Source organism: Phytohabitans sp. LJ34 (assembly GCF_052068095.1).
GTDB lineage: Bacteria > Actinomycetota > Actinomycetes > Mycobacteriales > Micromonosporaceae > Phytohabitans.
Window position 1 is genome coordinate 1 of sequence record NZ_JBQHDG010000011.1, and the last position, 115,343, is coordinate 115,343.

Here is a 115,343-nt window from a genome sequence, read left to right on the forward strand (position 1 = left end):
GGCGCGGGCGGCCGCGGCGGCGGCGTCCCGTACCGCGGCGGCGGCGGCGCGGGCGCAGCAGGCGGCCGCGGCGGCGCGCAAGGCGGCCGCGGACGCGGCGACGAACGAGGCGGCGGCCGACCAGGCACGCCAGAAGGCAGAAGAGGCGAGCCGCATCGCCCTCGAGGCGCGGCACAAGCTCGTGCTTTTCGTGGCGGTGCGGCTCGCGATCGACGCCGGGATGTACGCGGTCGACCAGGCCAACGCCGCCGCGGCCAACGCGGAGGCGGCGGCCACGGCAAACGACAACGCGATCCAGGCCGCGAACGCGGCGGGCGCCGGCGCGTCCGAGGCGGTGGCGGCGGCGAATCGCGCCCGAGCCGCGGCGACCCAGGCCAGGCGCGCGGCCCAGGCGGCCGAGCGGTACCTCAACGTGGCGCGGCAAGCCGCGGACGCGGCGCAGGACGCGGCCAACCGCGCGGTGGCGAACGCTGAAGCCGCGGCGCGGGCGGCGATAGAGGCGGCCGAGCACGCGGGTGAGGCGGCGGAGGCGGCCAACCGGGCGACGGAGCACGCCAAGGCCGCGACCGAGGCGGCGATCGCCGCGGTCGACGCGGCAAACCAGGCGTCCACTGTGTACGAGGCGGCCCGCCGGGCGGACGCCGAGCGGCTCGCCGTCGCCAAGGACCAAGGCATCGAGGCGTCGCGGGCCGCCAAGGCCCAGTACGACGCGCTGGAACAGGCCGCCGACTGGGATGTCGAGGAGGCCGCCAAACGCGACACGCAGACCAACCAACTGCTCGCCCTCGCCCAGAACCCGGCGACGCCGCAAGCGGACGCGGTCAAGGCCGGCCGGACGGCCGCGCTCAACCTGACCAAGGCGCAGGGCCCGCACACCCGGGAAGCCGCGCTCGCCGCCCTCGCGGCCAGCGACGACGAGGTCCTCGTCTTCGCCCGTACCGGGGTGGCCCGAGCCAACGGCCTGGACGACCGCGCCGCGGTGATGAGGATCGCGGTCACCGAGAACGCCGCCCTGGCCACCGCCGCGCAGGCCGCGCTGGAGGGCACCGACGCCCAGGTGCGCCAGTTCCTGCGGACGCAGGAGTATCCCGGCCGGTACGCACAGGACCGGATCAAGGTCAACCAGATCCTGTCCACGGCGCGGGCCAACGGCGACACGGTGACGGCCCAGCGGGCCCAGGCCGCGCTCGACGCCGGCACCCTCCAGGCGCTGCGCGACTTCCTGGACACCGGGCGGTTCGACGCGGAGGCCGTCGGTGAGCGGGTGCGGGTCAACCAGATCCTCGCCGCCGCGGACAGCGGCCCCGAGGTCAAGGCGGCGGCTCAGGTCGCGCTGGACGGGCCGCCGAGCTACCTGCGCGACTTCCTCAGCACCGACCGGTACGTGGCCGCGGAGCGCGACAACGAGGCCGCCGCTCACCTGGCCAACGTCGGTGGGCTGCTGGAGAAGATCCACGAGGTCGCCACGACCGCCACCACGAACGCCTTGCAGGCGCAGGAGGTGGCGGCGAAGGCCCGCGGTGACGCCGAGCAGGCGATCGAGTACGCGAAGCAGGCGACCGAGTCGGCGACCCGGGCCGGCGAGTACGCAGAGCAGGCGCAGGCGTACGCGGACGATGCCAAACGGTCGGTGGAAAAGGCGGCCGCCGCGGTCGCCACCGCCCGCGCGGCCGCCACCCGGGCCGACACCTCGGCCCGCAGCGCGATCCGCTCCGCCACGTGGGCGATCGTGTCGCACGGTAACGCCGTGCAGGCCGCTCAGGAGGCGAACGCCGCCGCGAAGGCCGCCTACGACTCGGCGATGGAGGCGCATGGGGACGCCGAGGCCGCGGCGGCGGCAGCGAAGGCCGCGTTCGACCGGGGCATGTACAACCACCAGGGCAACATCACGAAGTGCATGAAGGACTTCGGTCCCGGCACGATCGGGGAGGCTCTGGAGAAGCTCTATACGGGGCAGGCGGGCCAGGCGATCGAGGCCTGCGTCCGCAACGCCATCGGTGATCCCGACGAACTCGCCAAGCGGGCGTACCAAAACAGCGCGACGTGCGTGTACCTCTATGACGAGGGCAGCCAGGGCTACGACAACTGCATCGGGGCTGTCCTCGACCCGATGTTCGAGGCCGGGCAGAAGATGGCGCTGTTCGTGGCGGCGATCCAGGCCATGACCGCCCTGTTCACTCCGCTCGCGGTGGGTGCCCTCGTCGGATGCATGCTGACCGTCTGCGGCCTCGTGGCCGGGACGTTGCTGACGATCGGCGAGGTTGGGCTCAACTTCGTCAATCTCTTCAACGGCGACCAGTCGCTGGGGCAGACCATACTCAACCTCGGCCAGATGGCTCTCGAGGCGTTGCTGCTCAACGGAGTCGGCAAGCTGCTGTCCGTCGGCTTCCAGAGCATCAAGGCGCTCTACCAGTCCAAGAAAGGCGCCGACGCCGCACTTACCGGGCTGACGAACTCGAACCTCACCCGAATGTTCGGCCTCGAGATCGGCTCCTGCTTACGCCCGCGTAACCTCGCCCGCGAAGCCGGATGTTGGTTCACCTACGTTGGCAACGCGACATTTGTCAGCCCGGGGGGCCTCTCCTACACGACGTACGGCGACGGGGGCCAGCTGCACCGGCTCATGCACGTGCTGGACCACATGCAGCCGGACCCCACCAAAACAATGCACTCGGTATTCGTGCTGCGGCCGGGCGAAAACGTCTTCGAAATGATCGATTCCGCGTGGGTCAGGCGGGCGGACGACGACGCTTACTTCATCGAGATACAAGCCAATGGCCGCAAGGTCTGGTGCATCCCGATGGGCCGGGTCGTCGGCACGCACGGGGAGAAACACCTTTGGATCACGACCGAGGAAGAGATCATTGGTATCCCGGATCTGGTCACCGCATTCCCCAGGCTGAACACGGACAACAAGTGTAAGAACTGAAGGCACGTAAGCCGGAGGGCGTCGGGCGGGTATGCCCGGCGCCCTCATCGGCGGTCCAGAATCCTTCACACGGCGCGGTGGACCGTCTGGCAAGCGCTTCCTCGACGGAGGATCAAGCCTTCGACGAGCCAGAGCTTCCCAGATCGGAAGGCACTCCTGCCTTGCGGACGTCCGCCAGCAGCTTGGCGAACACCGCGTCGGTCACCCAGGCGTCGCCGGTACGGTCGGCGGCACCCAGCCAATCGCCGACGTCCCACATCTCCCGGCAGGCGGCCAGTACGGGGAAGCCGGCCACCTCGCTCTGGCTCAGCGGACGGACCTGCTGGTAGCCGGCGAGGACCGCCGCCCAGCGTTCGCGGTCCGCCTCCGGCGCGTCCGGCCCGCGGTAGAGAGCGACAAGGTCGTACGCGCGTAACCCGAACCCGCAGTGGTCGAAGTCGAACGTCACGAACCGTCCGTCGCCGTCGATGTTGGCGTTGCCCAGGTGCAGGTCCGCGTGGATGATTCCGTACGCGCCGTCGATCGCTCGGAGCCGCTGGATCTCGCCGGTCAGCCAATCGCCGAGCTTGCCGAGCTCGGCGAGGTGCGCCGCGGCCCGGCCCGAGCCGGCGTAGGGAGCCAGGCTGGCCAGCGGCCGTTCGACGAGGATGCGTTCGTCGAGGTGGTAGCGGTCGTGGCTGGTGACGAAGGCGTCCATCGCCAAGTGCATCCGGGCGATGCCGGAGCCGAACTCGCGCCACTGCTCGGCGGTCAGCGTGCCTTCGTGCAAGGGCGCTCCAGGCGCGTGGGTGAACAGGGCGAAGCACCGTTCGCCTTCGGGCGCCATCAGCCGGCCGAGCCGGTCGCCGGCAGCCCGCGGGTACGGACGGATGACACCCAGCCCGGACGCGGCCAGGTGATCGAGCAGGTCGAGCTCGAAGCGGAGGTCGGATTCCGAACGGATCCAGTACTTCTCCCGGTTGTAGACCCGCAGCACGCGGCGACCACCCTCGACGTCGGTGACGAGGTAGGAGTCGTTGAAGCCGCGGTTGAGCAAGCTCACCTTGACGGGCGCGGCGATGGCATACTCCCGTTTCACGAGCTGGGCGAGGTCACCAGCGTGTAGGAGCGAGTGGGTCACGCGCATATCGAGTGAGCCTATAAGCGGACCAGGTGGCCGCGCTGCTTCGGCGCGGCCGGTCACAGGATGCCGTCGTCGACCTGTTCCAGGATGACGGACCACCACTCGTGCTTGACCGCGGGTCGGTCGATTTCCTTCAACGCCTTCTTGAGCTGCTTTACCCGGGCATCGCGGTTGTCCGGCGGGACAGCGGCGGGCTTTATCTTGCCGCGGGCACGGCTGCCGCGCGCCGGCGAGTACGACCACACCGCGCCGGAGTCGTCGACCCCGATCAGCTCGGTGGTGGGTTCCCATACGTAGCCGACGACCGACAGCCGGCCGTCCTCCACAGTGACCTCGGAAGGCATCACCGTAGCGTCCAGAACTACACCCAGAGTGGCGGCGTGCGACGTGTTCACGCCGCCGAGGCTAGTGGCTGCGCTCCACCGCCGGCCAACCAGGCCGACGGGTCACTCGGCTCCGCAGACGGCGTCGTCCATCAGCTGGAAGCTGCGGGCCAGCACCGCACCGGCGGCGGCCTCGTCGGCCAGCTTTGTGGTCATGTACACCACCGCGGCCCGGCTCCCGTCGGCGGTGACCGCGTTGACCACGACGGTGCCGGGCAAGTCGCCTGGGTGTGCCCAGTACCCGCCGCACCGGTTGGGGGCCCAGAAGATGCCCAGCCCGTACCGGAGTCCGGGGTACAAGCCCTGGAACGTCTCGGCCAGGACGGTGTCGTGCATCTGCGTCATCTGCTGTGGGCGCAGCAGCTGGCCGCGCTGCAACGCTTGCCAGAACCTGGTCAGGTCCGTCGTGGTGCTCACCAGACCGCCGGCGGCTCCGCCGTAGCTGGCGTTCAGCACGGTGGTGTCCACCAGCGGGTCGCCAGGGACGAACTGATGGTAACCCCTCGCATGCGGTCGGGGTAGGTGGGATCGGCCGTCCACATAGGATGTGTGCCGCAAACGCAGCGGGTTGATGATTCGCGACTGCACGGCCTGCGGCCATGGCCGTCCGGTCACCTTCTCGATGAGCATGCCGGCCAAGATGTAGTTGGTGTTCGAGTAGGCCCAGTGTGTACCCGGTGCGAACACCGGTTCGTGTCGCATCGCCAGCGCCACGAGGTCCGCGGCGGTGACGCGGTCGAGCCGATGCTGGCGGTAGCCGTCGGCGGAGCCGAACGCGGGCAGGTCCTCGAGGTAGTCGGGAATCCCGCTGGTCTGCTGGAGAAGCTGCCGGACACTGATCCTGCTGCCGTCGTTGCCGTTGCCGGACACTACACCGGGCAGCCAGCGCTCGACCGGGTCGGTCAGGGCCAGCCGGCCCTCACCCACCAGCTGGAGCACGACGACCGCCACGAACGTCTTGGTGTTACTGCCGATCCGGAAGTAGCCGTCGGGCGGCATCGGCGCGCCGGTCCGCCGGTCCGCGACGCCGCTGCGTGCCCGCGTGACGCGGTCGCCGGTCTGTACCAGCCCCTGCGTCCCGACGACACCCAGGTCGCGTAAGTCGTCGAGACCGGCCTGTAGTTGGTGCCGGTCGGCCACCGGCGCGGCCCGCGCCACGGCCGGGATCTGGGCCGCGAATGTGGCGCCGCCGGCAACAGCCACGATTGCTACGAACGCGGCAAGCTGTGCTTTCATCTTGTTCCTCCATCTCTTGACTGCGGAGGAACTCACCGTAAGAAAACGATCAATGTATCGACCATCCGGCTGGCCCGCGAATAAGAGGTGAGGCTAACCCCCCGGCCACCGCACTAGCTGATGCCCAGGACGGGCAGGCATTCCTTGACGCCGGTCAGCTCGATGTCGTCCCGGCGGACCCGCTCCCACGCATCCCGGGTGAGCCGCCACCGCTGGATCCGGGCGGGCTCGCCGCGGCGGGTGTCCCAGTCCGTGCCGTTCGGCTCGTAGCCCAGGGACCGGGAAACGCGGTTGGACGCTTCGTTGTCGACGAAGGCGTCGCTGCCGGCTTCGCGTGCGCCCAGCCCGGCGAAGGCCAGATGCAGGATCGCCGCCCGCATCTCCTTTCCGAGCCCTTGCCCGCGGCTGCCGGGGGCCAGCCACGAGAAGCTGGACACGGTGCCGAACCGCGTGAAGTTCGTGCCGATGAGGTCCTGCATGCCGACCGGTTCGCCGTCGACGAGCACGGCGAAGTACAGCCGCCACGAGTCCGGGGTCACCCGGGCGCGGCCGGCCCAGATCCCGCGCAGCCATTGCCATTCGCGTTCGGGGTTGTCGGCGTACAACGACATCGGGTCGTCGAACGGCCACGGCTCGGCGTCGGCGACCCCGGCCCGCACGAGCGGCACGAGACGTTCCAGCAGCGCGTCGGAGGCGCCGGCCAGTGCCAGGCGCGGCGTGCGGACTTCGACGTTCAGCGGGGGATAGGTGTGTGGCACACCTCGGACGGTAGCCAGCCCGCCCGGCCGCCGCACCCGGTTTCCCTAGCGGCCACCTACGCGGCCGGGCCGGCCGGCTGGTACCAGCATCGCATTCCACTGTGTACGGTCGCGTGTAGATGTGCGCCGATGACTGGGTCGACGCGGTTTATCTGCGCGACCGCGCGCCGGATCGCCCGGCCCACCGCCAGCCGGGCCCGCTCCTCGTCGTTCGCGAAAGAGCGTCGTCGTCCGGCCAGACCGGTGCCGGCGCTCAGCTGCGCGAGTACCCAATCCCGCTCCTGCTCCATGGCGGCGACGGCCTCGGCGTCCCCGCGGCGCCCAGCCACGTCGATGGCCTCGGTGAGCTCGGCCACCCGTTGCCGGTAGCTGCGCACGGCGGTCTCGTCGAGCAGTTCCTGGGCCGGGCCCGCATCGGTCGCGGCGGCACGGCCGAGTGCTTCCACACCCGCCGCCAGCTCGATCGACCGGATCTCCGCACCCGGGTTGGCCGTGAGCACGGCCAGGTGCAGCATGCCGACCATGTGGTCGACCGTGACCGACCGGACGCCAAGCTCCACCCGCCACCGCCGGCCCTGCCGCACACAGGTGACCGCGTGGGCGGTGGCGGCGGACTCGTTCTGCGGCGCCAACTCGCCGGCGGCGGCGCGCTGTGCCGCCGCGGCCGCGGCGTCGTCGGGACCGCCGCGGCGGTCCAGGGCCTCGGCGAAGCGGAGCCGCGAGTTGCGTACCGCCGGCCAATGCCCGAGCGCCAGGTTTCGGTGCACCGCCTCGCGTAGGTGCCCGATCGCCCGGTCCACGTGTCCGGTCGTCAACGCGGCCACACCGAGGGCGTGCTCCACCGAGCCGAAGCAGGCCACCCCGAGGCTGGCCATCATCGGCAGGTGGGCGAACGGGAGCAGCAGGCCGTAGACCCGCGCGGCGGCGTGCCGGTTGTCCAGCAGGTAGGCGGCCTCGACGATGCCGTACATCGTGACCAGCCAGCTGGACGAGCGCGGCAGCCGGTCCAGGCCGGGCCCGCGCAGCGACGCCAGCGCGTTTTCCGCCGCACGCCGGTCACCGGCCAAGGCCGAGGCGACCGCGACGGCACCGAACAGGGAGTTGTCGATCGCGCTCAGCGTGGGCGCGCTGGCCGTCGCGCCGAGCATCGGCAGCAGCTCCGGGAGCCGGCCCTGATACCAGTGGATCGCCACGAGCTGTGCCGCGTACCAGCCCTCGGCGTCCGCGTCACCGGCCTTGTTGCCCAGCTCGTAACAGTGCTGGGCCAACTGTTCCGCGTCCTCGAAACGGCCCGCGCGGATGGCGAGCATGACGTCCATGGCGCCGACCACGAACTCGGCGGCCAGGTACGGGCCCTCGGCCAGTTGGGCCCGCAGCTCGGACAGCCGCCGCCCGGCGTGCCGATCGCCGCTCAGCAGCATGTCGACGACCTGCCAGAGCAGGCTCATCACCACCGGGCCGCGTTGACCCGTCCGGGCCGCCTCACCGATCAGCTCGTCGGCGATACGACGGCGTAGGTGCTCGTGCTCCGGAGCGAGCAGGCAGTGGTGCGCGATGCTCAGCGCCTCGATGCGGGCGCCGGCATCGGTCGAGGCCCGCGCCTCGTCGAGCAACGCGAGGATCGTGTCCGACCGGCCGGCGCGGTAGTCGGCCTCGCCGGCCGCCCGCACGCGCAGGCGCAGCTCCAGATCCTCGTCGCCCTGCTGGCCGAGGCCAGCCATGGCGATCAACGTGTTCACGTACGCCGACCGGGCCTCGAAGGGGCCGCGGCGACGGCCGTCCGGTGCTCATGCACCCACAGCCCGCCGTACCCGACAACGGCTCGCGCCATGACAGCGACATCGCCCGCACGCTCCACTCGCACAATGACTGCGCGGACCCACGCGACAGCGCCTCGTGCGCGCCGAGAACCATCCCATCCAATCCCCACACCTTGCGTACGACCGGGTCGGTGAGCGGGTTCACCCGCGTCGCCGCCGTGAGCCCGGATCCGGTCGCGACCACTTTGTACAGCGGTCTGGCCGACCTGCCGGCGTTCGTCCCCGACGGCGGCCCCGAGCCGCCGGCCGTTGCCGCCTCCTCGCGGAGGCGGCCGGTAGCCAAGGGAGCGGGCGGCGTTGTGGGGGAGGCATCGCCACCCGCTCCCCGGCCTGTGGGGTTGCGGTGGCAGGCTAGGGGGCGACCCGGAAGGTCGCGTCCTGTCGATCGCTGGCGCTGGAGCTGGCGCTGAGCGGGTCGATGCGCAGCAGGTAGTTGGAGTGGCGCAGGTAGCGGTCCGGGAAGTTGTAGGAACGGAACGACGACCACGCCGCGTCCGCCAGCCCGGCGACCCGGTAGAACGTCGCGTCCGCGCGGAATGTGGCGGTGCTGTCGTCGACGTCCAGCCGGATCGCGTAGTCGCTGTGCCGCAGGTACCGGGTGGGGACGTTGACCGACTGGAACGACACGCCCGCGGAGTCCGCCAGGCCCGGCACCATCCGCCACAGCTGGTCCTGATGCGGGTCGAACGGGTACGCGTCGATCCGACCGACGTTGTTGGCGTGCCGCACGTACCGGTCGGGGAAGTTCGACGACTTCAGCCGCGTCCAGTTGGGCAGCCCCCACCGGGACACGAGGGCGCTGTACTCGGTGGAGCTGATCCCGACGATCGAGCCGTGCTTGGCGTTCAACGGCGGTGTGTACGTGCGCTGGTTCAACACCGTCCACGAGTTGCCGCCCACATTGGAGCTCGACCAGGCGTAGAAGTCGTTGTTGACCGGGCTGAACGAGTCGCCCCACAGCCGCCAGCCGTTGCCCTCGTTGTTCTTGACCAGCAGCGGTGCTTCCATCGCGTTGCCCTGCCGCAGCCCGCTGGTGTACGTGGTGTAGCTGTTCGGCGCGCCGGTGCTCGAGCGCGCGCCGTAGATCAGGCCGTTGGAGAGGTTCTTGTAGTACATGTAGTACGTGGCGCCGTCGACCACGATGTCGCTGTCCAGCACCGGGAAGCCGGGGCTGAAGTAGACCTGGTTGGTCGAGACGGTGCGAAAGTCCGACGTGTAGTTCACCATGAACACGTCGGTGCCGTTGTTGGCGGAGTAGACGATGCCGTACTGGCCACGGGCGGCGTCCCAGAAGGCGGTCGGCGCCCACGTGTGCGTGTTCAGGCCGTGCATCCGGATCCGGCGGTAGCCGGTGAAGCTGGTCAGGTTCGTCGAGTCCCACACGTGCAGGTACTGGTTGTTCTGGCCGAAATCGGTGCCGTTGAGGTCGGTGGCCAGCACCACGAAGGTGCCGTCCTGCTTGCGCAGGATGAAGGGGTCACGCAGCCCGAGCGTGCCCGCGGTCGGGGTGGCCACCGGGTTGTTCTGGTTGAGGGGCGACCAGTTCAGGCCGTCCTGGCTGACCGCCAAGTGCAGCCCGTAGTTGGCGCCGGACATGTTGGGCGTCTCCGTGAAGTACGCGAACACGTACGCCGTGTTCGCCGCCGACACGGCCTGTGGCGCGGTCACCACCACCGCCGCGGTGACCGCCGTCGACAAGGTTGCGAGCAGTGCGAACGCTCTTCGGCCCAGGAGCACGATGGCGACCTCATTCCTCTAGTGATCCGGTCGGGCATTCGTCGTGGCGGGCGCGGGGCGCAGCTGTCCTACACTTCGGCACCGCTGTGCTTGTTAGCGTTAACAGATCTTCGGAGGGAACCGGAGGCCGTTGAAGTGTGGGATTCGCCGCGGGTCCAAAGGGTTCGCGGCGAGCGGTGGGGCTGACGCCATCGCCTGCGACGCGCCGGTCGAGGCCGCGTCACCTGAAAATGTTAGCGATAACAACCGGCCTGTCAAGCCCTCGACAAACGTCAATCCAACCTGCGCCGCGCCGACGTGGTGGTAGCCCCGACGGGGACCGGGGCTACCACGTCATCGGTGATGCCTATGGGCAGTTGTGGATGTCGCTTCTTGCCTGGGAGACCACCACGTCGGCGACTCCAGGAGCACTGACCCGCATCGCGGCGACCCGCAGGCCGGCCGATGCTCCGTCGACCGCGCTCTGCTCGTTGAGCGTGATCGTCAGTACGCCCACGGTGATCACCGTGTTCGGACGGACTGCCACGACCGGCTGCGTGACGCCGCCGATGCTCAGCGAGCCGATGGTCGCCGACCCGGAGGCGCTCGCGGTGAACGCACCGGTCTGGCAGTTCGTCTGCGACGTCGCCCGCAGGTTCGTCGCGCGGATGACCGGCAGGCCGGGCAGTCCGACGGTCAGGTCAGCGGTCGTCGTCGTAGCCGAGGAGGCGCCGTCACCGGTGGTGACGCGGGCGCTGATCCCCGTGGCGACCACCGGTCCGGTGGGTACCGTCGCCACTGTCCGCTCGGTGGTGGACCGCGACGCGGTAGACACCTCACCGGTGTCGCCCACCAGCGTCGGCGGCAGGATCGCCAGCCTCGTCGACAAGCCGGTGGCCCGACCGGTGTAGAACAACAACTTCGCGGACGCCGAGGCCGTCGACGACCGGTAGAAGTTGTCGCCGGCGAAGGCCACCTGGATCGGTGCGCCGGTCGCACCCGCCGGCTGTGCCACGTTCGGGATCGTGCAGGTGACGACCCCGGCACCGGTGGTCGTGCCGCCGCACTGCTGCGCCGACGAGCCGGCGCCCAACGTGAACGTGACGGTCCGACCGCCGATCGGGCCACCGCCCTGCTCGGCCAGTGTCGCGCGGAGCGTGGCCGGGAAGTCGTTGGCTACGTTGACCGGACCGGTGTAGGTCAGCACCGTGGCGCGTTTCTCCACGGTGACCGATCCGGCCACTGTGGACGGTAGGAACTGCCCGTCGCCAGCGAAGGTGAGCGTGACCGGTACGGTGCCGGGCACCTGCTCGACCGAGCCGATCTGGCACTGTGCCACGCCGTTGGCGTCGGTCGTGCCGGTGCAGCTCTGCGCGGCCGCACCCGTGCCGAGCGCGAAGGCGACCGCCCGCCCGGCGACCGGCGTGCCCGGTCCGGACGTCAGCGTCCCGCGCAACGTGATCGGCGCGTGGTACGTGGCCGACGCGGGCCCGTCAAAGCGCAGCGACGTGCCCTGCTTCCAGGTCAACGCACCGCTCAACGGCGACCTGGACCAGCCGACTCCGATGTAGTAGGTCTCGCCGGCGGCCGCCGGGAAGGTCACGCTCGATCCGAACGCGACCCGGTTTCCGGCAACGACACTGCCGCGATAGACCGACACGTTGGCGCGGTCGTGGCTGAACCCGACAACGCCAGCCGTCGCCGTCCAGCGGTACCAGGCGGTCGCCTGCGCGGAGTCGGCGCCTTCCGCCGGATCGCCGGTTCCCGCCCGCTCGGTGGTGCTCTGCGAGCCGGTCGCACCGCTGATGGGCACGGCTCCGGCGGGCAGGTCGTTGAGCGGGTAGTCGGGAAGGGTCTGTACACAGACCCGGCCGGTGTCGCCCGCCGTACGGGTGCCGACCCCGATGAGGTAGACCCGTTCCGACGGCTCGTTGCCCGCGGTCGTCCACGCGTGCAGGCTCTGCGGTGTTCCCTGCGCGTCGTCGTTGCCCGTTGTCCACCGGGTCATCAGATCGTGCTGGAGGGTGTCCCCGGTCGAGTGGAAGACGCCGACGACTGTGTTCGCCGTGCTTCCGGCGGTGGAGACGACAACCCGGGTGGACGCCGGCGGCGGGTCGTAAATCCACCACGAGGTGTGCTGCGGCGCGATCCCGGGGATCAGCTGCTGCTCGCCGGGATTGGTCGAGCGTTCCGACGCGTCGACACACACCCGGCTGTCGGTGATCGGTGCGCCGGTCCACGGACTTTCGGTCCGCGAGGTCGGACCCGAGTCGAGAACGCTGAGCAGCCAGTCACGACCCGGCCCGCTGCCCACCATCGCGTACGTACCGGTGCCACACCCCGCGGGCGCCTTGGACAACGCCCCGGCGACCACAAAGCCGCGAGCCGTCCGCACCAGCGCCGGGCTGCCGCTGTCGCCCGGGCAGACTCCACCGTTGGCGAAGCTGGCGACCAGCACGCCACCACTGGACGACACGGTGCCGGTCGTGGTCTGGAGGGTGTCGGTCGGTGGTCCACCGGCCGTGGTGATGCCCCAGCCCACGGCCGTCATCGGGTCGGCCGGGCCGTCCCACGCCGCCGATTCGCCAGGGTCGGCCAACGGCACCGGCGCGGTCGCCACCGGGGTGGCCAGCCGGATCACCGCGAGGTCGAGGATCGGGTCGGAACCCGGCTGCCCGGGCCACGCGGGATGGCGGCGCGCGCCGGCCACCGCCACGGGTGTCGCGTTGGCCGTCGTGGTGCCGCCGAGCGCGACGTTCATGTTGTACGGGCGCAGCGCGTCGACGCAGTGCCCGGCGGTCAACACCCACTCCGGCCGGATCAGCGCACCACTGCACACGAGGCCACCGGTGGTGACCCGGGCGATGAAGGGAAACTGGCCGGCGGTGGCGTTGGAGCCGCCCCCGATCGCACCGGCCGGCTGAGCGAAGCCCGTCAGGCCGGACAGGACGAGCGCCAGCACAATGAGCAAGCGCCAAGCCAGTCGCGGTCGCGGGCTACTGCGGGCCCGCGGCGCGGACCTTCGTCGTACGGATTGAGAACGCACGGGACCTCCTTCGAACGGCGATAACGACGTACGAAGTGTTCGAAGTGGACCGGCGTACTTGACGGATCCGTACACGACTGGCCAGGATCTGTCGCCCTTGCGACACTCCCGGCGTTGGCGAATCCCTTACCCGACCGGGATGCCGACCGGGTCGCGGAGGGCGGCGAGGCTGGCCCGCGCCTCGTGGGTCTCGGACAGGCCGAGGTCGGTGAGGATGGCCAGCGCCTGCCCGTGGTGCCGCTCGGCCGAGGCCGTGTCTCCCGCCGCGCACCGCAGGTGGGCGAGGCCGGTCAGGGCACGGGCCCGCAGGTACCGGTCGCCGCCGTGGTCGGCGAGCGCGAGCCCGGCCTGGTAGTGCGCCGCGGCCTCGCCGGGATCGCCGGCCGCGCGCAGCGTGTCCGCCAGGTCGATGAGCGCGGTGCACTCCAGGTCGACGTCGCCGAGCTCGTGGCCGACGGCGGCAGCCTGTCGCAGGTGGGCGGCGGCCTCGCCGTACCGGCCCCACCGGTAGTACAGCAGCCCGAGGCCGTGCATCGCCTCGCCCTGGCCGACCCGGTTGCCGGTCTCCGAGTAGATCGGCAGCGCCTCCTGGTGCTGGTGGAGCGCCTCGTCGAACCGTCCCAACGCCGAGTTGACGTTGCCGAGGTTGGTCAGCGCGACCGCGACGCCCACCCGGTTGCCCAGCTCGCGGCAGATGGCCAGGGACCGCTGGTACTGCGCGAAGGCCTGCGCGTGGTCGCCCATTCGTTCCAGTGTGGAGCCCAGGTTGTTGAGGGCCCGGCTCGCGCCGACCTGGTCGTCGATGGCCCGGCTGGTGGCCAGGGCCAGCAGGTGGTGGTCGAGGGCGTCGCGGTACCGGCCCATCCGGCGGAAGACGGTGCCCAGGCGGTACAGCGCCGCGCCTTCGCCCGCGCGGTCGCCGTTTCCGCGCCAGCAGGCCAGGGCCGCGGCGAGGTGCTCGCGCGCGTCGTCGAGCCGTCCGGACCGCCAGCAAAGGGTGCCAAGCCCGTACCGCGCGGTGGCCGCCACCGCCTGGTCACCGAGCTCCTGGGCCAGGGCCAGGGCCCGTTCGTAGTGGGCCGAGGCAAGTCCATAGTGGCCCATGAGGCGACGGATGCCGCCCAGCCGGTTTCGCGCGGCGGCCTCACCCACCCGGTCCCCGCCGGCACAGGCCGCCTGGTAGGCCAGGTCGTGCAGGGTCAGCGCGTCCGCGTAGTGCGCACGCACCTCGAGGTAGCCGGCCAGGACGGCCGAGAACTGAGAGGCGTACCCGCCGTCGGCGACGGCGAGCAGGTTCGAGCGTTCGGTGTCCAGCCAGGACCGGGCCTCGTCGCTGCTGGCGAACGGCTGGGCCGGCGGCCGCGCCACGCCGGTCGGGAAGGCGACCCGCACCGCCGCCGTCGCGGTGCGCAGGTAGTGATCGGACAGCCGGTCCAGCGCCGCGCGCCGGTCAGCCTCCGGACGGCTGGCCGCCCGCTCCGCCGCGTACGCCCGCAGCAGGTCGTGCATGCCGAACCGGCCAGCGGTGTACTCACCGACCAGGTGGGCGCGGACCAGCGCGTCGATTCGCGCGCGGGCTTCCGCCACGCCGGTGTCCAGCAGCGCCGCGGCGGCGTCGACCCCGACGTCCTGGCCCGGATGTAGACCGAGGAGCTGGAACGCCCGCATCGCGGCCGGGTCGAGATACCGGCAGGACCAGGAGAACACGGACCGCACGGCGGTGTAGCCGTCCTCGCCGGCGGCCAGCAGATCGAGCCTGCGCGACTCGTCGCCGAGCTCACCGACCAGCGCGGCGAGCGGCACCGCCGGACGGGACACGGCCAGCTCCGCGGCGATCCGCAGCGCGAGCGGGAGCCGCGCGCAGCGCGAGGCCAGCGCCACCGCGGCCGCCGGCTCCGCCTCCACGCGGGCACCGATGAGGGTGCGCAGCAGCGCGACCGCCTCGTCCCGCGGCAGCAGGTCGAGATTGACCCGCTCCGCCCCGTGCCGGGCCACCAAGGCGGGCAGGCTGGCCCGGCTGGTGACCACGACAAGGCAGGACCCGGTGCCGGGAAGCAGATCGCGCACCTGGTCGACCGAGTGCACGTTGTCCAGCAGGATCAGCATCCGCCGGCCGGACGCGAGAGTCCGGTACCGAGCGGCGCGTTCCGCCACGTCGTGCGGCATCGCCGCATCCTCGACACCGAGCGCGCGGAGCAGCACCCCGAGCGCCTCGGCCGCCCGCATCGGCCGCTCCGGGTCGTAACCGCGGAGGTTGACGTAGAGCTGGCCGTCTGGAAAGCGGTCGGCCACCCGGTGCGCCCAGTGCACCGCGAGCGCGGTCTTGCCGACACCCGCCGTCCCGCACACCGCCGAGACGACCACCGCGGTGCGCGGCCGGTCCAGCAAGCCGTCCAGGTGAGCGAGCTGGTCCGCCCGGCCGGTAAAGGCGGCGACGTCGCCGGGCAGCTCGCGCGGCGGCACGGGTCGCCTGGTCGGCTCGGGTACGAGCGGGTCGGCGCGGACGCGTTGCCCGTCGTCCGGTGCCGCGCTGGCGGCCAGCCACAGCTGGTGGAAACGCTCGGTGTCACCGCCGAGCGCCTCGACGATCAGCTCCAGCAGCCCCCACCGCGGCGGCCGTGGACCCGAGAACGCCGCCGACACGGTCGTGTGGCTGCACCCGACCTCTTTCGCCATGTCGCGCAGGCTCGGCCACCCGGCCTCATGGTGCAGGTCGTGCAGCTCGTCGAACAGATCGCGGGCCGGGCCGTCGGGCAGGTCCGGCCTAGGCAGCGAACCCATGGCGACCTCCAGATCAGGTGCGCTGACTGTACGGTTGTACGCCCGAAATGACACGATAAGAGTCGGCATCCGGTCACTGCGCAAACCAAGACAGACGCACTTTGACGCGGGAGGGGTCAACCGATCGGTGTGCAGAGGCCCAGCGCGGAGCGTGCCCCGTGGTAGGCGGGCTTGCGGGCACCGGCGGAGTCGAACAGCAGCGGGGTCAGGCCGGCGCGCCACGAGTCGCTGTCGCGTACGCCCCAGACCGTGATGCCGGCGCAGCGCGGCACCGCGAGACAGGCGCTGACGACGCGCCGGTACGCCTCGGCCTGTGCCGTTCCCGAGCCCCCGATGTCGAGTTCGGTGATCTCCACGTCCACGCCGAGGGCCGCGAAGGCCGAGATGGTCTGCTGGTAGGCGGCGGGAATGGCGGTGGTGCCGATGAAGTGGCTCTCCAACCCGACGCAGTCGATCGGCACTCCGCGGGTCTTGAAGTCGCGGATCAGGTTGTAGACGGCCTGCGTCTTGGCGAGGTTGATGTCCTCGATGTTGAAGTCGTTGTAGCACAGTCGGGCGGCGGGGTCGGCCGCCCTGGCGACGCGGAACGCCTCCTCGATGTAGGCCGGTCCGAGGCGGTTCGCGAACACCGATTGCCGGACGGCACCGTTGTCGGCGAACGCCTCGCTGACCACGTCCCAGGTCCTGACCTGGCCGCGAAAGTGGCTCACGGTGGCAGTGACGTGGCTGTGCAGCGCCGCTCGCGCGTCGTCGGCGGTGCCGAGCCGGGTCACCCAGGCGACGGTGTTGGCGTTCGGCGACACGAGTCCTCGACCCCGGACGCTGGCGCCCTGTGACCGGGCGTAGTCCACCACCCGGTCGGCGACGGTGAAGACGAACTGGTTACGAGCGGGCTCCACCGCATCCCATTCCAGCGCGTTTTCCGGTGTGACCGAGTTGAACTCCTGGTCGAGGATCCGGGTGTAGGCCGTGTCGGTGAGCTTGGCTGGCTGGACGGCGGCGCCGAAGTAGCGACCACGGGTGGCGGCGGCATCACCGAGGCCGGTCGCCGCGCTGGCCACGCCGGGGACCGCCGTCACGCCGGTCAGGGTCAGCGCCCCGACGGCGGCGGAGAGGAGTAAGCGATGCCACCGTCTTGCCCTGCCGCTGGATGGCCCGTTCACCATGGTTCCTCCTCGGTGGCCCAGCGCGGCAACACTTAGATGCCCATCAATGTACGGCATCGGCGGCCCGTGGATCGACAGACCTGGCTTGCCTGTAGCTCGGCGAGCCGGGTGGACGCCGGCATTATCGCTACGCGGGCGGCGGGTCGGGCGACTTCCGGCGTTTCCGGAGTCGTGACCCGGCGTGTCGGCCCAGCATGGTCTTATGGCCGGCATACCGCGCCCGGCAGCGATCCGCCCACCGGTACGGAGCGTCGTAAGTCCCGCGCCCCGGGACGAGTGGCGGGCCGCCTGGGCGGCGAGCACCGAGGCCACGGTCTTCCACCTGCCGGAGTGGCTCGACGCGATCTGTGCGGCGGACGGGCTGGAGGACGCCAGCCGGCTCTACGAGACCGTCGACGGAGCGCGGATCGTCGTGCCGCTGGTGCGCCGCCGTGCGCTGGGCCCGCTGCGGCGGCGTACCTCGTGGTCGCTGCCGCGCGAGTGGGCCGGTGCGTTCGGGACCACGCCGTTGGCGGCACAGGATGTGGCGGCGGTGCTGCCGGACCTGCTCGCGGCGTCGCGCAGGCTGGTCATCTCGCCCGGTCCGATGACGACCGTGGCCTGGGACCGGGTCAGCGCGCGCCGGCGGGTCCGGCACGACGTACACCTCGTGGATCTGCGCGGCGGATACGCGGCGCTGCACGCGAGCCTCGGCCAGGGCACCCGTTACAAGATCCGGAAGGCGGAGAAGGACGGCGTCGAGGTGCGGTGGGCGCCGGGCCCCGAGCAGTTGGGCACGTACTGGGAGCTCTACCTGCGGTGGGCGGCGCAGCGGGCGAAGGAGCGCGGCATCCCGACGGCCCTGGCCGTCGCCGCGGCCAAGCGACGCGACTCGTACCGGCGCTTCGAGACGATCGCCCGCCTTCTCGGTGACCGCTGGCAGATCGCGGTGGCCCGGATCGGCGGGGAACCGGCGGCGGCGGTGATCGCGCTGGTCGGCCACCATCACGCACACTACTGGCGCGCGACGAGCGACAAGGACCTCGTCCGGGCCCGGAACCGGTACCTCAACTACCTGCTCCTGGCGCGCACGCTGGAGCGCGCCGCGGACGCCGGTTGCGGGTATGTCCACATGGGACAATCCGGGGGTGTGGTGTCGCTTGAGCAGTTCAAGGAGCACTTCCGGGCGGAGCCGTCCTCGTTCGACGAACTGTGCTTCGAGCCCCGAGTCGTCACCGCGGCGGTGCGCGTGCGCGATCGCCTGTCGAGCGGGGGCCAGGCCGCGGTGCTGCGTGCCGTCAAGGCCTTGCACGCCTGAGACCGGCTGGGTCCGTCGAACGTGCCCTCCGTGACCGCCCCAACCGACGTGGATCGTTTTAGCAAAGAGCGATTCGATTCCGAAAATTTTGCGTAACATCTTGACGAGGGTCACTGTCATCGTTCAAAGTCCTTGTGCGGGCCATCGTCATCGGCCGACAACTTTGTATATCGCTGTCCGGGTCAAGTGGGCACCGTCTGTTAACGCTAACAGTCAGGCTCCTCGATCCGCCTAGCCCGTGGATAACGGAGGAGCAGGGATGCCGGTTGGGTCTTCCACACGATGGCGTCGCGGCTGGCGAGCGGGGCTCGCCGGCGCAGCGGCGGCGGTGGTCGTGGGTGGCGCTCTTGTCGCGGTCGCCGCGTCGTCGGCGTCAGCGGCCACAGTGGACACCAGCGCCTGGTACGTGCTGGTGAATCGCAACAGTGGCAAGGCACTGGACGTGTACAACTTCGCCACCAACGACGGTGCGCGGATCACGCAGTGGACACGTAGCAGTGGAAACAACCAGCAGTGGCAGTTCGTGGACTCCGGTGGAGGTTACTACCGGCTGAAGTCGCGGCACTCGGGCAAGGTGCTCGACGTCTACAACCTCTCCACCGCCGACGGAGCCGCGATCGTGCAGTGGGCCGACGGCAACGGCCAGAACCAGCAGTTTCGGCTGGCCGACTCGGCCGGCGGCTATGTGCGGCTGATCGGCCGGCAGAGCGGCAAAGCCGTCGAGGTGCAGAACGCGTCGACGGCGGACGGGGCGAACATCGTGCAGTACACCGACTGGGGTGGCAACAACCAGCAGTGGCAGCTCGTGCAGGTCGGCGGCAGCACACCCACTCCCACCACGCCGCCGCCGAGCACCGGTCAGTTCACCAATCCGGTGGTGTGGCAGGACTTCGCCGACGGCGACATCATCCGGGTCGGCGACGCGTACTACTACTCGGCCTCGACGATGCACTACTCGCCGGGCGCGCCGATCCTGCGCTCGTACGACCTGGTCAACTGGGAGTACGCCGGGCACTCGGTGCCGCGGCTGGACTTCGAGTCCTCGGCCTACGACATGAGCGGCGGCCGGGCCTACGTCAAGGGCATCTGGGCGTCCACGCTCAACTATCGCGCCAGCAACAGCACCTACTACTGGCTGGGCTGCATCGAGTTCAACCGCTCCTATGTGTACACGGCGGCGGCGGTCGACGGCACTTGGACCAAGCGGGCCCGGCTGCCCTGCTACTACGACGCCGGCCTGCTGTTCGACACGAACGACACCCCGTACGTCGCGTACGGCAACGGAACGATCAGCGTGGCGCAGCTCTCGCCGGATCTGACCAGCCAGGTGCGGGCGCAGACGGTGTACCAGACCCCGTCCAACATCGGCACCCTCGAGGGCGCCCGGATGTACAAGCGTGGCAACTACTACTACATCTGGCTCACCCGACCGGCCAACGGACAGTACGTGCTGCGCTCGTCCAGCCCGTGGGGCCCGTACGAGCAGCGGCAGGTGCTGCTCGACCTGCCCGGCCCCATCAGCGGAGGCGGCGTGCCGCACCAGGGCGGGATCGTGCAGACCCAGAACGGCGACTGGTACTACATGGCCTTCACCGACGCCTACCCCGGCGGCCGCATGCCGACCCTGGCGCCGCTGAACTGGTCGTCGGACGGCTGGCCGAGCGTGCAGACGGTCAACGGCCGCTGGGCGGTCAACTACCCCAAGCCCAACATCACGACCTCGATGACCGTGGCGCCGATGACCGGACCGGACACCTTCACGGGCCCCACTCTGGGACACCGGTGGGAGTGGAACCACAACCCGGACACCAGCCGGTTCACCGTCGCCAACGGCCTGCGCCTTCAGACCGCCACCGTGACCAACGACCTGTACAACGCCCGGAACACGGTCACGCATCGGATCCAGGGGCCGAGCTCGACGGCCACGATCGAGCTGGACTACTCGACGATGGCCAACGGCGACCGGGCCGGCCTGGCGATGCTGCGGGACTCGTCGGCGTGGATCGGTGTGCGGCGGGACAACGGCGCCTACCGGGTGTCGATGACCAACGGGCTGACCATGAACTCCAGCTGGGCCACCACCGGCACCGGCAGCGAACAGGCCTCCGCGAGCATCTCCGGCGGCCGGATCTGGCTGCGCGCCAGCGCGGACATCAGGCCCGGCTCCGGCCGTCAGGCCACGTTCTCGTACAGCACCGACGGCACCACCTTCACGGCCCTCGGGCCGGCGTTCACGCTCAACAACGCGTGGCAGTTCTTCATGGGTTACCGGTTCGGCGTCTTCAACTACGCCACGTCGGCGTTGGGCGGCGCGGTGACCGTGCGCCGCTTCGACCTCACCACCCCCTGACCCTGTCCGTCAGGTCCGGACGCCGGCACCGGCGTCCGGACCTGACACGAGCCTTGGAGTTCTCATGCCTTCCCAGCCTCTGAGCCGGCGCCGCCTGATGCAGGCCGCCGCGGGCGGTGCCCTCGTGTCGGCGACCGGAGCCGAGCTCCTCGGCCCGCGTGCGGCGTCGGCCGCCGAGCTCCCGCCGGCACGCGCGGACCTCGGTGTCTCGGCGTACTCGTTTCCGCTGGGCCAGGTGCGGCTCACCGCCGGCCGGTTCATGGACAACCAGACCCGCACGCTCAACTACCTGCGGTTCGTCGACGTCGACCGGTTGCTCTACAACTTCCGCGCCAACCACCGGCTCTCCACGAACGGCGCGGCGTCCAACGGAGGCTGGGACAGCCCGACCTTCCCGTTCCGCACACACATGCAGGGGCATTTCCTGACCGCGTGGGCCCAGGCGTGGGCGGTGCTGGGCGACACCACGTGCCGTGACAAGGCCAACTACATGGTCGCCGAGATGGCCAAGTGCCAGGCCAACAACGGCGCCGCCGGGTTCGGCGCCGGTTACCTGTCCGGCTTCCCGGAGTCCGAGTTCGCCGCGCTGGAGGCACGCACGCTCAGCAACGGCAACGTGCCCTACTACTGCATCCACAAGACGCTCGCCGGACTGCTCGACGCGTGGCGGTACATCGGAAACACACAGGCCCGCACCGTGCTGCTGGCGCTCGCCGGATGGGTGGACACGCGTACCTCGCGGCTGTCCGCCAGCCAGATGCAGGCCATGCTGGGCACCGAGTTCGGCGGCATGAACGCCGTGCTGACCGACATCTACCAGCAGACCGGCGACGGCCGCTGGCTGACGACCGCGCAACGGTTCGACCACGCCGCGGTGTTCAACCCGCTCGCGTCCAATCAGGACCAGCTCAACGGGCTGCACGCCAACACGCAGGTGCCCAAGTGGATCGGCGCCGCCCGCGAGTACAAGGCCACCGGCACCACCCGCTACCGCGACATCGCCACCAACGCCTGGAACATCACCGTCAACGCGCACACGTACGCGATCGGGGGCAACAGCCAGGCCGAGCACTTCCGGGCGCCCAACGCGATCGCCGGTTACCTCAACACCGACACGTGCGAGCAGTGCAACACGTACAACATGTTGAAGCTGACCCGCGAGCTGTGGCTGATCGACCCGAACCGGGCGGCCTACTTCGACTACTACGAGCGAGCGCTGCTCAACCACCTCATCGGCGCGCAGAACCCCGCCGACAGCCGCGGCCACATCACCTACTTCACGCCACTCAACCCGGGTGGCCGCCGCGGCGTCGGCCCGGCGTGGGGCGGTGGCACGTGGAGCACCGACTACAACTCGTTCTGGTGCTGCCAGGGCACCGGCGTCGAGGTCAACACGAGGCTGATGGACTCCATCTACTTCTACGAGGGCACCACCCTCACCGTTAACCTGTTCGTGCCGTCGGTGCTGGACTGGTCGCAGCGGGGCATCACCGTCACGCAGAGCACCACGTACCCGGTCGCCGACACCACGACGCTCACGCTCGCCGGCACGATGAGCGGCTCGTGGAGCGTCCGGATCCGGATCCCCGCGTGGACCAGCGGCGCGACGATCAGCGTCAACGGCCAGGCACAGAGCGTCTCGACGACGCCGGGCAGCTACGCGACCGTCACCCGGACCTGGGCGGCGGGTGACACGATCACCGTACGCCTGCCCATGCGGGTCATCATGCAGGCAGCCAACGACAACACCAACGTCCAGGCGATCACGTACGGCCCGGCGGTGCTGTGCGGCAACTACGGCAACACGTCGCTCAGCGCGCTGCCCTCGCTGAACACCTCGACGATCACCCGGACCAGCACCACCGCGCTCGCGTTCACGGCGACGGCCAACGGCGCGACCGTGAACATCGGCCCGTTCCACGACGCGCACGGCTTCAACTACACCGTGTACTGGAACACCGGATCGGGCGGGGGCACCGGCGGCACGTACAAGCTGACCAACGCCGCCACCGGTCTGGTCCTGGGCGTGCAGAACATGTCCACAGCGGACGGTGGCCTGGCCGTCATGTGGGGCGACACCGGCACCGCCGACCACAACTGGGTGATGGTGACCGACGGCAACGCGGTCAGGTTCCGCAACGCCCACAGCGGCAAGGTGCTGGGCGTGGAGAACATGTCGACCGCCGACAACGCGCGCGTGCTCCAGTGGGCGGACAACGGCACCGCCGACCACCGCTGGACGCTGGTCGACAACGGCGACGGCACGTACAAGATCCGCAACGCCAACAGCGGCAAGCTCCTCGGCGTCCTCAACGGCGGCACCGCCTGGGGCACGCAAGCCGTCCAGGACCCCGACAACGGCAGCGCCGACAACCGCTGGCGCCTCGTCCGCGTCAACTAGACAGCATTCGGAGTCGGGGTAGCTTCGGCCTCTGGATGCCTATTTGGACAGAGATGTGAGCTACCGCGATGTCCGTCGTGGTCCAGACCGCTGCTCCCGCGGCCTCACTCGTCCGCCGCTGGTCGCGCTCACCCCGGCGGCTGCGCCGGGCCTTACGGCCCCGGCTGGGTAGGTGCGGGCGGGGGTGCCTTTGCTCTGCTTCCCTGGAGTGGCCACCCCTATTCGGCCCGCCGCCAGCAGGGGAGGCCGTCGGGTGTGGACGCATTGCTGCGTGCAGCTCGATCGCCTTCCCGACAGATCGGCCCACAGCCGGCCCGCGAAGGCCTCCAGTCGTGCCCAAGAGATCGTGGTATTCCAGACCCCCATAGGGGGTCTCAAGTACCACGATCTCCTCACCAGGGCTTGCCGCGCGAGCGTGGCAGCGGAGGCCGGGGGTTTCGGCGAGCGCTGCGAGCCGCCGGCCGCAGCGGTCTCCGGCGGGAGCGGCGGTCCGCCGCTGACGCGAATCCGGGAAACCTGTTTCGAGCAGACCCTGACTCCGAAAGGTCGCTAGATCTCGGAGTCCTGTCCGAGTGCTGGTGACGCTGTGTCAGGGGCGCGGAGGTCAAATCTCAGTCGCCGAGTCGGACGAGCTTGACGCCGAAGTCGGTGGCGAGCTGACGGAGTGCGGTGCGCTCGCCGAAGAAGTAGAAGTTTCTCAGTTCGAGGTTTCCGGGGTCGCAGCCTTCGCTCTCGTCGACGTCGATGCTGTCCCACACCCGTGGTGGCGCGTTCAGGTCGTCGATGTACTGGGTGAAGGCCATCAGGTCGAGGTACTCGCCCCGCAGCTCGACCGGCCACGAGCACGGCTTGTCGTTGCACCGGAACTCGAGACGCGGCCCGGACCCGTCGTCCTGGCCCATCTCGACGTCGGTGATGGTGATCAGGCCGCCGGTGCACTGCGCGGCTTCCTCGAGAAGTGAGCCGTACGCGTCAGCCTCGTAGCCGGGCGTCACGTCGTCGTCGGTGCCGACCTGAAACCCGATGCCGGCTTCTTCGAGGATCTCGGCCAGCGCCTCGGGCAGCGAGTCATAGCCGTCCAGCAACGACTGATCCAGGTCGTCGCGGTGCCCGGAACTCGTCATCGCGTCCGCGGAGTCAGGGCTGGTGAGCCCGAGCTGGACGATCCGGTCGACTGCTTCGCGAACAGTCCACGCGGCGGCTACTGGCGTCAACGGATCCCCCTTGGTTAGCAACCATCCATAACGACCGCGCCACGATAGCAATCAGGACCGGAGCGCGACGGCCCGTAGGGCGATGTCGATGGAGGCGTGGAGGTCTTCGCGGCTCGCGCCGGCGGCGGCGTGGACGGCGTGGCCCTCGCTGAGTGCCATCACGAATCGTGCCAGCGCCCGGACGTCCATCCCCGGCGGGAGGTCTCCCTCCTTCGCCGCGCGGGACAGTCGTTCTTCGAGGGCGGACTCGGTGGCGGCCCGGCCGGTGGCGAGGATCTCCGAGATGTGGGTGTTTTCCGGCGAGCAGGCCAGGCCTCCCTGGATGGACAGGCAGCCGGCGGGGTGGTCGTCGGCGGTGAGGGCGTCGGCACTGGAGCGGAGAAAGGCTTCTATGGCGGCGCGCGCGGTGGGTTGTGCGAGTGCGGCGCGGGCACTGGCCACCTGGGTCGCGTGATAGCGGGCGAAGGCGCGCTGAAACAGCTGCTCCTTGCTTCCGAACGTGGCGTACAGGCTCGGCCGGTTGATGCCCATCGCGCTGGTGAGGGCGCTCAGCGAAGCCCCCTCGTAGCCGTAGCGCCAGAAGACCTCGGCGGCGCGGCCGAGGACCGTCTCCTCGTCGAAAGCCCGGGGTCGTCCGGTGGTCGGCCTATCGGTGCTCATGCGCTTAGCCTACCGCTCGGTACAAAACGTGACTCGCCTCACCAACCGATCGGTACAAAAGTGGGCTAGCGTGGCCGGCATGACCGTCACACTGATCACCGGCGCGAACAAGGGCATCGGTTTCGAGACCGCCAAACAGCTTCTCGAACTGGGCCACACCGTCTACATAGGCGCACGCGACGCCGAGCGGGGCGAGAAGGCCGCGGCGGCGCTCGGCTCACGATTCGTGCGGCTCGACGTGACCGACGACGCGTCCGTGAGCGAAGCGCTGGCGACGATCGACGCAGCCGAGGGTCGACTCGACGTCCTGGTGAACAACGCGGGCATCCTCGGAGCCGGAGGCGTCGACGGACCAACGGCCCTGCGCGTGTTCGACACCAACGTGGTCGGGATCGTCCGGGTCACGGAGGCAGCCCTGCCCCTGCTGCGAAAGTCCTCGAACCCCACGGTGGTCACCCTGTCGAGCAGCATGGGATCTTTCTGGGCCGTGACCAATCCCGACCGGCCGGAGTTCAACCTGCCGCTCGCGCTCTATGCGGCGTCCAAGTCGGCGGCCACCATGCTCACCGTCCAGTACGCCAAGTCCGAGCCGGGCGTTAAGTTCAACGCACTCGAGCCCGGCACCACCGCCACCGACATGACCGCCGCCTTCGGCGTCGGAAGGCCAGCGGTGGAAAGCGCCAAGACCGTCGTACGCCTGGCGACGCTCGACGCGGACGGCCCGACCGGGACCTTCACCGACGAGTTCGGCCACCTGAGTTGGTAGGTGTACCGGACCGCCGAGGTCGGTCCCGGAAGAAGTCAACCGATTGACGGATGCGATCTCCGCTGCGTCGATGTGACTATCGGTCGCTTGCGGAGGGAGATTGTTGAACCAGTCCGGGGTCCACGCCGATGTCGTGGTGCTTACCGCTATCAAGACCGAGTACGAGGCGATCCGCTCCCACCTTGTGGAGTTGAAGGTGATCCGCCATCGGGGGACCTTTTTCGAGATCGGCACCGGTCGTGGCAGCACCTGCCGGGTGGCGCTCGCGATCATCGGTGACGGCAACCAGACCGCCGCGACGCTGACCGAGCGCGCGAGCGCGCTGTTCACCCCGAAAGCGATGCTGTTCGTCGGGGTGGCCGGCGGGCTCAGGAAAGAGGTCAAGCTCGGCGACGTGGTCGTCGGGACCCTCGTTTACAACTACCACAGCGGAGTGCGGACGCCGGACGGGTTTCGCCCACGGGTCCGCAGTTGGGAAGCCGCGCACGAATTGGTCCAGATAGCTCACCAGGTCGAACGCACCGGCGCGTGGAAGGCGCATCTGGAGTCGTCGACCGCGGTGCATTTCGCGCCGATCGTCGCCGGAGAGGTGCTCCAGGACGGCGACGTGGGTTCGATCCGTGCCCGGTACGACGACGCCGCCGCGGTCGACATGGAGGATTCCGGCGTGCTGCGGGCGGACCATCTGAGCGGTGCGCGAGTGGCGCTCACGATCCGTGGGATCAGCGACCCCGCCGACGGCACCAAGAAAGAGACCGACGCCGCGGGGTGGAAACCGAAAGCGGCGGCGAACGCCGCCGCGTTCGCGATGGCGCTGATCAGGTCTTTCAGCGATGTGCGGGCGGAGGACGAAGCGCGCGAGCGATGGGCCAGGCGGGTCACCCGCCGCCGTCTCGCGACCGCGGCGGTCGTGTCGCTCCTGGTGTTCGGGATCGTCGCGTACTACGCGATCCGGCTGGCCCTCGACGGGTTCTACGGGGCGCTCGGTGCCGAGGCGAGCGAGCTGCCCATCGGCGTCGCCGACATGGTGGGCCCGCTCCTCTTCCAGGCGGTCCTCGGTCTCGCCGTCACCGCGGTCGCGCTGATCGCCCTCGTCGCGGGTGCCGCACTGCTGCCCGCGGGTGAACCGACCCGCGCCGCCGTACCCGCAACCGCCCTGGCCACCATGCTGTGCCTGACGACCTTCAGCGGCTTGGCGTTCATCTCGGACAGCGTCGGGCGGTCGTTGGCCGTGGTGATCGTCGGGATGCTCGCCCTTGGACTCACCGGCCGCGCGGGCAGGCAGAAGGCGCAGCACCTGTTTGGCGGTGCCGGAATCGGTGCGGCGACACTCGCGCTCCTCTTCGTCCTGGCCGCCGCGACCAACAGATGGCTGCCCGGACCGTGGCCCCTCGTGCTGTTCTTCACGACCGTGTGCGTCGCGATGGCGTTCCTCGGGCTGTGGATCCGCCGCGAGCTGCGGCTCCACCGGCGAGCCGAAGACACGGGTGAGACCACACCCTGGGCGTTCGTCAAACAGGCGTGGACCGACGTCATGCCCTCGATCCGCGACTTTCGCGGCGCGGCTCCTCGGTGGCGGGCACACCGGATCGTCGCCGCCTCCCTCGTGGCGTCGTCGGCTCTGCTCGCCGCGGTGCTCTGGGGAATCGTGAGTTGGCTCGACGGGCGGGCGACCGCCGGTCGCATCGCGCTGGACCTCGGCTACGTGCCGTTCGACCACGAATCCGCGGCTCTGCCGACGCCGGTACGCCCAGCGACGATCACACCACGGCACCCCGGCGAGGACCCGCTGGCGCTGTGCCGGCGCCCACCGGACCGCGCCGCCAGCGTGGTCGCCAGCGACGGCGACTCGTACTGGGTGCTCCTGCGGCCGATCGGCGACAGCACGGTGCCGCCCGAGGTGGTCCGGCTGCCCTCGGCCGACTACGAGGTGCGGCTCGTGCCCGACGCCGCGCTACCGGACGACGGCGAGGCCTGGACCCGCCCCGCCTGCTAGCGGCGTCCCACGCCGGGTGAGCGCCTGTCATCGCGTGGAGGCGGGCGAGGCGTGCGTGTCAGCGCGCTGATAGGGCGGTGTCAGCGGGGGCGGCCAGGGTCGGTGTGCACGGCGGAGATACGAGCCGCCGGGCGCCAGATGACGACCGGCCGTTGGAGAGCATGATGCGAAAGCCCGACACCGCCGCCACCCGACCGGTTGGCCAGAGCGCACTCGGCTCGTTCGCCAGGTTCGTCCTGTTCGGCGGTGGTGTCGGTCTCGCCTCCAGCGCCGCGGTGCCGCTGGTGGCCACCCTCATGCCATGGGTGGCGGCGAACGCGCTGATCACCGTCGCCACCACGCTGCTCTGCACGGAGCTGCACGCACGCTTCACCTTCGGCGCCGGCCGGCGCGCGCGATGGCACGAGCACCTTCAGTCCGCCGGCTCGGCCACCGCCGCCTACCTGGTCACCTCCGCTGCTGTCCTCCTTCTGCACGCGGTGCGGCCATCCGCCGGCATCCGCTGGGAGCAGGCCGTCTACCTCGGCGCCTCCGCGCTGGCCGGCATCGGCCGGTTTCTGGTGCTGCGCCTGTACGTCTTCGCCCGCGGCCGCACCCCAGCACCGCCCCCCGGCTCCGCGCCACCCCGGCCGCCGCGGACCCGCCGGGCCGAGATCGCCGCGGGCCTGGCAGCGGACGGTCGGGGCCCCGAGCGTGCCGCCTTGCCGTTGCGGCTCGGCCGAGGTTCGGCGATAGTCGACGGATGGGCGATGGTGATCATCTGGCGGCGTTGCTCGACGAGCAGGCCGCGTTCTATCGGGCGGTCGCGCCCGAGTACGACGACCACGCGCTCCCGCTTCCCGGCGGTGGTGAGCTGGTCGAGGCGCTGGACGCCTTCCGGCCTGCCGGCAGCGTGCTCGAGCTCGCCTGTGGTCCAGGCACCTGGACGAGCCAGCTGCTGCGACACGCCACGGAGCTCACGGCCGTGGACGCCTCCGCCGAGATGCTCGGCATCGCCGCGGCAAAGGTGGGCCCGCGGCGGGTGCGATTCGTGCTGGCAGACCTGTTCGATTGGCGGCCGGACCGTCGCTACGATGTCGTGTTCTTCGGGTTCTGGCTGTCGCACGTTCCGGCCGAACGCTTCGCGTCGTTCTGGTCGCTGGTCGCCGACTGTCTCCAACCGGACGGACGGGTGTTCTTCGTCGACGACGGGTATCGCACGGACGAGGAGCTCATCGAGGGGGAGCGTTCCCCGGTGATTCAACGGCGGCTCACGGACGGGACGGCCTATCGGATCCTCAAGGTCCCGCATTCGCCGGCGGACCTCGAACGACAGCTGGACCGGATCGGTTGGCGCATCAAGGTACATCCGACCGCCGGTCCGTTCTACTGGGGCAGCGGAAACCGCCCGGAGCAGGCCGCCTAGCCAGGGGAACGGCCAACAGGCGATGAAACACGTCGGGTTGGGTACTTGCCGCGTATGTTCGACGGTTTCATCGACACGCGGGTCGGGGTGGGGGAGGTGGAGCTGCGGGTCCGGTATGCCGGGCAAGGGCTTCCGGTTCTGCTCATTCACGGGCATCCGCGTACCGGGTCGACGTGGCATCGTGTCGCTCCACGGCTGGTGAGTCGTGGCTTCACAGTCGTCTGCCCTGACATGCGCGGTTACGGGCAGTCCGGTAAAGCGGAGCTTCGTGCGGACCACCTCCAGCAGTCCAAGCGTGCGGTGGCCGGAGACATGGTCCGGTTGATGGCGGAGTTGGGCCATTCGACGTTCGCCGTGGTTGGCCACGACCGCGGCTGCTACGTGGTGTTACGTCTGGCGCTGGATCATCCCGGCGCGGTCAGCCGGCTGGTGGTCATGGACGGTGTGCCCATCAGCGAAGCCCTCGCCAGATGCGACGCGAGGTTCGCCCGAGACTGGTACCACTGGTTCTTCTTCGCCCAGCCGGACAAGCCGGAACGGGCCATCGCCGCCGATCCTGACGCCTGGTACGACAGCGCGCGGCCGCAGACCATGGGCGTCGAAAACTACCGCGAACTTCGGGAAGCCATCCACGACGAAGCCACCGTGCGGGCGATGTTGGAGGACTACCGCGCCGGTCTCGGCGTCGACCGCGATCATGAGGAAGCCGATCGGCGTGCCGGTCGCACCGTCCGTTGTCCGACGCTGTTTCTGTGGTCGACCCGTGACGACATGGAGGATCTCTACGGCGATCCGCTCGCTGTGTGGCGGTCGTGGGCTCCGGACCTGCGGGGCGAGCCGATTGAGTCCGGACATCACGTTGCCGAGGAAAACCCCGACGACCTGGCGGCGGCGCTGCACCGCTTCCTCGCGTAGTGAATTCGGTACGAGTTCGTGCCGGCCGCGGGGATGATGTTGGCATGACTGGGATCGATACCCTCCGCCTGGCGGTGGTGCCCGCGCCCGAGGATGCCAGGGGTGGCTTTCAGGTCGAGGTCTACGTCAACGGCACCGAGATGACGTCGGCGGGCGCGGGTCTCGGGATGGACCCGTACGACTTGCTGATTCCCACGAACCGGCTTCTCGCCGGCCCCCGGCCGCGGACGGTGCCGATCGCCCGGTGCACCTGCGGCGTGTACGGCTGCGGATCGACCGACGTGACCATCAGCGCTGACGGCGACCTGGTGCACTGGGAGTGGCTGCTCGAGGTGCCCATGCGGCGCGGTGTCTCCTTCCGGACCGCTCAATACGAGGCGGAAGTGCGGCGGGCGGCCGGTGACCATTCCTGGGAGACCGCCGAGCGGACCGCCGGGCGACTCGTCCTGACCCACGTGGACCGCGATGTGCTGCGGACTCACAGCCTCACCGTCAGTTGGGTGGCCAATCACTATCGTGACCCTGAACTGTTTCGGGTGGCCCTCCGGTTGGACGACGACTATCAGATATTCGTCGATACCCCCTGGCGCGGCCGCCGCCCCGTAGAGCTGGCCGACGACGTTTGCGAGACTCTCGCACGTGGGCCGAGCACATGGCGGGCGAGCTGGCACGCCATCAAGCCGGCGCTGCCTGGGCCGCCCACGATCGCGCCTCGCTCATGGCGGCAGGAGCAATTTCTGTGACGGCCGGCGACGAACCGGACGCCACCGGGTGGGCGGCCTTCGGCCGCCCACCCGGGCCAGCGCACTAGCAATGGCCGCAGACCGGATTGGGATCCCCCTCGGACCGGCGTTGGAACGGCTTGTTGACAAGTTCGTCGTCGACGGACGTGGCCCACACCTGGACCGGCGAAGTCGAGCTCTTTCGGGTCACTTTGACGCACGCGATCCGCACGTCGTAGTCCGTGACGACACAGATCCCCAGCTCTGGGAGCGGCTCGACCAGCATCATGTTGGAGAAGGCCGTCCTGTCCCCAAATGAGTACCAGTGCATGTCCTCGTCGTTCAGGGTCCCGTGGGGCAGGCCCGCGATGTAGGCCGCGTATCCCCACCGCGGCCCCGGGTTGTCGGGCGACACACCGCAGTCCAGATATCCGGTCAATGTGATGTAGTCGCCGCCGGTGGCTTCCGCGTGCTCGATGGCTCCGGAGAAGCACGGGATGCGCTCCCATCCGGGATCCGCCGCCGCGGGTGAAGCGACGACGAACAGCGTGACGAGCACGGCGGCCAGCACGGTCAAGTATTTCAATGGTTTCCCCCATCGATGATGTCGGCGGGTGTGGATAGGCCGGGTGGTGTCGCCGCGTTCAGTGCGCCGAGTGCGAGGCCCAACTGGAAGCGATTGTCGACGCCGAGACGGTCCATCAACCCCCGCAGCGTGTAGGTGAGCGAACGGGTGGACATGCCGAGCTGATGCGCGGAGGCGGCGTCGGTATGCCCCTTGGCGAGCAGCGCGACGATCGCTTTCTCCCGCGATGTCAACACGATCGCGGGTACGCCGTTTCGGCTCGGGTCCACCGCGTTTCCCCAATGGCGGACGAACAGCCTGACGAGCGAATCGACCGCGGCTCGGTCCACGACTTCCCACGTGCCACGGTCCAGGTCGAAGGGCTCGACGGCCAGGAGCGCCACCCGCCGGTCGAAGATCATGAGCTTTTGTGGCAGCCGCGCCGCCTCCCGGTACTCGCCGCCGAGCCGACCGAACTCGATCGCGTGCTGCGCCGAGCGGTCGCCGTCCGCGGGCGGGCGGCTCAGCGTGCGCATCCGGACGCCGCGACGCAGGGCCGCGACATCCAGCGGCGCCCCGACGGCCAGCTCGTCCGTGCTGAAAACCTGCTCGGGCTGCATCGACAGGTGCTCGACCCGCTCCACGGCCGCCAACTCGGCTATGCGCCGGCGGCGGGACTCGCGGTCCGGCAGGAGCCGCGCCGGAAGCGTGAGCCGCTCGAACGGCTCAGTATCGGCGCCGGTGGCCGCGGCGGCGCGCCGGAACGCCTGCCGCCGCAGGGCCGTCACGACCGCGTCCGCGGGCAGCGCCCGCCAGGCCGAGGCGTCCGTGCCGTGCCCCGACGGCTCGCGCTCCACCTCGACGATGGCGACGGCCAGCAACTCGTCTAGCGCGGCCCGGACCCTCCGCATCCCCAGGCCGAGCTCGACCGCGACCTCCCCGGCGGTCTGCGGCCCGAGGGTCAGCAGACACCGATACACCAAATCGGCGTCCGCCGAGACACCCCAGCGGACCAGCGCCGGTACGGCCTTACCAATGGCGAGCACCCCCGTTTTCCTGCCTGCCACGTACGACCCTCCCCCGAACCGACAGACCTCGGTACGCAGCGATACAAGCACTGGAGTACGACGATGTCTGCATTCCTGAAGGATCATCACAGAATTCATTGCTAGATTCCGCAACTAGCGCGGCCCTCGACTTGTCGTGATCGGGACTGCGGCGGCGGGGGAGGGGATAGAGGATGTGCTGATGTCCGTCGGCCTGCCGCGTCCGCCCATGATCGATCGGGATCACGAGTTGGGCATGCTGCGGCAGGCGTATGCGAATGTCGTGGGTGCCGGTTCGGGGCATGTGGTTCCGATCATTGGCGATGCCGGGATCGGTAAGACGATGCTGTTGCGGAGTTTCGTCGCCGAGCTGGGCCAAGAGGCGGGTCCGAGTCCGCCGTGGGTGGGATTGGGGCATTCCACCAGGCATCGCGAAGGCTACGGTCCACTCGCCTCGGCGTTGCGCACCCTGGCCGAGCGGGAGCAGCGTGCCGGTCGCGTCAGTCGGTTGGGCAGGCTGGTGTGGGCGGTGGCGCCGAAGGTGATCGCCGCGGTGCCCGCCGTCGGCAGCATCCTCGGCGCCACGATCGAGGCGGTGCAGGCCGAGCGTGGCGCGAGTCGTCACCCGGCGACAGCCCTCGCCGACCAACTTGTCGACCTGGCCCACCGGCTGGCGGCGGAGCGGCCGCTGGTGTTGGTGCTCGACGATCTTCAGTGGATGGACGAGGACAGCGCGGCGTTGCTGTTCGACATCATGCGCCGGGCGAGTGACGATCCGGTGCCCATGCTGCTCGTCGCGGCGTACCGACCGCACGGCGCGACGAGCGACGTGATCGAGCGGATCGTGCGTGACCTGTCGCGGTTCGTTACGACCACGCGCCTAACTCTGGGGGGTCTGGGCGACCGGCATGTGGCGGAGCTGGTGCGACAGCTGACCGGGTTCGCTCCGCCGTCGAGCTTGTCCCGCTGGGTGGGTGTCCGCACCGGAGGAAACCCGCTCTATCTCGGGGAGTACCTGTACGCGCTGACCCACCGCGGGTTTCCGGACCCGACCACGTGGACCGAGTCGTCGGTGCAGGACGCGATCCGCGGCCTGGACGAGAGGAGCCTGCTGCTGCCCGAGCGGCTCGAGGCGGTGCTCAACGAGCGGCTCGACGGGGTGCCCGAGGTCGACCTCCGAGTGCTGGAGGTCTGCGCCGTGTTGGGCCCGCCGATGCGTCCGGACGACATCGCCGAGGTGGCGGAGCTGCCACTGTCAGAGGTGCGTGGTGCCCTGCGCCGGCTGTGCCGCGGGCGGGCGATGCTGGTCAGCGGTGACGGTCCGCAGAGTGGCAGCTACGCCTTCGCCGTCAACCTGCTGCAAGACCTGCTGCTCGCCCGCGTCTCCACCGACCGGTACGACCACGCGTATCTGCACGAGCGCTGTGCCGAGCTGCTGGAGCGGCAGGGAGGTCACACGTTCGGCGGCTACCGGGCGATGGCCCACCATTGGTACGAGGCCGGCCAGGTCGAACATGCCCTGATCTGTGTTCACCGTGGGGTAGAAGCTGGTGTGCGCCAAGGCCTGAGGCGCTCGACGCTGGCCCTGGCGGAGGCGGCGCGGACGTGGACCGCGAATGACGGGACGATCGCCCTTCGCGCGTCGGCCGAGGTCGCGGTGGCCCGCGCGTTGAACTACCTCCAGCGCTTCGACGACGCCCGCGCCGCGCTACAGGCCGCGCAAGCGCTCGGTGAGCATTCCGATCCCGTGGTCCGGGCCGACATGCTGATGATGGCGGGCATCGAGTCGAACGCGAATCCCGACTTCGCCCGTCCCGAGCTGATCCGCTCGGCGGTCGAGCTGATCCGCCCCATCCTCGACCGGGCCGCCCATCCGGTCGTGGACCGGTACCGCCGCAACGTGCTGCTCCGTGCGCTCGAAAGCACCGCGATCGCCGCGACGCGCGCCGGTGACTATGCGATGGCGGCCGCGACGCTCGACGAGGCCGACCACGCGGTGAGCGACACACCGGTGCCGGACTATCCCGACCAGCCGGCGGTCCTCGCCCAGCTGCGCGGCGAGCTGCTGGCCGAACAGGGGCGATGGGCAGAGGCGATCCCGCACCTGCGCCGGGCTCTGCGGTACGCGCTTGAGCTGCGTTCACCGATCCGGGAGGCCGCGGCCCGCGGGTGGATCGGGCTGTCCGCCTGCCATCTCGGCGACGAGGAGCACGGGCTACCGGAGCTGCGTGTCGCGCTGGCGTTGGAACGCGACCAGCTCGAAAGCCTCGAGGGGACGGGCAAGTGGCTGTTCCAGATCGGCGAGTTCTTCGCCGGCCAGGGACGTTACGAGGAGGCGGCGGAGGTGCTCTGGCTGGCCGAGCCGCTGTTCGACGAGCTCGGGCACGCCCGCCTCGGCGAGGTACACGAGCTGCTCGACACTGTGCGCACGGCGTGGGGCGAGGCGGGGTACAGCCAGGCGGCCGCGGTCTTCCGCCCCGCCGAAAGCTCGTGGGCGACGCTCGCCGGGCATTGGGGACTCGGCCCGTTCGTCAAAGACCCGGCCAATCCGGTACTCGGGCCCCGCGAGCGCCCGATCCGCGGTGTCGCTGTGTTCAATCCCGCCGCGTGGGCGGACAGCGGCGGCGTAACCCTGCTGTGCCGGGTGGTCGCCGCGCGACCTTCGGCGGGCGGACTACCGCCACCGTCGATCATCACCGCGGTGACGAGCGCGGACGGCCGCCACTTCGACCATTGGCCGGGGAGCCCCGTCCTCGTCCCGGAACAGCCGTGGGAGCTGCCCGGCGGATGCGAAGACCCGCGGTTGGCCTGGATCAATGGCCGGTACGTCATGACCTACACCGCCTACGACGGCGAGGTCGCCCGGGTCGCGATGGCGTTCTCGCACGACCTGCGGCGCTGGCAACGCGCCGGCCTCGTGTTCTCCGACGAAGACTGGCTCAACTGGTTTCCGGCCGCCGACTTCCCCGACACGCCGCAGGGCTGGACCAAGTCGGCGGTCCTGCTACCCGAACCCATCGACGGGCGATGGTGGATGTACTTCGGGGACACCCACATCTGGGCGGCCTGGACGAAGGACCAGGACCTGCGGGGCTGGCGCGTGGTACGCCAACCCGTGCTGTCGCCCCGCCCGGGTCGGTTCGACGCCAGGCTGGTCGAGCCGGGCCCGGCTCCGGTCCGCACCGCCGAGGGACTGGTCCTGGTCTACAACGGCGCGGACACCGGGCTGCGGTACGCGGTCGGGCAGGCGCTGATCTCGCCCACCGACCCCACGCGGGTCCTACGCCGCGGCGGCGGCCCGATCCTCTCCGTCACCGACGACGCCGAACGCGACGGCGCGGTACCCGACGTCGTCTTCGCCAGCGGCCTGGCGAACCACGGCGGCCAGTGGCTGTTGTACTTCGGCATGGGAGACGCGTCCGTCGGCGTCGCCTACGCCACAGCCTGATCAAGATTGCGGGAAGGGTTTACGTGGACGGTACATGTGAGTCAATCGGCGTCGACTGGAATCCGATCGGCTCGGCCGGACTGCACTCACAGTTGACCGGAGTGGTCGCCAGCCTCGTTTTCGCCGGGATCGTCGTGATCCTTGAACGTCGATCACCGACAAGGCGGTCCTTGGAGGCCCTGGCTCTGTTCGTCGTCGGTTTCTTCACGTTCGCCTTGGACAGCTTCTTCTTTGCCGTCGTGGCCGGCGAGAGGACATGTGCGCGGGCCTGGACGGAGACCATGATCGCGGCTGGGCTGCTCGGCTTCGGCGCTCTTGGCCTGTTCGCCGGTGTCGCTTGGCTTCTCCGTGCCCACGGCGAGTCCGACTCGATGCCTTTTCGGATCACACGGGTCGTCGCGTACGCGCTCGCCGTCATCGTCGTCGGGCAGCTGACCGTGACGGCTCGCGACTACCTGCGAGACGTCACAGGGGACTCATATCCAGGCTGGATCGGCTGGCTGCTGAACAGCTGCTTGGCGTTGAGTGTCGTCGCCGTCGCCGCTCACGCGGCCTTCAATCGACGCATCCGTCATTTGGCCCACCGCGCGGTCGAACTGGCCGCATACGTATCGATAGCGTATATCGTGATCTGCGCGGCTGTGTTCGGAGTGCTCACAGGCTTGGACAAGAGCTACTGGGAGGGCGGGACCAGACCGACGATGTATGTGCCGGTCACGCTGATTTCGATCATTGTCCCGACGTTGGTTGTCATGATCCAGCTGATGGCTTTGCCGCACCACGACAGCGGCTCGCTCCAGCCCGTCACGCCCGACGATCACGATCCAGCCGCGAGTGGCCCGGCCGCACCGGACGAGGGCCAGAAACGCGACGCGGGCCAGGCCGGCCCGGTATCGGCGCAGAGCGGCGCCGACCGGCCAGCGGCGCCGTCTTCTCCGGCGGACGACCGGAGCGACCCGTAGCAGGTCCTCGTCCAGCGACGGTGCGAGCCGGGGCGGGGCCTCCGGCACCGCAAGATGTCCGAACCCGGCTCGGCCGAGGAACAGCCGGCCGGAGTTCCCGCAGTTTTGGCTGGTCGAGTGGCGGGTAGCTGACGGTCATGGCAACCAACGGTGAAGTGGTTCTGGTCGGTGGACCCCGAGACGGCGACGTCGTGGAGGCCGGCGGCGCCGGCTTGGTCGAAATCGAGGTCGGCGGCATGGTGCACCGCTACATCCCCACCAAGCAAACGCGACCGGTCGGCGAGGTCGACCTCCTGGCCTACAACTACGACGGAATGGTGAACCCGGCCGGCGCCGAAGACGGCGTGGAGAACGCCGAGACGCGGATGGCGTCGCCGCGCGCCGACGAGAACCGCTAGGCGTAGGTCAGTTCGATGCCAGAAACCGGTCGGTCAGGGCGGCGACCTGCCCGCCCGCGGTGGTGACCGCGTTGTGGGCGGCGCCGGGCACGGTGGCGATTGCCGTGTCCGCCCGTTCGCGGACGCCGTACTCCTCGGGGAATGAAAGGCAGGTGGCGGTTGATGCCGCTCTTGGGGGGTACACCCGCTGCACAACCCAGGTCCGCGGCCGCGGGGAGCTGGACGTGGATCCGGGTCAGGACAGAGGTGACCATGAACCAGCAATCCACCGCCGTCGTTGCGGGGTTTCGTGCCCGTGCGGCAGCTATCGGGCGCAGGTACGCTCCGCGGGAGCGCCGTCCGTTGGCGGGTTATGTCGCCTCGATGGCCGGGTTCACCGTGGCCGCGGCCGGGTTCGCCGGCCTGGTGCGGGCTACCGGCCGGCGGCTGCCGGAACGGCCGGCGTTGGCCGACGTCGTGCTGGTGTCGATCGCGACGCACAAGCTGAGTCGGCTGCTGACCAAAGAGGCGGTGACCAGCCCGCTGCGGGCGCCGTTCACCCGGTATCAGGGACCGGCGGGCAGCGCCGAGCTGCGCGAAGAGGTCCGCGACGACGGCAGCGCTACCCGGCACGCGGTCGGCGAGTTGGTCAGCTGCCCGTTCTGCATGGCTGTGTGGGTGGCTGGCGCGCTGACCGGTGGGCTGGTGCTCGCACCTCGAGCCACCCGGCTCGTGGCCACGATCATGACGGCGGTCACCGCCTCAGACTTCCTACAGTTCGCGTACGCGGCTGCCCGGCGCAGCGAGCAACATGACTGAGAGGCGGGGTCGACGTCTGGCGGATGTGCGTTCGTCGGTGTTGGCCGCCGGTCTGGTCGGCGTCGCGGTGATGGCGGCGGTGGACGAGATCGTGTTTCACCAGCTTCTTGGCTGGCATCATTTCTACGACCGGTCCACGCTCTCGGTGGCGCTGCTGTCGGATGGGCTCCTGCACGCCGGGGAGCTGCTCGCCTTGGTGGCCGGGGCGTTCTGGCTGGCCGACCTGCGCCGGCTGGGGGTGTTGCACCGGCTGGCCGCGTGGGGTGGCTTTCTGGCCTGCGCCGGCGTGTTCCAGCTTTTCGACGGTCTGGTGGATCACAAGGTGCTGCGCGTGCACCAGATCCGCTACGGCGTACACCTTCCGCCCTATGACCTGGCGTGGAACGCCGCCGGGGCGCTGCTGCTGGTAGTGGGTCTCGTGGTGATCGGGCGTGCGCGGTCCGCGGGGCGGCGCGGATACGGCCCGCAATGAGCGTGGCGGCCCACGCCACGCACGCCGGCGCGGGTGGTGGTCCCTCGGCCGGTGTCTTGCTGCTCCTTGCCGGCCTTCTCGCGGGCGGTTACCTGCTGACGGTCGCCCGGCACCGGCGTCCCTGGAGCCGGTGGCGAACCGGCGCGTGGCTGGCCGGTTGCGCGGTCGTCGCCGCCGCGGCGGTCGCGCCGACCCCTCACGTGAACGGGGATCCGCGGGCGCACATGGTCCAGCATCTGCTGCTGGGCATGCTGGCGCCATTGGGGCTGGTGCTGGGCGCCCCGGTCACCCTGCTGCTACGCGCCGGTCCGTCGCCGGTGCGGCGCGCGCTGGTGCGGATGTTGCGCACGACGCCGGTGCGCGTGCTGGCCCACCCGGTGACCGCGGCCGTGCTGAGCACCGGAGGGATGTTCCTGGTGCTGCTGACCCCGTTGTACGCGGCGGCCGAGCATCACGAGCTGCTACACCACGGCGTCCACCTTCACTACCTGGCGGCCGGATACCTGTTCGCCTGGGCCATCGCCGGTGCGGACCCGGCCCCACGCCGCCCGGGCCTGCCGGCGCGCGCCGTCACGCTCGTGGCCGCGGCCGCCGGGCATGCGGTACTCGCCAAGTACCTCTACGCCCACGCCGAAACCCTGCCTCCCGGTGCCGGACACGACGCCGACGCCATGCGCACCGCCGCCCAGCTGATGTACTACGGCGGCGACGTCGCCGAGCTGCTGCTGGCCATCGCCTTGTTCGCCACGTGGTACCGGCGCGTCCCGCGGTCACATCCGCTTCCCGCGGTCCCGCTCCACCTCCGAACGGGCTTCCGTACCGCGCACCGCCACTAAACCGTGCCAAGGCCGGGTGGTTTGCGCCGTTTATTCGCTGCCGGGTGGGGAAAGCGCCTGCCACGTTCTTTTGGGAGGTGTCAACAATGGCCACGAGATCCGGATCCGCCGCCGCGGATCAGATCCACGCCAGACCGCTCGTCAGCACCGTCGCCCTCGCGGTCGCGATAGTGTTTCTGCTGGTCGGCATCCTGGGTTTCATCCCGGGCATCACGACCAACTTCAGCGACATGCAGTTCGCCGGTCATGAGTCCGAAGCCAAACTGCTGGGCGTGTTCCAGGTGTCGATCCTGCACAATATCGTCCACCTGCTATTCGGCATCGCCGGGCTCGCACTCGCGCGTACAGTCTCCGGCGCCCGCCTTTACCTGATCGGTGGCGGGGCCGTGTACGCCGTGCTGTGGCTTTACGGCCTGGTGATCGACCACGGCAGCGGGGCCAACTTCGTGCCGCTCAACACGGCCGACAACTGGCTGCATTTGGGGCTGGCCGTCGGCATGATCGCACTTGGCCTGCTGTTGTCGCCGCGCCGCGGTACCTCGCGAGCGTGACGGAGCCGCGGGCGCTGTGAACGAGCCGGGCGACGCCGCTGAGACGTCGCCCGGCCGTGGTGGTCATTCGTTGTCGCGTAGTGCTTCGGCGAGTTCGTCCTTGGTCATGGTGGAGCGGCCCGGTATTTCGGCTTCCTTGGCCATTTCGTAGAGCTCGGTCTTTGTCGCCTGTCCCAGGTCCTCACCCGATTCGTCGCCGAGCAGTTCGGTGCGCGCCTGTTCGAAAGCGGCTCCGAGCTGTTCGAGGGTGGCCTGGTCCACCGCTTTGCGCAAAGCGGGCAGGATCTTCTGTTCCTCTTCTTCGACGTGGTGGCGCACAGCGCCGACGAAGGCTTGGAAGGCCTCGTCGAAGTGTGGCGACACGGTGAGGTTGCGGGCCTTGCGCAACAGGTGCTCGGCTTCGTGGTGCTCGTGGTGGGCGTGTTCGACGTCCTCCTCTTCTCCGGGTTGAGCCTGGACGATGGCCGGGTATACCTCGGCCTCCTCCGCGCGGGAATGCGCGGCCAGCCGGACGTTGATCTGCTCGATCAGGGCGTCCCGATCGCCGTCGCCGGCGGTCACCCGGTCGAAGAGGGCCTCGAGAGCGCGGTGGTCCTTTTCGATCAGCGTTACCGCATCGTCAGCCGCCATGGTGTGCTCCTTACCGCGTTGGGGGATTGGGGGTCAGTCGGCGGCGCTCCGGATGGCGTCGCGGATCCGGTCGACGACGGCGAGCGGGACTCCGGCCACGGCGTTCGCGGTCGCCGACTCCGTACCGGGATGGGGGCGGGTCGGTGCGGCGGCCTCGGCGGCGCGGACGGCGGTGGCGAGCTGCCGCAGCCGGTCGGCGGGCACGTGTTGGCGTAGCCGGGGAAACTCGTAGCGTTCCTCGTGCCGGGCGTGTGCCAGCACGCTGGTGCGCAGCAGCAGCACGCCCTCGTCGAAGCCGTCCGCGTCGACGCCGCCGTCGATCAAGACCTTCAGGGTCTCCTTGGCCTGCCGCTCCTCCGCCAGGCGTTCGTCGATGACGGCGTCGTTGTCGCCGGGCAAGGTGCGGCTCAGCGGGTGGACGACCTCTTCCTCCGCGGTCTCGTGCACCGCCAGGAGCCGGACCAAGTCGTTGAACGCCTCGGCCCTGGCCTGGCCGGTGCTGCCCGCGACGAGCAGGAACAGCTCCTCGATCTGGGCGTGCTGGGTCAGCAGCAGGCTGACCACGTCTTCGTTCGGACCGGGAGTGGCCGGTTTTTCAGGCACGGCGGTCTCCTTCGGCGACGCGCAGCGACTCCACCGGGTGCGGTCCCTCGGTCTCGATGCGGTACTCGTCGCCGAACTGCTCCCGGTGCATGTCGATGACCTGCTCGCTGGGCGGCTTCTCGCCCGCGTGCAGCTGCTCCTGCATCCACTCGAACCGTTCGTGCGCCTCACGGACGTAGCCCTCGCCCAGCTTGTTCAGGTCGATCTGGGTCGCCAGCAGGTTCCGCAGGAACTGCTTGTTCGGCTCGAACAGCAGCGGCTCCGGCACGCCCACCGACCCGACGATCTCCTCCGGCTCCCGTCCGTCGTGCCGGCGCAGCAGGTCGGCGGCCTGCTGGAGCTGGCCCAACTCCATCTGTAGGTGCAGCTCCCACACGGCCTTGATCCGCGGGTCGCTCTCCTGCTCCATGAACGAGTGGTAGAGCCAGCACTCGTTGTACTCGTGGGTCAGCAGCCGCTCCCACCAGTTCTCACCGGCGTCCAGCAGCGACTCGTAGTGCGTGACGTGCTCCTGCTCGATCAGGCTGATCTCCTGGTAGAGCTGGCGGGCGATCGGCTCCATGTACTGCGGGCCGACGTTCATGTAGTAGATCGCCACCTGCTGCTCGGCGGAGAGGATCGTCAACGCGTTCAGCTTCGACTGCGGGTTGACCGAGTCCTTGTCGTACGGCGCACGGACCTCGTCGAACGGGTGGCGGTGCTCGGCCGCGGTCGGGCGGCCCGGCATCACCTCGGTCAGGGCGTCCACGACCTTCTCCGCCTTGCGGCGCTCCACCATCTCGTACAGGTTCGCGTACCGGTACAGGTGGTCGAAGTCCTCCAGCACGCCGAACTCGTACGCCTGCCGCAGGTACGGATCAGGCTCGTGCCGCGCCACCCACGCGGTCAGGTCGACCGCCACCTGCTCGTAGCCCAGCGTCGTCTCCAGCACGCTGGCCAGCCCGGGCAGCAGCCAGTTGACCACCCGCTGCTGCTGGTTCTCCACGTACCGCGTGTAGGCCAGCTGCCGGCGCACCTCGTCGTCCGGGCAGTTGCGGGCGAACTGGTGCGAGAACAGGATCGACTCCACCTCGATCCCGTTCATCGTGATGATCCGGCACCGCGTGTACGGATCGACGGCCTCCGGGTCGATCGGGTCGACGTTCAGCTCACGCCACGACCGTAACTGCTGGTCCAGCGCCAGACCTTTGTGCTCCAGCGGATTGAACATGTGGCCTCCCTCGATGGACGTGGGGGCCGCGTACCCGAAAGATGCCCCACGAAACGACGGGGGCCATTTCATCTAATCGAAGCCGTCGAAGGCATAACGTGCCCAGGTGAGCGGCGGTGTAGGCTGCTTCCGCGAGCGGGCCGATGCCGGTCTTCCATCCCGGTTCTGTGGAGGCTTGCCATGGCCGACAACTGGCGTGCGCGCGTGCGTCCGCGCAGGTTGCTCCGTTTGGATGGCCGGCACCCCCACGTTCCGCCGCCGGAGCTGTCGATGGATCCGCGCGGGGTGGCCGATACCGAGCAGGCGGCGCCGGTCGAGGAGAGCGTCGTCACCTCGGCCATCTACTCCCGCGGCCGGCGGGTGGAAACTCCACCGACGCTGGCACAGACGTACGAGCGGCTGCGCGAGACGCCGGACGGGATCGCGTGGATCGGCCTGTACCGGCCGGCGGAGGCGCAGCTGCTGACCGTGGCCGAGGAGTTCGGGCTGCACGAGCTGGCCGTCGAGGACGCGATCGTCGCGCACCAGCGGCCCAAGCTCGAGCGGTACGGCGACACGCTCTTCGTGGTCCTCCGCGCGGCCCGCTACCTCGACGACGTGGAAGAGGTCGACTTCGGCGAGCTGCACCTGTTCGTGGGCCGCAACTTCGTGCTCACCGTGCGGCACGGTGCGGCGCCGGACCTGCCGGCCGTGCGGCGCCGGCTGGAGGCGGATCCGGAGCTGCTGGCGCGGGGCCCGGAGGCCGTGCTGTACGCGATCCTGGACGCCGTCGTCGACGGATACGCGCCGGTGATCGCGGGCTTGCAGAACGACATCGACGAGATCGAGACGCAGGTGTTCGGTGGCGACCCGAAGGTGTCCCGCCGCATCTACGAGCTGTCCCGGGAGGTGGTCGATTTTCAGCGGGCCGCCCGTCCGCTGCTGGACATCCTGGCCGGGCTGACCGCGGGGTTCGACAAGTACGGCACGGACGACGAGCTGCGCCGCTACCTGGCGGACGTCGCCGACCACGCCACCACCGCGGCTGAGCGGGTGGACGGCTTCCGGCAGATCCTCGCGGACATCCTCACGCTCAACGCGACGCTTGTCTCGCAGGCGCAGAACGAGGAGATCCGCCGGCTCACCGTCGCCTCGTTCGCGCAGAACGAGGAGATCAAGCGGGTCTCGGCGTGGGCGGCGATCCTGTTCGCGCCGACGCTGATCGGCACCATCTACGGCATGAACTTCGACCACATGCCGGAGCTGCACTGGGCGTTCGGATACCCGTTCGCGATCGCGCTGATGGCGTTGACCTGCGTCAGCCTGTACGCGGTCTTCAAACACCGCGGCTGGCTGTAGGGCCGAGGCGCCCGCCCCCGGCCGGCGGGCGCCCGCGAGGCTGCTACTTCCAGGCTGGCTTGCGCTTTCGGATCTCCTGCTCGCGCCGCCTCGCCGCGTCGGTGGGAGCGGCGCCGCCGGCGGACGCCAGCGCGCCCGGCATGATGTCCGGGTTGACCCCGCCGGTGCCGACCACGAAGCCGACCACGTCGAGGACGACGTGGGTGAGCTGGCTGGTGTAGACCGAGATGGCGGCGTCCGGGCTCGGCCAGCCCTCGCCACTCGCGGTGAAGACGAAGTTGGACAGGTTCTCGTTGGGTGAGTAGTTGATGCTGGCGACGCCCGGACGCGCGCTGCCGTAGGCGTGCACGGTCAGGTAGCCGGCGGCGCCCTGACCGGTCACCGTGGCGTTGAGCAGCACCGCCTCCGGGAAGAACGCGATGTCGCCGAGGTCGACGTACATGGTCTGGCCCTTCAGCAGCCGGCCGGCGCTGTCCAGCGCCGAGCTGTTGAGGATCCGAGTGCGGCCGGCCGCGCCGCGGGTGTCGACCACGCGGGTCGGGACGACCGGCACGGTGGTGGTCGAGTTGAAGTCCGTGTGCACCTGATAGGAGTGTGTCTGTTCCTGGAACGCCTGGATCGACACCCAGGGGATGCCGAGCCGGTCGGCGCTGAGCGAGCCGGCCGGTGCCTCGTCGTAGAGCGAGTCGCTGAGCGGTCGGAGACGCAGCGACGGGCCCGCGCCGCCGCCGCCGGTGCCGACGGCGTCCTCGAACGTGTTGAACAGCTCCAACGTCGGGGCGTTCGGGCCGTGGCTCCTGATCACGGTCGTGCCCCCGGCCTCGTTGACCCGTCCCTGGAGGACCGGTTGGCCGTCGTCCGCCCGGGCGGGCGTCGCGGCCACCGCGCCCGCGACGCCGGCACCCGCGGCACCCGCCGCGAGCGTGCCCATGCGGCGCAGCAGCCGCCGCCGGTCGGTGGGCTCGTCGATTTCTGCCATGGCAACCACCTCTTCGGGGTACGAAGGCTCATCGGCGTGAGCCCCTTGAAATACCAGGTCAGCACCGGTTTCGGTTGTTTGGTAGCCGGTCCCGGCGGTAAACAACGGCGGTTCCCCGTCACCTGTGCCGGACCCCGCCGCGCCAACCCCGCGTACCCACCGCTCGGCCGCGACTTGCAAGGGCTGCGGGATAGCGTGATCCGCAGGCCGTATGCTCGCCGCTGTGCCGGCTCCCGTCGCCCCCTTACGTACGCCCGATTTCGACCCTCTCGCAGCTTTTCCTGAGGCTCGCGCGCTCCGCGACGCCGCGAAGGCGCACGACTGGTGGACGGTCGACGCCGGCCTCGCCCGGTTCACGGACCCGGCCGTGTACCTGGACGCACTGCGCGGCGTCGCCAGGGTGACCGACCGGGGCTTCGTCGAACAGGTCTTCGCCCACAACCCGACCTCCGCGCCGGCCGGGACTCTGCTGGCGTGGCGGCTCGTCGAGGACGGTTGGGCGATCCGCACGGGCGGCTGGGCCCGGCACGTCAGCGCCGAGCAGTGGAAGGGGTTTCACGAGCACCTGCACCGGGCCGAGCAGATCCTCATCGAGGTGACCGCGCGGCATCCCGGCTACGCCAGCGGGTGGGTCGAGCGCCTGCACACGGCGCGGGGCCTCAGCCTTGGCCAGGCCGAGGCGCGGCGCCGGTACGACGCGGTCATGAAGGTGGCACCGCGGCTGCACCAGGCACAGGCCGCCATGGTCCAGCAGCTGTGCCCCAAGTGGAGCGGCTCGTACGAGGCGATGCACCGGTTCGCGGTCGACTGCACCAAGGCCTCGCCGCCTGGCTCGGTAAACGGTGCGGTGGTCGCCGACGCGCATATCGAGCACTGGCTGCTGCTGGATCGCGATGACGGCGAGCAGGCCGCGGCGACGTACCTGCGGCGTCCGGAGGTCCAGCAGGAGCTGCTGTGGGCGGCGGGGCATTCGGTGCTCAACCCGGCCTGCCGGCCGGCGGTCGGCTGGGTGGAGGCGCACAGCTCGTTCGCGATGGCGTTCAGCCTGGCCGAGAACTACCCGGCCGCGGCGGCGCACTTCAACGCGCTCTACGCGCACGGCAACCTCGCCGCCGAGTCGCCGTGGGACTACCTCGGTGACGGGCCGACCGAGTTCGTCGCCCACCGCGACCGCGCGTTCCAGAACGGGTTCCGCAGATGATCCGGGAGACGTCGGTCGACGGGGTACAGACGCTCCTGGCGCCGAAGAGCGGCCCGCTCATGGCCGGCCTCACCTTCCGGGTGGGGCGGGCCGACGAGACTCTCGCCACGGCCGGCGTCACCCACCTGCTCGAACACCTCGCGCTGTTTCACCTCGGCCTGAGCGACTACCACTACAACGGCGCGACGGGTTCGGTGGTCACCCACTTCCACATGGAGGGCTCCGAGGAAGACGTGGTCAGGTACCTGGCCGGAGTGTGCGATGCGCTCGGCAACCTGCCGGTGGGGCGGCTGGAGACCGAAAAGGACATCCTTCGCACCGAGGCGGCCGGACGCAGCGTGGGGGTTGCCGACTCCATGCCGCTGTGGCGCTACGGCGCGCAGGGCTACGGCCTGGTCAGCTACGACGAGATGGGGCTGTACAGGCTGAGCACCGACGACGTCCGTCGCTGGGCCGCCACATGGTTCACCCGCCAGAACGCCGTGTTGTGGATCACCTCGGCCCAGGTGCCCGCGGGTCTGCGCCTTCGCCTTCCCGAAGGCGTCCGCCGGCCGGTGCCCCGGCCCTCGTCCGCGCTGCCGACCACGCCGGCGTACTTCAACGAACGCGTGAACGGCGTCGTCTTCGACACCGTGGTCCGCCGGCGGATGGCCGCCTCGATGTTCTCGGCGGTGCTGGAGCGGGAGATGTACCGCAGCCTGCGCCAGGAGGGCGGCTACTCCTACGTGACCAGCACCAACTACGAGCCGCGCGGCGACGGCTTCTGCACCGTCACCGCGCTCGCCGACGCGCTGCCCGACAAGCAGGACGCGGTGCTCGGCGGCTTCGTCGACGTGCTGGCCAGGCTCCGGGTCGGTCGCATCGAACAGTCCGATCTGGACAGTGTGCGCGCGAAGGTGGAGGAGATGCTGCGCCACGAGGACTACGGTTGGGCGCGGCTTCCGACGGCGGCTATGAACGCGCTCACCGGATATCCCAACCCGGCCGTCGAGGCCCTGGTCGACGAGGTACGCGGCGTCACGGTCGACGACATAACAGCGGTGGCGGTGGAGGCGACCGGCGCCGCGCTGCTGCAAGTCCCGGCTGGGCTCAACGCGCGGTGGGCCGGCTACACACCCGCCCCGACAAGCTCCACGGCCGCGCTCGCCGGGCAGCGTTACGCGTCCCGGCAAAGCGACGACATCGCGCTCGTCGTCGGCGCCGAAGGGGTCAGCGTCGTCCACGCCGACGGCGTCGCCGCCGTGCGCTACGCCGAATGCGCGATCGCCGTGGCCTGGCCCGACGGCGGCCGCCAACTCATCGGCCTCGACGGCGTTTCGGTGCGCGTCGAGCCCACGCTGTATCACCTGCCCCCGGGCCTGATCGCGCACATCGACGCCAGCGTGCCCCCGGCCAACGTGGTGTGGATGCCCGCGCGGGATCCGGGCGCGATCCCGCAGCCGCCCGCACCCGCGGCGCCGCCGCCGGCCGTCCCGGCGAAACGGCCGGCCCAATGGTCACCCGGCGCCGTGGTACTGCTCGTTCTGGCCACGATCACGGCGGCGCTGACGGCGCTGTGCGGCGCCGCGGTCGCCAGCGCCGACCCGCAGAACCCGGACGACGCGATCCTGCGCGACCCAGTGGCGTACGCCATGCTCGGCTGCACGCTGGTGACGACGATCGCGTTCGTCCTCGGGGCCGCGTTCGTCTGGCGGCGGCACAAAGCCGCGCTCCAGTAAGGGGACCCGCGTAGGCTGGCGGGAATGGATCAACGGTCGCGGGAAGGGGACCGGTACCGCTCGCGAGCGCTGCACCGGGGGTACACCGCGGCCTGGGTGCTCCTCGGGCTCGGCCCGCCGGTCGTCGCGGTGTGGGACCAATCCGCCGCCACGCGGTACTCGTCGCTGGCTTTGCTGGCCACGCTCGGCGTGAGCTATGGGATCGTCCAGGTGTTCCCGGGCAATCCCGTGCTGCGTCCGCCCGCGTACCTCGGGGTGCTGGCTCTCGGCCTGGGTGGGATGTCGTACCTGCTCGGCGGTGGCGCTGCCCTGTTCATCGCGACGCTTCCCCAGTTCTGGCTCCTCGCGCGCGGCCCGCGGAACGCGGTAGCCGTCAGCGGGGCCGCCGCCGCGCTGACCGTGGCCGGCGGCGCCCTGCGGCACGGGCTGGTCACCGGCAACGCCTTGTTCACCGTCCTCGGCTACGCCGTCGGTGTCGGGCTCGGGCTGCTCGTACACCGGATTCTCGACGAGAACGCCGCGCGCACCGACCGGTTGCGCGCCGAGCTGGCCGCCACCCAGCGGCGGCTGACCGAGGCGCACCAGCGTCAGGGCGCCGCCGACGAGCGTGAACGGATGGCCCGGGAGATCCACGACACCCTCGCGCAGGGCTTCGCGTCGATCGTCGTACTGGCCGAGGCCGCCCGCGCGGGCCTGGCGACCGCGCCGGACCGCGCCGCCCGCCAGCTGCTGTCCATCGAGCAGACCGCCCGGGAAAACCTCGCCGAGGCGCGCGTGCTCGTCGGGTCCGCACCCCCGAGCGGCACCGTCGCGGGCTCGATCGCCCAGACGCTGCGCCGGACCCTGGACCGGTTCGCCGAAGACACCGGGCTGGCCGTCGACGCGGACCTGCCCGATCTCGCATGCGACCAACCGACCCGCATCGCGCTGCTGCGCTGCACCCAGGAGTCGCTGGCCAACGTCCGCAAACACGCCGGCGCCACGACCGTGGGCGTCGTGCTGGCGCGCCGGCCCGACGGCATCGACCTGGAGATCACGGACGACGGGCGCGGCTTCACCGTGGCGACATCCCAGGGTTTTGGCCTCGAGGGCATGCGCAAGCGCCTGGCCGAGCTCGGCGGCGAACTCGTCGTCACCAGCTCTCCCGGCGAAGGCACCCGGGTCCTCGCCACGATTCCCACCAACGGCCAGGGGTGACATGACGGACGACAAGGTCCGCATCGTCGTCGTCGACGACCACGCGGTCATGCGCGCCGGGGTCGTCGCGCTGCTCGCCTCCGCACCGGGCATCGAGGTCGTCGCCGAGGCGGCGAACGGCCGGGAAGCGGTCGAACTCGTCGAGCGGCTCCGGCCCGACGTGGCGCTGGTCGACCTGCGGATGCCGGTACTCGACGGGGTCGAGGCGACCACCGAGATCGTCTCGCGCGGGCCCGGCACCCGGGTGCTGATCCTCACCACCTACGAGACCGACGCGGACATCGAGCGGGCGGTCGAAGCGGGCGCGATCGGCTACCTCCTCAAGGACACCACGCGCGAGCAGCTCGTCGACGCGATCCGTGCGGCGGCCCGGGGCGAGACCGTGCTCGCGCCGCGGGTCGCCCAGCGGCTGGTGGCCCGGATGCGGCAACCCGCCCCGGTGGCGCTGACGGCGCGGGAGGTGGACGTGCTCAACGCCGTGGCGGACGGACTGTCCAATGCGGACATCGGCCGGCGGCTGGTCATCGCGGAGGCCACCGTGAAGACCCACCTGCTGCGCATCTTCGCGAAGCTCGACGTCAGCGACCGCACCCACGCGGTGGTCGTCGCCCTCGAACGGGGCCTCATCACCCGCCCGCTCCCGTAGTCGTCATCCGGCCTGAGCGAGCGCCGCGTCGCGTCGCGGGTGCGCCCGCGCGCCGCCGTGGAGGTGGGCCAGGGCCAGCGCCGAGGGCAGCAGCGGCAGCCACGTGGCCAGCAGCCGGTATCCGAGCACCGCGGTCACGGCGGTCTGCGGGTCCGCGCCGACTCCGGTGAGCGTCAGACCGAGAAGGATGTCGAGGCTCCCCACACTGCCCGGTGACGGCACCAGCGCGGCGGCCGCACTGGCGGCGAGGTACGCGACGAGGACGTCCAGCACCGGCAGCGGCCGGCCGATCGCGTGCAGCACCGCGGTGACGGTGACCGTGTGCAGCAGCGGCCCGGCCGCCGAGCCGCCCCACAGCAACAGTGCCTGCCGCCGGTCCGTCAGCGTCGCGCGCACGGCGGCGACCTGTTCGCGCACGCGGGCCCGCAGCACCGAGCCACGCGCGCTGGCAAGGACCCACGCCACCGAGCCCACGACAGCCGCGGCCACGACCGACAGCACCAGTACATGCGGCGTGCCCAGGTCGGGACGGCAGACCGGCAACCGGTCGGGCGCGATCAGGCACAGGCTCACCAGAGCCGTCGCGTGGATGATCGCACCCGCGACGCTGGTGAGCGCCAGAGCGGTGAACGCGTCGGGGGCGGAGAGGCCACGCCGGCGCAGGAACCGGTGTGAGACGAGCGCGGCGCCGAGCCCCGCCGGCAGGAAAGCGTTGACGCAAACGCCGGCGAGCTGGCTGACGAACAGCTGGCGGCGCGGCAGCGCAAGCGCCACAGCGCCCTGCTGGCTGGCCGCCCCGGCGGCGTAGGTCAGCGCGATGGCGCAGGCGCCCACGGCAAGCCACGTCAGGTCGGCATTGGCGAGAGCACGCCCCGCGGAGACCAGCGACGGCCATTTCCAAATCGCGTAGCCGACGACCGCGGCGGGCGGCAGCAGGGCCAGAAGCATTCGGCTTCTCATAGCATTCATGCTGGTCGCCGCCGTGCCGCCGCCGACAGGCTCGACCGATGGAACCCGGCGTCCACCGGTCGATGGACGCGCCCCCGGCCGGCATGCCCCGCCATAACCGCGTGCCGGCATAGGGTGGGTCCGGCCGGTCTGGATGATGGGAGCCGCACCGATGGACACGCTGGGCCGGTTGGGTGAGGAGTACTTCCGCCTGCATTTCGCCGGCGATCCGTTCCAAGCCGCCGTCTTCGGCGTGCCCGGATACGACGCGGAGGTGCCCGACCCGAGTCGGGCCGCGGCCGAGCGGCGGCAGGCCGAGCTGGCCCGGCTCGCCGCGGAGCTCGCCACCGTCGACCGCGACGCCCTCGACCGGGAAGACCGGATCAGCCACGCGATCCTGAGCCGGCTGCTGCACGACGAGCGGCAGACCCTGCGCGGCGGTGTCACCGAGGTCGCCGTCACCGCCAGCATCGCCGGGCCGCTGGCACAAGTGGTGTCGACCGTGCCGGTGGGGACCGGTTCCGGCGAGGCGTACCTGGCCAGGCTCGAGAAGCTCAGCGGCTTCTTCGACCGGCACGCCGAGCGGTACCGGCAGGCGGCCACCGACGGGCGGTTTCCCACCGAGCTCGGCGTACGCCAGGCGATAGCCCAGGTCGACGCCTACCTCGCCACGCCTGTCGACCGCGACCCGCTGCTGCGCCCGGCGGCCGGACCGGACGCGCGCGTCGCCGAGGTCGTCGCTTCGGGGGTACGTCCGGCGCTGGCCCGCTTCCGGACGGCGCTCGCCGAGCACCTGCTGCCCGTCGGCCGGGCCGCTGAGCGCGTCGGGCTGTGCCACGTGCCCGGCGGCACCGACGCCTACCTCGGCCTGGTCCGCGCCTACACGACGACCGAGCTCGGGCCGGAGGAGATCCACCAGATCGGCCTGGACCTGGTGGCGGAGTTGCGAGAGGAGTTCGCCGAGCGCGGCGGCCGGACGCTGGGGACCAGCGACGTCGACGAGGTGCTCGTGCGGCTGCGCGAGGATCCCGGGCTCCGGTTCGGCGCCGCGCGGGAGATCGTCGACACCGTGACGGGCGCCCTGCGGCGGGCCGAGGAGGCGGTCCCGGACTGGTTCTCCAGCTACGACATCGCGCCGTGCGTGGTGCGCGAGATGGATCCGGCCGAGGCGGAAAACTCGGTGCTCGGCTACTACGTCGCCCCCGCCGCGGACGGCTCGCGCCCCGGCGCGCACGTGGTGAACACCTACCGGCCCGACCTGCGGCCGCGGTTCGAGTACGAGGTGCTGGCCTTCCACGAGAGCGTTCCCGGGCACCACCTCCAGATCGCGGTCGCCCAGTCCCGCGACGACCTGCCGCGGTTCCGGCGCTTCGCGTTCTTCGACGCGCACGGCGAGGGCTGGGGGCTGTACACCGAGCGACTTAGCGACGAGATGGGCCTGTACACCAACGACCTGAGCCGGCTCGGCATGGTGTCGTTCGACGCCTGGCGGGCGTGCCGCCTGGTGGTCGACACCGGCATGCACCACCTCGGCTGGTCCCGCGAACACGCCATCGCCTACATGCGCGTCAACACCGCGCTGTCGGAGACCAACATCGCCAACGAGGTCGACCGGTACATCGCGATGCCAGGGCAGGCACTGGCCTACATGATCGGGCGCCTGCGCATCCGCCAGCTACGTGACCGCGCCCGCGCCGCGCGCGGCCCGGCGTTCGACATCCGCGCGTTCCACCACGAGGTGCTCGCCCACGGGCCGCTCCCGCTGGACACGCTGGAAGACCTGCTATGAAGCTTCCGGAGTCGGGGTGTCTCGCCCTTCGTGAGTGGCTGTAGACATATTTGCCCATGTCCGCGTCACCTGTGGACCGTATGCTCCCGCGGGCACCGCTCCCGGCCGGCGGCTCGCAGGGCGAGCCGAGACCCCCGGCCGTCCACTGCCGGGCCCGCGGTGCAAGCCCCGGCCTCCGTCCTCTCGCAGAGATGCCACGAAGCGCATAACCATGCGACCCATACAGACCCCCTCGGCACACCGTCGTGGTCCCGACCGCTGCTCCCGCGGCCTCACTCACCCGCCGCTGGTCACGTCCACCCGCCCCGGTCCGCCCCGGCCCGGCCCGGCCCGGCCCCAAGAGGGCAGCCCTCTTGGGGATGAATTCTGTGAAGGGCTCCCATATACCCGTCCAGACGGGAATTTGGGAGGCCGTTGAGGACCGGTGGGCCGCGGCGGGGTTGGGCTTGGCGCGCGGAGCCGGCAGGGGAGGCCGGGGGTTTCGGCGAGCGCTGCGAGCCGCCGGCCGCAGCGGACTCCGGCGGGAGCGGCGGTGCTGACACAACCCGGGAAACCTGTTTCGAGGGGATCCCGACCCCGAAGGGTCTCGAAAGACCTTTCGGAGTCAGGGTTCGCGAGGGCGACCACAACGCACGGTCAAATCCGAGACAGGATTCTTCCCAGGTCCGCGTCAGCTGGAGACCGTATGCTCCCGCGGGCACCGCTCCCGGCCGGCGGCTCGCGGGCGAGCCGAAACCCCCGGCCGTCCACTGCCAGCTCCGCGGGACAAGCCCCGACCACCGCCAGCATCCTGACACAGCGTCACCAGCTGCGGTGTCGGGCTTTGGATCTAGAACGCTTAGGGTTGAAATAGCGCCCTAACTCTCCAAGATCTCGCACCGGACACCGTTCACGCCACCGCGGCGGTTACTCGCGGTGACGGCGCATCTGTCCGGTCTGTTGCCCGTCGCTTCGGCACGGGGCATTGTGGACAAACGAACTACGCGCGGGGTGAGCGTGACCAGCGGCGGACGGGTGAGGCCGCGGGAGCAGCGGTCTGGACCACGACGGACATCGCGGTAGCTCGAATCTGCTTGAAGCGAGCCCGAGACCGCGGCGACCCTAACTCCGAAAGGTCTCTAGATCTACTTCCAGACGATGCATAAATATCAACCACACCGATCATGACCCCCATCACCGCCAGCCACCCCCAAAGCCGCAGCCAGCATGCGAAGCACGGCTCCCACCGCAACCACCCACCAACAAGGCCGGAGCCCGAGGCCCTGCCGGAGGCGCCGAACTAACCGCAACCACGCACGCGGCCGCCGCCCGGGCGCACGAACGGGGCAGCTCGACAGCAACTGGTGAGCGCGACCAACAGCGGACGGGTGAGGCCGCGGGAGCAACGGACAGCAACCACGACGAACGTCGCGGTAGCTCAAATCTCCGTCTTTCGGATCGGGATCGCTGACCGTGCACACCGAGGCCGCATTCGCTGGGTGGTTCGCGGCCGGCGCGGCGCCTGTGTCATCGTCGCGGGCATGAGCATCGAACCGGCGGTGTGGCGTCGGCCCGGGCCGACGGCGGAGCAGCGACGCAACGACGTCTTCGTCGGGCTGGCGGTCGCGGCGGTCGCCCAGCTCAACCTTGTGTTGGCGACGAGCGCCGGCGCGTTCATCATCGGCCCGCCACCGAGCCGGCTGGAGCAGATCCTGTGGCCGCTCGCGGTCACGTTGCCGCTCACGGTGCGCCGGCGGTGGCCGGAAGCGGTGGCGATCGTGATCTCGGCGGCCTTCATCGTGGCGCAGATTCGCCACTCGCCGGAGCAGCAGGTGTCCAACGGCGCCCTCTATGTGGCGATTTACACGCTCGGGGCCTGGGGCCGGGACCGGAGGCGGGCCCGGTGGGTGCGGATCGCCATCATCGCCGCGATGTTCGGCTGGCTGGCCGTCGCGATGGTCCTCGACGCGTCCGACCTGCCGGAGGACGCCTTCTCCGACGCCGCCGGTCCGCTGGAGCCGCTACTCGCGGCCATCGCCAGCGGGGTGCTGCTGAACGCGCTCTTCTTCGGGTTCGCCTACGTCTTCGGCGAGACCGCGTGGACCTCGGCCCGCCGCCGGCATCAGCTGGAGGTGCAGGCGCAGGAGCTGCGGCGGTTGGCGGCGGAGGTCGGGGAGCAGGCGGTGATCGGGGAGCGGGTGCGCATCGCCCGCGAGTTGCACGATGTCGTCGCCCACCACGTGTCGGTGATGGGCGTGCAGGCCTCGGCCACGCGCCGGGTGATGGACCGGGATCCGGCCAAGGCGCGCACCGCGCTCGCCGCCGTCGAGCAGAGCGCCCGCACCGCCGTCGACGAACTGCGCCGCATGCTCAACCTGCTGCGGGCGACCGGCGGCGCGGAGGAACGGCCCAGCGTGTCCGGTGTGGACCGTCTCGACGAGCTGGTCGCCAACGCCCGCGACGCCGGGCTCACGGCGACCCTGGGTGTGTACGGTGAGCCGGTGCCGCTTCCCGAGTCACTGTCCCAGGCGGCGTTCCGGATCGTGCAGGAGGCGGTCACGAACACGCTCAAGCACGCGAACGCCTCCGCGATCGACGTGCGCGTCCGGTACCACGCCGCGGAGCTGGAAATCGACGTCACCGACGACGGCAGCGGCGCCCCGCCCGGCGCGCCCGCCGGGGTCGGGCTGGGCCTGATCGGCATGCGGGAGCGGGTCGCCGCGCATGACGGCACGCTGGAGGCCCGCTCGCGTTCCGGCGGCGGCTACCGGGTCCGCGCACGCTTTCCGCTCGCCGAAAACCAGGCGGTGCCGGCGTGATCCGGGTGCTGGTGGTCGACGACCACCAGCTCGTGCGGACGGGGTTCCGGGTCATCCTCGAGATCGAGGAGGACATCGAGGTGATCGGGGAGGCGTCCGACGGGGCGCAGGCCGTCGAGCTCGCCGCCGCCGCCCGCCCTGACGTGGTGCTGATGGACGTGGAGATGCCGGGCGTCGACGGGCTCGAGGCGACCCGCCGCATCGTGGCCGCGGACGCCGGTCCGGCCGTGCTGATCCTCACCACGTTCGACCGCGACGACTACCTCTTCGCCGCGCTGCAAGCCGGGGCTAGCGGCTTCCTGCTGAAGAACGGAACGCCGGAGGCCCTGGTTGACGCCATCCGCGTGGTCGCCCGCGGCGACGCGCTGCTGGCGCCAGAGATCACCCGCCGGGTCATCGCGACGTTCACCAAGCGGGGCGGGAGCACCCGCTCCGACGGCGCACGGCTGTCCGAGCTGACCCCCCGCGAGCACGAGGTGCTGGTGCTGCTGGCCGGCGGTGCGACCAACGCCGAGATCGCCGACACGCTCGTACTCGGCGAGGCCACCGTCAAGACCCATGTCAGCCGGGTGCTCGCCAAGCTGGGCCTGCGCGACCGCACCCAGGCCGTCGTGTTCGCGTACGAGCACGGGGTCGTTACGCCGGGCGGCTGACCCGGGTCCGTCGCGCGGGGGACCTCGACGATCGATCCCACGTCGGACGCGCCGGCGGTCCGGCCTCCATAGCGTCGAGGCATGACACAGTTGCTGCGTCTCGACGGGCTGAACCGGGCCTTCGGCGAGCGGCAGGCGCTCAAGGACGTCACGTTCGACGTGGCACCGGGACGGCTGACCGGCTTCGTCGGCGCCAACGGCGCCGGCAAAACGACCACCATGCGGATCATCCTCGGCGTACTCGCCGCCGACTCCGGCACGGTGACCTGGGGCGGCGCCCCGCTCACCCGGGCCGACCGGCGGCGCTTCGGCTACATGCCGGAGGAGCGCGGCCTCTACCCCAAGATGACCGTCCGGGAACAGCTGACCTACCTCGGCCGCCTGCACGGCCTCGCCGCCGGCACGGTCGCGCGGAACATCACGGGCCTGCTCGACCGGCTCGGGATCGGGGAGCGGGCCGACGAGCAACTGGAGAAGCTGTCGCTGGGCAACCAGCAGCGGGCCCAGATCGCGGCCGCGCTGGTGCACGGGCCGGAGCTGCTGGTCCTGGACGAGCCGTTCTCCGGCCTCGACCCGATCGCCGTGGACACCGTGGTGGCCGTGCTGCGCGAGCAGACCGCTCGCGGCGTACCGGTGCTGTTCTCCAGCCACCAGCTCGACGTGGTCGAGCGACTCTGCGACGACCTTGTCATCATCGGCGACGGCGCCGTCCTCACCGCCGGCCGCCGGGACGAGCTCCGGGCGGCGTACGCCCTTCCCCGGTACGAGATCCGGGTCGACGGCGACGCCGGGTGGCTGCGCGACCAGCCCGGCGTGACCATGGTCGACCTCGACGGGCCGCGCGCGGTGTTCGACCTCGACGCCGGGGTCGAGGAGCAGTCCGTGTTGCGGGCGGCGCTCGACCGCGGGCCGGTACGCGCGTTCAGCCCCGTCTCCCCGTCGCTGGCCGAGATCTTCCGGGAGGTCGCCCGATGACCACGTTCGACACCGTGCGCCTTGTCGCCGCCCGGGAGATCCGGGTCAAGCTGCGGGACAAGACGTTCCTCGTGAGTACGGCCATCTTCCTGCTCGTCGTGATCGCCGCGACGGTACTGCCGGGACTCCTCGACGGCGGCGACGACGCGTCGTCGGTGGCCGCCGCCCCCGGCCCGGCCGCGACCGCGTTGGCCGACGCCGGTCTTGACGTCCGTACCGTCGCCGACGACGCCGCGGCCGAGCGGCTGGTCCGCGACGGTGACGTCGACGCGGCCGTGGTCGCCGGCCCGCGGGTACTGGCCATGGAAGAAGCGCCCTCCGACGTCGTGGAGGCGCTCAGTGCGCAACCGCCCGTCGAGCTGCTCGACCCGGAAGCCGTCAACGAGACGCTCGCGTTCCTCGTCCCGTACGCGTTCGCGTTCGTCTTCTTCATCACCTCGCTGACGTTCGGCCTCCAGATCGCCCAGAGCATCACCGAGGAGAAGCAGACCCGCGTGGTGGAGATCCTCGTCGCGACCATCCCGGTACGCGTGCTGCTGGCCGGCAAGGTCGTCGGCGGCACCGTGCTCGCGTTCGGGCAGATCGCGCTGATCGCCGCGGTGGGCGTCGTCGGCGTCCAGTTCGGCGACGCGCCGGACAACCTGCTGTCGCTGCTCGGCCCGGCGATCGGGTGGTTCATCCCGTTCTTCGTTCTCGGCTTCGTGATGCTGGCGGCGCTGTGGGCGGCCGTCGGCGCGCTGGTCAACCGCCAGGAAGACATCGCCGGCGCGTCGATGCCCGTCCAGATCGCGATGATGCTGCCGTTCTTCGCCGTGATCGTCCTACAGGACAACGCGCCGGTGATGAAGCTTCTGTCGTACCTGCCGTTGTCCTCGCCGACGGCGATGCCGGCCCGACTGTTCGACGGGGAGGCCGCCGGCTGGGAGCCGGTGCTGTCACTGGCGCTGCTGGCCCTCACCTCGGCGGCGATGGTGCTCGTGGGAGCCAGGATCTACGAGGGCTCGCTGCTGCGTACCAACGGCCGCACGAAGATGGCGACCGCCTGGCGGGACCGCGAGGCGGCCCGACTGCCCGGCTGACCACCTTGGGGGAGGCGGCGCGCTGGGACGCGCCGCCTCCCGACGGGGTCAGGTCATCGGCTCCACCCAGATGTTGCGGTAGTACAGGTTCGGGCCCGGGTCGCCGTGGTCCTGTAGCCGGATCGGGCCTACCGACGGCCCCTCGGGCGCGCCGGCGCCGGTGGGTCCGTCGATCTGGGCGTTGTTGTGGATGGTGACGCCGTTCCACACGACCGTGACGCGGGCGTTCTCGGTCTTGACGCCGGAGGCGTTGAAGCGGGCGGCGCGGAAGGTGACGTCGTAGGTCTGCCAGGTCTGCGGCGCGGTGGCCGCGTTGACGGACGGCGCCAGCTTGCCGTAGATGGAGCCGCATTCGTCGTTGGCCGGCGTGGTGTCGCCCCACGAGTCCAGCACCTGGAGCTCGTAGCGGTCCTGTAGGTAGATCCCGCTGTTGGCCCGGGCCTGCCCGGTGACGTCCGGCGGAAGGTTGGGCAGCCAGAACTCGATGTGCAGCCGGAAGTCGCCGAAGCTCTGCCGGCTGCGGATGTCGCCGCCGAGCACCTCGACCCCGCCGTTGCCCAGCGGCCAGGTCACCGCGCCACCGTTGCCGCTGACGAAGTTGTCCATATTGGAGCCGTCGAACAGCACCACGCGTCCGGGGTTCGAGCCGGTGCCGTACGCCTCGAACTCGTAGATGCGGGCCGCGGTGTCGGTGTTGTTGGTCGGTGCGGTGATGTTCAGCCGTACGTACCTGGCTTGGGTGGCGGTGATGTTGTGGGTGGTGGTGTTGGCCGTGTTGCCGGTGACGGTCGCGACGGTTGTCCAGGCGGTGCCGTTGGTGCTGACCTGGATGGTGAAGTCGCGGGTGTTCCAGGCGGTGTTCTCGCCGCCGGCGCCGGCGTGCTTGACCACGAACTGGCTGACCGTCTGGGTGGCGCCCAGGTCGACCTGGAGCCACTTGGTCGCGCCCGACGAGCACCACTTGTCGGTGTTGCCGCCGGTGGTGCTGCCGTTGACCGCCTGAGCCGGGCCCTCGTTCGCGTTGCAGGAGCTGTCCGCGGTGGCCGGCCGGCCCAGCGCGAGGTTCGTCGGCGGTGGCGCCGCCGAGCCGTACGCCTCGAACTCGTAGATCCGGGCCGCGGTGTTTCCGTCGCTGCTCGGCGCCGTGACGTTCAGGCGGAGGTACCTGGCCTGGGTGGCGGTGATGTTGTGGGTGGTGACGTTGGCCGTGTTGCCGGTGACGGTCGCGACGGTCGTCCAGGCGGTGCCGTTGGTGCTGACCTGGATGGTGAAGTCGCGGGTGTTCCACGCGGTGTTCTCACCGCCGGCGCCGGCGTGCCTGACCACGAACTGGCTGACCGTCTGGGTGAAGCCGAGATCCACCTGGAGCCACTTGCTGGCGCCCTGCGAGCACCACTTGTCGAGGTTGCCGCCGGTGACGGTGCCATTGACCGCCTTCGCCGGGCCCTCGGTGGTCGCGCACGAGCTGTCCGCGGTGGCCGGCCTGCCCAGCGCCAGGTTGGTGGCGGCCTGCTGGCCCGGGATGGCGTTGAGGGTGTACCAGACCTCGGTGCTCCACAGCGACTGCCCGTTGGCGGCGCTGAACGGCTTGGGCGACCGGATGTGCACCACCCGGCCGGCCTTGAGACCGCTGATCGCCAGGGTGACCTTCTTGCCGTCCGCCGACAGGGTGGCCGAGCTGACCGCCAGGGTCTCCTCGTCGACCTTCGGTCCGCCGTACGCCGCGGTCGGCACGTAGCGCCACTGCTTGACCCGGTACTTGGTGGCCAGGGCGGTGGCCGTCGCGGCCGACAGCGGTTGGGTGTACTCGATCTCGAACCCGTTGGGCAACGCCCGCATCGCCAGCATGTCGAAGGGGTTGGCGCCGTTCGGGGTCAGCTTTTGCAGGCCGTAGGTGAGCTTGCCGGTCTGGCCCCAGTTGCCGCCGGCGCCGAGCCCGCCGACGTAGATGGCACCGTCGGGGCCGACGTTGACCTCCGAGACGCCGGCCTCCAGGCCCTGGGTCATCCGGAACAGGGCGCCCTGGTACTCCCCGTTGACCTTCTCCAGGAACGCCCGCTGGAGGCCGCCGTAGGTGACGTCACCGATGACCATCTGCCCGGCGAAGATGCCGTTCGGCAGCAGCACCGGCGTGCTGGGCGAGTTGGCGATCTCGTTTTGCGGCATCCACAGCACCGGCGCGGTGGGCGGGTTGCCGTCGAACGGGCCGGACGGGTTCATGTAGTGGTTGAAGAACCGGTCCTGCTTGACGTGCAGCAGCTTCGACGACGGCAGCCAGCCGCCCTGGTTGTCGGTGACGAAGACGCTGTCTTCCGGACCCCAGCCGATGCCGTGCGGGGTGCGCAGGCCACCGGCCACATAGGACACCGCACCGGTCGACCGGTTGATCCTGATGGTCGTGCCACGGTTGGCCGCGGGTTGCGGGTTGGTCGTCGCGCCGCCGTAGTCGATGCCCACGGAGAGGTTGACGTAGAAGAACCCGTCCCGGTAGAGCAGGCCGAACGCGAACTCGTGGAACGTCCCGCCGTACGGCCACGTGGCGATCGTGTTGTACTGGTCGGCCACCTCGTCGCCGTTGGTGTCGACCAATGCGGTCAGCCGCTGTTTCTCGGTGACGTACACGATGCCGTCGACGATCTTGAGTCCCATCGGCTCCTTGAGGTTGCCGCCGATCTTCTTGACCGTGACGGTGCCCGGCCCGGAGGTGTTGCCGAGGATGAACACCTCGCCCGCCTGGGACGTGCCGGAGTCGTCGCTGCCACCCCAGGTGCTGACGACGAGGCGGCCGTCGGGCAGCCAGTCCATGCCGGTCACCTTCGGCTGGAAGCTGGCCGGGCGCAGGTTGGTCAGGGTGTAGCCGGGATGCACGCCGGTGAGCTGGAGGCCGTCGCCGGGGGAGTCGCCGGTGGCTTCGCACTCCTTGCGGCCGGGCGCGGTCACCCGCACGACACCGGCGTCGGTGCTGAGTACCGAGTTGGGCACGAGCGTGAACGCGGACGCGCCCGGCGGCCGCCAGTCCAGGGTGAGCTGCTGATCGACCTCGCGCTCGAAGTGCTCGATCCGGAGCGAGTGGTACCCGGTCGACAGATCGATGGTGCCTTCCATCGGGGTGGCGCCGTGCAGGCCGTCGTGGTTGACGACGAGGGTGTCGTCGATGAACAGCCGGGATCCGTCATCGCTGGTCAGCCGGAACGTGTAGCTGCCGGCCTGACTGATGTTGATGTTGCCGAGGACGTGCGCGACGAAGAAGTTGTCGAAGCCGAAGTCGCTGACGGCCGACCAGTTGATCGTGGGCATCAGCTTGTCCACATTGGGCGTCTGCCCGGACTTGAGGACGCAGAGCTGGCTGAGCGGTGTCTGCACGTCGTAGACCCGCAAGGTCACGCCCGGCTCCTGCGGTGGTGGAGCCGCCTGCGCCCCGGACGGCACGGCGGTGACCGCCATCGCCGTGGCCAGCGCCAACATGACGGATGTTCTCGGGTGGCGGCCACGCCGCCATCGCTGCCAACTGCCCATCGTTTCTCCTTGAACGGGGGTACGGGCAACGGCGGCGAGGGCCCGACGCGGGACAACGTTGTCAGGGCGATGCCGGCGTCACCCATCGGAGGGAAACGCGGATCTCCTTGCGACCGACGTGGCATCGCCGAATGGCCAACTGTCGTGAGCGACACGCTAGGTGACTTTCGTCGATGTGTCCAGATGTTTACGTCGATACATCTGCAACTTTGATTGGAATCTTGAAAAGCTAGCGGATCGTTCCCGCTCGATGGTGCATCCGGTCCTTTGTCCACACTGGCCGGGGCGCCCCCTTCGGAAGAGCTTTCGGGGGCAGGGTCGCCGTCCGTCGTGAGGTTCCTTCGAGGCGGATTTGCCCGCGTCCGCGTCAGCGGCGGACCGTATGCTCCCGCGGGCACCGCTCCCGGCCGGCGGCTCGCGGGCGAGCCGAAACCTCCGGCCGTCCGCTGCCGGGTCCGCGGGACAAGCCCCGAGCGGTCTTCGCGGGTGACCGCGACCAACCGCGAAGAGTGAGGCCGCGGGAGCGACGGTCTGGACCACGGCGGACATCGCGGTAGCTCGAATCCTCTGGTTTATATCGGGATCAGAGGCCAAGCCGCCCCGACTGCGGAAGCTGGCCAGCCTGTGGCACGCCCGCCGACGCGGTGCTCAGCAGGCTGCGCGCCGCGGCATCGACGCTCGCTTTGGCGGCCGGCAGCAACGGGAGCCGGACGTGCGGGCTGGGGATGCGGCCCCGCGCGTGCAGCACGCCCTTGATCACCGCGGGGTTGGGCTCGGCGAAAAGGGCGGCGGACAGTCGCGCGAGATGGCGGCCCAGCGTCCGTCCCCGCGTCGTCCGTCCGGCGTGCCAGGCCTCGTCCAGCGCGACGAAGTCCGCCGTGGCCAGGTGGGCGGAGGCCGCGATGGCGCCGTGCGCGCCGAGTGCGAGCATCGGCGACAGCAGCACGTCGGTGGCGGCCAGTACGGCGAACCCGGCCGGCGGGTCGGTGATCAGATCGACCGCGTCGGCGTCGAGGGCGGTGGGCGCGTACTTGACGCCGATCACCGCGTCGATGGCGGCCAGCCGGCGCACCGCGTCGGCGGACAGCTCCTGCCCGGTGCGGTGTGGCACGTGGTACACCACCATAGGCACGTGGCTCGCCACCGCCAGCGCGGCGAAATGCGCCACCACGCCGTCCTCGCCGGGACGTACGAAGGGCGGCACCAGGCACAGCGAGGCGGTCACCGCCGGGTGCCCTTGCAGTGTGCGTAGCTCCTCGGCGGTGTTGGCCCCGGCCAAAAGCGGTACGCCGCGTCGCTGGCAGATCGCGTTCAGCACGTCCAGCACCCCGGCGCGCTCGGCGGTGCTCAGCGCGCTCGGCTCGGCGGTGGTGCCGAGGGCCACCAGCCCGGCGGCGCCGGCCGCCAGCGCGTCGTGGGCGAGGGTCTCCAGCGCCCCGAAGGCCACCGTCCCGTCCTCGTCGAAGGGAGTGATCAGCGGGACGTACACACCGGTCAACGTCATGGGTCCCACCCTGGAGCCCGCCACACATAAGATCCAGTTCCGATTTCTGTACAGATCCGTAACCTGAGCTAATGCTCGACGCGCGACGGCTGCGGCTGCTCAGCGACCTGGACCGGCTCGGCACGATCGCCGCCGTCGCGGCCGTCCACGCGTATACGCCTTCGGCGGTCTCCCAGCAGTTGGCGGCGTTGGAACGCGAGGCCGGCGTCGCGCTGCTCCAGCGCAGCGGCCGCCGGGTCGCGCTCACGGCGGCCGGGCAGGTGCTTGTCCGCCACGCCGCGACGGTGCTGACCGCGCTGGAGGAGACGAGCGCCGCGCTCGCCGCCGTGCGGTCCGGGCCCGCCGGGCTGATCCGCATCGGCGCCCATCCCACCGCGGCACGCACGGTGCTGCCCGCGGCGCTGGTCGCGCTCGGCCGCGACCATCCCGCGCTGGAACTGTCGGTCAGCGAACTCGACCCGGTCGCGGTGCCCGGCGCGCTGCGCGACCGCCGGCTCGACGTGGGTCTGCTGCACGACTACGACGTGGTGCCGGCCGCCGCCGACCCGGCGCTGGAGTCGGTGGCGTTGCTGGACGAGACGGTGTACCTGGCCGTCGCGCCGGACGCGCCGATCACCACGCTCGCCGACGCCCGCGACGTCGCCTGGATCCTGGCCAGCCCCGGCACGCTGTGCCACGAGGTCGCGTCCCGGGTCTGCCGGGGCGCCGGCTTCACGCCGCGGGTCCGCCACCACGTCGACGACTTCGGTGCGGTGCTCGCCCTTGTCGCGGCCGGCCAGGGGGTCGCGCTGGTGCCCCAGCTCGCGGCGGTCACACCAGATCCCGGCGTACGGCTGATCGCCGCGCCGACCCGGCGGCGCACCCGGATCGGCTACCGCCGCGGTGCGGCCGCCTACCCGGCGGTGGCGGCCGTGGTCGCCGCGCTGCACGCCGCCACCCTCGAGTTCCTCCGCGGCTGATTGCAGGAATGTTGCCGGGAGATGTCTTGTGGCTGGGACGACCGCCGTCGTAGCCTGACGGGCACCGACGACTCGATGCGCATCGACAATTCCTCCGGGAGGTGTCATGGCGGCGTTCACCAGCAAGGACGTCGCGCGCATCGCCGGTGTCTCGCAGAGCACCGTGTCCTACGTGATGACCGGCAAGCGACCCATCTCCGAGCGGACCCGGCGGCGGGTCCTGGACGCGATGGAGCAGCTCACCTACGAGCCGCACTCCGGTGCCCGGGCTCTCGCGGGACGGCGCACCCAGGTCGTCGGTCTGGTCGTGCCCTTCGGGGCCGGCGGCCAGACTTTCGGGTTGATGCCGTTCATCGAGACCATCGCCAGCTCGGCCCGCGCCCACGACCACGAGGTGCTGCTCGTGACCGCGGACGAGGGCTCCGCGGGCTTGCGGCGCCTCGCCGGACGCGCCCTGTGCGACGCGATCATCATGATGGACATCGAGGAGCAGGACGACCGGGTGCCGGTGGCCGCGGCGCTGTCGGTTCCGGTGGTGCTCATCGGTGTCCCGGCCGACCCGGCCGGGCTGCACTGCGTCGACCTCGACTTCGAGGCGGCGGCGCGGATCGCCGTCGAGGAGCTGGCCGACACCGGGCACGACGAGATCGTCGTGGTGGGTTACACGGCCTCGGCGATGGAGCGTGGCCTCAACTTCGCCGTCCGCGTCCTGCGGTCGGCGCGGCGGTGGGCGCGCGAGCGCGGCCTTCCGCTGACGGTGATCGAACCGGTCGAGCGTGGACGGGAGGCCGCCGCGAAGGCGGTCGACCAGCTTCTCGCCCGGCGGAGCGGCGGACGTCTCGGCGTGCTGGTGCCGCACAACGATTCGATCGCGCCGATAATGCACGCCCTGCGTAAGCGGGACGTCGTGCCCGGCCGTGACATCTCCCTGATCGGCATCAGCCCCGACCGTGAGGCCGAGGAGTCCGATCCGCCCTACACGAATGTCTCCGAGGAACCACGCGACGTCTCGCGGCGCGCGATGGAGACGCTTTTCTGGTTGCTCGACCCGAGTTCCGGGGTGGAACGTCCCGCGATCGACCTGGTCGCGCCACGACTCACCCGTCGTACGACCGTGCTGCCACCCCCCTCCAACTGATCACCGGCGGCCCCGGCCACCGGCCCTCGACCACCCTCCGTCGATGCGCATCGACCGATTCGCGCGGCGCGTAATCGATGCGTATCGACAAGCCTCCCTCGATCTGCGAACCCCATATCCCGGAAAGGATTCGACAAATGATCCGCTTTGCTCGATCCCGCCGAGCCCAGGCCGCCCTCGCCTCGATTCTCACTCTGCCCCTCGCACTCGGTGCCTGCGGCGGAGGGTCCGGCGGCGGCTCGGACGGTGGCGGCGGCTCCGTGACGCTGCGGGTGCTCGACTACTACAACAACGAACCCGCGAGGACGGTCTGGCAGAAGGCCATCGAGGCCTGCGGGCAGGAGGCCGGTGTCACCATCGAGCGCGAGGCGGTGCCCGGCGCGTCCCTGATCCAGAAGGTGCTCCAGCAGGCTTCGTCCAAGACCCTTCCGGACGTTCTCATGCTGGACAACCCCGACCTTCAGCAGATCGCCCAGACCGGCGCCCTCGTGCCGTTGAACGACCTCGGGCTCAAGGCCGACGGATACGCCGAAGGCGTGGTCAGCGCGTCGACGTACGAGGGCAAGCTCTACGGCCTACAGCCGATCACCAACACCATCGCGCTGTTCTACAACAAGGACCTGCTCGCCAAGGCGGGCGTCACCCCGCCGACCACCTGGGAGGAGCTGCGTACCGCGGCGAAGAAGCTGACCGCCGGCGGCACGTACGGGCTGGCCTTCTCGGCTCCGGCGAACTACGAGGGCACCTGGCAGTTCCTGCCGTTCATGTGGTCCAACGGTGGCGACGAGAAGAACATCGCGACGCCCGAGGCCGCGCAGGCCCTCCAGCTGTGGGTCGACCTGATGAACGACGGCTCGGTGTCGAAGTCCGCGCTCAACTGGACCCAGGCGGATGTCAACGACCAGTTCCGGGCGGGCAAGGCCGCGATGATGGTCAACGGGCCGTGGCAGTTTCCCACCCTGGACGAGGACAAGAGCCTGAAGTACGAGGTCGTCAAGATTCCGGCACCGGCCGCGGGAAAGCCGATCGTCGCCCCGCTCGGCGGTGAGACGTGGACCGTGCCGCAGACCGGTAACAAGGACAAGCAGGCCAAGGCCGCGAAGGTCGTCGGCTGCCTCAACGCGGACGCCAACCAGCTCAGCATCGCCGCGGGCACACAGACCATCCCCACCAAGACCGCGCTGCTGACCAACTTCAGCTCCAGCAACCCGAACATGGCCGGCTTCGTCGACCAGATCCCGACCGCGCGGGCCCGCACCGGTGAGCTCGGCGCGGACTGGCCGAAGGCGGCCACGAAGATCTACACGGCGATGCAGGCCGCACTGACCGGACAGGCCGCCCCGGCCAAGGCCCTCGAACAGGCCCAGAATGGTTGAGCGTCGACCAGGGTCCACTGTGGTGCGTCAGGCAGATCCACCGCCGCCGTCGATCGTCGAGGCTGCCGCACCACCACGTTTCTGGCAGGCATACCGGTTTCAGCACCGCGCCGTCCAGGTGCTGTTTCTGGCCCCGGCCGTGATCTACATGGTGGCGTTCTTCGGCTACCCGATCGTCAAGAACTTCCTGATGGCGTTCCAGGAGTACACGACACGCACCTTCTACACCGGCGAGGCGCCGTGGGTGGGGTTCGCCAACTACTCCGAGGTGGTGTCGTCACCGGTGTTCAGCAAGGCCATGCTGAACACCGTCCTGTTCACGGTCGGCTCGATCGCCGGACAGTTCGCCATCGGGCTCGCCCTGGCGGTGTTCTTCCGGCGCCACTTCCCGCTCAACGGCGTGCTCCGCTCGCTGATGCTCGTGCCGTGGCTGATCCCGCTGATCGTCTCCAGCGCGGTCTGGCGGTGGATCCTCGACAAGGACAACGGCGCGCTCAACCGGTTTCTCGCCGCGATCGGCGTGACCGACCACCCCGGCTGGCTGACCAGCACCTCACTGGCGCTCGTGGCGGTGATCCTCGTGAACATCTGGATCGGCGTCCCGTTCAACCTGACCATCCTCTACGGCGGGCTCCAGGACATCCCGCGGGACCTGTACGAGGCGGCCGCGCTGGACGGGGCGAGCGGATGGCAGCGGTTCCGCTACCTGACCTGGCCGCTGCTGCGCCCGGTGGTGAGCGTCGTGCTGGTGCTCGGGGTGGTCTACACCATCAAGGTGCTCGACCTGATCCTGGGTCTGACCGGCGGCGGCCCGGCCAACGCCAGCCAGACCATCGCCACGCAGTCGTACCGGCTGTCCTTCACGGAGTTCGACTTCGGCCAGGGTGCCGCGCTCAGCAACATCCTGATCGCGATCTCCCTGGTGTTCGCCATCCTTTACCTGCGCGCCAACCGGCGCGCCGTGGACGAATGAGCCCCGCCATGACCACAGCGAAAACTCCCGCGGCCCGGCGGACCCGGACCGGCTGGGGCAGCACGGTCGCCGGAATCGTCATCCTCGCCGTCCTGCTGTTTCCGATCTACTGGATGCTCAACGTCTCGCTCCAGCCGAGCGGCTCGGCGGTCGGCACCCCGTGGCTGCCGCTCGACTTCAGCCTCGACGGCTACTCCACCGCGCTCAGCCAGCAGGGCCGCAACCTTGTCACGAGCCTGGCCGTCGCGCTCGGCTCGGTCGTGTTCAGCCTGCTGATCGCGATGCCGGCGGCGTACGCGCTGGCGCAGTTCAAGGTCCGCTTCGCGGGCGCGCTCCTCTTCGGAATCCTGATCTCACAGATGATCCCGGGGATCGTCATCGCGAACGCGCTCTACACTGCCTACACCGACCTGGGAATGCTCAACTCGATCCCCGGCCTGATCCTCGCCGACTCGACCGCGGGCATCCCGTTCGCCATCCTGATCGTCCGCGCCTTCATGACCAGCATCCCGCGGGAGGTCCTGGAGGCCGGCCGGGTCGACGGAGCCGGCCACGTCCGCACGTTCGTCTCCGTCGCACTGCCGATGAGCCGCAACGCGATCATCACCGCGGGCCTGTTCACCTTCCTCTTCTCCTGGGCGGACTTCCTGTTCGCCATCACCCTCACCACCACCGAGGAGGTACGCCCGGTGACACTCGGGCTCTACACGTACATCGGGACCTACGTCAACGACTGGAGCTCGGTGATGGCCACCGCCGTGCTCTCCTCCATCCCGGCCATCGTGCTGCTCGTCGTCGCCCAGCGATACGTCACCGCGGGCACGACGGCCGGCGCCGGTAAATGATTCTGGTATCCGACGGAAAAGGCGCGACATGACTAACGGAACACCCGGCCCGCTGCGAGTCACGGTGTGGGGCGAAAACCGTCACGAGCAGATCGAGGAGCACGTGGCGAAGATCTATCCGAAGGGGATGCACACGACGATCGCGGAGGGCATCGCGGAAAACCTCGGCGACGGCTGCGTCGTCCGCACCGCCACCCTCGACGAGCCGGAGCACGGCCTGACCGAGCAGGTGCTGGCCGACACCGACGTGCTCACCTGGTGGGGGCACGCGGCGCACGGCGAGGTCGTCGACGAGGTCGTCGAGCGCGTCCACCGGCACGTCCTGTCCGGGATGGGGCTCGTCGTGCTGCACTCCGGGCACTGGTCGAAGATCTTCACCAAGCTCATGGGTACGAGCTGCACCCTGCGCTGGCGCGACGAGCACGACCGCGAGCTCGTCTGGACGGTCGACCCCACGCACCCCATCGCGAAGGGCGTGCCGCACCCGCTGGTCATCGAGGAGGACGAGATGTACGGGGAGTTCTTCGACATCCCGGCACCGGACGAGCTGGTGTTCGTCAGCTCGTTCAGCGGGGGAGAGGTGTTTCGCAGCGGCTGCACGTTTCGCCGAGGCTACGGCAAGATCTTCTACTTCCGGCCCGGAGACCAGGCATACCCCACGTACCACCACAAGGACGTGCGCCGGGTCATCGCCAACGGCGTCGCCTGGGCCCGCACCGACCGGCCTGAACGCAGCCATCCCGTGCTGCTGCGGTACGAGACCGGGGAGTTCTTCCACGGCCAGGGCTACGCCGGACCGCTCCAGTGACATTCCGGACGATCCCCTCCAGCCCGTCGGATCCGCTCCGGGTGGTCATCGTCGGCGCCGGTGGCATGGGCCGTGCCTGGCTCGCGACCGTCGCCGACTCACCCGAGGTGACCCTGACCGGCATCGCCGACCTGGACGTGACCCTGGCGCGTTCCGCCGCCGACTCGGCCGGCCTGCCCGGCCTGGCGGTCGGTGCCGAGGCCGTCGCCCTCGCGCGGCAGACCGGCGCTCAGGCGCTGATCAACGTGACCGTCCCCGAGGCGCACCACCCGGTGACCACCGCGGCGTTGTTCGCGGGCCTGCCGGTGCTCGGCGAGAAGCCGGCCGCGGAGAACGTGAGCCGCGCGCTGTCGCTTGCCGCCGCGGCCGAGGTCACCGGAGAACTGTTCATGGTCAGCCAGTCCCGCCGCTGGAACCCGCAGCTCGCCGCGTTGCGGGAGATGATCGCGCGGCTCGGCCCGATCGGGACGCTGAGCACGGCGTTCTTCCGGGCCGAGCGGTTCGGCGGGTTCCGCGAGCTGATGGCGTACCCGCTGCTGGTCGACATGGCCATCCACGCCTTCGACGCGGCACGGTTCCTGCTGGGCGCGGAGCCGGTGACGGCCTACTGCCAGTCGTACAACCCGCCGTGGAGCTGGTACGCGGGAGACGCCAACGCGATGGTGGTGTTCGAGATGGAGGGCGGCACCCGGTACCTCTACGACGGCAGCTGGTGCAGCCCCGGCGCCACCACGTCGTGGAACGGTGCCTGGCGCGCCAGCGGCGAGAAGGGCACCGCCATCTGGGACGGGGACCACGAGCCGGTCCTCGACGCCGACGTGCGCGCCGCCCAACCGACCGGCCCGCCGTACTCCGGGATCGCCGGCGCCCTCCAGGTGTTCGTCCGGGCGCTGCAAACCGGCGAACCGCCCTCCGGCGAGGTGCACGAAAACGTGATGAGCCTGGCGATGGTGGAGGCGGCGGTGCGGTCCGCGGCGAGCGGCCGGGTCGAGCGCATGGACGCCGTCCTGGAGCTGGCCCACGCGCAGGCGCTGCGCGAGGAGACCCGGGCGGACGTGCGCGACATCCTCGCCGGATGGTCCTCGCTCCGGGACGTGCGCGCTGGTCGTTGACCGGGTACCCCAGTGGTTACGCCACGCTTTTGGTGCGAGACTTGGATGGTTCGATGAGGCGGTGCCGGAGTGGACGCGGATGATCTAGCCACGTTCAGCGTGGGGTGGAGTGGCGACCTTGTCTGTGCGCGGCCGCCGTGCGACGACGGGCGCGACCTGCGGGCCCCCGCCGCCGATGTCCGCAGGTGGCTGGACGCCGTCGCGTCACTGGAGCAAGTCATGGCGGAGGTGGAGTCGGGGAGGAAGAAAGCCACCAGTTGGGAGTTCTTCACCCGCTACGTCGCCTTCTTGGAAGAGCTGCAACAGCAGGCCGCCGCGGCCGTCCAGACCTACCGGGAGCAGACGCACGACCTGCAAGCGTGCATCGACGAGGAGACAGCGCGGCTGAACGCCGAGTGGTACGAGCGTCGGAGGCGCGAGGTAGCGGAAGCGAGGCGCCAGGAAACGGTCGCGATAGCCGCCATCACCGAATCGGTTTGGACGTACAATGTGGACATTGGCCTTGGCCCGTGGTATGCCCGGACCTTCATAATCTATCTGCTCTACCGAGATGACCGGGGAGTGCTCCACGCTATCGGCGATGATCGGCCGGGATCCAATCCGCACCTGACCGCCGCCCAGGTCGAGGCCGCCGCGTGGGCCGAACGTGCCCGCTCACCGGGCACGTCGGTGGAGTTCTCCAAGCACACCGCCAGCGCACTGAAGCAATGGCACGGCAGCGACGACCCGGTGGAGGCGTGGCGGGCTCTGATCGGGCAGCTGACGTCACTGGACCCGGCGGCGTTCCGCGGACCGGGCATGAACAATCTGCCTGCCTACGGGTTTATCGACTACGGCCCTTCAAGCGACTACGGCTCCGCGAGTGACTACGGCTCGTACGGCTCGCCTTCCATCTGAGTCTCCGCGGGCACCGCTCGCTCCCGGCCGGCGGCTCGCAGCGCTCGCCGAAACCTCGTGGCGGTTACCCGCGGCGACGACAACTCCGTTGCTTTCCCAGGATCGCTGATCCGGGAACAGACCATTGTGGACAAACGTCGACCACCGCCTGGCGCGAGCCCGTCACCCCGCCCCTTTCCTCCCGGCCGGTTGCGCGCAGGGTGAGCGCGACCAACGGCGGACGGGTGAGGCCGCGGGAGCAGCGGTCTGGACCACGACGGACGTCGCGGTAGCTCAAATCTCTGTCTAAATAGGGGAGTCGACTCCGACAGGTCTCTAGAGGGCAACCCGCGGCGGTCAGCGTTCGTTTACGAAGACGGTGCGGTCGGTCGCGAAGTCGGGGGAGGCGACGATGCCGAGCAGGCCTCCTTCGGAGGTCGGGCGCACGCCGGGCACGACGCCGACGGTTCGCGGTTCGCCGCCTTGGGCGGGGATCCGCACGATCTCCGGTGATGCGCTCGGACACGAGCGCCGACCTGTCGGGCAGGAAGGTGAGTCCCCACGGGGCTTGCAGGCCGGTCGTGAGCTGGACCGGCTGCCCGAGGGTCGCGATCGCGGCGGCCGCCGCGGTGTTCGAGCGCGCGGTCTGTGCAGGCCCGTCGGAGGCGGCCGCGCAGCCACCCAGTGCGCCCGTGATCGACGCGGCGACGACCGCCGCGCGCAACCGTACGGCCGATATGACCGTCTCCTTCCTAGGCGGCGCCGCCGTTGACGTAGAGCACCTGGCCGTTGACCCAGCGGGCGGGACCGGCGAGGAACGCGACGGCTTCGGTGATGTCGGCGGGGGTGCCGAGCCGACCCATCGGGTTCATCGCGGCGATCTGGTCGACCACCTGCTGGCTCTTTCCTTCGAAGAACAGCGGCGTGGCGGTGGGGCCGGGCGCGATCGCGTTGACCGTGACGTCCCGGCCGCGCAGCTCGCGGGCGAGGATCAGCGTCAACGCCTCGACGGCTCCCTTGGACGCGGCGTAGGCGCCGTAGCCGGGGATCTGTAGCCGGGTGACCGACGTGGAGAAGTTGACGATCGCGCCGCCGTCGCGCACGCGCTGGGCGGCGAGCTGGTCGACGACGAAGGTCCCACGAACGTTGGTGCGCAGAACGCGGTCGAGGGTGTCCAGGCTCAGCTGCGCGACGGGTGCGAGCGGCATGATGCCCGCGGTGTGCACCACGACGTCGACGCCTCCGAACTCGCGCTCGGCAGCATCGAACACAGCGGCCATCGCCGCCTCGTCCGCCACGTCGCCGCCCGCCACGATGGCTCGGCCGCCGGCGCGGGCCACCGCACTCGCGGCCTCGTCGGCGCGGTCCTTGCCGCCCGCGTAGTGCACGACGACGGAGAAGCCGTCGGCGCCGAGGCGTTCGGCGCTCGCCCTGCCGATGCCGCCGGACCCTCCGGTGACGATCGCGACGCGACCGGAGTTGCTCGTCATGATCTGACCTCCGCTAGTATGTGTACAGCTTGTACATTACTGTGGCCCACGGAAATGTACAAGCAGTCCACAAGAAGGGATCGTGGATGTCGGAGACCTCTGCCACCCGACGGGGACGCGGCCGACGGCCGGCGGCCGAGGTGCGCACCGCCGTGCTCGCGGCCGCGGGGCGCATCCTGCTGCGGGACGGCATGCGAGCGGTGACGTTCGACCGCGTGGCCACCGAGGCGGGCGCGAGCAAGATGACCCTCTACAAGTGGTGGCCGTCACCCGGTGCGCTCGCGGCCGAGGCGTACTTCGCCCAGAGCCGCGACGCGCTCGACTTCCCCGACACCGGCGATCTTCGCGCCGACCTGATCACACAGATCAGCGCGTTCGTGCGCCTGCTGAAGGACGGGGGCGCGGAGAAGCCCGTCTCCGAGCTCATCGGCGCGGCCCAGATGGACCCCGACCTCGCCCAGGCGTGGTCCGAAAGCTACGCGCTGCCCCGCCGCGAACTCGCCCGCACACGCCTCAGGAGCGCACAGCGGCAGGGGCAGCTGCGTGACGACGCGGATCTCGACATCATCGTCGACCAGCTGTGGGGCGCCTGCTATCACCGGATGCTCGTGCTCAAAGCGCCCTTCGACGAATCGATCGTCGTGCGTCTGGTCGACCACGCGCTCTACGGCGCGGCACCGCGCGGCGCGTAATCGGGGAATTCCTCGGTGCCGAGCACGCGTAGCAGGTCCAGTCGCTCGCGGGCGTCGGCGTCCGCGGGAGTGAGCACCAGCAGCTGCTGACCCTGGTCGGGCGTGACAAGGGTCTCGCAGTCGACCAGGACGGGGCCAACCCGCGGGTGCACGATGGTCTTGCGGTCGGCCCGCCGGACCGCCACCTCGTGCTCGGCCCAGAGCCGCCGGAAGTCGGCGCTCACCGCCCGCAACCGGTCGACGAGCCCGGCGACGGCGGGATCGCCGGACCGCCGGCCAGCGGTCGCGCGCAGGTCGGCCACGAACTGGCGGCCGTGGTACTCCTGCTCCTCGGGCGGGTGGACGGCGCGGTCGGCGGGTTCGGTGAACCAGCGGTAGACGAGGTAGCGCCGGTCGCCGGAGAAACCGGTGTGGTCGCCCATCAGCAGCACGGCTGCCCTGTTCTGCGCGAGCACCTCACCCAGGTCGGAGAGCACCACGGCCGGTGTGTCGCCGAGCAGGTCGAGCATGCGAAGCAGGCCGGCGCGGGCCAGGCGGGCCACCCCGTCGGCGGGCGGGGGCTGATGGCCGGCCAGGTGGAACAGGTGGTCGCGTTCGTCGTCGGACAGGCGTAACGCCCGGGCCAGCGCGCCCAGCAGCTGGGTCGAGGGCTGACTGCTGCGGCCCTGCTCGAGGCGGACGACGTAGTCGACCGACATGCCGGCGAGCATCGCGACCTCTTCCCGGCGCAGGCCGGTGGTGCGCCGGCGAGGGCCGCCGGCCAGGCCGACCTCGGCCGGGCGGATCGCCTCGCGGCGGCGGCGCAGGAAGTCGGCGAGCTGGTCACGCTCCATGACCCCATGCTCCCTCGCGGCCGGCAAGCCGATCCAGGGAGCCGCTCTCCCACGATAAACGCTCCGTTCCCGCGCCTTCCGGTGCCGGCGCAGGGTTGACCCATGCAGACACGAACCTTGGGAAACACCGGTCCGGCCGTCTCCGGGCTGGGCCTGGGCGCGATGGGCATGTCCGGCGTCTACGGCGCGACCGACCGCGCGGAGAGCATCGCCACCGTGCACGCCGCGCTGGAGGCCGGCGTCACGCTGATCGACACCGGCGACTTCTACGCGATGGGCCACAACGAGTTGCTGCTCGCCGAGGCGCTGCGCGGCCGCGATCGGGACAGCTACACGCTGAGCGTCAAGTTCGGCATGCTGCGGGGGCCGGGCCATGAGTTCGGCGGGCCGGACGGCCGTCCCGAGGCGGTGAAGAACTTCCTGGCCTACTCGCTGACCAGGCTGGGCACCGACCACATCGACATCTACCGTCCCGCCCGGCTGGACCCGGCGGTGCCGATCGAGGAGACCGTCGGCGCGATCAAGGAGATGATCGACGCCGGGCACGTCCGCCACCTCGGCCTCTCCGAGGTGGACGCCGCGACGATCCGCCGCGCGAACGCCGTGCACCCGGTCGCCGACCTACAGATCGAGTACTCGCTGCTTTCCCGCGCGGTCGAGGGCGACATCCTGCCCACCCTGCGGGAGCTCGGCATCGGCCTGACCGCGTACGGCGTCCTCGGCCGCGGCCTCATCTCCGGACACTGGACCGCCGGCCAAGCCGCCCCCGGCGACAGCCGCGGCTTCAACCCGAGGTTCTCCCGCGAGAACGTGGAACACAACCTCTCCCTCGTCGAGGCGCTGCGCCGGGTCGCCGAGGCGAAGGGTTGCACCGTCGCCCAACTGGCCATCGCCTGGGTCGCCGCACAGGGCGAAGACATCGTGCCGCTGGTCGGCGCCCGCACCCGCGAGCGGCTTGCCGAGGCGCTGCCCGCCACGCGCCTGACTCTCACCGCCGACGACCTCACCGACATCGAGAAAGCGGTGCCGCCGGGTGCGGCACGCGGCGACAGATACCCGGCCGCGTTCATGTCCGGCCTCGGCGTGGGGAACTGAGCCCCAAACACCAGAGGCCCGAGCCCATGGCGGGCTCGGGCCTCTGGGCCGCCTCGCTAGATGAAGTCGATGAAGCTCCAGTTCTGGTTGGGAGCCGATGGGCTGCACGCGAACTGCATGGCGCGCGCGCCGTTGTTTTCGCTGGCACCGTCGATACCCAGGCAGAGACCGCTGTGGCGGTTCTTCAGGTTGAACTCGGTAGCCGTACGCTCGATGACGTCGAAGTCCTGGTTGAAGTGGGCGGCTCCGTTCGCCACGATGGCCGCCGCACCCGGTGCCGTGCTGGCACCGTCGATGCCCATGTTGAGCCGGGGGGTCTGTGCGTTCCAGAACGTGACGTAGTTACCGTCGTGGCAGCAGATGTCCCACCTCTGCAAGTTGATCCCGGTGGGAGTCTGCTGGGTGACCACGGAGCCGTTCGTCGCGCTGCCCGGCTGTAGGGCCTTCTCGGACTTGTGGTTCAAGATCCCGTACGGTGGGGCCAGCCGAGTCCGCAGGTCCGAGAGCGAAACGACCGTGTACGACTCGCTGCCCTTCGTCGGCTCGGCCTGGGCGGCCGCCGGGCTGGCCATGGCCATCAGCAACCCAGCCAGAACCACCGCGACGACGTTCCTCGTGCGTTTCCGCATGTTTTCAACCCCCGTGTATGGAGTTGGAATATGGACATGCGAACCGTATGGGGTCGATTCCGGGCTAGGCTAGGGCGTCTGGATCACTTTGGAGCCAGGGGCAAAAATCGCGCTTATTCAATATATATGATCTTAAAACTGTGGTATCGCTCCTCGTGATCGGAAGATCACACACTGTCGTCGCCCGATGGGCACAGGCACACCGCCGCGAGTGGACACAGCGGAGTGGAGTGCGCGGCCACTATCGTTCTGGCGTGCGTATTCGATTCGACATCCCGGCTGATCCGGCCTATCCGGCCCGGGTGGCCGCGGCGCTCAGCAGGGCCCGGCTGCGTAGGTACAGCTTCGTCGGCGCTGTGCTGCTGGCGGTGGCGGCGATCGGTCTGGCCGTCTCGCGGCTGGTCGACTGGGGCGATCGGATCCTGCTGTTGTGCTTCACGCTGGCCTTGGGCGGCGTGCTCTCCATGCTGTACCCGTCGTGGGTACGGCGCAGGGCCCGGCGCCGCTCCAGCCAATACGCCGTGGAGGGCGGCTACGACATCACCGACGACAACATCATGATGCACAGCGGTTCGGAGTCCAGCGGTATCGCGTGGGACGGGGTGGCGCGGGTCGTGGCCGACCCTGAGTTCTGGATCGTGTACGTCGGACGGATGCCGGCGACCGTGATCCCGCGCCGCTACCTGACCGCGGAAGACGCCGAGACGTTGGAGACCTTCATGACGAAGCGTGGGCTGCTCGCGTCGTGATCGTCGTGGGTGCGGCGGGGTCCTGGGCCGCCTGCACCGCCGCCGCCTCCAAGCCGCGCAGCAGCGCCTCGCCGTCCGCGGGTGAGATCACGTGGGTATCCATGAATATGGTCGCCTGCATCGCACCGGGAACGTCGTCCACGTGGACGATCAGCGGCTCGAAGGGTGTGTCCTGGCGGGTCGTCCAGCGAAACACCGCATCGTGCGGCCGCGCCCCGGCCGGTGGCGCCCCGGCCGGCTTCGCGAGCGTCGTGCGGTCGTTGAAGTAGCAGGGCAGCTCCAGCTCACCGCCGCGTTCCGCCACCACTCGACGCACCAGGTCGTCCAGCTCCACCGGGTTGTAGTACGCGTTCTTGTAGCTGGTCAGGGATGCCCGCTGGGCCCGGTCGACGGCCTCGGCGAGCGAGACACCCGCCACGTCGAGCAGGCACACGCCGTACTGCGCGAGCATGCACACCACCCGGTCCAGCCCTGGCCGGAACCGGTTGTGCACCATCGGCCGTACCGCCACCGGGTTGATTCCGGTGACCCGGGCCAGCGCGACCGCGAAGAGGCCCAGCAGCGCGGGTGCCGCGGCGGCCCCGGTGTTGGCGCGCACCGCGTCGAGCGCGGGGCCCAGCGCGTACGAGACGAACTCGCCGCGCCAGTGGCGTGGCTGGCGCCGGTCGCTCGGCTCGGGAAACTGGCGCAGGGGCATCGTGCGCAGGACGCTCTCCCAGTGCCGCAGCGCCGACGTGTTCTGTCTCCGCCCCGCCGGTGACGCCTGCCAGCGTGCCTGCTCCAGCGGCTGCGCGGCGGGTACATCCGCCGTCGAGCGCGCGGCGAGCTCCTCGAACAGCATCCGGGCGCCGGAGCCGTCGGTCACCAGGTGGCACATCACGACGACGAGGTGGGTGAGCACGTCGTGCCCGCGGACGGCGCCCATCCGCACCGGCCAGTCGGCGGTGAAGTCGAACGCGGCGTCCTGGTACCGCAGCCGCAGCGCGTCGGCGACCTGCTCCGGGTCGGCGTCGCCGGCGTCGACCACCTCCAGTGCGATCTCGCCCGCGGCGGACACGACCTGGCGCGGGGTGCCGTCCGGCTCGAACACGAGCCGGGTGCGGGCGGTGGGGTAGCGGCTCATCACGTACCGCAGCTGGTCGGCGAGCTCGTCGACGGTGGTGCCGGCCGGCAACGGGACGCACACGCCGTTGGGCAACCACGACTGCTGGCGGACCATCGCCTGCCAGATGTCCATCTGCCCCCAGGACAGCTCGCCGGCGCCGGCGCCGTCCCCCTCGAACGCCACGACAACCCGATCAGCGACCGTGATCACTGGTCAGCCTCCCTGCTCCGACGACGTCAGCGGGACTCAATCCAGACAGGAAACTTTCCTGACGGTACCGGAGGATGGTGGCACTGACAATCGATCACGCCGAACATCCGTGTCGTTTGTGGACAGACACTTTTGGGTGACTCAGTCGGGCCGACGACACAGTCAACTAGCGGTCAGATCCGCCGTATTCGTCCGGCAAAGGCGGAGGGTGGGTATCACCGAAAGGAGATGCCATGAATGACCAAATCGGGGTGGAATCATTGGCCGCTGGACCGATTCTGAGCAACAACGTTCCCGAGCCGATCAGCTACGCCAGCCGCAATGTCATCGCCCTCGACCTCGCCCCCGACGTGTTCGCGGAAAGCACATCGCTCGAGGATCAGGACGAGTCCGGCCGGGTGCCCATCGAAGATGTCGCGGCGATGTCGGTCGAGCAGATCGCCGAGGCGTTGCGCACCGCCAACACCCGCGTCTTCCCGAACGTGGCGGCGCCGGCGGCGACCGGTGCTTCGCTGTTCGCCGCGCAGACCTCGGTGCTGCGGTCGGCGGGCGGTATCGACCCGGCCACCGCGAGCGTCGTGAGCCGGGCCGTCGTGTCCGGCGCCGTCGGTCCGGACGTGAGCCGCGTGGTCAACCCGCCCGAGGACAGCACCCCACCGCCGCCTCCTCCGTCGCCACTGCCGCACGTCGAGGCGGCGGACACAATGGACACTTCGAACGGTGCCGCCCCCGTCGAGACCGCGCGGCTGTCGCTCGCCGCCCGTGCCGCGGCCTTCACCGAGCCGGCCCTGACCTCGCGCGCGCTGCGGCCGGGCATGACCGACCTCGAGGTGGGCACCGTCCTGGAGCAGGCGAAGATCGGCAACCGGCTGCACGTACACCGCAGCCTGTGGGGTGACTACGTGTACCGCTTCCAGCCGGACCCACCGGCGGAGGTGCGCCGGCCGCAGCTGCTGATCGTCGAGAGCTACCGGCTCTCCTCCTTCCTCGGCGCGTACGGGCAGGGCCGCACGCTCAAAACGTTCAGCCTGCTGCCGGGGGAGAACACGACGATCAGCGTGAAGACGTTCACCCGCAGCGAGAGCAGCCGCAAGGACTCGTCGAGCGTGCTGGACTCGTTCACCAAGGAGAGCTCGGACGACTTCGAAAACTCGACGATGCAGGAAAACTCCGACAAGCAGGCGAGCACGGAAAACTTCGAGTACCACGCGGAGGCGGAGGCATCGGCCGGCTGGGGCTGGGGCAGCGCGAAGATCAGCGGTGGTATCAAGGGCGGCTCCACCTCCGCCCGCGAGGAGTTCGCCAAGAACGTCAGCAACGCCTTGCAGAAGCATGCGTCGAAGGCCTCCAGCAAGCGGGACGTCCAGATCAACACCAGCAGCGAGGTACGCGAGTCCAGCGGCGAGGAAACCTCCATCGTCCGGCAGGTGGAAAACATCAACGTGGGCCGCACGCTCAACTTCGTGTTCCGCCAGATGAACCAGGAACACATCTCGATCCTGCACCTCGTCGACGTGCGGGTCGCGTACTGGACCGGCGTGGGGGAGTCGAAGGACGAGGTGCCCCTGCCGCGCCTGGACGACCTGCTCGAACGGCACGTCAAGGCGGAGCACCGGGCCAGCGTGCGGGACAACATCTTGGCTCAGCTCCAGACCGTCTTCGACTACAAGGACCAGTTGGTGACGCCGCCGGTGGTGGAGAAGCGGAAGCTGAGCGAAACCGACTTCTACTGGCGGTTCCGCAAAGACGCCACCACCACGTACACCGACCAGACCGGCGTCCAGATCACCGTGCCCGGCGTGATCGTCTCGGTCATGAAGAACACCATGCGGACCGAGGGCGTGCTCGTGGACGCGGTTCTCGGTGAGGGCAACGCGCTGGACACGTACTCGCAAGGGTTGCAGGAGACGGCGGTCAAGCAGCGCCTGCTGGAAAACGCCGCCGCGCAAGCCAAGCTCGACCGCGAGGCCCTCGGTCGCGACATCGTCACGAAGAGCAAGGACGACGAGGCCAAGCTCTTCCGCATGGTCTTCCCGACCGCGGTCGCGCTGCCCGGGACCATCTCGGTCGCCGCGGACGAGGACGGCCACGTCATCGTGGGCGGCGCGTCGGCCGCTCCCGGCCAGTCCGCGGAGTGAGCAGATGGCCGACGTCCTTCGAGACAAGGCACCCGGCGCCGCCGTCGCGCACCAGGCCGCGACGGCGGGCGCCGGCTCCGTGCTCAGCTCCGCGCCGACCAGCCGCGCGCCGGCCGTCGCCTCCGCCAACCCGGCGGCCGGTGTGGCGCAGGCGCTGCCGTCCCTGTTCGTACGCATCGTGTTGGAGCCGCAGTCGGCGATGCGGACGTTCGTCACCGACGCCCAAGTGTCCGTTGTAGACACCGCGGGACGGGTCATCACACCGGTGCGGCAGGGCGGCAATGTGATCGTCGAGCTGCCCCGCGCGGTCGGGTTGTACCGGATCCACGTATCCAGCGCCGGCGGCCAGGTCTTCCCGCAGGACCTCAAGGTCGACGTGACGCCGGACCGGGTGCTCCTCGACCGGGTGACCCCGGAGGTCGGGCCGCTGGTGCCGGTCGGAGCCGGCGGCACCACGACGTTCCGGCTTCCGGTGGTGTTGCCACGGGTGCGCGACGTGACCGGCGAGGCACAGACGCTGCTGGGCCGGACGTGGCAGCCGCCGACCCGCGCCGTGCACGTGCTGACCGACCCGCCGCCCGGCAAGCTGGACTTCACCAGCACCACGGTGACGCCGGCCCGCACCGAGGTATTCGAGCTCGCCCACCTCGACGTGCCGAAGTGGGTGTCGGTGAGCTGGCCGGCCGGCATGACCGCCGGGTCGCCGTTCCGGTTCCTGCTCTACCTCCACCATCGCCTTCTCCAGAACAAGAAGGTCTACGCCGGCAAGCCGTACCCGCGCGACAACGCCTACATGGAGTTCGGCCTCCACCACTACCTGGACTACGCCGGCGCTCCGCTCTCCGGTCTCAACGCGGGCAAGGGCCTGGCCTTCCAGCTCGCGGCGGCCGGCCGCGGAGTCGCGCTCGTCCTGCCGCTGCCGCGCTTCGAGGAGGTCGCCGCGAAGGACACGTCGATTGGCAAGCTCGCCAACGGCAGCACGCTGGAGGTGGTGCTCCAGGAGATCGCGGCGCACGCGGCCCGGCGCATGCCGGGTGCGCCTATCCCGCCGGCGATCGACCGGCTCGCCGTGGCGTCCTTCTCCTCCGGCGCCGAGGACACCGAGACGTTCCTCCGCAACGCCAGCACGAGCTCCTTCCTGCGCCGGACCCTGCGCGAGGCGTACCGCTTCGAGGGCATCAACGACCAGAGATGGCTCGACGCCGCGGTGGCCTGGGCCGCGAGCGTTCCCACCGGCGAGCCGCGGCCGCGCATCCGCATCTACCGCCAGTTCGACGCCACACACATCAAGGCCTACCTTCCGCACGGCTTCAAGCTGTGGCCGGCGCCGGGAGACCGGACGTACGCCGCACTGCCGGCCGCCGCGTGGCAGGCCGCCGGGGCCACCGCCGACCTGAAGATCTGGCACGAGGTCGAGGCCCTGATCGCCAACATGATGCTCGTCGACGCCCTGCGCCGCAGCGGCTTCTGAGGCGGGGCCGCGCACGGCTACACGTCGTCGACGAGGAGCTGCCGTGCCAGTGGCGCCAGGCCCGCTCGGCGTACCGGGTCGAGCGGGTCCTGGGACGGAAAGGCGCGGTAGGCGCGCGGCGCGACCCCGTACCCGACGCGGAAGCGCCGGGAGAAGTGGAACGGGCTGACGAACCCGCACGCGCCGGCGACCGCGCCGATGGTGAGCGTGCTGCGTTGGAGCAGCGTCGCGGCGCGGGCGAGCCGGATCAACTCCACGGCCGCGACCGGGCCGACACCGAACCGTTCGCGGAAGAGGCGGGCGAGGTGACCGGGCGACACGCGCGCCGCCGCGGCCATCTCCTCCAGGCTCAACGGCCGCGCCGGTCCGCCGCGCCAGGCCGCGCGCACGTGGTCGGCGAGGCGCAGGACATGTTCCGGCAGCGCGGCCTCGGCCTGGTCGCCGAGCGGGCCGTCGAGGAAGACGTCCAGCAGCCAGCCCAGCACTGTCGCGGTGCGGGCCGACGCGGCCGCCGAGTCCACGCCGGCCAGCCACAGCAGGTAGCGGCAGAGCCCGGTCAGTGGCTCGGTGAAGGGCTGGGTGGTCGGCCAGCGACCGTAGTCGTCCGCGCCGTCGGCGTAGAAGGAGACGTACGCGTGGGAACACGCGTGGTCCGGGTCCCACAGGTAACGCTCCCGCAGGTCCGGCCGGGACAGCAGAAGCAGGCCGGGGCGCAGCGGCACGCGCGCCGGCTCGGCGCCGTCCGGGATGTGCTCCCACGTGGCCCGCCCGTCGAGCATCCAGACGAACTCGAAGCAGGGCAGCACTCGCGGGCCGAGGCTCGCGCCGGGCGGGTAGTGGGCGACCGCCGGGCCGTTGCGGACGCGCACCCGGAAAGATGCCGATGTCACGAACAGACATGTTATCGAGAACCTGGGACATGGCCCGAACAGCCGGCGCCGCCAATACTGGTGAGGCTGTGAACGCGTGACATGACCGGGAGAAGCGATGAGCATCGACCTAAGGACCACCGCGACGACCCCTTCGGCCGTCCTGCACGACCAAGCCTCCGAGGCGCTGATCGAGCAGGTTCGGGAAGAGGGCTACGGCGTGCTGCGCGGCGCGCTGACGCCGGACGAGGTGGCCGAGATCAACGCCGAGGCGGTCCGGCTCTGTCGCGGCGAGCTGGGCGAGATCGGGTCGGGGCCGGCGGTCGCGACCACCGACGCCGACGCCGACGTGCTCCGCCGCTACCTGTGCATCCACCACCCGCACAAGCTCTCCGGCGTGATCCGGCGCGCGGTGTCGCACGAGCGGGTCGTGGACGTGCTCACCAAGGTGATCGGCCCGAACGTCAAGACGATGCAGTCGATGCTCTTCGTCAAGGCGGAGGGCAAGCCCGGGCAGGCGTGGCACCAGGACGAGTTCTTCATCCCGACGCGGGACCGCTCGCTGACCGCGGTCTGGATCGCCCTCGACGACGCGACGGTGGAAAACGGCTGCCTCTGGGTGCTGCCGGGATCGCACCGGCGTGGCGTGCTGTACCCCGACCGTGACCAGAACGACCCGCGCTTCGACTGCTCGATCGAGGCGTACGACTTCCCGTACTCCGACGACGACGCCGTGCCGGTCGAGGTCCCCGCCGGTTCCGCGGTCATCTTCAACGGGTACCTGCTGCACCGCTCACTGCCCAACACCGGCCGGCACGGCTACCGCCGGGCTCTGGCCAGCCACTACATGAGCGCCGAATCCCCGCTCGCCTGGAAGGTGCCGCCCGGCGCGGCTCTCGCCTCCTGGGACTACCGCGACGTGGCCCTGGTCGCCGGCGAGGACCCGTACGCGTACAAGGGCACCGTCGACCTCACCCGGCCGTACGTCCGGCCGGACAAGGACGGTGGCTGCGACCGCTAGCCGGCCGCGGCACCACCTGTCAGATCGGGCTGGTGCTCTCGCGCTCGACGAGCTCGACCGCAAACCGCTCCCGCTGTCCGGGCGAGAGGTCGCCGGTGAGCAGCATCCGCGTGGCGGCGGTGGCCATCTGTTCGGCGGGTAGCCGCATCGTGGTCAGCGGCGGGTTGGTGCAGATCGCGACGACACTGTCGTCGAACCCGATGACGGAGACGTCGTCCGGCACCCGCCGGCCGGTGGCGGTGATCGCCTGGATCGCGCCGGCGGCCATCAGGTCGCAGGCGACGAACATGGCGTCGACGTCGGGATGTTCGTCGAGCAGCCGCAGCGTCGCGGCGTGCCCGCCTTTGCGGGTGAAGTCGCCCGTGGCGCAGACGTCGGGGAGCCCGAAGGTGTGGACGGCCCGCTGGTATCCGGCGCGCCGGTTGATGGCGCAGGTGTTGAACTCCGGGCCGTGGATCGCGGCGATTCGCCGCCGGCCGAGGGCGTGCAGGTGTCGCACGGCGGCGTCGGCGCCGCCTACGTTGTCGGCCTCGACCGCCGGCACCCAGGGCGCGGTGGGTACGAGCGAGACCACCTTGTGGCTGCGGCGGTGGAGCCGGACGGCGAGGTCCGGGGTGGCATTGGCCAGGATCGCGCCGGCGGTGAGATCCGCCGCGATCGTATCGATCCTGCTGACCGCGTCGGCCTCGGCGACGACCTGGATGCGCAGCTGGACGTGCACGGTCTCCAGGGCGGCCATGACCCCGGCCAGGACCCGGCCGAAGTAGGGGTGCGCGCCGAGGGCGAGGCCCGGGTTGTCGATGACCGCGACGAGGTCGACGTTGCGCTGCCGGCCCGAAGCCAGCGCCCGCGCGGTCTCGTTGGGGCGGTAGCCCAGGTCGACGACGGCTTGGCGGACGCGTTGCCGGAGCAGGTCGGACGCTCCCGGCGCATCGTTGATCACCCGCGAGGCGGTCGCGCGGGACACGCCCGCGACCCGGGCCACGTCCTCGATCGTCGGTCTCGAGCCGTCCATGCCAACCACGCTTCCTCCACCGCCGGTCCAACAGCGGCACCCCGCAGGATAGGCGTGGGAGCGCTCTCATGAGAAGGGTCGCCGGCGCAGGATCAGCAGCGCGACGGCGGCGACCGCGAGCTCGGCGGCCGGAAAGCTCCACCACAGCGCGCTCTGGCCGTACCGGCTGAAGGCGACGAGGAACGGGATCTTGATCGCGATCAGGGTGCCGACGGAGATCAGGTAGGACGCCCTGGGCTGGCCCAGTGCCTGGAAGCGGGCCGAGATCAACGGCGCGACGCCGGCCAGGGGATAGGCCAGGGCCAGGACGCGCAGCGCGGTGACGGCCTGCTCGTGCACTGCCGCGTCGTTGGTGAACAGCGCGGTCAACGGTCCCGCCAGGACGACGACAAGCCCGCAGACCACGGTGCCGTACCCGACGGTGGCGCGCAGCGTGAGGGTGGTGGCGCGCGCGACGCGTCCGGTCGCGCCGAGGCCCGCGTTGTACCCGACCACCGGCTGCAACCCCTGCGCGATGCCCAGCTGCGGCATGGCGACGAAGGTGCCGACCCGGGCGCACAACGCGAACGCCGCCAGGGCCACCGCCCCACCGGAGCCGGCCAGCAGGTTGTTGGCCACCGCGACAAGCACGGTGGCGCCGAAGCCGGCCAGGAACGACGGCGCGCCGAGCGTGACCACCTGCCGCATGGTCGGTCCGTGCGGGCGCAGGTCGGCCAGCCGGATGCGGTAAGGGCGTCCCGGTAGGGCGAAGAAGAACCACAGGCTCAGCACCAGCCCCACCGCCTGACCGCCGACGGTACCCAGCGCCGCCCCGCGTACGCCCAGGTCGAAGCCGAAGATCAGGATCGGGTCGAGGATGATCTGAGTGAGCACCGCCACCACCCACAGCAGGGTGGAGAACCGCATCCGCCCTTCGGCCCGTACGAGGCTGGAGAACCCGGTCGCGGTGATCGCGCCGGCCAGGATGATCAGCCCGTACTCGCGCGCGTAGGCGTGGGTCTGGCCGGTGGCGCCCAGCAGGTCCAGCAGCGGATCGAGCAGCAGGACACCGGCGACGCTGACCGTGAGCGCGGTGGCCCAGAAGACGACGAACGCGTTTCCGGCCGCCCGCGCCGCCGTCCGCGGATCGCCGCGGCCGAGGCTGCGCGAGACCAGCGAGGCGCCGCCGGCCCCGACCGTGGTGGCGACCGCGCCGAGGATCAGCAGCACGGGGGCGACGAGGTTGACCGCCGCGAACGCGACCGCGCCGACGCCACGCGCGACGAACCAGGCGTTGGTCAGCGCGTAGATCCCATATACGCCGACCGCCATGGTCGTCTGGGTGCAGGCCTGCCAGAGCAGCCGGCCGACCGGCTCGGTACCCAACGCCGCCGCGTGATCGCCGCGCGCGGCCGGGCCGGCAGGGTCGGTGTCCGAGGTCGTAGAGCCGCCGCCGCGGCTGCTCTCCACCACACCTCCACGCCTGTCGAACCACGCACGAACGTATCAACCTACGGTCGGATGCCGGTCTCGCGTCGCGGGGGCCTGCGCCGGCTGTTCGATCGGCGTGAAGAAGCCGGTGGCCGAGGGCGTGAGCGCACCGAGGCGGTTCATCTTCTTCGGCACGGCCCAGCCGGCGTACGGCAGCTCGGTGCCGGGAGCCGCGAGCGGCTGGTGGACTTCCGTGAACCCGCCGTCCGGACCGCGCCGGATGATGCCGGTTTCCACGCCGTGCGCCAGCACCTGCCGGTCGTGCTGCTGGAGGCCCAGGCAGACGCGGCGGGTGATCCAGTACGCCGCGGGCGGCAGGAGCAGCAACCCGATCCGGCCGGCCCAGGTCATCACGTTGGTGCTGACATGGAGTTCGAGGGCGATGACGTCGGCGGCGCCGGCCGACGTCAACACGAGATAGAAGGCGACGGCCATGGCACCCAGCGCGGTGCGGGTCGGCGCGTCCCGCGGACGATCGAGCAGGTGGTGCTCCCGGTGGTCCCGACGCACGCGTGCCTCGATGAACGGGTAGACCGCGGGCAGTATGACGAGGAGGCCGGGCAGCACCACCGCCGCCCAGAAGATCGGCGCGATGGCGTACCCGTCGCCGAAGGGGAGCGTGACCTCCCAGGGCGGCATCAGCCGGACCGCGCCGTCGAGAAACATGACGTACCAGGCCGGCTGCGACGCCGCCGACACGGCCGCGGCTTGCGACGGCCCGAAGAGCCAAATGGGGTTGATCTGGAACAGGCCGCCGAGCAACGCGGTCACCGCGCAGACGAGCATGAACAGTCCGGCCTGCTTGATCGCGTATCGCGGGGCCAGGCGCTCACCCACGACGTTCGCGTTGGTGCGGCGCGGACCGGGCCACTGGCTCGGCTTCAGGCGCAACCGCAGCGCCACTTGGGCGGAGAGCAGCGCGACGAGCAGCGCGGGCAGCACCAGCGCGTGGAGGAAGTAGAGGCGGCCAATGATCACGTCGCCCGGAAACTCGCCGCCGAAGATCGACGATGTCAGCCAGGTGCCGACGACGGGTATCGACAGGGTGATGCCGGACAGGACCCGCAAGCCGGTGCCGGACAGGCCGTCGTCCAGGACCATGTATCCCGTGTAGCTGGTGGCAAGGCCGACCCAGAACACCGACAGGGCGATGATCCACTTCAACCGCCTCGGCCTGCGGAACGCGCCGGTGAAGAAGACCCGCAGCAGGTGCAGGACGATCGACGCCATGAACAGCATCGCCGCCCAGTGGTGTATCTGGCGCACGAGAAGACCACCACGCACCTCGAACGAGATGTCCAACGTCGAGGCGTAGGCCGCCGACATGTGCGTGCCCCGAAGCGGCGTGTACGACCCGTCGTACACGGTGTCGTCCATCGACGCTTCGAAGAAGACCGCGAGAAACGCACCGGTGACCAGCAGCACGAGGAACGAGTACAGCGCGATCTCGCCCAGCAGGAAGGACCAGTGGTCGGGAAAGACCTTGTTGAGAAGACCGCGCAACGGTGTGGCGGCCACGAGCCGGGTGTCCGACGCGCTACGGGCCCGGCGCCGAGTGGTAAGCCTGGACACATCCATCCCCTCCCGTCGAACACAAGACGAAGTGCGGACCGGGAATGTGACTGTGACGCTCACCATGACGGTGGTGACCGTGGGCGTGTACGGGGCGGCGCCGCTGGGTACATCGCGGGCGTGTCGACGGACGTCGCTGCCGAGAGGGCCCCGGCTCCTGCTCCCGCCCCCAGGCGCGGCGTGTGGGAGTCGCTTTCCTGGTCGCTGCGGTACGGTGCGGTGGCCTGCGGCTGCCTGCTGCTCATCGCCGCGGCGCTCTACCTGCTGATCCGCCTCGCGGTGCTGGTCGCGCCGCTGACCCTGGCGATCTTCGTGGCGTTGCTGTTGACCGCGCTGCTCCAGCCGGTGGCCGGCCTGGCCCGCCGCCGCCTGCGCGCCCCGGACACGGTCGCCGCGCTCGCGGCGATCCTGGTGCTGTTCGCCGTGCTGGTGGTCCCGGCGGTGCTGCTCTGGCCGACGACCGCGGAGCAGGCGGCCGATCTGCCTCAACAGATGGGGGCCGGCTGGGACCGCACGCGGGAGTGGATCGTCGGTGCGGGCCTGAGCGAGGAGCAGCTGCGCGGCCTCACCGAACAGATCCAGGAGCGGGCTCGCGCCGCCGGTAGCAGCGCGGCCTCCGCGGCCATCGGGGTCGTGGAGGCGCTGGGGGCCGCGCTGCTCGCCCTCGTCCTCGTCTTCTTCCTGCTCAAGGACGGCGGGCGGATGGCCGACTGGGCGCTGGCGCGGCTGCCCGAACGCGACCGTGACCGGGCGGCCGGCGCCGCCCGCGAAGGTTGGGGCGCGCTGGCCGGCTACGCGCGGGGCACGGTCGTGGTCGCCGCCATCGACGCGGTGGGTATCGGGATCGGACTGCTGATCCTCGGGGTACCGCTGGCCCTGCCGCTGGTGGTGCTCACGTTCGTCGCCGCGTTCCTGCCGGTCATCGGTGCCACGGTGGCCGGCGCGGTAGCCGTGCTCGTCGCGCTCGCGGCGAACGGCCCGGTCGACGCGCTGATCCTGCTCGCCGTCGTGATCGCGGTCCAGCAGATCGAGGGCAACGTGCTCCAGCCGCTGATCATGGGGCGCACGCTGCGGCTGCACCCGGCCGTGGTGCTCGTCGCGGTCACCGCCGGCGGGTTGACCGGCGGTGTCGCGGGCGCGTTCGTGGCGGTGCCGATCACCGCCGTCGCGTACCAGGTGTGGCGCTCGTTGCGCCGGAGCACCCCGTAGCCTCGCCGGCTCGCTACATGACGGCTCTGGCCACGATGGCCCGGACCTGACCCACGATCGCCGACCGCTGCTGCTCGAACGCGGGATCCGTGATGGCGGCGGGGTCGGCCGGCGAGCCGAGTGTCGGCGTGTGGACGTGCCCGCCGACCGGCGCGCCCGTGGTGCCGGCCAGCAGCAGCGTGTTGCGGTACGCCACCTCGTTCGACAGGTAGCCGCCGCCGCTGCCCTCCACCGCGATCGAACCGGGGGTCGGCCCGTCCGGCCGGAACTCCGGACCGGTGCCGCCGGCCGGGATCTCCCACACCGACGGGTTGATGTTGATCGGGAACGGGTTCGCGCCGACCGACTGCATCGCGGCCAGCGGCAGCGACGTGCGCAGGAACTCCGGTCCGGAGCCGACCCCGGGGAAGACCACCGGTGCGTTGAACGAGCCACCGCCCTGCACGTTGTTGTTGTCGCCGATGCTGTCGACCGAACGGCGGCGCCCGTTGAACACCTCGAGGTCGAACTGGCCACGCCCCTGGCTGACGGTGGTGATCGCGTCGGCCCGTTGCCCACCCGCGGCGACGTGCGGCCGGATGGCCTCCTCGACGATGCCGCGGTCGAAGTCGGCGTAGCGGACCGGGAACACGACCGTCTGCACCTGGATCCGCACGCCGTTCACGGTGAGCACCTGGCCGTCGAGGGTCAGCGCGGCGGCCCCGGACGGGTTGCCCCGGCGGATCTCGTCGTCCAGCAGGAACGGGTCGAAGCCGGTGACGAGCAGCCGGCGTCCGGCGCTGCCGTCGAACGTGCTGCTGGTGATGCCCCGCGACGCACGCTCCAGTGTCCGTTCCAGCGCCGCGCGCCGGGCGGCCGACAGCGAGTACGTGGGCACCCACCGGCGCAGGGCGCGGGTCATGCCCAGCCTGGCCCAGTACAGGGGCCGGTCGTCGTCCGCGGCGAGCTGGCCGCCGGGGGAGCCGGCCTGGGCCCGGTCGACGGCCGCCTCCCACAACTGCCCGGCGTGCGTGGTGACGACCTGCGTGGCCTGCGTGTAGCCGGTCGTCGCGCACAGCGCGGCCGCGAACGCGGTCACCCGCGCGTCGAAGCCGCTGCTGGCCAGGATCTGCCCAGGCACGGGCTGACTCTCCAAGCGCTGTTCTTCCACCGTGAGCGGTGCGGTGCCAGTGGTACACGCGGCCGCCGCCGGCTCCGCCGGCAGGACAAGCACGCCGGTCACCGCCACCAGCGCGGCGCACGCGGCCGTCTTCAGTCGGGTCACCCTCATCGCAGTTCCTCCCCAAAAACCCGCGCGGATTTCTCCCGAACCCGCGAAACAGCGTAGGGGCGTGCCCGCCGCGGCGCATGAGTAAGTGGCGAATCACATCGATCTGTGTGGTTGCGGTGGACGTCCGCATGCTGGCGGATGTTCCCGCCGCCTTGCGGGACGAGGCTTGGGCCATGTACGGAACATCCGAGCGGGCACTCTACGTGCTGGACCAGGCCGCAGAGGTGCTGGCCCGCGCCGACGTCACCTGGCGCTCGGCGATCAGGCAGGCCCTTGCGGGCGGAGTCCCGATCGAGCAGGTCGCCACGCGAGCCAACACCACCATCGACAACGTGCTCGCGATCGTGAACACGCCTCTCACCGCGAGATAGCCGCCGGTTCCCCCCAACCGGCGCGGCCCCGGACGGTGGACCTCACACTTCCCACCACCGTCCGGGGCCATCCCGCCGCGCCCAATTTGGGCGCCGAAACGAGACAACGCGGCGATACGCTCACTCCATGTCGCCCTTCGTGGGCAGGCAAGGCGAGATCGAGCAGGTGTCCACCCTGGCCCGGCGGGCCGCTGCGGGCCAGGGCCGGGCGGTGCTGATCGAGGGCGAGCCCGGGATCGGCAAGTCCACGCTGCTCGACGCCATCGGTGCCGAGTGCGCCCGCCTCGGGATGCGGCTGCTGCGCGGCGCCGCCGAAGACCTGGAGCAGCGACTCCCGTTCGCCGCCATCGGCACCTGCCTTGGTCTGCGCACCGGCGCCAAACCGGACGGACGGGACAAGATCGCCGTCCGTGTCGCCGGGCTGCTGCGTGGCGAGGACGCCCTCGGGCAGAGCGTGGCGGCGGCCAACCACGAGTTCGCGGCCACCGAGGCGATCCTGGAGCTGATCGACTACTGGTGCGCCGCCGGACCGGTCGCGCTGATCGTCGACGACGCACACTGGGCCGACCCGTCGAGCGTCATGGTGCTGCACCGCCTGGGCCAGGGCATCGGCCAGCAGGCCCTACTCATGATCGTCGCGTTGAGGTCGGCGCCGCGCCCCGATCCGGTCGCCGGGCTCGTCCGCGGCCTACAGTCGCGGGGCGCCGACGTGCTCCGGCTCGACCGGCTCCCCGAGGCCGCCGTCGCCACGCTGGTCCGCCAGATCTTGGCGGTGCCGGCCGGCCCTGGGCCCGGATCGGGGCCGGAGCGAGCCATCCAGCTCGGCCCCGCCCTGACCACGCTGGTGGCCCGCGCGGGCGGCAACCCGATGTACGTCACGGAGCTGGTCGACGCCCTGGACCGCGCCGCCGCGATCACGGTCGACCGTGGCGTGGCCGACGTGCCGGACCAGGAGCGTGCCGCGCTGCCCGCCACGCTGGTGGAGAGCGTCCTACGGCGGCTGGACTTCCTGCCCCGCACCGCCCGGGACACCCTGGAGATGGCCGCCGTGCTGGGCCCGACGATCGACGTCGCCGAGCTGGCCGCGGTGCTGGACGGCCCACTGGTGACCGTGTCCGAGGCGCTGGTCCAGGCCATGGAGGCCGGCCTGCTGGTCGACAACGGCCGGCAGTTCGTGTTCCGGCACGACCTGATCCGCGAAGCCCTGGCCGAGCACCTGCCGGCGGCCGTGCGCATCGCGCTCCGGCTGCGGGCCGGGCAGGTGTTGGCCGCGTCTGGCGCCCCGGTAGAACGCGTCGCCGAACACCTGCTCGCCGGGGCGGCGCTCGCTCCGGTCACCGTTGAGTGGCTGGTCAGTCAGGCGGACGCGTTGATCGTACGGGCGCCACGGCTCGCCGTGCCCCTGCTCGAAAAGGCTCTCGCCACTGTGGACAGTGACGCACCGGCGGCGGGTGCGCTACGCCTGCATCTGGTTCGCGCCCTGCTGTGGGACGGTGCGCCGGAGGAGGCGGAGAGGGCGGCGCGGGCCGCCATGCTCACCGACAGCGACCCGGCACTGTGCTGGCTGCTGCTGCAAGCATGCTATCGGCAGGGACGGCTGGACGAGGCGGTCGTGGTGGCCGAGGAGGCGCTGCGGCTGCCGGAGCTCTCGCCCGGACAGGCGGGGCGCTTCCACGGCATCGCGGCGTTCTGCCTGTTCTATCTGGAGCGGTTCGACGCCGCCGAGCTGCCCGCCCGGCTAGCGGTGGAGGAGGGCGCGGCCGACCGCGACGCGCAAGCGACCTGCCTCGGTCACCTGGGGCTGGCCGCGCTGCGGTTCGGCGAAGGCGACATGGAGGGCGCTCTCGCGCGGAGCGAGCAGGCCTTGGCGGCGCTCGGCAGCGGGATCCAACCTGACCTCCAGGCCGACCCGTACGCGATGCGCGGCCTGTGCCTACTGGAGCTGGATCGCTTCGCCGAGGCGGACGAGGCGCTGGCCACCGCCGTGCGCCACAACCAGGCGACCGGCGGCGTGTACCTGACGCTCGCCTACGCCTCGCGGGCCCGGCTGCGTTTCCTGGACGGCCGCTGGGACGACGCGCTTGCCGAGATCGAGGCGGGCCTGGACGTCCCCGACCCGCTCGACCAGGCCCGGGGGCTGCGCGCGCTGGCCGCACTCATCGCCATCCGGCGCGGCGCGTACGACCACGCGCCGCACGCGCTTCCCGAGCCGGAAGCGGGCGTGGGTGGGCGCAAGTACGGCTACCTCACCCGCTGGGCGCAGGCGCTTTTCGCAGAGTCCCGGGGCCAGCGCAACCGGGCGCTGGAGCTGCTCTATCCGGTCTGGGAGCGGGCGTGGGGGCTGGACCAGCGGCGGATCGTCTACCGCCTCTGCCCCGACCTGGCCCGGCTCGCCGCGGCCGCCGGCGACCGCAAGCGTGCCAGGGACGTCGCCGACACATGTGAGGCGCTCGCGGCCAAGCAACCGACGCGCAGCCTCGACGCCACCGCGCTGCTGTGCCGTGCGCTGGCCGACGAGGACGCCGACGGGTTGTTGCGCGCCGCCGAAACCTTCCACGAGGCTCGGTGGCCGCTCTACGAGGGGCAGGGGTACGAGAACGCCGCCGCCGCCCTCGCCCGCGACGGCCGGGAAACCGAGGCGAGGGAGGCGCTCGGAAAGGCCGTAGAGCTCTACGCCGCGCTCGAAGCGAGCTGGGATACCGCCCGCGCCGAGGCCCGCCTGCGCCGCGCCGGCATCCGGCGCGGACGGTACGGCCCGCGCAAGCGCCCGAAGCACGGCTGGGAGGCGTTGACCGACACCGAAAACAGGGTCGCCCTCATGGTGGCGGAGGGTCGGTCCAACCCGGACATCGCGGCCCAGATGTTTCTGTCCCGCCGGACCGTGCAGACGCACGTGTCGAGCATCCTCGCCAAACTCAACCTCAGCTCGCGCGTGGAGTTGGCGATCAGCATGTCCCGCCGAGAGACCTAGCGTCCTTCCGAACGGGGACTGGGGTCGCCGCAGCGCGTAGGCCGCTGCGAGGATGCTCGCGATGCCGTACCGATCCTCGAAACCGCCGTCATCGCAGGTGGCCGGAGTTCCGGTGCCGTGTCCAGGCTCGCCGCCGCGGGATGCCGAAGCGTTGTGGGTTGTCGACGAGTCGAACACGCTGTGTGCCTATGAGTGGCGAGATGAGCGGCGTCGGCCGCGTTCGAGGATCCGGATCAGCGTGGCGGTCTCGGCGTCGATGCCCTCGCCGAGTCGCGCCGCCGCGTGCACGGTCAGCCACGAGTCGACGTGCTGGGGTGGGGTCGGAGCGCAGGCGTCGTAGGCGCGGCGGTACGCCCGTGCGCAGATCGCGCGTCCGGCCGCGATGAGCGCGCGCGAGGCCAGTGGTGTGCCGGGCAGCGGGTTGGCCCGCCGCAGCAGCAGGAGGGTGCGGGCGTGGTCGGCGGCGGGTGCGCCGCGGGTCGCGTTCGGCCAGTCGATGACCGCGACCCGTTCGGCGGCGACGAGTACGTTGCCGGGGTGGAAGTCGCCGTGGCAGAGCCGCTCGCCGGCCGGCAGTCCATCGAGGACCCGCCGCGCGAAGCCGCGCAGGTCGGCGGGCATGGGCGCGTCGTCGATCCGGGCGGCGAGCGTCTGGCGCAGGTCAGGCAGGTCCGTCGGCGCCGGGCGGCCGTGGATGGCCAGGTGTGCCGTGGCCAGCGCCCGGGCCAGCCGTGCGACGCGCCACGGCTGCCGTCGCAGCAGGGTCAGCATGTCCGGCCCCGGGACGCGTTCCAGCACCAGGCCGGTACGGCCGTCGTGGTCCACGACGTCCATCAGCGCGGGGGCGAGGCCGTGACCGTCCAAACGCGACAGTGCCGACGCCTCCGCCCGGTGGCCGTGGTATCCGGGGCGGTAGAGCTTGACGACCGCGTCGTTGCCGTGCGCGTACACCTCGGCTTCGCGACCCTCGCCCAGTCTGCTTCCGAGCACGGGACACCTCACTTGCGGGCGTGGACGCGTTCGACGGTGCCGGCCTTGAGCCGCTCGGTCTCGACGATCTCGAAGCCGGCGGCCGTCACCAGCGGCAGTTGGCGGCGGGTGAAGTGTTCGCCCGCGGCGCGGATGGTGATCCTTTCCAGCAGCCATTGGGCGGCCCGGATCGGCGGCCAGCTGCTGCCGACGTGGTCGAGCAGCAGCAGCCGTCCGCCGGGCACCAGTACCCGCCTCATCTCGGCGATCGCCGCGGCGGGGCGGGGGATGGTGCACAGCGACAGGGCGCAGACCACCGTGTCGAAGCTGCCGTCGGCGAACGGCAGCGCCTCGGCGTCGCCGGTGCGCAGGTCGGCGGCGCGGCCGAGGTCGGCAGCGCGGCGCTGGGCGATGGCGAGCATCGCGGGGCTGAGCTCGATGCCGGTCAGCGGCGTGTCCGGTGGATAGTGCGGCAGGTTGAGCCCGGTGCCGATCGCGACCTCGAGGACGCGGCCTTGCGCCCGGGTGGCGAGCCACTGCCGGCCGCCGCCGAACCACACCCTCTCGAAGAACGCGATCTGCCTGTCGTAGCTGGGCGCGTTCTTCTCCCACGTGCGCAGGACCTTGACGGTTTGTTCGTTCGCGGTGGTCACGATGTCCTCCAGCCGGGTCATGTGGTGGGTTGCCCCGCCTCGACCGGCAGGTCGGCGAGGCGCCACTCGAGCATGCCGTCGCGCAACCGGACGGCCCGGTGACCGCGGCCGGTCAGCAGCCGCACCGCCTCGTGGGCGAGCACGCAGTACTCGCCGCGGCAGTAGACCACGACCTGCGCGTCCTCGGGCAGCTCGGTGATCCGCTCGGCCAGCTCACCGACCGGGATCGAGATCGCTCCGGGAATGTGGCCGGCCAGGAACTCCGGCACCGGCCGCACGTCGAGCACCACCACGTCTCCCGCGGCGATCCGGGCCCGCAGCTGCTCGCGGGTGACCTCGGCCTGGTCGCGGCCGCCGAGGTAGGCGTCCCGGGCGGCGGGCACGGCCGCCTGGTGGGTCTCGGCGACCTTGCGCAGCAGGGCGAACAGCCGCGCCACGTCGTCACCGGCCAGCCGGTAGAAGATCCGCACCCCGTCTCGGCGGGTGGTGACGAACCCGGCCTGTTTGAGCACTTGCAGATGCGCCGAGGCGGTCGTGAGGTTGAGGCCGGCCGCGGCCGCCAGCGCCTCGACCGGACGCTCGCCCTGGGCCAGCAGATCGAGCAGCTCAAGACGCTTTCCGCTGGCCAGCGCCTTGCCGCTGGCGGCGAACGCCTCGTACAGCGCGGTCTTCCGCGAACTCTCCGCCACAAATCCTCCATAGATCCATGGAGTATTGTAGTGGCTTATGGGCTTCGCTGACGACCACCTGGTACCGCTCGTCGACGAAGGGCTGGGCAACAGCGCCTACCTCGTTGACCTCGGCGACAACCGCGCCTTGGCGATCGACGCCAGCCGCGACCTGCGCACCCTGCACGCCGCCGCCCGGCGCAGGGGCGTGCGCGTCGCGTTCGCCGCCGACACCCACCTGCACGCCGACTTCCTGTCCGGCGCCGTCCAGCTCGGGCACGACACCGGCGCGACCGTGCTGGCGTCCGCCTCCGGCCGGCGCGGGTTCCCGCACACGGGCCTCGCGGACGGCGACGAGGTCGACCTGGGCGGGCTGACGCTCCGCGCCCTTCTGACCCCCGGTCACACCGACGAGCATCTGTCCTTCCTGCTCCTGGATGGCGGCCGGGTGCTGGGCGTGTTCACCGGCGGGTCGCTGATCGTCGGCTCGGCGGCCCGCACCGACCTGCTCGGCCCGGAGCGCACCGACGAGCTCGCCCGCGCGCAGTACCACTCGCTCAAACGGCTGGCCACCCTGCCCGACGAGGTGGCGGTGTGGCCGACCCACGGGGCCGGCTCGTTCTGCTCCGCGCCGAGCGGGGCCGACCGCACGAGCACCATCGGCGCCGAGCGGGGGAGCAATCCGCTGCTGGCCGCGCCGGACGAAGACGCCTTCGTGCGACACCTGCTGGCCGGGCTCGGCTCCTATCCGGACTACTTCGACCGTCTCGCCGAGGTCAACCGCCGCGGCCCGGCGGTGGTCGCGGGTACGCCGCCGCTGCCCGCCCTCACTCCCGCCGACATCAGGGCGCTCCCGCGCGCGGGTGGGTACGTCGTCGACGTCCGTCCCGCCGCCCACTTCGCCGGCGGGCACATCCCCGACGCGATCTCGATCCCCCTGCGCGACACGTTCGCCACCTGGTTGGGCTGGCTGCTGCCCGACACCGCGCCGATCGCCTTCGTCGCCCACCCGGACCAGGACCTGGACGACGTCGTCTGGCAGGCGTACAAGATCGGTTACGAGCGCCTCGCCGGGCACCTGGCCGGCGGCATGCCCGCCTGGCTCGCCGGCGGCGGCCCGCAGCGCACCACCCGCTTCCTCCCCGCCGACAAGGCTGGAAACGGTCCGTACCTGGACGTGCGGCAGCAGACCGAGTACACGGCCGGCCACGTCCAGTCAGCCGTCCACATCGAACTCGGCGACGTGGCCGAGCGTGCCGCCGACGCCCCCGCCGGTGCGATCGTCGCTTGTGGACACGGCGAGCGCGCCATGACCGCCGCCAGCCTGCTCGAACGGGCCGGGCGCACCGACCTCACCGTCCTGGCCGGCGGACCCGCCGACTACGCCGCCGTCCACGACCTATCCATCACGGACTCGTGAACAACGCCGCCGTCCGGCGGCCGGTCCGTCTCGGCCTGCGCGCGAACTGGCCGCAGTTCACGCTGCTCGTCATCGTCAACGTCTGCGTCGGCGCGCTGGTCGGCCTGGAACGCACCACCGTCCCCCTCATCGGCACCGACGTCTTCGGCCTGACCAGCGACCTGGCCGTGTTCTCGTTCATCATCGCGTTCGGCCTCACCAAAGCGATCGCCAACCTCGCCGCTGGCGCACTCACCGCACGCTTCCGCCGCAAGCACCTGCTCGTCGCCGGCTGGCTCGTCGGCCTCCCCGTCCCGTTCGCCCTGGCCTGGGCGCCGTCCTGGGGATGGATCGTCGCCGCGAACGTCCTACTCGGACTCAACCAGGGCCTGACCTGGTCGATGACCGTCAACATGAAAATCGACCTCGTCGGACCCGCTCGCCGCGGCCTGGCCACCGGCCTCAACGAGGCCGCCGGATACACCGCCGTCGGCGCCACCGCCCTGCTGACCGGCTACCTCGCGGCCACCTACGGCCTGCGTCCCGCGCCGGAGCTCATCGGCGTCGTCTTCGCCGCCGCCGGCCTGGCCCTGTCCCTTGTCGTCCGGGACACCGCCGCACACGTCGCCCTCGAACTCGCACACCACCCCGCCGGTGGACAGAGCGACGGGCTGGCCGCGACGTTCGCCCGCACCTCCTGGCACGACCGGTCGCTGCGCGGCGCCAGCCAGGCCGGGCTCGTCAACAATCTCAACGACGGCCTCACCTGGGGCGTGTTTCCGCTGCTGTTCACCGACCACGGCCTCGGGCTGGCCGCGGTCGGCCTGGTCAAAGGGCTCTACCCCATCCTCTGGGGAATCGGCCAGATCCCCACCGGCCACCTCGCCGACCGGCTCGGCCGTAAACCCCTCATCGTCACCGGCATGCTCGTGCAGGCCGCCGGCTTCGCCCTGGCCCTCGCGCTGCTCGACCGGCCACTGCTGGCCGGCGTCCTGTCCGCCGCCGCGCTCGGCCTCGGCACCGCCATGGTCTACCCCGCCCTCATCGCCGCCGTCTCCGACCACGCCCACCCCGCGTGGCGTGCCAACGCCCTCGGCACCTACCGCTTCTGGCGCGACGTCGGCTACGCCGCCGGTGCCCTCGTCGCCGGCATCCTGGCCGACGCCTTCGGCCTGGAGGCCACCGTGGTCGCGGCGGCCGCCGTCACCGCCGCCTCGGGACTCCTCGCCGCCCGCTGGATCACGGAACACCAAGACCGCTGACCGGTTGGTTGATGCCCGCGACCGGCACGCCACCACCAGCGGGTACTCAGGGCTTGCGGACGATGCCGCACCATTGGTCGACTTCGAGGGGCAGGCTGCCGTCGTCGCGCGGCTCGGGGCGCCACCGTGAGCAGGAGACCCAGCCCGGCTCGACGAGCTCCAAGCCAGTGAAGAACTCGGCGATGCGTTCGGGCGTTCGCAGCTTCAGCTTTGGCTGGGCGTCGATGTTCCACACCCGGACGGCCTCGGCGGTGGCGTCGCCGTTGACGGCGGTGGTGGTGTTTGCCACGGCTATGTGGCTGCCGGACGGCACGGCGGCCAGCAACCGGTCGATGATCTGCTGCAACTCGTCGTCGTCGCTGATGAAGTGCATGACGCCCAGTAACATGATGGCTACCGGCTGAGAGAAGTCCAGCGTGACGGCCGCCCGGCGCAAGATGGTGTCCGGGTCGTGCAGGTCGGCGTCGATGTAGTCGGTGGCGCCCTGTGGCGAGCTGGTCAGCAGGGCGCGCGCGTGCACCAGCACCAGCGGATCGTTGTCGACGTAGACGATCCGCGCTTCGGGGGCGATCCGCTGCGCGACCTCGTGGGTATTGTCCTGTGTGGGCAGTCCGGTGCCGATGTCGAGAAACTGGTGGATCCCCATCTCGCCGGCCAGGTAGCGAACGGCCCGCCCCAGGAAAAGCCGGTCGGCCCGCGCCAGCTCGATCACCACGGGAAAGATCTCCCGAACCCGGTCACCGACCTCCCGGTCGGCCGCGTAGTTGTCCTTACCGCCGAGCCAGTAATTCCAGATCCGTGCCGTGTGCGGCACGTGGGGCCGGATCTTCTCGTTGACGGCGGAGTCGTCAGCCATCATCAGCCTTTCCAGTATGCCTTTGGGGAGCCGCTACGTGCCGGGGCATCAGTCTAGCCCCGAGGATTGCGTGCGTCCGTGTACCGGGCGTTCACCAGACCTGCATCGGTGAAGCATGCGTTTTTCGTGAAGCCCGCCGCCGATGATGTGACGAACAGTATCGCCCCCATATCCTCGGACTGCGAAGGACCAGCCATGCCATCCGGTACCACCGCAACAGAAGACGACCGAAAGCTCCGTAGGCGACCGCGCCGTAACTGGCTCCGGACGGCCATCAGCCTCGGCCTCACCGTGGTAGTCGCCGCCGCCGGCATGCTGGTGCTGCCGGCTACCAAGGCCATGGCCGTGGCCGGCCTCCAGTACATCGACGTGATCAGCGAGGCCAACTCGGAGACCAACCGAAGCCTGAAGGTGCTCTGTCCGGGCGATACGCGCGGGCTGGGGGGAGCGCTGACCATCCTGGACAGCAAGCCGGCCAAGCTCCAAGGGATCGAGCCGCAGTCGGACGGCGTCGTCTTCTACGCCAGCGAGGTGCCCGGCGGGACGGCCGAGGCCTGGTCCTTCGCCGCGCGGGCGACCTGCGCGCCGGCCTCCTCGCTGCCCGGCCTGGAGTACAGGCCCAACCCGACGACATGCGAGTCGGTCAGGGGCGAGCCAGACAAATGCATCGCGACCGCGAGCTGCCGCGCCGGCAAGCAGGTCATCGGCATGGGCGGCCACCTCTCGGGCTTCCAGACCTCCCTGGCCCCGGAGATCTTCCTAACCGCCACCGACGCGGACAACCCGGGGTTCGTGATCGCCAACAGTGAAACCGTCGGCAGTTTCAACGGCAGCTACCAGCTGACCGCGACACCGGTGTGCGTCACATCGGTGCCCGGCCGGCAGATCGTCAAAACGGGACCGTCGATCATCCAGGAGCAGCCGTCATTCGTTACCAAAACCGCCACGTGCCCAGGCACCACGTTGCCGCACGCGGCCGGGTTCAGCATGGAGTTCGTGGTGGACGAAGACCTGAACTACGTCTTCATCTACCAGACCACGATGCAAGCCCCCCGGGACGCCACCGTTACCGCCGTGCAGAACGTCAACGGCGTCGAATGGGCACTCGACGCGTCCGTCATCTGCGCATAGGCAATTGGGCAACACTGGCGGACGCCGGCTGATCGCCGGCGTCCGCCATGCCGTCTGCCGGCATCACGCCATCGTTTGGGAAACGCGGTGCGGTGCTGGTGAACGAACTGATGCAACTCTTGTGAATGCCATGGAGCAGCATCAGTTCGACCGTATCAACCCACGATGGGGAGGACTGATGACATGGTGAACAGGAGAAGGCTGTTCATCCTGCCGGTGGCGCTGACGACCGCGCTCGCGCTCACCGCGACGCAGGCGCCGGCGAACGCCGTTGGCTCGTCGGCGGCACCGTCCACAGTGGCGTTCACCGAGCGGCTTGCCGTATCGGCGGATCAGGTCGCCGCCGACGTAACGACGCTCGTGGCGAAGCGCAAGAGCCTGGAGTCGCGGATCGAGCGGGACACCTCGCCCACGGCCTCGCGGCTCGTCGCGCGGGTCAAGCAGGACGTGATAGACGGACGCATATCCGTGCATCTCCCGTCCGGTGCCGGCATCGCCGGCGGCGACATGGTCGTGTGGCGGGACACGGCCGGCGCACGCGCCGTCTACCTGCCGTACAGCGGCACCGCCGTGCGGCCCAGCGGGCTGACCGTGGTGTACGACGCCAAGGGCAACCGGACGGCCGTCTCCGAGCAGGTCTACCAGACGCTTGGCGCGGAGTCGGCCACGGCAGCGATGTGGGTCAACGGTGTGCTGAAGAGGAACGTCCTGGTGGACGCCTCAGGCGCGGTCGCCGCCGCGGCCAAGGCCCCGACCACCACCGACGCCCACACGCTCCAGTCCACTTTCATCCAGCGGCTCAACGACTGCCTGGCGCGGCAGGGAGTGCCGAACTTCATCATCGCCGCCATTGCGGCCCTCTGCACAGCTGTCTGCGTGGGAACGATCGGCACGGCTTGCCTGGCCTGCATCGCCGCCCTCGGCGGCAGCCTCGGCGTCGTCCTCGACTTCTGCATCCAGGAAGCGGCTTCTTAGCACAGCCATCCACATCGGACGGAAATCGAACGAGAGGAAGTCTTGATGCGTACTCGCCTATCCCGCGTCCTGCTCGCCGCCACCGCGGCCGCCGCGATCACAGCGGCCGGTGTCGCGGTCGCCACCCCGGCCAGTGCGGCGGCCGACGCCGCCGCGCCGGCCGCGGCCACCGCCGAGGCGGCGCAGAGCTGGATCTTCTGGGCCCGTTACTACGACATGGACCAGTGCGTCGACGTCGGCGACCAGGGCCTGCGGCTGGGACTGTGGAGCATGGCCAGCTGCCAGGTCAACGACGTCTTCGACTCCGTGGATCTGTGGGTCCTGGTCTGAAGAAAGGTCGCGTGAGATGAAGGCTTCACGACTGGCGGTCGCCGGCGTGCTCGCCGCGGGCGCCATCCTGGCCGCCGCCGCTCCGGCCGCCGCTCGACCGGCCGCTCCGGCCGCGACTCTGCCGGGCTGCTCGATCCACCGGATCCAGACAGGTCCCTTCACCGAAGGCGCGGAGCTGCGGTGCCCCATCTCCAGGAGCTGGAAGGTGCGGGTGGTCATCCAGTGCCATGAGCTGCTGTCCGGTGCGGACTACACGACGTACGGGCCGTGGGTCACCATCCCTGGAGTCTCGTCGGCCTCGTGTACGCCCGGACGGTTTCTGACCGACTACCACGGAGAGGCCATCGCCTGAGGGCCAGCCAGAAAGGCCTGGGTTCAGATCGAACCCAGGCCTTTTGGACCCGCTACGCTCAGAACCTCTTGTAGAGGAACAGTTCGTACCTGAGCGGGTTGTAGTCCTCTTCGCAGTAGTAGGCGGCGTAGATCGGTGATCCGGGGTAGGCCAACGTCGCGCCGGTAAGGATGCAGCTTGTGGCGTCGGGATACCAGGACCAGTAGATCCAACCCTCGGCGAGGGCGCTCTTCGACGCCGCGGCGCCGGGTGCGCCGGCGCTGGCCGTGCCCGGCGAAGCCAACCCCATTAGTGGTACCGCCAGAAGCGTGGCGGCCAAAAGACGAGCCAAGCGGCTACGCATGATCGCTCCTTTCGAAGGTTAGAACAGCTGGAACCTGCTCCGCTCAAGGAGGGCGCCGGGCGGGCAGACCGCGCTGGAAACGCCACCGACGCCGACCCACGGACCGAAGATCGTCGTGCGGACCGGATCGATGGCTGGACCGGATACGCAGTCGATGACGATGCGCACGAACCCGGTGCCGGACGCGCACGAGACCCGGGCTCCCCTCGGCGGTTCGCCGAATGTCTGCATGGTGCAATTGCCCGGCGCGGCCTGTGCGGCGGTGGCGCCGCCCGTCAAACCGGCCGCGACGAGGGCGGTGCCCAGCAGCAGCCGAGCGAAAACCTTCATCCTGCCTCCACCTTGACTCATGGCCCGGAGACGACTCGGGCCCGCGATACTGTCCAGGACAGCATCGCGGGCCACATTCATCGAAACGGCATCGCCTCGGCATGCCGCATGACCGTTAGACGGCCGTGCGTGACCACTGCTGGTTGGTGCCGGTGTTGCAGGGATACTGCTTGAGGATCGCGCCGTCCGCGGTCGACGCGGCCGGTACGTCCACGCATTTGCCGCTGTGTCGTGCCCGGAGCTGGAAGTAGCTGCCGTTGGCGACCATCTGGAACTGCTGGTTGTTGCCGGTGCCGCAGGTGTACTGGACGAGTTCGGCGCCGTCGGCGGTCGAAGCGCTCACCACATCGAGGCACTTTCCGCTGTGCCGGCTGATGATGCGCCAGTAGCCGCTGCCGGCGTCCTGGAACTGCCACTGCTGCCACGCGCTGCCGCCGTACGTGTACTGGCCGACGCGCGCACCGTTGTCGGTGTTCGGCTGTTGGACGTCCATGGCCTTGCCGCTGTGGCGCACGTCGACCCGGTAGAAGGTTCCCGCCGGTGGCGGAGGTGTCGTGGGGTCGCTGCCGATGGTGTCGCCCCAGGCATACCGGATCCGGTCGGCGCCGGAGGTGTTGCGGATGGTCAGGTTGAGGTTGGTGCCGCTGCCGCTGAGGGCGAACATCGAGTACCAGTCGTACCCGATGGTGCCGGGCTTGCCGCCGAGGGCGGGCCAGTAGGTGCCGCCCATTTGGTTGTCCCGCATGACCTGGGCCATGGCGCGGATGTGGCGCACGAAGTTGTCGGTGCTGTTCGGGTCGGCGTAGTTGAGGCCGTTGTTCATCGGCGCGCCGAACTCGGTCGCGACCGCGCGGGAGGCGCAGTTTCCGAGGCGGGTCTGGATGTGGCTGCGGAAGGCGTCGTACGTCATCGCCCCGTAGAAGAAGGCGTAGTGGTGGAAGGACAGCAGCGTCGAGTTGAAGCGACTGTCGTTGCAGACGTCCCGCAGGTCCTGGCTGTAGCCGGTGCCGCCGATGAGCACCCGGCCGGGCACGGCCGAGTAGTGGTAGCTGAGCCAGTTGGCCGCGACGTTGCGCCACTCCGTCGAGCTGTAGCCGTGCGGCTCGTTCATCGGCTCGAAGTAGACGTTGGTGTTCGAGCCGTACGTGTTGGTCACGTTGGACCACATCGCGTTCCACGCGGCGAGGTTCGTGATCCTGCCGCCGGAGGCGGCGCCGTCCTCCCAATAGGCTAAGATGACCTTGAATCCGCGCGCGGTGGCCGCGTCGATGGCGCCGCGGTAGGCGTTCCACCATGCCGTCCCCACCGTGTGGGTGTTGATCGGCAATCGGACGGTATTGACGCCCATGATAGTCATGTCGTCATATAGGGCATTGGCCTTGGCCTGCACCGTCGCATTGCTGTCGGACGAGCTCAGCCCATGCAGCACGAGCGGTCCGGTGCTGAAGTTGTCTCCCAGTACCGCCCAGTTCATGCCGCGGAACTGGCGGGTGGCGGCAGTGGCCGGCGACGAGATGACGACGACGCTGCCCAGCGCCGCCAGCGCGGTCACCAAGGCGATCGACAACCGCTGCAACCACCGAGTGCTCCGCGATGGTCCTGATACCTGACCATCGGACGACGCTATTTGTCTCATGTATTACATCGGTAACGCAAACAACAACTGGACGCCACAATTCGAACCGACACGTTCAGGAACATTCAAGGTCGAACATGGGTCCGGCCTGCGCCGGCTTCGCCCCGGCGGCCAGAGTGAAGTCGAAGTGAATGCGGTTGGCCTTGACCGTGTACCACCCGTCGGTCATGGTCGTGCGGTGCGCCCGCGTTCCGCCTCCGGATCCGGCCCGCTGCACTACCCCGGCTTCCGTTGGCTCACCCTCGGGCAGGCGGTAAACCTGTTGGGCAACGGGATCGCGCCCATCGCGTTGGCGTTCGCCGTACTGGATATCACGGGCTCGCTGGTCGCGCTCGGGCTGGTCGTGGGCGCGGCCTCGGTGGCCAACGTGGCATTTCTGCTCCTCGGCGGGCTCCTGGCGGACAGGTTGCGGCGCGACCTCGTCCTCACCGGCTCGGCACTGCTCGGCATGGCGAGCCAGGCGGTGGCGGCGATCCTGGTGCTGGGCGGGGACGCCTCGGTACCCGTGCTCGCGTTCCTGTCCGCGTGCGGCGGGGCCTTCGCCGCGTTCGCCCGGCCCGCCTTTCTGGCCCTGGCACCGCAGACCGTGCCGGCCGCGCTGCGGCGCCGGGCGAACTCGATAAGCGGCATCAACACGAACACGGCGATGGTCGTCGGTGCCTCCGTGGGCGGCCTGCTCGTGGCCGCTGTCGGACCGGGGTGGGGATTGGCCGTGGATGCCGCGACCTTCGGCCTGGCGGCCTTGTGCTTCCGGTCCGTCCGGTGGGAGGGCACCGCGACCCGGGCGGCGACACCGCTCCTGGTGGACCTGCGCGAAGGGTGGTCGGAGTTCGCCCGGCGGTCCTGGATCTGGATGACCGTCGTCTGCTTCTGTTTCGTCAACGCGGCGTACTCCGGTGCGACAAGGGTGCTGGGGCCCGCACAGGCGGACCAGACGTTCGGCCGCGCGGCGTGGGGTCTCGTCCTCGCCGCGTACACCGTCGGCCTCGTGCTCGGTGGGCTTGTCGCGCTGTGGCTGCGGCCGCGACGACCGCTCCTGATCGGGGTGGTGTGCGTCCTGCCGATGGCGCTGCCGCCGCTGGCCCTCGCCGCGCGGCCGGCGGTGCAGCTCATGCTGGCGGCCATGCTCCTCAGTGGACTCGGGGTGGCGCAGTTCAGCGTCGCCTGGGCCACGTCGCTGCAACAGGAGGTCCCGGCCGAGGTCCTCGGCCGGGTTTACTCCTACGACCTGTTGGGCTCGTACGTCGCCATCCCCGCCGGCCAACTCGCGATCGGGCCGGTCGCGGACCGGATCGGTCGCGGGGAGACGCTGGCGATGTGTGGCCTCGTCATCGTCGCCGGCGTCGGCGGCATGTTGTCGACCCGCGGCGTCCGGCGGCTGCGGACCCGGCCGCAGGATCACAAGTCCCTAGTAGAGGCGGTTTGACCGTGCCCGGACACCACCATGCTCCGCTCTCCTTCGCCCAGCAGCGCCTGTGGTTTCTGGACCAGCTGACACCCGGCAGCGCCGAGTACGTGGTGCCGTTCGGGTTCCGGGTGAGCGGCGGCCTGGACATCGGGGCGCTGGAATCGGCGTTCACCGGCCTGGTCGAGCGCCACGAACTGCTCCGCACCCGGTTCGTCGCCGGCGAGGACGGCCTGCCCAGACAGGTTGTCGGCGCGCCCTGGCCGGTGACCGTGACCGTGACGGACCTCGACGAGCGGGCCGCCGGCGCGCTCGTTGACGTCGAGGCGCACACACCCTTCGACCTTGCCAGCGGCCGCTTGCTGCGGGTGACGGTGATCCGGCTCGCGCCCGGTGAACACATCCTGCTGCTGTGCGTCCACCACATCGCCGTCGACGAGTGGTCGCTGCGGACGCTCGTGCGCGACCTGAGCGAGCTCTACACCGCCGCCGCACAGGACCGGGTCGCGGACCTGCCGCGCCTGCCGGTCCAGTACGCCGACTTCGCGGTGTGGCAGCGCGCTTCGCCGGACGACGAGGTCCAGCGGCGGCAGCGCGGCTACTGGCGCGAACAGCTGAGCGGCCTCGAACCGATCGACCTGCCCACCGACCGTCCCCGCCCGGCCGTCCGATCTGGACAGGGTGCGACCTGGCGGTTCGCGGTGCCGGCCGGTGTCGCCGCACAGCTGCGAGGCATCGCCCAGCGTGCGCGCGTCACGATGTTCATGCTGGTGATGGCCGCGTTTCAGCTGTTCCTGAGCAGGTACAGCGGCCGGGACGACATCGCTGTGGGAGTGCCGACCGCCGGGCGTGACCGGCCCGAGGTGGAAGACCTCGTCGGCTTCTTCGTCAACACGCTCGTCATGCGCACCGACCTGTCCGGCGACCCGACGTTTCTGGAGCTGCTGCGGCGGGTCAGGGAAACGGCCCTGGACGCCTACGACAACCAGGACCTTCCATTCGAGCGGCTGATCGAAGACCTGGCGCCCGACCGCGCGCTGTCACACCATGCGCTGTTCCAGGTCTTCTTCGTCCTCCGCGACACGATGGACGACGAGGGCTGGAAGATACCGGGACTCGCGATCGAGCGGTTCCACGTTCCCGACCGCACGGCCAAGTTCGACCTGACGCTGCTGGCGGTGCCGAGCGCGACCGGGCTGGACTGCCAGCTCGAATACAGCATCGACCTGTTCGACCAGGCCACCATCGCGCGGATGGCCGGCCACCTCACGACCCTGCTGTCCGGGATCGCCGCCGACCCGGAGCGGCGGGTGAGCGCGCTGGAGCTTCTTCCCGCGGACGAACGCGGCCGGCTCCTCGTCGAATGGAACGACACGGGTCTCGATGTGCCGCTCGGCGGCATCCCCGACCTTTTCGCGGCACACGTCGCGGCGACACCTGACGCGGTCGCGCTCGTCGACGGCGATCAGACCCTGACCTACCGGCAGCTCGACGCCCGAGCCAACCAACTGGCCCACCACCTACGCGCACACGGAGTCGGGCCGGAGGTCCTCGTCGCGGTCGGCCTGCCCCGCGGCGCGGACATGATCATGGCAGCGCTGGCGGTGCTGAAGGCCGGCGGTGGCTACGTCCCACTCGACCCCGACCATCCGGCCGACCGGCTCGCCTTCATGCTCCGTGACTGCGCGGCGCCCATCCTGCTCACGTACCGGCGCACCGGCCTACGAAACACGGGCGGGCAGACGGTGTTTCTCGACGCCGACCCGCACGGGTTCGCCGCCGGTCCCGACACGGACCCGCACCGGGTCACCACGCCGCGCGACACCGCCTTCGTCATCTACACCTCCGGATCGACCGGCAGACCCAAGGGCGTGGTGGTCGAGGTCGGCGCCGTCACGAACTTCCTCGCCGCGGCACGACAGATCCTCCGCGCCGCACCGACCGATCGGGTCCTCTTCGCCACCGCGTTCAGCTTCGACGTCGCGACAATCGAGATCTTCGTGCCGCTGACGGTCGGCGCGCGGATCGTCGTCGCCGACCACGACACGGTGCGTTCGCCCACCGATCTCGCCAACCTGATCGTCGACCACAAGGTGAGCCTTGTCTGCGCCACGCCGTCGCAGTGGCGGCAGCTCGTGGCGGCCCTGCCGTTTCGGATCGACAACCTCAAGGCGGTGACCGCGGGGGAGGCGTTGACGGCCGACCTGGCCCGAAGGCTCGTCGACGTGGCCGGCTATGTCGTCAACGGCTACGGCCCGACCGAGACGACGGTGCTTTCCGCGTACCACGTGGTCGGCCCGACGCACCCGACCGCCATCGGGCGGCCCATCGCCAACACCCGGACGTTCGTCGTGGACCGCGCGGGAAACCCGGTGCCGGTCGGGGTGAGCGGCGAGCTGTGGATCGGCGGCGACGGCGTCGCCCGTGGCTACCTCGACCGGCCGGAGCTGACCGCGGAACGGTTCGTCCCCAGCCCGTTCCCCGAGTACCCGGGCGAACGCTTGTACCGCACGGGCGACCTCGTCCGCTGGCTGCCCGACGGTCACCTCGAATACCTCGGTCGCGCTGACCGGCAGGTCAAGGTCCGTGGGGTCCGCATCGAACCCGGCGAGGTCGAGACGGTCCTCCTCGGCCACGACAGCGTCGTCTCCTGCGCGGTCGTGGCACACGGCGACCGTCTCGCCGCGTACTGCGTGCTCGCCGCGCCGGCGACCGTCCACGACCTCCGTGCTTGGTGCGCCCGGACACTCCCCGAGCACATGGTGCCCAACGCGTTCGTCTTCCTGGACGCTCTTCCGCTCAACCCGAATGGGAAGGTGGACTGGGCCGCGCTGCCCGCACCGGACAGCTCCAGACCCGAGCTGAGTACCGAGTTCGCCGCCGCGCGCACCGACGTGGAGGAGGCGGTCGCGCGCATCTGGGCACAGGTCCTGGGGCTGGCACAGGTGGGGATCCACGACAACTTCTTCGCCCTGGGCGGGCATTCCCTGCTCGCGATCCGGGCCGTCGCAGGTATCACCAAGCAGTTGGGCGCGGCGGTGACCGTCCGGGACGTGTTCGCCACCCCCACAGTGGCCGGACTCGCCGCCAAGGTCGAAGCGTGGACCGGCGAAGCCGCGCCCGCGATGACCGCGCGATCGGCCAAGGACCTGCCGCTCTCCTTCGGCCAGCGACGACTGTGGTTTCTGGACCAGCTGACCCCGCACAGCGCCGACTACGTGGTCTGCGTCGGCCTCCGGGTGACCGGCGACCTGCGAGTCACGGCGCTCGAGTCCGCGTTCTCCGCCCTCGTCAGCCGTCACGAGGTACTCCGCACGCGGTTTGTGGCCGGTCCGGCGCTGGAGCCCCGGCAGGTCGTCGAGGAGCCCTGGCCGGTCGCGGCGACCATTGTGGACCTCACCGCCGTCGCCGGCGGCGCGAACCGGGAACGGGCGGCCGACGAGGCGATCGGCGCGGAGGCACACCGGCCGTTCGACCTCGCGGCGGGACACCTGCTGCGGGTGAGCGTCGTGCACCTGGCTCAGGACGAGCACCTTGTTCTGGTATGCATGCACCACATCGTCACCGACGCGTGGTCGCTCGGCGTACTCGCACGTGAGCTCCGGGAGCTCTACGCCGCGGCGGTGGAGGACAGAAGTGCCGACCTGCCCGCGTTGCCGGTGCAGTACGGCGACTTCACGATGTGGCAACGCGAGTGGCTGCCGGTCGTCTCGGCGAAGCAGCTGAGCTTCTGGCGCTCCGCGCTCGACGGACTGCGACCGCTCGACCTGCCCACCGACCGTCCCCGCCCGGCCGCCCGCTCCGGGCGTGGCGCCGCGTACCTGTTCACCGTCCCGGACGGCATCGTCTCCGGGTTGCGGGACATCGCCCGCGGCCAGGACGCGTCGCTGTTCATGGTGGTCCTGGCCGCCTTCCAACTGCTGCTGTCCCACTGGTGCCGGCAGGACGACGTGGCGGTCGGTGTCGTATCCGCCGGCCGGAGCAGGCCCGAGGTGCAACACCTGATCGGACTGTTCGTCGACACCGTCGTCATCCGCTGCGATCTGGCCGGAGACCCGGCGTTTCCGGAGATCCTGCGAAGGGTCAAGGCGGCGACTCTCGACGCCTTCGACAACCAACACCTTCCCTTCGAACGGGTGGTGGAGCACCTCGCGCCGGAACGCGACCTGTCGCGGCAGCCGCTGTTTCAGGTCCTCTTCAGCATGCACACCGCTACCGGCGAAGGCTGGACACTGCCGGGTCTCGCCGTCGAACAGTTCCACGTGCCCAGCCACACCGCGAAGTTCGACCTGTCAGTCGTGCTCACCGAGCGGGACGGCGGCGACCTCGCCGGACATCTGACCTACTCTACGGACCTGTTCGACGAAGGCACCATCGACCGGCTCGTCGCCCGGTTCGGGACGCTGCTCGCGGCCGTGGTCGCCGATCCGCGACGTCAGGTCACCGCGGTCGAGGTCGTCCCGGCGGCCGAGCGGTCTCAGCTGGAGCGGTGGAGCGGGACCGCGGCGGGGCACGCGGACGACAAGTGTCTACACCAGCTCGTCGAGGAGCAGGCACGGGTACGGCCCGGCGCGGTCGCCGTCGTGTCCGGCACGGAGCGGCTGACGTACGCACAGCTGAACGCCGCGGCGAACCGACTGGCTCATCACCTCCGCGCGCGCGGGGTCGGGCCCGACATACCCGTCGGCGTACACCTCCACAGAGGACTCGACATGGTCGTGGCGCTTCTGGGTGTGTTGAAGGCCGGCGGTGCCTACCTGCCGCTGGACCCGAGCTATCCGGCGGAGCGGCTGGCGTTCATGCTCCGGGACAGCGCGGCCGAGCTGGTGGTGACCCGCGACGACCTCGCCGGCCGGCTGCCCGACCATGCCGGCCAGATGGTCCTGCTCGACACCGACGCCGCGGCGCTCGACACGTGCCCGGCGACCGATCCGCCACCCGGTGCGGGCCCGGACCACCTGGCGTACGTCATCTACACCTCGGGTTCGACCGGCGTCCCGAAGGGTGTGCTCACACCACACCGCGCGGTGGTCAACTTCCTGCGGTACATCCACGGGTTGGCGGACGTCACTCCGTCCGATGTGGTCGGTCAGGCCGCCACGTTCAGCTTCGACATTTCCGTCTTCGAATGCTGGGGCGCGTTGACGGCCGGGGCCACGATGGTCGTCATCCCCACCGAGGTACTCGTCGACCCCGACCGGCTGAGGGCGGCCTTCGACGCGTACGGCGTGACCGTCATGCGGATCGGTGCCGTGCTGCTCAACAGCCACCTGTCGGCGCGGCCACGCCTGCTCGCCGGTTTGAAGACGGTGTGCTACGGCGGCGAGGCCGTCCCGCGTGCCGTGGTCGACGGGATCCTGGCCACGCCGCACGCACCCGGCCAGCTGATCCACTGGTACGGGCCCACCGAGACCACCGTCATCTCCACCTGCCACGTCGTCGGCTCGGCGGGAACGGGTGCCGTCATGCCCATCGGGCGCCCGATCGCCGACACTCAGCTGTACATTGTGGACGTCCGTGGACAGTTGGCGCCCATCGGCACCCCGGGGGAGCTGTGGATCGGCGGGGCCGGTGTGGCTCGGGGCTACCTCGGCCGTCCGGAGCTGACCGCCGAGCGGTTCGTCCCGAACCCTTTCTCCACGGTGCCGGGCGCACGCGTCTACCGCACCGGCGATCTGGTCCGCTGGCTCCCCGACGGCACCCTCGAGTTCGTCGGCCGCACCGACCACCAGGTCAAGGTCCGCGGCCACCGGGTCGAGCCGGCCGAGGTCGAGGCGGCGTTGACCGCCCACCCCGCGGTGAGACAGGCGGTCGTGACCGCCCGAGACGACAGCCTGGTGGCCTACCTCGTCGCCGACGACGAGCATCGCAGAAGCGAGGGGGAGCGGGCCCTGCTGGAGGAGTGGCGGTCCAAATGGGACTCCGCCTACCGATCGCCCGGCGCCGGCGCGGGATACGCGATCTGGACCAGCTCCGCCACCGGAGAACCCATACCCGAGGCCGAGATGCGGGAATGGCATCACTCGACCGCGGAGCGGATCCTGGCGCTGCGCCCGAAGCGGGTGCTGGAGATCGGCGTCGGCACGGGACTGATCCTGTCGTCGGTGGCGCCGTTGTGCGAGTCGTACACCGGCACCGACATCTCCCCGGCCGCGATCGAGACGCTGCGCACCGGGCTCGGCGAAGACCTCGTCGACCGGGTCGATCTCCGGGTGCGGCCGGCGGACGTCCTCGACGACATTCCACCGCGCTCCTTCGACGTCGTCATCCTGAACTCCGTCGTGCAGTACTTCCCGAGCCTCGACTACCTCCTTCAGGTGCTACGCGGAGCGCTGGCGTGCCTTAGCCCGGGCGGTGCGGTCTTCGTCGGCGACGTGCGCAACCTCCGCCTGCTCCGCTGCATGCGTACGGCTGTGGAGCTGCGACGGCACGGCACCGCGCGCGAGGTGACGGCGGGGGTCGACGCCGCGCTGCGCCTGGAGACCGAGCTGCTCCTCGATCCGGACTTCTTCGCGGCCCTGCCAGAGCATCTCGACGGTGTCGCGGCGTGCGAGGTCCGGGTCAAGGCGGGCGGCTACGACAACGAGCTGAGCCGCTACCGGTACGACGTGGTGATACGTACGTCGGCCGCCGGCGATCCGGCAGTGCCCCAGATCCGGTGGAGTCCACAGGACACTGTGGACAGCGTCGAAGCACGCCTGCGCACCGAAACGCGGGGCCTCCAGCTGCTGTCCGTGCCCAACCGGAGGGTAATCGCCGACCACCGCGCGATGTGCGTGGTCGACAGTGGAGGCGACATCGCCGAGGCCTTGCGGGTGTCGCGCGGCCGGCCGGACGCCCCGGCGCTGGAAGAGTTTCAGCGACTGGCCGACCGCACCGGACACGACATGGCGGCGACCTGGTCGGCGAACGCCGACGACGGTGCGCTCGACATCCTTTTCAGCAAAGCTTCGACCGCCCAGGCGGCCCTCTACCGCACGGACCCGCCGAGCCTGGACCTCGCCCGGTACGCCAACTCCCCGGCCCGGTCGAGCGGCGACGGCGACCTGTTGCTGTCCGTACGCCGGCACGTGGCCGGACGCCTTCCGGACTTCATGGTCCCGTCGTCGATGATGCTGCTGGCCGAGCTCCCACTGACACCCAACGGCAAAGTGGACCGCCGCGCGCTGCCCGAGCCGGAACATCAGGCGGTGCGGGCCGGCCGCGAACCCCGGACGGCAACAGAAGAGCTGCTGTGCGAGGTCTTCGCCGAGATACTCGGCCTGCCCACGATCTCCATCGACAGCGACTTCTTCGAGTCCGGCGGCCACTCGCTGCTCGCCACCCGGATCGCGGCCCGCGTGCGGTCGCGGCTCGGCGTCCCGCTGAGCATCAGGACGCTGTTCGAAGCGCCCACCGTCGCCCTGCTCGCCGAAAGCCTCGACCACAGCGGCACCACCGCCCGGTCAATGCGACCACGCAGGGACCGCCAGCCCTAGCAACGAGGCCCGCGTCAGCCACAGCAGCGCTGGGGGTGCTCCCGCGACGCGGGCGGACGTCAGGCGGCCGGGACGGGTCGGCCTCCGCCGGCGTTCGGGGAGCTTGCCGGCAGGGCCATCACCGCGGGGGCGGTGTCCCGTCCCGACCGCTACCGAAACAGCGCCCCCGGCACCGCCGGCGTTACTCGCTGCTTTGCGCTCGTAGCGGCGTTGAGCTGACCAAGGACGCGACCGTCCGAGGACGGAGCGTGACTTTAGCCCCCGTAGATGGCGAGGACCTCTGGCACACTCCTGCCGAAATTTTGGCTCCAATGCCCGTGTGTGAGGCTCCAGCGTTGTGAGCTTCTGCCGCCGTCGAACTGAATCACCCACTCCGCACCTACTGAGTAGAGCCGGTTGACGGCCGCCGCGAGGGTTACCGGCTCTGACATCTGGATATAGATTCTTCCTGTGGTGAAGTTGTAACCCACCAGGGTGCGTCCTTTGTTCTCGTTGGCGTCACTGGGAGCGTCCCATGGGATGAACCCCATCGTCGCCTCGTAGAACCCGTTGAACTCGTTGAAGATGTCGGACAGGGTGTATGCGCCCCGATCTGGGCATTCGCATTGGTTGCCGAAGTCTCCGAAGGCGACCTGTTGGAAAGCGGCGTTGGGATCTCCGAGTCGAATCATGCGCTTGCGGAAACCCCATGCGGCGTCACCGTGGTGGTCATACGCGTACCCTGGAGTTTGCACTACGTCGAAATTCTTTTCGGGGAGTGACAGTCGCGATGTCGAGCCGCCGTCGTCGACCAGGAATCCCGCGTTCACCAGGCCGAAGAGCTTGGATGAAGGCGGCACTGCCGGTCCTCCTCCGGCACGGATGTAGTCGGCCCATTCCCCGGCATACCTCTTGTGAAACCTGCTCTCAGAGCCGGTTTGGCAGCATTGCCTCTGGGACACGACGCGGAGCTTCGCACCGAGCGATCTATCGACGAGCCACAGCTCATGGGCACCGGAATAGCAGTGCGCGACGCCGAGCACCCTGGAGAAGGTGCCCCAGTCGAAGGGACACGCCGTGTTCCCGCCTTCGGGTGGGTCAGTCGGGCCGGCGTTTGCCGAAGGCGCGCCAGGTAGTAGCAGCGCGGTCGCAGTGGCGATGGTCGCCACACCGGCGGCAAGGGCACGTCGCAGAATTGTGCGCATGTTGGTCCTCCCGACCACGTTGACGAATGATCCGCGATCGACGCGGTCAGTAGGACGGTGTGCCGCCTCGGTAGACGGCACCGTTGCTCAGTTCGCAGTGGCTCCACGCGTACGACGTCACGTCGGCGTCGTAGAGCATGTTCGTGGTGCCGACGTAGAAGTTGGGGTTGCGCGACCGCTGCTCCACGCCGGCGTAGAGAACCTCGTTGTCGGAGTTGCGGTGGACCTTCACGTAGCAGTTTTCCGTGTAGAGATCACCGACCGTGGCGCGGACGCTCCCCGCGACGGTTCGGCAGGTAGGGCTGTAGTACAGGTCGACCGCGATGCCTGGACCGATGGGCGTCGTACGCGCGATCCGCCAGTTGGCGCACTCGGCGACCGGGAGGTTGTCGCAATTGGAGGAGTCGCCGATGTGGCCACTGTGCCAACCGCATGTGACGGCGGCTTGGCTCGGTGCGGCAAGGCCGAGTCCCCCGGCGATCGCGATCACGGCGCATGCCAGGATGCTAGCGATTCTTCGCATGAAGTGTCCTCAGCTACCGGGGAAGGGCGGGCAGTGGACGCGACTGCCGCGGTTGGTCAAGTAGTAGTCGGACACCCAACCTCGGTAATTGTCGTAGGCGACGTAGCTCCATGTGGAAACGCCATTGATGTTCTGACCCGAGTCGTAGCACCAGAGATCCACTGTCGCGGCAGCCGGTATCGAGGTGAGCCATCCACAGCCCGTGCCTGGGCCTTTCCGCATGTTCACGTTGTTGGTCCAGGTGCCGACGGTGTCGGTGCCCGAGTCCAGGTTCTCCACGACGTGGTTGCTGCACGAGTACGCCGCCTGTGCGGCGGTGGACGGGATAACCGTGACCGCGCCGACCACGGCGGCCGCGAGACCTAGCTGAGCCCCCGTCAGGCGAATCCGCTGAGATGCGCTTCGCATTTGTTCTCTCCTTGCGTGCCTCTTTGGTTGTTGGATCAGTGCGCATCCGATTGTCGGGTTCGCCGGGTCGCCGGAACAGGACATTCGTCTGTCGCCGAATGTCGGCCGACAAGATCAGAACCGGCGCCGCCGCGTCGACACGGAGAGTGAGGCGCCAGCCAGTGCGCCATCCTGAGCACGTCCATCCAGACGCCCACATGGCCAAGTGCGGATACACTTCGGATCGATCGGTGACGTCCGTCCTTCGAGGCCTGGGGCATGCTGCGTATCCACTTCACGCCACAGGATGTGGCGCGGGTTCGCATGGTGGTGTTGGGACCCTTGGCCGAGACCCAGCTGAGCATGCGCACGCTGCACAATCCGATGGCCAGGGTGGAGTTCACGGGTTGGCGGGAAAGAGTTGCCCCGCGAGTGCCGGGGCAGGTTCGCGCGCTCGCGCGCTTCCTTGCCCCTACGACTTGCGGTCCCATCGACCTTTTCACCCCGGTCGGACCGGTGGCCGACGTCGACCACGGGCTGGACCGGCTGCTTGGCGCGCCCGAGCTGCGCGAAGAACTGGCGGTGCCGTGCCACCGCAGCCACCCGCGGCCGGCGTGGCTGACGCCGACTCTGGATCGAGGCGACCGTGAC

Annotated in this window: 93 protein-coding genes (1 of these 93 running past the window's edge); 52 read left to right on the plus strand and 41 right to left on the minus strand. The window is 70.3% G+C overall.

Translation table 11 applies throughout. From position 1 onward, the window contains the following. On the plus strand, positions 1-2,929 hold a 2,929-nt coding region (locus ACTMTJ_RS20205; RefSeq protein WP_441218780.1), incomplete at its 5' end, for an ALF repeat-containing protein. Positions 2,930-3,041: 112 nt separating this feature from the next. Here the strand turns inward: ACTMTJ_RS20205 and ACTMTJ_RS20210 are convergent. From ACTMTJ_RS20210 to ACTMTJ_RS20250, 9 genes are all read right to left on the minus strand, one after another. Next, positions 3,042-4,055 (minus strand): phosphotransferase enzyme family protein, encoded by a 1,014-nt coding sequence (locus ACTMTJ_RS20210; protein WP_441218782.1) that lies wholly within the window; start codon positions 4,053-4,055, stop codon positions 3,042-3,044. A gap of 53 nt (positions 4,056-4,108) precedes the next feature. Next, positions 4,109-4,396: a hypothetical protein gene (locus ACTMTJ_RS20215; protein WP_441218784.1), complete on the minus strand. Its 288-nt coding sequence runs from the start codon at positions 4,394-4,396 to the stop codon at positions 4,109-4,111. Positions 4,397-4,498: 102 nt separating this feature from the next. Then, on the minus strand, positions 4,499-5,671 hold the full coding sequence (locus ACTMTJ_RS20220; RefSeq protein WP_441218786.1) for a serine hydrolase domain-containing protein: 1,173 nt from the start codon (positions 5,669-5,671) through the stop codon (positions 4,499-4,501). 113 nt (positions 5,672-5,784) lie between these two features. Next, complete coding sequence (locus tag ACTMTJ_RS20225; RefSeq protein WP_441218788.1) at positions 5,785-6,429, minus strand: GNAT family N-acetyltransferase; 645 nt, start codon at positions 6,427-6,429, stop codon at positions 5,785-5,787. A gap of 56 nt (positions 6,430-6,485) precedes the next feature. Next, complete coding sequence (locus ACTMTJ_RS20230; RefSeq protein ID WP_441218790.1) at positions 6,486-8,150, minus strand: hypothetical protein; 1,665 nt, start codon at positions 8,148-8,150, stop codon at positions 6,486-6,488. 450 nt (positions 8,151-8,600) lie between these two features. Continuing rightward, positions 8,601-9,986 (minus strand): glycoside hydrolase family 43 protein, encoded by a 1,386-nt coding sequence (locus ACTMTJ_RS20235; RefSeq protein ID WP_441218791.1) that lies wholly within the window; start codon positions 9,984-9,986, stop codon positions 8,601-8,603. Between the two features lie 346 nt (positions 9,987-10,332). Then, positions 10,333-12,927 (minus strand): choice-of-anchor P family protein, encoded by a 2,595-nt coding sequence (locus tag ACTMTJ_RS20240; RefSeq protein ID WP_441219283.1) that lies wholly within the window; start codon positions 12,925-12,927, stop codon positions 10,333-10,335. A 210-nt stretch (positions 12,928-13,137) separates the two neighbouring features. Further along, positions 13,138-15,792: an ATP-binding protein gene (locus ACTMTJ_RS20245; protein ID WP_441218793.1), complete on the minus strand. Its 2,655-nt coding sequence runs from the start codon at positions 15,790-15,792 to the stop codon at positions 13,138-13,140. Positions 15,793-15,908: 116 nt separating this feature from the next. Further along, on the minus strand, positions 15,909-16,871 hold the full coding sequence (locus ACTMTJ_RS20250; protein ID WP_441218795.1) for an endo-1,4-beta-xylanase: 963 nt from the start codon (positions 16,869-16,871) through the stop codon (positions 15,909-15,911). 289 nt (positions 16,872-17,160) lie between these two features. Between ACTMTJ_RS20250 and ACTMTJ_RS20255 the strand changes: the two genes are divergently transcribed. The 3 genes from ACTMTJ_RS20255 to ACTMTJ_RS20265 all read left to right on the plus strand — a co-directional run bounded on the left by ACTMTJ_RS20255 (position 17,161) and on the right by ACTMTJ_RS20265 (position 23,006). Beyond that, positions 17,161-18,255, plus strand: a complete 1,095-nt coding sequence (locus tag ACTMTJ_RS20255; RefSeq protein ID WP_441218797.1) for a GNAT family N-acetyltransferase — start codon at positions 17,161-17,163, stop codon at positions 18,253-18,255. A gap of 259 nt (positions 18,256-18,514) precedes the next feature. Beyond that, entirely contained in the window at positions 18,515-20,605 is a 2,091-nt protein-coding gene (locus ACTMTJ_RS20260) for a family 43 glycosylhydrolase (protein WP_441218799.1), read from the plus strand. A 64-nt stretch (positions 20,606-20,669) separates the two neighbouring features. Then, a complete protein-coding gene (locus ACTMTJ_RS20265; protein WP_441218801.1) occupies positions 20,670-23,006 on the plus strand; it encodes a beta-L-arabinofuranosidase domain-containing protein in 2,337 nt (778 codons plus the stop codon). Between the two features lie 611 nt (positions 23,007-23,617). Here the strand turns inward: ACTMTJ_RS20265 and ACTMTJ_RS20270 are convergent. Next, positions 23,618-24,220: a hypothetical protein gene (locus ACTMTJ_RS20270; protein ID WP_441218803.1), complete on the minus strand. Its 603-nt coding sequence runs from the start codon at positions 24,218-24,220 to the stop codon at positions 23,618-23,620. Positions 24,221-24,271: 51 nt separating this feature from the next. Next, positions 24,272-24,880, minus strand: a complete 609-nt coding sequence (locus ACTMTJ_RS20275; protein ID WP_441218805.1) for a TetR/AcrR family transcriptional regulator — start codon at positions 24,878-24,880, stop codon at positions 24,272-24,274. A 79-nt stretch (positions 24,881-24,959) separates the two neighbouring features. Between ACTMTJ_RS20275 and ACTMTJ_RS20280 the strand changes: the two genes are divergently transcribed. The 5 genes from ACTMTJ_RS20280 to ACTMTJ_RS20300 all read left to right on the plus strand — a co-directional run bounded on the left by ACTMTJ_RS20280 (position 24,960) and on the right by ACTMTJ_RS20300 (position 30,705). Next, the gene (locus ACTMTJ_RS20280; RefSeq protein ID WP_441218807.1) at positions 24,960-25,646 is read left to right on the plus strand and encodes an SDR family NAD(P)-dependent oxidoreductase; all 687 of its coding nucleotides are present in this window, start codon (positions 24,960-24,962) and stop codon (positions 25,644-25,646) included. A 133-nt stretch (positions 25,647-25,779) separates the two neighbouring features. Next, positions 25,780-27,642 (plus strand): 5'-methylthioadenosine/S-adenosylhomocysteine nucleosidase family protein, encoded by a 1,863-nt coding sequence (locus tag ACTMTJ_RS20285; protein ID WP_441218809.1) that lies wholly within the window; start codon positions 25,780-25,782, stop codon positions 27,640-27,642. A 742-nt stretch (positions 27,643-28,384) separates the two neighbouring features. After that, positions 28,385-29,047, plus strand: coding sequence for a class I SAM-dependent methyltransferase (locus ACTMTJ_RS20290; RefSeq protein WP_441218811.1), 663 nt, complete (start codon positions 28,385-28,387; stop codon positions 29,045-29,047). Positions 29,048-29,101: 54 nt separating this feature from the next. Continuing rightward, positions 29,102-29,962, plus strand: a complete 861-nt coding sequence (locus tag ACTMTJ_RS20295; RefSeq protein ID WP_441218813.1) for an alpha/beta fold hydrolase — start codon at positions 29,102-29,104, stop codon at positions 29,960-29,962. Between the two features lie 44 nt (positions 29,963-30,006). Further along, positions 30,007-30,705, plus strand: a complete 699-nt coding sequence (locus tag ACTMTJ_RS20300; protein WP_441218815.1) for a hypothetical protein — start codon at positions 30,007-30,009, stop codon at positions 30,703-30,705. Between the two features lie 64 nt (positions 30,706-30,769). Here the strand turns inward: ACTMTJ_RS20300 and ACTMTJ_RS20305 are convergent, their stop codons facing one another. Both ACTMTJ_RS20305 and ACTMTJ_RS20310 read right to left on the minus strand, forming a co-directional pair. Further along, positions 30,770-31,261 carry a hypothetical protein gene (locus ACTMTJ_RS20305; protein ID WP_441218817.1) on the minus strand — a complete coding sequence of 164 codons (492 nt, stop codon included), beginning with the start codon at positions 31,259-31,261 and terminating at the stop codon, positions 30,770-30,772. Positions 31,262-31,266: 5 nt separating this feature from the next. Then, positions 31,267-32,316: a LuxR C-terminal-related transcriptional regulator gene (locus ACTMTJ_RS20310; protein ID WP_441218819.1), complete on the minus strand. Its 1,050-nt coding sequence runs from the start codon at positions 32,314-32,316 to the stop codon at positions 31,267-31,269. Positions 32,317-32,524: 208 nt separating this feature from the next. Here ACTMTJ_RS20310 and ACTMTJ_RS20315 point away from each other — a divergent pair, with 208 nt between their 5' ends. The 3 genes from ACTMTJ_RS20315 (at position 32,525) to ACTMTJ_RS20325 (ending at position 37,103) form a co-directional block, all read left to right on the plus strand. Further along, positions 32,525-35,743: an AAA family ATPase gene (locus ACTMTJ_RS20315; protein WP_441218821.1), complete on the plus strand. Its 3,219-nt coding sequence runs from the start codon at positions 32,525-32,527 to the stop codon at positions 35,741-35,743. Between the two features lie 23 nt (positions 35,744-35,766). Continuing rightward, positions 35,767-36,705, plus strand: coding sequence for a hypothetical protein (locus ACTMTJ_RS20320; RefSeq protein WP_441218823.1), 939 nt, complete (start codon positions 35,767-35,769; stop codon positions 36,703-36,705). A gap of 137 nt (positions 36,706-36,842) precedes the next feature. Further along, positions 36,843-37,103, plus strand: coding sequence for a hypothetical protein (locus ACTMTJ_RS20325; RefSeq protein WP_441218825.1), 261 nt, complete (start codon positions 36,843-36,845; stop codon positions 37,101-37,103). 7 nt (positions 37,104-37,110) lie between these two features. Here the strand turns inward: ACTMTJ_RS20325 and ACTMTJ_RS20330 are convergent, their stop codons facing one another. Then, positions 37,111-37,287 (minus strand): hypothetical protein, encoded by a 177-nt coding sequence (locus ACTMTJ_RS20330; protein ID WP_441218827.1) that lies wholly within the window; start codon positions 37,285-37,287, stop codon positions 37,111-37,113. Positions 37,288-37,355: 68 nt separating this feature from the next. On the opposite strand from ACTMTJ_RS20330, the gene ACTMTJ_RS20335 reads away from it, so the two are divergent. The 4 genes from ACTMTJ_RS20335 to ACTMTJ_RS20350 all read left to right on the plus strand — a co-directional run bounded on the left by ACTMTJ_RS20335 (position 37,356) and on the right by ACTMTJ_RS20350 (position 39,760). Further along, entirely contained in the window at positions 37,356-37,901 is a 546-nt protein-coding gene (locus ACTMTJ_RS20335) for a DUF1360 domain-containing protein (RefSeq protein ID WP_441218828.1), read from the plus strand. Beyond that, positions 37,894-38,373, plus strand: a complete 480-nt coding sequence (locus ACTMTJ_RS20340; RefSeq protein ID WP_441218830.1) for a DUF2243 domain-containing protein — start codon at positions 37,894-37,896, stop codon at positions 38,371-38,373. The genes ACTMTJ_RS20335 and ACTMTJ_RS20340 overlap by 8 nt, the downstream gene beginning before the upstream one ends. Continuing rightward, positions 38,370-39,209: a cytochrome c oxidase assembly protein gene (locus tag ACTMTJ_RS20345; RefSeq protein ID WP_441218832.1), complete on the plus strand. Its 840-nt coding sequence runs from the start codon at positions 38,370-38,372 to the stop codon at positions 39,207-39,209. Before ACTMTJ_RS20340 ends, ACTMTJ_RS20345 begins: the two co-directional genes overlap by 4 nt. An 86-nt stretch (positions 39,210-39,295) precedes the next feature. Further along, on the plus strand, positions 39,296-39,760 hold the full coding sequence (locus ACTMTJ_RS20350) for a DUF4383 domain-containing protein (RefSeq protein ID WP_441218834.1): 465 nt from the start codon (positions 39,296-39,298) through the stop codon (positions 39,758-39,760). A gap of 63 nt (positions 39,761-39,823) precedes the next feature. Here the strand turns inward: ACTMTJ_RS20350 and ACTMTJ_RS20355 are convergent, their stop codons facing one another. Genes ACTMTJ_RS20355 through ACTMTJ_RS20365 form a run of 3 tightly spaced genes read right to left on the minus strand, consistent with a single transcriptional unit; the run spans position 39,824 to position 42,203 of the window. After that, on the minus strand, positions 39,824-40,390 hold the full coding sequence (locus tag ACTMTJ_RS20355; RefSeq protein ID WP_441218836.1) for a hemerythrin domain-containing protein: 567 nt from the start codon (positions 40,388-40,390) through the stop codon (positions 39,824-39,826). 33 nt (positions 40,391-40,423) lie between these two features. After that, a complete protein-coding gene (locus tag ACTMTJ_RS20360; protein WP_441218837.1) occupies positions 40,424-40,993 on the minus strand; it encodes a hemerythrin domain-containing protein in 570 nt (189 codons plus the stop codon). Then, a complete protein-coding gene (locus ACTMTJ_RS20365; RefSeq protein WP_441218838.1) occupies positions 40,986-42,203 on the minus strand; it encodes a hypothetical protein in 1,218 nt (405 codons plus the stop codon). Before ACTMTJ_RS20365 ends, ACTMTJ_RS20360 begins: the two co-directional genes overlap by 8 nt. 270 nt (positions 42,204-42,473) lie before the next feature. Between ACTMTJ_RS20365 and ACTMTJ_RS20370 the strand changes: the two genes are divergently transcribed. After that, positions 42,474-43,541: a magnesium and cobalt transport protein CorA gene (locus ACTMTJ_RS20370; protein ID WP_441218839.1), complete on the plus strand. Its 1,068-nt coding sequence runs from the start codon at positions 42,474-42,476 to the stop codon at positions 43,539-43,541. Positions 43,542-43,584: 43 nt separating this feature from the next. On the opposite strand, the gene ACTMTJ_RS20375 is transcribed toward ACTMTJ_RS20370, so the two are convergent. Then, entirely contained in the window at positions 43,585-44,520 is a 936-nt protein-coding gene (locus ACTMTJ_RS20375; protein WP_441218841.1) for a hypothetical protein, read from the minus strand. A 223-nt stretch (positions 44,521-44,743) separates the two neighbouring features. On the opposite strand from ACTMTJ_RS20375, the gene ACTMTJ_RS20380 reads away from it, so the two are divergent. From ACTMTJ_RS20380 to ACTMTJ_RS20395, 4 genes are read left to right on the plus strand one after another with little or no spacing between them, the layout of a single operon-like run. Continuing rightward, a complete protein-coding gene (locus ACTMTJ_RS20380; protein WP_441218843.1) occupies positions 44,744-45,721 on the plus strand; it encodes a hypothetical protein in 978 nt (325 codons plus the stop codon). Beyond that, positions 45,718-47,439 carry an insulinase family protein gene (locus tag ACTMTJ_RS20385; protein ID WP_441218845.1) on the plus strand — a complete coding sequence of 574 codons (1,722 nt, stop codon included), beginning with the start codon at positions 45,718-45,720 and terminating at the stop codon, positions 47,437-47,439. The genes ACTMTJ_RS20380 and ACTMTJ_RS20385 overlap by 4 nt, the downstream gene beginning before the upstream one ends. Positions 47,440-47,463: 24 nt before the next feature. Beyond that, positions 47,464-48,636, plus strand: a complete 1,173-nt coding sequence (locus ACTMTJ_RS20390; protein WP_441218847.1) for a sensor histidine kinase — start codon at positions 47,464-47,466, stop codon at positions 48,634-48,636. A gap of 1 nt (position 48,637) precedes the next feature. Continuing rightward, positions 48,638-49,282 (plus strand): response regulator, encoded by a 645-nt coding sequence (locus ACTMTJ_RS20395; RefSeq protein ID WP_441218849.1) that lies wholly within the window; start codon positions 48,638-48,640, stop codon positions 49,280-49,282. Between the two features lie 3 nt (positions 49,283-49,285). Here ACTMTJ_RS20395 and ACTMTJ_RS20400 read toward each other — a convergent pair whose 3' ends face one another. Continuing rightward, complete coding sequence (locus ACTMTJ_RS20400) at positions 49,286-50,242, minus strand: lysylphosphatidylglycerol synthase transmembrane domain-containing protein (protein WP_441218851.1); 957 nt, start codon at positions 50,240-50,242, stop codon at positions 49,286-49,288. Positions 50,243-50,402: 160 nt separating this feature from the next. On the opposite strand from ACTMTJ_RS20400, the gene ACTMTJ_RS20405 reads away from it, so the two are divergent. The 5 genes from ACTMTJ_RS20405 (at position 50,403) to ACTMTJ_RS20425 (ending at position 57,524) form a co-directional block, all read left to right on the plus strand. Beyond that, complete coding sequence (locus ACTMTJ_RS20405; RefSeq protein ID WP_441218853.1) at positions 50,403-52,019, plus strand: DUF885 domain-containing protein; 1,617 nt, start codon at positions 50,403-50,405, stop codon at positions 52,017-52,019. A 1,520-nt stretch (positions 52,020-53,539) separates the two neighbouring features. Further along, positions 53,540-54,817, plus strand: a complete 1,278-nt coding sequence (locus ACTMTJ_RS20410) for a sensor histidine kinase (protein ID WP_441218855.1) — start codon at positions 53,540-53,542, stop codon at positions 54,815-54,817. Next, positions 54,814-55,470: a response regulator gene (locus ACTMTJ_RS20415; RefSeq protein WP_441218857.1), complete on the plus strand. Its 657-nt coding sequence runs from the start codon at positions 54,814-54,816 to the stop codon at positions 55,468-55,470. Before ACTMTJ_RS20410 ends, ACTMTJ_RS20415 begins: the two co-directional genes overlap by 4 nt. An 81-nt stretch (positions 55,471-55,551) precedes the next feature. Continuing rightward, positions 55,552-56,445 (plus strand): ABC transporter ATP-binding protein, encoded by an 894-nt coding sequence (locus ACTMTJ_RS20420; RefSeq protein ID WP_441218859.1) that lies wholly within the window; start codon positions 55,552-55,554, stop codon positions 56,443-56,445. Further along, positions 56,442-57,524, plus strand: coding sequence for an ABC transporter permease (locus ACTMTJ_RS20425; protein WP_441218861.1), 1,083 nt, complete (start codon positions 56,442-56,444; stop codon positions 57,522-57,524). The genes ACTMTJ_RS20420 and ACTMTJ_RS20425 overlap by 4 nt, the downstream gene beginning before the upstream one ends. A 48-nt stretch (positions 57,525-57,572) precedes the next feature. Here the strand turns inward: ACTMTJ_RS20425 and ACTMTJ_RS20430 are convergent, their stop codons facing one another. Both ACTMTJ_RS20430 and ACTMTJ_RS20435 read right to left on the minus strand, forming a co-directional pair. Then, positions 57,573-60,989, minus strand: coding sequence for a galactose-binding domain-containing protein (locus ACTMTJ_RS20430; protein WP_441218863.1), 3,417 nt, complete (start codon positions 60,987-60,989; stop codon positions 57,573-57,575). 634 nt (positions 60,990-61,623) lie between these two features. Then, positions 61,624-62,544 carry a dihydrodipicolinate synthase family protein gene (locus tag ACTMTJ_RS20435; protein ID WP_441218864.1) on the minus strand — a complete coding sequence of 307 codons (921 nt, stop codon included), beginning with the start codon at positions 62,542-62,544 and terminating at the stop codon, positions 61,624-61,626. Between the two features lie 71 nt (positions 62,545-62,615). Between ACTMTJ_RS20435 and ACTMTJ_RS20440 the strand changes: the two genes are divergently transcribed. The 8 genes from ACTMTJ_RS20440 to ACTMTJ_RS20475 all read left to right on the plus strand — a co-directional run bounded on the left by ACTMTJ_RS20440 (position 62,616) and on the right by ACTMTJ_RS20475 (position 70,652). Further along, on the plus strand, positions 62,616-63,503 hold the full coding sequence (locus tag ACTMTJ_RS20440) for a LysR substrate-binding domain-containing protein (protein ID WP_441218866.1): 888 nt from the start codon (positions 62,616-62,618) through the stop codon (positions 63,501-63,503). A 106-nt stretch (positions 63,504-63,609) separates the two neighbouring features. Beyond that, positions 63,610-64,641 (plus strand): LacI family DNA-binding transcriptional regulator, encoded by a 1,032-nt coding sequence (locus tag ACTMTJ_RS20445; protein WP_441218868.1) that lies wholly within the window; start codon positions 63,610-63,612, stop codon positions 64,639-64,641. A 137-nt stretch (positions 64,642-64,778) separates the two neighbouring features. Continuing rightward, positions 64,779-66,017 carry a sugar ABC transporter substrate-binding protein gene (locus tag ACTMTJ_RS20450; protein ID WP_441218870.1) on the plus strand — a complete coding sequence of 413 codons (1,239 nt, stop codon included), beginning with the start codon at positions 64,779-64,781 and terminating at the stop codon, positions 66,015-66,017. Between the two features lie 22 nt (positions 66,018-66,039). Then, positions 66,040-66,990 carry a carbohydrate ABC transporter permease gene (locus tag ACTMTJ_RS20455; protein WP_441218872.1) on the plus strand — a complete coding sequence of 317 codons (951 nt, stop codon included), beginning with the start codon at positions 66,040-66,042 and terminating at the stop codon, positions 66,988-66,990. 8 nt (positions 66,991-66,998) lie between these two features. Then, complete coding sequence (locus ACTMTJ_RS20460; RefSeq protein WP_441218874.1) at positions 66,999-67,835, plus strand: carbohydrate ABC transporter permease; 837 nt, start codon at positions 66,999-67,001, stop codon at positions 67,833-67,835. Between the two features lie 28 nt (positions 67,836-67,863). After that, positions 67,864-68,643 (plus strand): ThuA domain-containing protein, encoded by a 780-nt coding sequence (locus ACTMTJ_RS20465; RefSeq protein ID WP_441218876.1) that lies wholly within the window; start codon positions 67,864-67,866, stop codon positions 68,641-68,643. Then, the gene (locus ACTMTJ_RS20470) at positions 68,640-69,755 is read left to right on the plus strand and encodes a Gfo/Idh/MocA family protein (RefSeq protein WP_441218878.1); all 1,116 of its coding nucleotides are present in this window, start codon (positions 68,640-68,642) and stop codon (positions 69,753-69,755) included. Before ACTMTJ_RS20465 ends, ACTMTJ_RS20470 begins: the two co-directional genes overlap by 4 nt. 219 nt (positions 69,756-69,974) lie before the next feature. Beyond that, the gene (locus tag ACTMTJ_RS20475) at positions 69,975-70,652 is read left to right on the plus strand and encodes a hypothetical protein (protein WP_441218880.1); all 678 of its coding nucleotides are present in this window, start codon (positions 69,975-69,977) and stop codon (positions 70,650-70,652) included. 336 nt (positions 70,653-70,988) lie between these two features. Here ACTMTJ_RS20475 and ACTMTJ_RS20480 read toward each other — a convergent pair whose 3' ends face one another. Together ACTMTJ_RS20480 and ACTMTJ_RS20485 are read right to left on the minus strand one after the other, a co-directional pair. Beyond that, entirely contained in the window at positions 70,989-71,132 is a 144-nt protein-coding gene (locus tag ACTMTJ_RS20480) for a PQQ-dependent sugar dehydrogenase (protein ID WP_441218882.1), read from the minus strand. A gap of 251 nt (positions 71,133-71,383) precedes the next feature. Further along, complete coding sequence (locus ACTMTJ_RS20485; protein WP_441219285.1) at positions 71,384-72,124, minus strand: SDR family oxidoreductase; 741 nt, start codon at positions 72,122-72,124, stop codon at positions 71,384-71,386. Positions 72,125-72,207: 83 nt separating this feature from the next. On the opposite strand from ACTMTJ_RS20485, the gene ACTMTJ_RS20490 reads away from it, so the two are divergent. Beyond that, positions 72,208-72,813 carry a TetR/AcrR family transcriptional regulator C-terminal ligand-binding domain-containing protein gene (locus ACTMTJ_RS20490; protein ID WP_441218884.1) on the plus strand — a complete coding sequence of 202 codons (606 nt, stop codon included), beginning with the start codon at positions 72,208-72,210 and terminating at the stop codon, positions 72,811-72,813. On the opposite strand, the gene ACTMTJ_RS20495 is transcribed toward ACTMTJ_RS20490, so the two are convergent. Beyond that, positions 72,786-73,646, minus strand: coding sequence for a helix-turn-helix transcriptional regulator (locus tag ACTMTJ_RS20495; protein ID WP_441218886.1), 861 nt, complete (start codon positions 73,644-73,646; stop codon positions 72,786-72,788). The genes ACTMTJ_RS20490 and ACTMTJ_RS20495 overlap by 28 nt on opposite strands. A 102-nt stretch (positions 73,647-73,748) precedes the next feature. Between ACTMTJ_RS20495 and ACTMTJ_RS20500 the strand changes: the two genes are divergently transcribed. Continuing rightward, positions 73,749-74,741, plus strand: a complete 993-nt coding sequence (locus ACTMTJ_RS20500; RefSeq protein WP_441218888.1) for an aldo/keto reductase — start codon at positions 73,749-73,751, stop codon at positions 74,739-74,741. A gap of 56 nt (positions 74,742-74,797) precedes the next feature. Here the strand turns inward: ACTMTJ_RS20500 and ACTMTJ_RS20505 are convergent, their stop codons facing one another. Continuing rightward, entirely contained in the window at positions 74,798-75,370 is a 573-nt protein-coding gene (locus tag ACTMTJ_RS20505; RefSeq protein WP_441218890.1) for an RICIN domain-containing protein, read from the minus strand. 254 nt (positions 75,371-75,624) lie between these two features. Between ACTMTJ_RS20505 and ACTMTJ_RS20510 the strand changes: the two genes are divergently transcribed. After that, positions 75,625-76,119, plus strand: coding sequence for a YcxB family protein (locus ACTMTJ_RS20510; RefSeq protein WP_441218892.1), 495 nt, complete (start codon positions 75,625-75,627; stop codon positions 76,117-76,119). Here the strand turns inward: ACTMTJ_RS20510 and ACTMTJ_RS20515 are convergent. Further along, positions 76,088-77,434 carry a condensation domain-containing protein gene (locus tag ACTMTJ_RS20515; protein ID WP_441218894.1) on the minus strand — a complete coding sequence of 449 codons (1,347 nt, stop codon included), beginning with the start codon at positions 77,432-77,434 and terminating at the stop codon, positions 76,088-76,090. The genes ACTMTJ_RS20510 and ACTMTJ_RS20515 overlap by 32 nt on opposite strands. A 233-nt stretch (positions 77,435-77,667) precedes the next feature. Here ACTMTJ_RS20515 and ACTMTJ_RS20520 point away from each other — a divergent pair, with 233 nt between their 5' ends. Next, positions 77,668-79,572 (plus strand): hypothetical protein, encoded by a 1,905-nt coding sequence (locus tag ACTMTJ_RS20520; protein ID WP_441218896.1) that lies wholly within the window; start codon positions 77,668-77,670, stop codon positions 79,570-79,572. Positions 79,573-79,576: 4 nt separating this feature from the next. Then, a complete protein-coding gene (locus tag ACTMTJ_RS20525; RefSeq protein WP_441218898.1) occupies positions 79,577-81,043 on the plus strand; it encodes a hypothetical protein in 1,467 nt (488 codons plus the stop codon). A 17-nt stretch (positions 81,044-81,060) separates the two neighbouring features. Here ACTMTJ_RS20525 and ACTMTJ_RS20530 read toward each other — a convergent pair whose 3' ends face one another. Further along, positions 81,061-81,933 (minus strand): helix-turn-helix transcriptional regulator, encoded by an 873-nt coding sequence (locus tag ACTMTJ_RS20530; protein WP_441218900.1) that lies wholly within the window; start codon positions 81,931-81,933, stop codon positions 81,061-81,063. A gap of 97 nt (positions 81,934-82,030) precedes the next feature. Between ACTMTJ_RS20530 and ACTMTJ_RS20535 the strand changes: the two genes are divergently transcribed. Continuing rightward, positions 82,031-82,933 carry a phytanoyl-CoA dioxygenase family protein gene (locus tag ACTMTJ_RS20535; protein WP_441218902.1) on the plus strand — a complete coding sequence of 301 codons (903 nt, stop codon included), beginning with the start codon at positions 82,031-82,033 and terminating at the stop codon, positions 82,931-82,933. Between the two features lie 19 nt (positions 82,934-82,952). On the opposite strand, the gene ACTMTJ_RS20540 is transcribed toward ACTMTJ_RS20535, so the two are convergent. The 3 genes from ACTMTJ_RS20540 to qcrB all read right to left on the minus strand — a co-directional run bounded on the left by ACTMTJ_RS20540 (position 82,953) and on the right by qcrB (position 86,996). After that, positions 82,953-83,948, minus strand: coding sequence for a LacI family DNA-binding transcriptional regulator (locus tag ACTMTJ_RS20540; protein WP_441218904.1), 996 nt, complete (start codon positions 83,946-83,948; stop codon positions 82,953-82,955). A gap of 66 nt (positions 83,949-84,014) precedes the next feature. Further along, positions 84,015-85,397: an MATE family efflux transporter gene (locus tag ACTMTJ_RS20545; RefSeq protein WP_441218906.1), complete on the minus strand. Its 1,383-nt coding sequence runs from the start codon at positions 85,395-85,397 to the stop codon at positions 84,015-84,017. Between the two features lie 36 nt (positions 85,398-85,433). Further along, complete coding sequence (gene qcrB, locus ACTMTJ_RS20550) at positions 85,434-86,996, minus strand: cytochrome bc1 complex cytochrome b subunit (RefSeq protein ID WP_441218908.1); 1,563 nt, start codon at positions 86,994-86,996, stop codon at positions 85,434-85,436. 174 nt (positions 86,997-87,170) lie between these two features. Here qcrB and ACTMTJ_RS20555 point away from each other — a divergent pair, with 174 nt between their 5' ends. After that, positions 87,171-88,199 (plus strand): AI-2E family transporter, encoded by a 1,029-nt coding sequence (locus tag ACTMTJ_RS20555; RefSeq protein WP_441218910.1) that lies wholly within the window; start codon positions 87,171-87,173, stop codon positions 88,197-88,199. Positions 88,200-88,212: 13 nt separating this feature from the next. Here the strand turns inward: ACTMTJ_RS20555 and ACTMTJ_RS20560 are convergent, their stop codons facing one another. Beyond that, complete coding sequence (locus ACTMTJ_RS20560; RefSeq protein ID WP_441218912.1) at positions 88,213-89,469, minus strand: hypothetical protein; 1,257 nt, start codon at positions 89,467-89,469, stop codon at positions 88,213-88,215. A gap of 116 nt (positions 89,470-89,585) precedes the next feature. Here ACTMTJ_RS20560 and ACTMTJ_RS20565 point away from each other — a divergent pair, with 116 nt between their 5' ends. Then, positions 89,586-89,840, plus strand: a complete 255-nt coding sequence (locus tag ACTMTJ_RS20565) for a hypothetical protein (RefSeq protein WP_441218914.1) — start codon at positions 89,586-89,588, stop codon at positions 89,838-89,840. 127 nt (positions 89,841-89,967) lie between these two features. Then, positions 89,968-92,811: an AAA family ATPase gene (locus ACTMTJ_RS20570; RefSeq protein ID WP_441218916.1), complete on the plus strand. Its 2,844-nt coding sequence runs from the start codon at positions 89,968-89,970 to the stop codon at positions 92,809-92,811. A 186-nt stretch (positions 92,812-92,997) separates the two neighbouring features. Here ACTMTJ_RS20570 and ACTMTJ_RS20575 read toward each other — a convergent pair whose 3' ends face one another. From ACTMTJ_RS20575 to ACTMTJ_RS20585, 3 genes are read right to left on the minus strand one after another with little or no spacing between them, the layout of a single operon-like run. Beyond that, positions 92,998-93,801 (minus strand): phosphotransferase family protein, encoded by an 804-nt coding sequence (locus ACTMTJ_RS20575; protein WP_441218918.1) that lies wholly within the window; start codon positions 93,799-93,801, stop codon positions 92,998-93,000. Positions 93,802-93,809: 8 nt separating this feature from the next. Further along, on the minus strand, positions 93,810-94,454 hold the full coding sequence (locus ACTMTJ_RS20580) for a class I SAM-dependent methyltransferase (protein WP_441218920.1): 645 nt from the start codon (positions 94,452-94,454) through the stop codon (positions 93,810-93,812). After that, complete coding sequence (locus ACTMTJ_RS20585) at positions 94,451-95,122, minus strand: ArsR/SmtB family transcription factor (protein ID WP_441218922.1); 672 nt, start codon at positions 95,120-95,122, stop codon at positions 94,451-94,453. The genes ACTMTJ_RS20580 and ACTMTJ_RS20585 overlap by 4 nt, the downstream gene beginning before the upstream one ends. Before the next feature lie 37 nt (positions 95,123-95,159). Between ACTMTJ_RS20585 and ACTMTJ_RS20590 the strand changes: the two genes are divergently transcribed. Both ACTMTJ_RS20590 and ACTMTJ_RS20595 read left to right on the plus strand, forming a co-directional pair. Then, a complete protein-coding gene (locus tag ACTMTJ_RS20590) occupies positions 95,160-96,521 on the plus strand; it encodes an MBL fold metallo-hydrolase (RefSeq protein ID WP_441218924.1) in 1,362 nt (453 codons plus the stop codon). Then, positions 96,518-97,762, plus strand: a complete 1,245-nt coding sequence (locus tag ACTMTJ_RS20595; protein WP_441218926.1) for an MFS transporter — start codon at positions 96,518-96,520, stop codon at positions 97,760-97,762. The genes ACTMTJ_RS20590 and ACTMTJ_RS20595 overlap by 4 nt, the downstream gene beginning before the upstream one ends. 46 nt (positions 97,763-97,808) lie before the next feature. Here ACTMTJ_RS20595 and ACTMTJ_RS20600 read toward each other — a convergent pair whose 3' ends face one another. Further along, a complete protein-coding gene (locus tag ACTMTJ_RS20600) occupies positions 97,809-98,618 on the minus strand; it encodes an SAM-dependent methyltransferase (RefSeq protein WP_441218928.1) in 810 nt (269 codons plus the stop codon). Between the two features lie 78 nt (positions 98,619-98,696). On the opposite strand from ACTMTJ_RS20600, the gene ACTMTJ_RS20605 reads away from it, so the two are divergent. The 4 genes from ACTMTJ_RS20605 (at position 98,697) to ACTMTJ_RS20620 (ending at position 101,406) form a co-directional block, all read left to right on the plus strand. Beyond that, the gene (locus ACTMTJ_RS20605; protein ID WP_441218930.1) at positions 98,697-99,749 is read left to right on the plus strand and encodes a hypothetical protein; all 1,053 of its coding nucleotides are present in this window, start codon (positions 98,697-98,699) and stop codon (positions 99,747-99,749) included. Between the two features lie 165 nt (positions 99,750-99,914). Next, positions 99,915-100,724: a hypothetical protein gene (locus tag ACTMTJ_RS20610; RefSeq protein ID WP_441218932.1), complete on the plus strand. Its 810-nt coding sequence runs from the start codon at positions 99,915-99,917 to the stop codon at positions 100,722-100,724. Between the two features lie 45 nt (positions 100,725-100,769). Next, on the plus strand, positions 100,770-101,054 hold the full coding sequence (locus ACTMTJ_RS20615) for a hypothetical protein (protein ID WP_441218934.1): 285 nt from the start codon (positions 100,770-100,772) through the stop codon (positions 101,052-101,054). 16 nt (positions 101,055-101,070) lie between these two features. Then, a complete protein-coding gene (locus ACTMTJ_RS20620) occupies positions 101,071-101,406 on the plus strand; it encodes a hypothetical protein (protein ID WP_441218936.1) in 336 nt (111 codons plus the stop codon). A gap of 58 nt (positions 101,407-101,464) precedes the next feature. Here ACTMTJ_RS20620 and ACTMTJ_RS20625 read toward each other — a convergent pair whose 3' ends face one another. From ACTMTJ_RS20625 to ACTMTJ_RS20635, 3 genes are all read right to left on the minus strand, one after another. Further along, positions 101,465-101,749, minus strand: coding sequence for a hypothetical protein (locus ACTMTJ_RS20625; protein WP_441218937.1), 285 nt, complete (start codon positions 101,747-101,749; stop codon positions 101,465-101,467). Between the two features lie 18 nt (positions 101,750-101,767). Continuing rightward, complete coding sequence (locus ACTMTJ_RS20630) at positions 101,768-102,079, minus strand: hypothetical protein (RefSeq protein WP_441218938.1); 312 nt, start codon at positions 102,077-102,079, stop codon at positions 101,768-101,770. 115 nt (positions 102,080-102,194) lie between these two features. After that, positions 102,195-103,646: an RICIN domain-containing protein gene (locus tag ACTMTJ_RS20635; RefSeq protein ID WP_441218940.1), complete on the minus strand. Its 1,452-nt coding sequence runs from the start codon at positions 103,644-103,646 to the stop codon at positions 102,195-102,197. Positions 103,647-103,893: 247 nt separating this feature from the next. Here ACTMTJ_RS20635 and ACTMTJ_RS20640 point away from each other — a divergent pair, with 247 nt between their 5' ends. Both ACTMTJ_RS20640 and ACTMTJ_RS20645 read left to right on the plus strand, forming a co-directional pair. Beyond that, positions 103,894-105,141, plus strand: coding sequence for an MFS transporter (locus ACTMTJ_RS20640; protein ID WP_441218942.1), 1,248 nt, complete (start codon positions 103,894-103,896; stop codon positions 105,139-105,141). A gap of 2 nt (positions 105,142-105,143) precedes the next feature. Next, a complete protein-coding gene (locus ACTMTJ_RS20645; RefSeq protein WP_441219287.1) occupies positions 105,144-112,598 on the plus strand; it encodes an amino acid adenylation domain-containing protein in 7,455 nt (2,484 codons plus the stop codon). Between the two features lie 254 nt (positions 112,599-112,852). Here ACTMTJ_RS20645 and ACTMTJ_RS20650 read toward each other — a convergent pair whose 3' ends face one another. Genes ACTMTJ_RS20650 through ACTMTJ_RS20660 form a run of 3 tightly spaced genes read right to left on the minus strand, consistent with a single transcriptional unit; the run spans position 112,853 to position 114,713 of the window. Then, complete coding sequence (locus tag ACTMTJ_RS20650) at positions 112,853-113,782, minus strand: hypothetical protein (protein ID WP_441218944.1); 930 nt, start codon at positions 113,780-113,782, stop codon at positions 112,853-112,855. A gap of 46 nt (positions 113,783-113,828) precedes the next feature. Beyond that, positions 113,829-114,305: a hypothetical protein gene (locus ACTMTJ_RS20655; protein ID WP_441218946.1), complete on the minus strand. Its 477-nt coding sequence runs from the start codon at positions 114,303-114,305 to the stop codon at positions 113,829-113,831. Positions 114,306-114,314: 9 nt separating this feature from the next. Continuing rightward, positions 114,315-114,713 (minus strand): SH3 domain-containing protein, encoded by a 399-nt coding sequence (locus tag ACTMTJ_RS20660; RefSeq protein ID WP_441218948.1) that lies wholly within the window; start codon positions 114,711-114,713, stop codon positions 114,315-114,317. Positions 114,714-114,971: 258 nt separating this feature from the next. Between ACTMTJ_RS20660 and ACTMTJ_RS20665 the strand changes: the two genes are divergently transcribed. Continuing rightward, positions 114,972-115,343 carry the beginning of an ArsR/SmtB family transcription factor gene (locus ACTMTJ_RS20665; protein WP_441218950.1) on the plus strand. It continues 651 nt past the right edge of the window, so 372 of the gene's 1,023 nt are visible here — the first part of the coding sequence; the start codon lies at positions 114,972-114,974; its stop codon lies beyond the right edge, outside the window.

Coding starts and splice junctions, on each gene's coding strand:
- ACTMTJ_RS20210 (WP_441218782.1), bottom strand. CDS start 4,055: ATGCGCGTGACCCACTCGCTCCTACACGCTGGTGACCTCGCCCAGCTC.
- ACTMTJ_RS20215 (WP_441218784.1), bottom strand. CDS start 4,396: ATGCCTTCCGAGGTCACTGTGGAGGACGGCCGGCTGTCGGTCGTCGGC.
- ACTMTJ_RS20220 (WP_441218786.1), bottom strand. CDS start 5,671: ATGAAAGCACAGCTTGCCGCGTTCGTAGCAATCGTGGCTGTTGCCGGC.
- ACTMTJ_RS20230 (WP_441218790.1), bottom strand. CDS start 8,150: ATGGCTGGCCTCGGCCAGCAGGGCGACGAGGATCTGGAGCTGCGCCTG.
- ACTMTJ_RS20245 (WP_441218793.1), bottom strand. CDS start 15,792: ATGGGTTCGCTGCCTAGGCCGGACCTGCCCGACGGCCCGGCCCGCGAT.
- ACTMTJ_RS20255 (WP_441218797.1), top strand. CDS start 17,161: ATGGCCGGCATACCGCGCCCGGCAGCGATCCGCCCACCGGTACGGAGC.
- ACTMTJ_RS20260 (WP_441218799.1), top strand. CDS start 18,515: ATGCCGGTTGGGTCTTCCACACGATGGCGTCGCGGCTGGCGAGCGGGG.
- ACTMTJ_RS20265 (WP_441218801.1), top strand. CDS start 20,670: ATGCCTTCCCAGCCTCTGAGCCGGCGCCGCCTGATGCAGGCCGCCGCG.
- ACTMTJ_RS20275 (WP_441218805.1), bottom strand. CDS start 24,880: ATGAGCACCGATAGGCCGACCACCGGACGACCCCGGGCTTTCGACGAG.
- ACTMTJ_RS20280 (WP_441218807.1), top strand. CDS start 24,960: ATGACCGTCACACTGATCACCGGCGCGAACAAGGGCATCGGTTTCGAG.
- ACTMTJ_RS20290 (WP_441218811.1), top strand. CDS start 28,385: ATGGGCGATGGTGATCATCTGGCGGCGTTGCTCGACGAGCAGGCCGCG.
- ACTMTJ_RS20295 (WP_441218813.1), top strand. CDS start 29,102: ATGTTCGACGGTTTCATCGACACGCGGGTCGGGGTGGGGGAGGTGGAG.
- ACTMTJ_RS20300 (WP_441218815.1), top strand. CDS start 30,007: ATGACTGGGATCGATACCCTCCGCCTGGCGGTGGTGCCCGCGCCCGAG.
- ACTMTJ_RS20315 (WP_441218821.1), top strand. CDS start 32,525: ATGATCGATCGGGATCACGAGTTGGGCATGCTGCGGCAGGCGTATGCG.
- ACTMTJ_RS20325 (WP_441218825.1), top strand. CDS start 36,843: ATGGCAACCAACGGTGAAGTGGTTCTGGTCGGTGGACCCCGAGACGGC.
- ACTMTJ_RS20335 (WP_441218828.1), top strand. CDS start 37,356: ATGAACCAGCAATCCACCGCCGTCGTTGCGGGGTTTCGTGCCCGTGCG.
- ACTMTJ_RS20340 (WP_441218830.1), top strand. CDS start 37,894: ATGACTGAGAGGCGGGGTCGACGTCTGGCGGATGTGCGTTCGTCGGTG.
- ACTMTJ_RS20345 (WP_441218832.1), top strand. CDS start 38,370: ATGAGCGTGGCGGCCCACGCCACGCACGCCGGCGCGGGTGGTGGTCCC.
- ACTMTJ_RS20350 (WP_441218834.1), top strand. CDS start 39,296: ATGGCCACGAGATCCGGATCCGCCGCCGCGGATCAGATCCACGCCAGA.
- ACTMTJ_RS20355 (WP_441218836.1), bottom strand. CDS start 40,390: ATGGCGGCTGACGATGCGGTAACGCTGATCGAAAAGGACCACCGCGCT.
- ACTMTJ_RS20365 (WP_441218838.1), bottom strand. CDS start 42,203: ATGTTCAATCCGCTGGAGCACAAAGGTCTGGCGCTGGACCAGCAGTTA.
- ACTMTJ_RS20370 (WP_441218839.1), top strand. CDS start 42,474: ATGGATCCGCGCGGGGTGGCCGATACCGAGCAGGCGGCGCCGGTCGAG.
- ACTMTJ_RS20375 (WP_441218841.1), bottom strand. CDS start 44,520: ATGGCAGAAATCGACGAGCCCACCGACCGGCGGCGGCTGCTGCGCCGC.
- ACTMTJ_RS20385 (WP_441218845.1), top strand. CDS start 45,718: ATGATCCGGGAGACGTCGGTCGACGGGGTACAGACGCTCCTGGCGCCG.
- ACTMTJ_RS20390 (WP_441218847.1), top strand. CDS start 47,464: ATGGATCAACGGTCGCGGGAAGGGGACCGGTACCGCTCGCGAGCGCTG.
- ACTMTJ_RS20395 (WP_441218849.1), top strand. CDS start 48,638: ATGACGGACGACAAGGTCCGCATCGTCGTCGTCGACGACCACGCGGTC.
- ACTMTJ_RS20400 (WP_441218851.1), bottom strand. CDS start 50,242: ATGAGAAGCCGAATGCTTCTGGCCCTGCTGCCGCCCGCCGCGGTCGTC.
- ACTMTJ_RS20405 (WP_441218853.1), top strand. CDS start 50,403: ATGGACACGCTGGGCCGGTTGGGTGAGGAGTACTTCCGCCTGCATTTC.
- ACTMTJ_RS20410 (WP_441218855.1), top strand. CDS start 53,540: ATGAGCATCGAACCGGCGGTGTGGCGTCGGCCCGGGCCGACGGCGGAG.
- ACTMTJ_RS20420 (WP_441218859.1), top strand. CDS start 55,552: ATGACACAGTTGCTGCGTCTCGACGGGCTGAACCGGGCCTTCGGCGAG.
- ACTMTJ_RS20425 (WP_441218861.1), top strand. CDS start 56,442: ATGACCACGTTCGACACCGTGCGCCTTGTCGCCGCCCGGGAGATCCGG.
- ACTMTJ_RS20430 (WP_441218863.1), bottom strand. CDS start 60,989: ATGTTGGCGCTGGCCACGGCGATGGCGGTCACCGCCGTGCCGTCCGGG.
- ACTMTJ_RS20435 (WP_441218864.1), bottom strand. CDS start 62,544: ATGACGTTGACCGGTGTGTACGTCCCGCTGATCACTCCCTTCGACGAG.
- ACTMTJ_RS20440 (WP_441218866.1), top strand. CDS start 62,616: ATGCTCGACGCGCGACGGCTGCGGCTGCTCAGCGACCTGGACCGGCTC.
- ACTMTJ_RS20445 (WP_441218868.1), top strand. CDS start 63,610: ATGGCGGCGTTCACCAGCAAGGACGTCGCGCGCATCGCCGGTGTCTCG.
- ACTMTJ_RS20450 (WP_441218870.1), top strand. CDS start 64,779: ATGATCCGCTTTGCTCGATCCCGCCGAGCCCAGGCCGCCCTCGCCTCG.
- ACTMTJ_RS20460 (WP_441218874.1), top strand. CDS start 66,999: ATGACCACAGCGAAAACTCCCGCGGCCCGGCGGACCCGGACCGGCTGG.
- ACTMTJ_RS20465 (WP_441218876.1), top strand. CDS start 67,864: ATGACTAACGGAACACCCGGCCCGCTGCGAGTCACGGTGTGGGGCGAA.
- ACTMTJ_RS20475 (WP_441218880.1), top strand. CDS start 69,975: ATGGCGGAGGTGGAGTCGGGGAGGAAGAAAGCCACCAGTTGGGAGTTC.
- ACTMTJ_RS20490 (WP_441218884.1), top strand. CDS start 72,208: ATGTCGGAGACCTCTGCCACCCGACGGGGACGCGGCCGACGGCCGGCG.
- ACTMTJ_RS20495 (WP_441218886.1), bottom strand. CDS start 73,646: ATGGAGCGTGACCAGCTCGCCGACTTCCTGCGCCGCCGCCGCGAGGCG.
- ACTMTJ_RS20500 (WP_441218888.1), top strand. CDS start 73,749: ATGCAGACACGAACCTTGGGAAACACCGGTCCGGCCGTCTCCGGGCTG.
- ACTMTJ_RS20505 (WP_441218890.1), bottom strand. CDS start 75,370: ATGCGGAAACGCACGAGGAACGTCGTCGCGGTGGTTCTGGCTGGGTTG.
- ACTMTJ_RS20520 (WP_441218896.1), top strand. CDS start 77,668: ATGAATGACCAAATCGGGGTGGAATCATTGGCCGCTGGACCGATTCTG.
- ACTMTJ_RS20525 (WP_441218898.1), top strand. CDS start 79,577: ATGGCCGACGTCCTTCGAGACAAGGCACCCGGCGCCGCCGTCGCGCAC.
- ACTMTJ_RS20535 (WP_441218902.1), top strand. CDS start 82,031: ATGAGCATCGACCTAAGGACCACCGCGACGACCCCTTCGGCCGTCCTG.
- ACTMTJ_RS20540 (WP_441218904.1), bottom strand. CDS start 83,948: ATGGACGGCTCGAGACCGACGATCGAGGACGTGGCCCGGGTCGCGGGC.
- qcrB (WP_441218908.1), bottom strand. CDS start 86,996: ATGGATGTGTCCAGGCTTACCACTCGGCGCCGGGCCCGTAGCGCGTCG.
- ACTMTJ_RS20560 (WP_441218912.1), bottom strand. CDS start 89,469: ATGAGGGTGACCCGACTGAAGACGGCCGCGTGCGCCGCGCTGGTGGCG.
- ACTMTJ_RS20570 (WP_441218916.1), top strand. CDS start 89,968: ATGTCGCCCTTCGTGGGCAGGCAAGGCGAGATCGAGCAGGTGTCCACC.
- ACTMTJ_RS20580 (WP_441218920.1), bottom strand. CDS start 94,454: ATGACCCGGCTGGAGGACATCGTGACCACCGCGAACGAACAAACCGTC.
- ACTMTJ_RS20590 (WP_441218924.1), top strand. CDS start 95,160: ATGGGCTTCGCTGACGACCACCTGGTACCGCTCGTCGACGAAGGGCTG.
- ACTMTJ_RS20600 (WP_441218928.1), bottom strand. CDS start 98,618: ATGGCTGACGACTCCGCCGTCAACGAGAAGATCCGGCCCCACGTGCCG.
- ACTMTJ_RS20610 (WP_441218932.1), top strand. CDS start 99,915: ATGGGGAGGACTGATGACATGGTGAACAGGAGAAGGCTGTTCATCCTG.
- ACTMTJ_RS20615 (WP_441218934.1), top strand. CDS start 100,770: ATGCGTACTCGCCTATCCCGCGTCCTGCTCGCCGCCACCGCGGCCGCC.
- ACTMTJ_RS20620 (WP_441218936.1), top strand. CDS start 101,071: ATGAAGGCTTCACGACTGGCGGTCGCCGGCGTGCTCGCCGCGGGCGCC.
- ACTMTJ_RS20625 (WP_441218937.1), bottom strand. CDS start 101,749: ATGCGTAGCCGCTTGGCTCGTCTTTTGGCCGCCACGCTTCTGGCGGTA.
- ACTMTJ_RS20630 (WP_441218938.1), bottom strand. CDS start 102,079: ATGAAGGTTTTCGCTCGGCTGCTGCTGGGCACCGCCCTCGTCGCGGCC.
- ACTMTJ_RS20650 (WP_441218944.1), bottom strand. CDS start 113,782: ATGCGCACAATTCTGCGACGTGCCCTTGCCGCCGGTGTGGCGACCATC.
- ACTMTJ_RS20655 (WP_441218946.1), bottom strand. CDS start 114,305: ATGCGAAGAATCGCTAGCATCCTGGCATGCGCCGTGATCGCGATCGCC.
- ACTMTJ_RS20660 (WP_441218948.1), bottom strand. CDS start 114,713: ATGCGAAGCGCATCTCAGCGGATTCGCCTGACGGGGGCTCAGCTAGGT.